At 32.1% G+C, this 115,343-nt stretch carries 122 protein-coding genes, 1 pseudogene and 1 riboswitch (1 of these 124 running past the window's edge); of the genes and pseudogenes, 85 read left to right on the top strand and 38 right to left on the bottom strand.

Translation table 11 applies throughout. The features are described 5' to 3' along the window. Nucleotides 1-427: 427 nt before the first annotated feature. Entirely contained in the window at nt 428-1,570 is a 1,143-nt protein-coding gene (locus LQ694_RS11065; protein ID WP_070372958.1) for an aminotransferase class I/II-fold pyridoxal phosphate-dependent enzyme, read from the bottom strand. Next, the gene (locus tag LQ694_RS11070; RefSeq protein WP_204190431.1) at nt 1,563-2,468 is read right to left on the bottom strand and encodes a PLP-dependent cysteine synthase family protein; all 906 of its coding nucleotides are present in this window, start codon (nt 2,466-2,468) and stop codon (nt 1,563-1,565) included. The genes LQ694_RS11065 and LQ694_RS11070 overlap by 8 nt, the downstream gene beginning before the upstream one ends. 217 nt (nt 2,469-2,685) lie before the next feature. Here LQ694_RS11070 and LQ694_RS11075 point away from each other — a divergent pair, with 217 nt between their 5' ends. The 4 genes from LQ694_RS11075 (at nt 2,686) to mhqD (ending at nt 5,389) form a co-directional block, all read left to right on the top strand. Further along, a complete protein-coding gene (locus tag LQ694_RS11075) occupies nt 2,686-3,117 on the top strand; it encodes a MarR family winged helix-turn-helix transcriptional regulator (RefSeq protein WP_058611422.1) in 432 nt (143 codons plus the stop codon). A gap of 72 nt (nt 3,118-3,189) precedes the next feature. Next, on the top strand, nt 3,190-4,152 hold the full coding sequence (gene mhqE, locus LQ694_RS11080) for a ring-cleaving dioxygenase MhqE (protein ID WP_239772051.1): 963 nt from the start codon (nt 3,190-3,192) through the stop codon (nt 4,150-4,152). Between the two features lie 20 nt (nt 4,153-4,172). Continuing rightward, nucleotides 4,173-4,778: a flavin reductase family protein gene (locus LQ694_RS11085; protein ID WP_048541717.1), complete on the top strand. Its 606-nt coding sequence runs from the start codon at nt 4,173-4,175 to the stop codon at nt 4,776-4,778. Between the two features lie 20 nt (nt 4,779-4,798). Further along, on the top strand, nt 4,799-5,389 hold the full coding sequence (mhqD, locus tag LQ694_RS11090; RefSeq protein WP_070372961.1) for a methylhydroquinone degradation carboxylesterase MhqD: 591 nt from the start codon (nt 4,799-4,801) through the stop codon (nt 5,387-5,389). A 35-nt stretch (nt 5,390-5,424) separates the two neighbouring features. Here the strand turns inward: mhqD and LQ694_RS11095 are convergent, their stop codons facing one another. Further along, complete coding sequence (locus LQ694_RS11095; protein ID WP_239772054.1) at nt 5,425-6,720, bottom strand: YhgE/Pip domain-containing protein; 1,296 nt, start codon at nt 6,718-6,720, stop codon at nt 5,425-5,427. 158 nt (nt 6,721-6,878) lie between these two features. Here LQ694_RS11095 and LQ694_RS11100 point away from each other — a divergent pair, with 158 nt between their 5' ends. After that, entirely contained in the window at nt 6,879-7,493 is a 615-nt protein-coding gene (locus LQ694_RS11100) for a TetR/AcrR family transcriptional regulator (RefSeq protein ID WP_179926700.1), read from the top strand. Between the two features lie 46 nt (nt 7,494-7,539). Here LQ694_RS11100 and LQ694_RS11105 read toward each other — a convergent pair whose 3' ends face one another. Together LQ694_RS11105 and merA are read right to left on the bottom strand one after the other, a co-directional pair. After that, nucleotides 7,540-8,106 (bottom strand): ATP-dependent Clp protease proteolytic subunit, encoded by a 567-nt coding sequence (locus LQ694_RS11105; protein ID WP_048541725.1) that lies wholly within the window; start codon nt 8,104-8,106, stop codon nt 7,540-7,542. Between the two features lie 84 nt (nt 8,107-8,190). Continuing rightward, nucleotides 8,191-9,513 carry a hypothiocyanous acid reductase MerA gene (merA, locus tag LQ694_RS11110; RefSeq protein WP_196968020.1) on the bottom strand — a complete coding sequence of 441 codons (1,323 nt, stop codon included), beginning with the start codon at nt 9,511-9,513 and terminating at the stop codon, nt 8,191-8,193. Between the two features lie 197 nt (nt 9,514-9,710). Between merA and LQ694_RS11115 the strand changes: the two genes are divergently transcribed. From LQ694_RS11115 to LQ694_RS11145, 7 genes are all read left to right on the top strand, one after another. Beyond that, complete coding sequence (locus LQ694_RS11115; protein WP_196968021.1) at nt 9,711-10,508, top strand: SDR family oxidoreductase; 798 nt, start codon at nt 9,711-9,713, stop codon at nt 10,506-10,508. A gap of 27 nt (nt 10,509-10,535) precedes the next feature. Continuing rightward, nucleotides 10,536-12,419: a BglG family transcription antiterminator gene (locus LQ694_RS11120; protein WP_239772056.1), complete on the top strand. Its 1,884-nt coding sequence runs from the start codon at nt 10,536-10,538 to the stop codon at nt 12,417-12,419. 2 nt (nt 12,420-12,421) lie between these two features. Beyond that, nucleotides 12,422-12,892, top strand: coding sequence for a transcriptional regulator GutM (locus LQ694_RS11125; protein WP_058611413.1), 471 nt, complete (start codon nt 12,422-12,424; stop codon nt 12,890-12,892). Beyond that, nucleotides 12,880-13,431 (top strand): PTS glucitol/sorbitol transporter subunit IIC, encoded by a 552-nt coding sequence (srlA, locus tag LQ694_RS11130; protein ID WP_025905738.1) that lies wholly within the window; start codon nt 12,880-12,882, stop codon nt 13,429-13,431. The genes LQ694_RS11125 and srlA overlap by 13 nt, the downstream gene beginning before the upstream one ends. A gap of 11 nt (nt 13,432-13,442) precedes the next feature. After that, nucleotides 13,443-14,453 (top strand): PTS glucitol/sorbitol transporter subunit IIB, encoded by a 1,011-nt coding sequence (srlE, locus tag LQ694_RS11135; protein WP_096791059.1) that lies wholly within the window; start codon nt 13,443-13,445, stop codon nt 14,451-14,453. Nucleotides 14,454-14,471: 18 nt separating this feature from the next. Beyond that, nucleotides 14,472-14,822, top strand: a complete 351-nt coding sequence (locus LQ694_RS11140; RefSeq protein WP_096791060.1) for a PTS glucitol/sorbitol transporter subunit IIA — start codon at nt 14,472-14,474, stop codon at nt 14,820-14,822. A gap of 236 nt (nt 14,823-15,058) precedes the next feature. Continuing rightward, nucleotides 15,059-16,477: an MFS transporter gene (locus LQ694_RS11145; protein WP_058611409.1), complete on the top strand. Its 1,419-nt coding sequence runs from the start codon at nt 15,059-15,061 to the stop codon at nt 16,475-16,477. Between the two features lie 49 nt (nt 16,478-16,526). Here the strand turns inward: LQ694_RS11145 and LQ694_RS11150 are convergent, their stop codons facing one another. The 3 genes from LQ694_RS11150 to LQ694_RS11160 all read right to left on the bottom strand — a co-directional run bounded on the left by LQ694_RS11150 (nt 16,527) and on the right by LQ694_RS11160 (nt 19,338). Next, nucleotides 16,527-17,927, bottom strand: coding sequence for a DHA2 family efflux MFS transporter permease subunit (locus tag LQ694_RS11150; protein ID WP_204190484.1), 1,401 nt, complete (start codon nt 17,925-17,927; stop codon nt 16,527-16,529). Between the two features lie 177 nt (nt 17,928-18,104). Next, nucleotides 18,105-18,542 (bottom strand): MarR family winged helix-turn-helix transcriptional regulator, encoded by a 438-nt coding sequence (locus LQ694_RS11155; protein ID WP_196968022.1) that lies wholly within the window; start codon nt 18,540-18,542, stop codon nt 18,105-18,107. A 10-nt stretch (nt 18,543-18,552) separates the two neighbouring features. Further along, nucleotides 18,553-19,338, bottom strand: coding sequence for an arylamine N-acetyltransferase family protein (locus LQ694_RS11160; RefSeq protein ID WP_196968023.1), 786 nt, complete (start codon nt 19,336-19,338; stop codon nt 18,553-18,555). 110 nt (nt 19,339-19,448) lie between these two features. Here LQ694_RS11160 and LQ694_RS11165 point away from each other — a divergent pair, with 110 nt between their 5' ends. The 8 genes from LQ694_RS11165 (at nt 19,449) to LQ694_RS11200 (ending at nt 25,687) form a co-directional block, all read left to right on the top strand. Then, nucleotides 19,449-20,264, top strand: a complete 816-nt coding sequence (locus tag LQ694_RS11165; RefSeq protein ID WP_058592475.1) for a metallophosphoesterase — start codon at nt 19,449-19,451, stop codon at nt 20,262-20,264. Nucleotides 20,265-20,307: 43 nt separating this feature from the next. Further along, nucleotides 20,308-20,742, top strand: coding sequence for a DUF3995 domain-containing protein (locus LQ694_RS11170; RefSeq protein WP_075577700.1), 435 nt, complete (start codon nt 20,308-20,310; stop codon nt 20,740-20,742). 159 nt (nt 20,743-20,901) lie between these two features. After that, nucleotides 20,902-22,374: a BglG family transcription antiterminator gene (locus LQ694_RS11175; protein ID WP_196968024.1), complete on the top strand. Its 1,473-nt coding sequence runs from the start codon at nt 20,902-20,904 to the stop codon at nt 22,372-22,374. Further along, a complete protein-coding gene (locus LQ694_RS11180) occupies nt 22,375-22,839 on the top strand; it encodes a PTS sugar transporter subunit IIA (protein ID WP_196968025.1) in 465 nt (154 codons plus the stop codon). A 12-nt stretch (nt 22,840-22,851) separates the two neighbouring features. Beyond that, complete coding sequence (locus LQ694_RS11185; protein ID WP_218696913.1) at nt 22,852-23,718, top strand: ketose-bisphosphate aldolase; 867 nt, start codon at nt 22,852-22,854, stop codon at nt 23,716-23,718. Nucleotides 23,719-23,730: 12 nt separating this feature from the next. After that, entirely contained in the window at nt 23,731-24,039 is a 309-nt protein-coding gene (locus LQ694_RS11190) for a PTS fructose transporter subunit IIB (RefSeq protein ID WP_049319624.1), read from the top strand. 23 nt (nt 24,040-24,062) lie between these two features. Continuing rightward, nucleotides 24,063-25,157, top strand: coding sequence for a PTS fructose transporter subunit IIC (locus LQ694_RS11195; RefSeq protein WP_078355127.1), 1,095 nt, complete (start codon nt 24,063-24,065; stop codon nt 25,155-25,157). 14 nt (nt 25,158-25,171) lie between these two features. Then, nucleotides 25,172-25,687, top strand: coding sequence for a D-lyxose/D-mannose family sugar isomerase (locus LQ694_RS11200; RefSeq protein ID WP_049319626.1), 516 nt, complete (start codon nt 25,172-25,174; stop codon nt 25,685-25,687). A 228-nt stretch (nt 25,688-25,915) separates the two neighbouring features. On the opposite strand, the gene LQ694_RS11205 is transcribed toward LQ694_RS11200, so the two are convergent. Beyond that, complete coding sequence (locus LQ694_RS11205; RefSeq protein WP_196968027.1) at nt 25,916-26,944, bottom strand: siderophore ABC transporter substrate-binding protein; 1,029 nt, start codon at nt 26,942-26,944, stop codon at nt 25,916-25,918. A 13-nt stretch (nt 26,945-26,957) separates the two neighbouring features. Further along, nucleotides 26,958-27,662 (bottom strand): DUF5694 domain-containing protein, encoded by a 705-nt coding sequence (locus tag LQ694_RS11210; protein ID WP_096791067.1) that lies wholly within the window; start codon nt 27,660-27,662, stop codon nt 26,958-26,960. A gap of 143 nt (nt 27,663-27,805) precedes the next feature. Between LQ694_RS11210 and LQ694_RS11215 the strand changes: the two genes are divergently transcribed. Together LQ694_RS11215 and LQ694_RS11220 are read left to right on the top strand one after the other, a co-directional pair. Further along, on the top strand, nt 27,806-28,855 hold the full coding sequence (locus LQ694_RS11215) for an ABC transporter permease (RefSeq protein WP_058592454.1): 1,050 nt from the start codon (nt 27,806-27,808) through the stop codon (nt 28,853-28,855). Between the two features lie 11 nt (nt 28,856-28,866). Then, nucleotides 28,867-29,529, top strand: a complete 663-nt coding sequence (locus LQ694_RS11220; RefSeq protein ID WP_096791068.1) for an ABC transporter ATP-binding protein — start codon at nt 28,867-28,869, stop codon at nt 29,527-29,529. A gap of 67 nt (nt 29,530-29,596) precedes the next feature. Here the strand turns inward: LQ694_RS11220 and LQ694_RS11225 are convergent, their stop codons facing one another. Next, on the bottom strand, nt 29,597-30,538 hold the full coding sequence (locus tag LQ694_RS11225) for a nucleoside hydrolase (RefSeq protein ID WP_096791069.1): 942 nt from the start codon (nt 30,536-30,538) through the stop codon (nt 29,597-29,599). 175 nt (nt 30,539-30,713) lie between these two features. Between LQ694_RS11225 and adcA the strand changes: the two genes are divergently transcribed. Further along, complete coding sequence (adcA, locus tag LQ694_RS11230; RefSeq protein ID WP_096791070.1) at nt 30,714-32,309, top strand: zinc ABC transporter substrate-binding lipoprotein AdcA; 1,596 nt, start codon at nt 30,714-30,716, stop codon at nt 32,307-32,309. Between the two features lie 158 nt (nt 32,310-32,467). Further along, nucleotides 32,468-33,199, top strand: coding sequence for a class I SAM-dependent methyltransferase (locus LQ694_RS11235; RefSeq protein WP_096791071.1), 732 nt, complete (start codon nt 32,468-32,470; stop codon nt 33,197-33,199). Nucleotides 33,200-33,295: 96 nt separating this feature from the next. Here LQ694_RS11235 and LQ694_RS11240 read toward each other — a convergent pair whose 3' ends face one another. Then, entirely contained in the window at nt 33,296-34,219 is a 924-nt protein-coding gene (locus LQ694_RS11240) for an ABC transporter substrate-binding protein (RefSeq protein WP_239772058.1), read from the bottom strand. Between the two features lie 157 nt (nt 34,220-34,376). Here LQ694_RS11240 and LQ694_RS11245 point away from each other — a divergent pair, with 157 nt between their 5' ends. The 10 genes from LQ694_RS11245 to LQ694_RS11290 all read left to right on the top strand — a co-directional run bounded on the left by LQ694_RS11245 (nt 34,377) and on the right by LQ694_RS11290 (nt 45,649). Further along, nucleotides 34,377-35,291, top strand: a complete 915-nt coding sequence (locus LQ694_RS11245) for a DUF7916 family protein (protein WP_058611570.1) — start codon at nt 34,377-34,379, stop codon at nt 35,289-35,291. A 385-nt stretch (nt 35,292-35,676) separates the two neighbouring features. Next, nucleotides 35,677-37,107: a 6-phospho-beta-glucosidase gene (locus tag LQ694_RS11250; protein WP_096791073.1), complete on the top strand. Its 1,431-nt coding sequence runs from the start codon at nt 35,677-35,679 to the stop codon at nt 37,105-37,107. Between the two features lie 18 nt (nt 37,108-37,125). Then, nucleotides 37,126-37,443, top strand: coding sequence for a PTS cellobiose transporter subunit IIB (locus LQ694_RS11255; RefSeq protein ID WP_037589330.1), 318 nt, complete (start codon nt 37,126-37,128; stop codon nt 37,441-37,443). A 35-nt stretch (nt 37,444-37,478) separates the two neighbouring features. Continuing rightward, nucleotides 37,479-39,467: a BglG family transcription antiterminator gene (locus tag LQ694_RS11260; protein ID WP_065380953.1), complete on the top strand. Its 1,989-nt coding sequence runs from the start codon at nt 37,479-37,481 to the stop codon at nt 39,465-39,467. A gap of 13 nt (nt 39,468-39,480) precedes the next feature. Then, the gene (locus LQ694_RS11265; protein WP_049319638.1) at nt 39,481-39,804 is read left to right on the top strand and encodes a PTS cellobiose transporter subunit IIA; all 324 of its coding nucleotides are present in this window, start codon (nt 39,481-39,483) and stop codon (nt 39,802-39,804) included. A 14-nt stretch (nt 39,805-39,818) separates the two neighbouring features. Beyond that, entirely contained in the window at nt 39,819-40,322 is a 504-nt protein-coding gene (locus LQ694_RS11270) for a hypothetical protein (RefSeq protein WP_049319639.1), read from the top strand. A 21-nt stretch (nt 40,323-40,343) separates the two neighbouring features. Then, complete coding sequence (gene celB, locus LQ694_RS11275; protein WP_049319640.1) at nt 40,344-41,699, top strand: PTS cellobiose transporter subunit IIC; 1,356 nt, start codon at nt 40,344-40,346, stop codon at nt 41,697-41,699. 759 nt (nt 41,700-42,458) lie between these two features. Continuing rightward, nucleotides 42,459-44,183: an ABC transporter ATP-binding protein gene (locus LQ694_RS11280; protein ID WP_058611566.1), complete on the top strand. Its 1,725-nt coding sequence runs from the start codon at nt 42,459-42,461 to the stop codon at nt 44,181-44,183. Nucleotides 44,184-44,307: 124 nt separating this feature from the next. Next, complete coding sequence (locus tag LQ694_RS11285) at nt 44,308-44,688, top strand: RrF2 family transcriptional regulator (RefSeq protein ID WP_058611565.1); 381 nt, start codon at nt 44,308-44,310, stop codon at nt 44,686-44,688. A 70-nt stretch (nt 44,689-44,758) separates the two neighbouring features. Then, complete coding sequence (locus tag LQ694_RS11290; RefSeq protein WP_096791074.1) at nt 44,759-45,649, top strand: NAD(P)/FAD-dependent oxidoreductase; 891 nt, start codon at nt 44,759-44,761, stop codon at nt 45,647-45,649. Between the two features lie 43 nt (nt 45,650-45,692). On the opposite strand, the gene LQ694_RS11295 is transcribed toward LQ694_RS11290, so the two are convergent. Next, a complete protein-coding gene (locus tag LQ694_RS11295; protein WP_049319643.1) occupies nt 45,693-45,911 on the bottom strand; it encodes a hypothetical protein in 219 nt (72 codons plus the stop codon). Nucleotides 45,912-45,985: 74 nt separating this feature from the next. Continuing rightward, nucleotides 45,986-46,085, bottom strand: a riboswitch (SAM riboswitch). Nucleotides 46,086-46,216: 131 nt separating this feature from the next. Here LQ694_RS11295 and LQ694_RS11300 point away from each other — a divergent pair. The 4 genes from LQ694_RS11300 to LQ694_RS11315 all read left to right on the top strand — a co-directional run bounded on the left by LQ694_RS11300 (nt 46,217) and on the right by LQ694_RS11315 (nt 50,864). After that, the gene (locus tag LQ694_RS11300) at nt 46,217-46,846 is read left to right on the top strand and encodes a PepSY domain-containing protein (protein WP_058611562.1); all 630 of its coding nucleotides are present in this window, start codon (nt 46,217-46,219) and stop codon (nt 46,844-46,846) included. A 240-nt stretch (nt 46,847-47,086) separates the two neighbouring features. Next, entirely contained in the window at nt 47,087-47,947 is an 861-nt protein-coding gene (gene efeO / locus LQ694_RS11305; protein ID WP_058611561.1) for an iron uptake system protein EfeO, read from the top strand. Nucleotides 47,948-47,953: 6 nt separating this feature from the next. Next, nucleotides 47,954-49,192, top strand: a complete 1,239-nt coding sequence (gene efeB, locus LQ694_RS11310; protein WP_058611560.1) for an iron uptake transporter deferrochelatase/peroxidase subunit — start codon at nt 47,954-47,956, stop codon at nt 49,190-49,192. Then, nucleotides 49,167-50,864, top strand: coding sequence for an FTR1 family iron permease (locus LQ694_RS11315; RefSeq protein WP_096791076.1), 1,698 nt, complete (start codon nt 49,167-49,169; stop codon nt 50,862-50,864). Before efeB ends, LQ694_RS11315 begins: the two co-directional genes overlap by 26 nt. Nucleotides 50,865-51,242: 378 nt before the next feature. Here LQ694_RS11315 and LQ694_RS11320 read toward each other — a convergent pair whose 3' ends face one another. Then, a complete protein-coding gene (locus LQ694_RS11320) occupies nt 51,243-51,953 on the bottom strand; it encodes a hypothetical protein (RefSeq protein ID WP_096791077.1) in 711 nt (236 codons plus the stop codon). A 168-nt stretch (nt 51,954-52,121) separates the two neighbouring features. Here LQ694_RS11320 and LQ694_RS11325 point away from each other — a divergent pair, with 168 nt between their 5' ends. The 5 genes from LQ694_RS11325 to LQ694_RS11345 all read left to right on the top strand — a co-directional run bounded on the left by LQ694_RS11325 (nt 52,122) and on the right by LQ694_RS11345 (nt 55,431). Beyond that, nucleotides 52,122-52,988 carry an ABC transporter ATP-binding protein gene (locus LQ694_RS11325; RefSeq protein WP_201277779.1) on the top strand — a complete coding sequence of 289 codons (867 nt, stop codon included), beginning with the start codon at nt 52,122-52,124 and terminating at the stop codon, nt 52,986-52,988. A 6-nt stretch (nt 52,989-52,994) separates the two neighbouring features. Further along, a complete protein-coding gene (locus LQ694_RS11330; protein ID WP_096791078.1) occupies nt 52,995-53,726 on the top strand; it encodes an ABC transporter permease in 732 nt (243 codons plus the stop codon). Continuing rightward, nucleotides 53,726-53,908 (top strand): hypothetical protein, encoded by a 183-nt coding sequence (locus LQ694_RS11335; protein WP_239772060.1) that lies wholly within the window; start codon nt 53,726-53,728, stop codon nt 53,906-53,908. The genes LQ694_RS11330 and LQ694_RS11335 overlap by 1 nt, the downstream gene beginning before the upstream one ends. 153 nt (nt 53,909-54,061) lie before the next feature. After that, complete coding sequence (locus LQ694_RS11340) at nt 54,062-54,832, top strand: sensor histidine kinase (protein WP_239772062.1); 771 nt, start codon at nt 54,062-54,064, stop codon at nt 54,830-54,832. After that, nucleotides 54,829-55,431, top strand: a complete 603-nt coding sequence (locus tag LQ694_RS11345) for a response regulator transcription factor (RefSeq protein WP_058611555.1) — start codon at nt 54,829-54,831, stop codon at nt 55,429-55,431. Before LQ694_RS11340 ends, LQ694_RS11345 begins: the two co-directional genes overlap by 4 nt. Nucleotides 55,432-55,568: 137 nt before the next feature. Here LQ694_RS11345 and LQ694_RS11350 read toward each other — a convergent pair whose 3' ends face one another. Next, nucleotides 55,569-56,213, bottom strand: coding sequence for a FusB/FusC family EF-G-binding protein (locus tag LQ694_RS11350; RefSeq protein WP_049319652.1), 645 nt, complete (start codon nt 56,211-56,213; stop codon nt 55,569-55,571). Between the two features lie 232 nt (nt 56,214-56,445). Here LQ694_RS11350 and LQ694_RS11355 point away from each other — a divergent pair, with 232 nt between their 5' ends. After that, complete coding sequence (locus LQ694_RS11355; protein ID WP_048541799.1) at nt 56,446-57,471, top strand: hemolysin family protein; 1,026 nt, start codon at nt 56,446-56,448, stop codon at nt 57,469-57,471. Between the two features lie 40 nt (nt 57,472-57,511). On the opposite strand, the gene LQ694_RS11360 is transcribed toward LQ694_RS11355, so the two are convergent. Continuing rightward, nucleotides 57,512-58,057: a hypothetical protein gene (locus LQ694_RS11360; protein ID WP_048541801.1), complete on the bottom strand. Its 546-nt coding sequence runs from the start codon at nt 58,055-58,057 to the stop codon at nt 57,512-57,514. Nucleotides 58,058-58,070: 13 nt separating this feature from the next. Continuing rightward, entirely contained in the window at nt 58,071-58,652 is a 582-nt protein-coding gene (locus tag LQ694_RS11365) for a TetR/AcrR family transcriptional regulator (protein WP_065380958.1), read from the bottom strand. A 186-nt stretch (nt 58,653-58,838) separates the two neighbouring features. Between LQ694_RS11365 and glpT the strand changes: the two genes are divergently transcribed. Both glpT and LQ694_RS11375 read left to right on the top strand, forming a co-directional pair. Further along, nucleotides 58,839-60,200, top strand: a complete 1,362-nt coding sequence (glpT, locus tag LQ694_RS11370; RefSeq protein ID WP_058611553.1) for a glycerol-3-phosphate transporter — start codon at nt 58,839-58,841, stop codon at nt 60,198-60,200. A 328-nt stretch (nt 60,201-60,528) separates the two neighbouring features. Continuing rightward, complete coding sequence (locus LQ694_RS11375; RefSeq protein ID WP_218696909.1) at nt 60,529-61,431, top strand: helix-turn-helix transcriptional regulator; 903 nt, start codon at nt 60,529-60,531, stop codon at nt 61,429-61,431. Between the two features lie 77 nt (nt 61,432-61,508). Here the strand turns inward: LQ694_RS11375 and LQ694_RS11380 are convergent, their stop codons facing one another. From LQ694_RS11380 to LQ694_RS11390, 3 genes are all read right to left on the bottom strand, one after another. Next, nucleotides 61,509-62,549, bottom strand: a complete 1,041-nt coding sequence (locus LQ694_RS11380) for an NAD(P)/FAD-dependent oxidoreductase (protein ID WP_049319912.1) — start codon at nt 62,547-62,549, stop codon at nt 61,509-61,511. Between the two features lie 403 nt (nt 62,550-62,952). Further along, a complete protein-coding gene (locus tag LQ694_RS11385; RefSeq protein WP_196968034.1) occupies nt 62,953-63,885 on the bottom strand; it encodes an aldo/keto reductase in 933 nt (310 codons plus the stop codon). Nucleotides 63,886-63,934: 49 nt separating this feature from the next. Further along, complete coding sequence (locus LQ694_RS11390) at nt 63,935-64,765, bottom strand: aldo/keto reductase (protein WP_058611550.1); 831 nt, start codon at nt 64,763-64,765, stop codon at nt 63,935-63,937. 201 nt (nt 64,766-64,966) lie between these two features. Between LQ694_RS11390 and LQ694_RS11395 the strand changes: the two genes are divergently transcribed. The 4 genes from LQ694_RS11395 to LQ694_RS11410 all read left to right on the top strand — a co-directional run bounded on the left by LQ694_RS11395 (nt 64,967) and on the right by LQ694_RS11410 (nt 67,725). After that, entirely contained in the window at nt 64,967-65,176 is a 210-nt protein-coding gene (locus tag LQ694_RS11395; protein ID WP_048541810.1) for a hypothetical protein, read from the top strand. A 181-nt stretch (nt 65,177-65,357) separates the two neighbouring features. Continuing rightward, nucleotides 65,358-66,572 (top strand): NupC/NupG family nucleoside CNT transporter, encoded by a 1,215-nt coding sequence (locus LQ694_RS11400; protein WP_058611549.1) that lies wholly within the window; start codon nt 65,358-65,360, stop codon nt 66,570-66,572. 87 nt (nt 66,573-66,659) lie between these two features. Then, nucleotides 66,660-67,145 carry a DUF1648 domain-containing protein gene (locus tag LQ694_RS11405; RefSeq protein WP_058611548.1) on the top strand — a complete coding sequence of 162 codons (486 nt, stop codon included), beginning with the start codon at nt 66,660-66,662 and terminating at the stop codon, nt 67,143-67,145. A gap of 10 nt (nt 67,146-67,155) precedes the next feature. Further along, nucleotides 67,156-67,725 (top strand): DNA-3-methyladenine glycosylase I, encoded by a 570-nt coding sequence (locus LQ694_RS11410; RefSeq protein ID WP_239772063.1) that lies wholly within the window; start codon nt 67,156-67,158, stop codon nt 67,723-67,725. 45 nt (nt 67,726-67,770) lie between these two features. Here LQ694_RS11410 and LQ694_RS11415 read toward each other — a convergent pair whose 3' ends face one another. After that, nucleotides 67,771-68,211 (bottom strand): MarR family winged helix-turn-helix transcriptional regulator, encoded by a 441-nt coding sequence (locus LQ694_RS11415; protein WP_049319662.1) that lies wholly within the window; start codon nt 68,209-68,211, stop codon nt 67,771-67,773. Nucleotides 68,212-68,440: 229 nt separating this feature from the next. Here LQ694_RS11415 and LQ694_RS11420 point away from each other — a divergent pair, with 229 nt between their 5' ends. Together LQ694_RS11420 and LQ694_RS11425 are read left to right on the top strand one after the other, a co-directional pair. Beyond that, nucleotides 68,441-69,199, top strand: coding sequence for a threonine/serine exporter family protein (locus tag LQ694_RS11420; protein ID WP_048541818.1), 759 nt, complete (start codon nt 68,441-68,443; stop codon nt 69,197-69,199). A 10-nt stretch (nt 69,200-69,209) separates the two neighbouring features. Further along, nucleotides 69,210-69,671, top strand: coding sequence for a threonine/serine exporter family protein (locus tag LQ694_RS11425; RefSeq protein ID WP_049319664.1), 462 nt, complete (start codon nt 69,210-69,212; stop codon nt 69,669-69,671). A 52-nt stretch (nt 69,672-69,723) separates the two neighbouring features. Here LQ694_RS11425 and LQ694_RS11430 read toward each other — a convergent pair whose 3' ends face one another. Beyond that, nucleotides 69,724-70,167 (bottom strand): YtoQ family protein, encoded by a 444-nt coding sequence (locus LQ694_RS11430; protein WP_049319665.1) that lies wholly within the window; start codon nt 70,165-70,167, stop codon nt 69,724-69,726. A 106-nt stretch (nt 70,168-70,273) separates the two neighbouring features. On the opposite strand from LQ694_RS11430, the gene LQ694_RS11435 reads away from it, so the two are divergent. Further along, nucleotides 70,274-70,792 (top strand): GNAT family N-acetyltransferase, encoded by a 519-nt coding sequence (locus LQ694_RS11435; RefSeq protein ID WP_058611545.1) that lies wholly within the window; start codon nt 70,274-70,276, stop codon nt 70,790-70,792. A 303-nt stretch (nt 70,793-71,095) separates the two neighbouring features. Next, a complete protein-coding gene (locus tag LQ694_RS11440) occupies nt 71,096-71,506 on the top strand; it encodes a GNAT family N-acetyltransferase (protein WP_218696907.1) in 411 nt (136 codons plus the stop codon). A 165-nt stretch (nt 71,507-71,671) separates the two neighbouring features. Here LQ694_RS11440 and LQ694_RS11445 read toward each other — a convergent pair whose 3' ends face one another. Next, a complete protein-coding gene (locus tag LQ694_RS11445) occupies nt 71,672-71,758 on the bottom strand; it encodes a type I toxin-antitoxin system Fst family toxin (RefSeq protein WP_107603069.1) in 87 nt (28 codons plus the stop codon). 165 nt (nt 71,759-71,923) lie between these two features. Between LQ694_RS11445 and LQ694_RS11450 the strand changes: the two are divergent. Further along, nucleotides 71,924-72,295, top strand: a pseudogene (locus tag LQ694_RS11450) (hypothetical protein). Nucleotides 72,296-72,452: 157 nt separating this feature from the next. On the opposite strand, the gene LQ694_RS15645 reads toward LQ694_RS11450, so the two are convergent. Beyond that, entirely contained in the window at nt 72,453-72,554 is a 102-nt protein-coding gene (locus LQ694_RS15645) for a type I toxin-antitoxin system Fst family toxin (protein ID WP_142263509.1), read from the bottom strand. Between the two features lie 54 nt (nt 72,555-72,608). On the opposite strand from LQ694_RS15645, the gene LQ694_RS11455 reads away from it, so the two are divergent. Beyond that, on the top strand, nt 72,609-73,193 hold the full coding sequence (locus LQ694_RS11455) for an adenylyl-sulfate kinase (protein WP_196968035.1): 585 nt from the start codon (nt 72,609-72,611) through the stop codon (nt 73,191-73,193). Nucleotides 73,194-73,254: 61 nt separating this feature from the next. Here LQ694_RS11455 and LQ694_RS11460 read toward each other — a convergent pair whose 3' ends face one another. Both LQ694_RS11460 and LQ694_RS11465 read right to left on the bottom strand, forming a co-directional pair. After that, the gene (locus LQ694_RS11460; protein ID WP_049319668.1) at nt 73,255-74,478 is read right to left on the bottom strand and encodes an Nramp family divalent metal transporter; all 1,224 of its coding nucleotides are present in this window, start codon (nt 74,476-74,478) and stop codon (nt 73,255-73,257) included. A gap of 28 nt (nt 74,479-74,506) precedes the next feature. Next, nucleotides 74,507-75,448: an agmatinase family protein gene (locus LQ694_RS11465; RefSeq protein WP_048541833.1), complete on the bottom strand. Its 942-nt coding sequence runs from the start codon at nt 75,446-75,448 to the stop codon at nt 74,507-74,509. 235 nt (nt 75,449-75,683) lie between these two features. Here LQ694_RS11465 and LQ694_RS11470 point away from each other — a divergent pair, with 235 nt between their 5' ends. Both LQ694_RS11470 and LQ694_RS11475 read left to right on the top strand, forming a co-directional pair. Then, entirely contained in the window at nt 75,684-77,117 is a 1,434-nt protein-coding gene (locus LQ694_RS11470; RefSeq protein WP_218696906.1) for a sucrose-specific PTS transporter subunit IIBC, read from the top strand. Between the two features lie 63 nt (nt 77,118-77,180). Beyond that, nucleotides 77,181-77,510 (top strand): hypothetical protein, encoded by a 330-nt coding sequence (locus tag LQ694_RS11475; RefSeq protein WP_096791088.1) that lies wholly within the window; start codon nt 77,181-77,183, stop codon nt 77,508-77,510. Nucleotides 77,511-77,591: 81 nt separating this feature from the next. On the opposite strand, the gene LQ694_RS11480 is transcribed toward LQ694_RS11475, so the two are convergent. Beyond that, a complete protein-coding gene (locus LQ694_RS11480) occupies nt 77,592-78,149 on the bottom strand; it encodes a TetR/AcrR family transcriptional regulator (protein WP_048541839.1) in 558 nt (185 codons plus the stop codon). A gap of 404 nt (nt 78,150-78,553) precedes the next feature. Beyond that, nucleotides 78,554-79,453 (bottom strand): ABC transporter substrate-binding protein, encoded by a 900-nt coding sequence (locus LQ694_RS11485; RefSeq protein ID WP_065380967.1) that lies wholly within the window; start codon nt 79,451-79,453, stop codon nt 78,554-78,556. A 135-nt stretch (nt 79,454-79,588) separates the two neighbouring features. On the opposite strand from LQ694_RS11485, the gene LQ694_RS11490 reads away from it, so the two are divergent. Beyond that, a complete protein-coding gene (locus tag LQ694_RS11490) occupies nt 79,589-80,488 on the top strand; it encodes a DNA-3-methyladenine glycosylase family protein (protein ID WP_058591665.1) in 900 nt (299 codons plus the stop codon). Between the two features lie 55 nt (nt 80,489-80,543). On the opposite strand, the gene LQ694_RS11495 is transcribed toward LQ694_RS11490, so the two are convergent. After that, nucleotides 80,544-80,963, bottom strand: coding sequence for an OsmC family protein (locus tag LQ694_RS11495; RefSeq protein ID WP_048541845.1), 420 nt, complete (start codon nt 80,961-80,963; stop codon nt 80,544-80,546). 179 nt (nt 80,964-81,142) lie between these two features. Here LQ694_RS11495 and LQ694_RS11500 point away from each other — a divergent pair, with 179 nt between their 5' ends. Beyond that, the gene (locus tag LQ694_RS11500) at nt 81,143-82,195 is read left to right on the top strand and encodes an ABC transporter permease (protein WP_196968037.1); all 1,053 of its coding nucleotides are present in this window, start codon (nt 81,143-81,145) and stop codon (nt 82,193-82,195) included. A 2-nt stretch (nt 82,196-82,197) separates the two neighbouring features. Next, nucleotides 82,198-82,875 (top strand): ABC transporter ATP-binding protein, encoded by a 678-nt coding sequence (locus LQ694_RS11505; RefSeq protein ID WP_049319673.1) that lies wholly within the window; start codon nt 82,198-82,200, stop codon nt 82,873-82,875. Between the two features lie 53 nt (nt 82,876-82,928). On the opposite strand, the gene nfsA is transcribed toward LQ694_RS11505, so the two are convergent. Further along, nucleotides 82,929-83,684, bottom strand: a complete 756-nt coding sequence (gene nfsA, locus LQ694_RS11510) for an oxygen-insensitive NADPH nitroreductase (RefSeq protein ID WP_049319674.1) — start codon at nt 83,682-83,684, stop codon at nt 82,929-82,931. Between the two features lie 1,191 nt (nt 83,685-84,875). Further along, nucleotides 84,876-86,159, bottom strand: a complete 1,284-nt coding sequence (locus tag LQ694_RS11515) for a homocysteine synthase (RefSeq protein ID WP_218696904.1) — start codon at nt 86,157-86,159, stop codon at nt 84,876-84,878. A gap of 189 nt (nt 86,160-86,348) precedes the next feature. Between LQ694_RS11515 and LQ694_RS11520 the strand changes: the two genes are divergently transcribed. The 6 genes from LQ694_RS11520 to LQ694_RS11545 all read left to right on the top strand — a co-directional run bounded on the left by LQ694_RS11520 (nt 86,349) and on the right by LQ694_RS11545 (nt 90,563). Then, on the top strand, nt 86,349-87,092 hold the full coding sequence (locus LQ694_RS11520; RefSeq protein WP_218696903.1) for an amino acid ABC transporter ATP-binding protein: 744 nt from the start codon (nt 86,349-86,351) through the stop codon (nt 87,090-87,092). 10 nt (nt 87,093-87,102) lie between these two features. After that, nucleotides 87,103-87,930, top strand: a complete 828-nt coding sequence (locus LQ694_RS11525) for a transporter substrate-binding domain-containing protein (protein WP_049319677.1) — start codon at nt 87,103-87,105, stop codon at nt 87,928-87,930. Between the two features lie 11 nt (nt 87,931-87,941). Further along, complete coding sequence (locus LQ694_RS11530) at nt 87,942-88,637, top strand: amino acid ABC transporter permease (RefSeq protein WP_049319678.1); 696 nt, start codon at nt 87,942-87,944, stop codon at nt 88,635-88,637. A gap of 5 nt (nt 88,638-88,642) precedes the next feature. Next, a complete protein-coding gene (locus LQ694_RS11535; RefSeq protein ID WP_239772065.1) occupies nt 88,643-89,347 on the top strand; it encodes an amino acid ABC transporter permease in 705 nt (234 codons plus the stop codon). A 115-nt stretch (nt 89,348-89,462) separates the two neighbouring features. Beyond that, nucleotides 89,463-89,990 (top strand): GNAT family N-acetyltransferase, encoded by a 528-nt coding sequence (locus tag LQ694_RS11540; RefSeq protein ID WP_096791092.1) that lies wholly within the window; start codon nt 89,463-89,465, stop codon nt 89,988-89,990. Nucleotides 89,991-90,020: 30 nt separating this feature from the next. After that, on the top strand, nt 90,021-90,563 hold the full coding sequence (locus LQ694_RS11545) for a hypothetical protein (RefSeq protein ID WP_142303167.1): 543 nt from the start codon (nt 90,021-90,023) through the stop codon (nt 90,561-90,563). 325 nt (nt 90,564-90,888) lie between these two features. On the opposite strand, the gene LQ694_RS11550 is transcribed toward LQ694_RS11545, so the two are convergent. Continuing rightward, nucleotides 90,889-91,572, bottom strand: coding sequence for a DUF1129 family protein (locus tag LQ694_RS11550; protein ID WP_025904720.1), 684 nt, complete (start codon nt 91,570-91,572; stop codon nt 90,889-90,891). A gap of 143 nt (nt 91,573-91,715) precedes the next feature. Between LQ694_RS11550 and LQ694_RS11555 the strand changes: the two genes are divergently transcribed. From LQ694_RS11555 to LQ694_RS11600, 10 genes are all read left to right on the top strand, one after another. Next, a complete protein-coding gene (locus LQ694_RS11555; RefSeq protein ID WP_065380982.1) occupies nt 91,716-92,468 on the top strand; it encodes a sulfite exporter TauE/SafE family protein in 753 nt (250 codons plus the stop codon). An 11-nt stretch (nt 92,469-92,479) separates the two neighbouring features. Continuing rightward, nucleotides 92,480-92,917 carry a GNAT family N-acetyltransferase gene (locus LQ694_RS11560; protein WP_049319682.1) on the top strand — a complete coding sequence of 146 codons (438 nt, stop codon included), beginning with the start codon at nt 92,480-92,482 and terminating at the stop codon, nt 92,915-92,917. 18 nt (nt 92,918-92,935) lie between these two features. Next, complete coding sequence (locus LQ694_RS11565; RefSeq protein ID WP_218696902.1) at nt 92,936-94,978, top strand: cation:proton antiporter; 2,043 nt, start codon at nt 92,936-92,938, stop codon at nt 94,976-94,978. A 70-nt stretch (nt 94,979-95,048) separates the two neighbouring features. Further along, nucleotides 95,049-95,900 (top strand): SA0632 family lipoprotein, encoded by an 852-nt coding sequence (locus LQ694_RS11570; RefSeq protein WP_049319684.1) that lies wholly within the window; start codon nt 95,049-95,051, stop codon nt 95,898-95,900. Between the two features lie 68 nt (nt 95,901-95,968). Beyond that, nucleotides 95,969-96,262 (top strand): hypothetical protein, encoded by a 294-nt coding sequence (locus tag LQ694_RS11575; protein WP_049319685.1) that lies wholly within the window; start codon nt 95,969-95,971, stop codon nt 96,260-96,262. Between the two features lie 86 nt (nt 96,263-96,348). Continuing rightward, on the top strand, nt 96,349-97,920 hold the full coding sequence (locus LQ694_RS11580; RefSeq protein ID WP_218696901.1) for a GldG family protein: 1,572 nt from the start codon (nt 96,349-96,351) through the stop codon (nt 97,918-97,920). Nucleotides 97,921-98,278: 358 nt separating this feature from the next. After that, complete coding sequence (gene exaC, locus LQ694_RS11585; RefSeq protein WP_065380971.1) at nt 98,279-99,799, top strand: acetaldehyde dehydrogenase ExaC; 1,521 nt, start codon at nt 98,279-98,281, stop codon at nt 99,797-99,799. Beyond that, nucleotides 99,800-100,132 carry a DUF779 domain-containing protein gene (locus LQ694_RS11590; RefSeq protein ID WP_025904728.1) on the top strand — a complete coding sequence of 111 codons (333 nt, stop codon included), beginning with the start codon at nt 99,800-99,802 and terminating at the stop codon, nt 100,130-100,132. 68 nt (nt 100,133-100,200) lie between these two features. Further along, a complete protein-coding gene (locus LQ694_RS11595) occupies nt 100,201-100,740 on the top strand; it encodes a GNAT family N-acetyltransferase (protein ID WP_049319689.1) in 540 nt (179 codons plus the stop codon). 12 nt (nt 100,741-100,752) lie between these two features. Further along, a complete protein-coding gene (locus LQ694_RS11600) occupies nt 100,753-101,223 on the top strand; it encodes a 2-thiouracil desulfurase family protein (RefSeq protein WP_058611527.1) in 471 nt (156 codons plus the stop codon). Here LQ694_RS11600 and LQ694_RS11605 read toward each other — a convergent pair. Next, complete coding sequence (locus LQ694_RS11605; RefSeq protein WP_058611526.1) at nt 101,198-101,767, bottom strand: LOG family protein; 570 nt, start codon at nt 101,765-101,767, stop codon at nt 101,198-101,200. The two genes, LQ694_RS11600 and LQ694_RS11605, sit on opposite strands and share 26 nt — an antisense overlap. Nucleotides 101,768-101,843: 76 nt before the next feature. Here LQ694_RS11605 and LQ694_RS11610 point away from each other — a divergent pair, with 76 nt between their 5' ends. Beyond that, on the top strand, nt 101,844-102,095 hold the full coding sequence (locus LQ694_RS11610) for a hypothetical protein (RefSeq protein ID WP_078099953.1): 252 nt from the start codon (nt 101,844-101,846) through the stop codon (nt 102,093-102,095). Between the two features lie 18 nt (nt 102,096-102,113). On the opposite strand, the gene LQ694_RS11615 is transcribed toward LQ694_RS11610, so the two are convergent. From LQ694_RS11615 to LQ694_RS11625, 3 genes are all read right to left on the bottom strand, one after another. Beyond that, nucleotides 102,114-102,569, bottom strand: a complete 456-nt coding sequence (locus LQ694_RS11615; protein ID WP_058611575.1) for a YaiI/YqxD family protein — start codon at nt 102,567-102,569, stop codon at nt 102,114-102,116. Continuing rightward, nucleotides 102,569-103,405, bottom strand: coding sequence for a hypothetical protein (locus LQ694_RS11620; protein WP_231401433.1), 837 nt, complete (start codon nt 103,403-103,405; stop codon nt 102,569-102,571). Before LQ694_RS11620 ends, LQ694_RS11615 begins: the two co-directional genes overlap by 1 nt. 84 nt (nt 103,406-103,489) lie before the next feature. Next, nucleotides 103,490-104,335, bottom strand: coding sequence for an undecaprenyl-diphosphate phosphatase (locus tag LQ694_RS11625; RefSeq protein WP_058591649.1), 846 nt, complete (start codon nt 104,333-104,335; stop codon nt 103,490-103,492). Nucleotides 104,336-104,474: 139 nt separating this feature from the next. Between LQ694_RS11625 and LQ694_RS11630 the strand changes: the two genes are divergently transcribed. Together LQ694_RS11630 and cydC are read left to right on the top strand one after the other, a co-directional pair. Beyond that, a complete protein-coding gene (locus LQ694_RS11630; protein WP_231401434.1) occupies nt 104,475-106,109 on the top strand; it encodes an ABC transporter ATP-binding protein/permease in 1,635 nt (544 codons plus the stop codon). After that, a complete protein-coding gene (gene cydC, locus LQ694_RS11635) occupies nt 106,106-107,773 on the top strand; it encodes a thiol reductant ABC exporter subunit CydC (protein ID WP_065380973.1) in 1,668 nt (555 codons plus the stop codon). Before LQ694_RS11630 ends, cydC begins: the two co-directional genes overlap by 4 nt. Before the next feature lie 95 nt (nt 107,774-107,868). Here cydC and LQ694_RS11640 read toward each other — a convergent pair whose 3' ends face one another. Continuing rightward, a complete protein-coding gene (locus LQ694_RS11640) occupies nt 107,869-108,315 on the bottom strand; it encodes a MarR family winged helix-turn-helix transcriptional regulator (protein ID WP_025904738.1) in 447 nt (148 codons plus the stop codon). 202 nt (nt 108,316-108,517) lie between these two features. Between LQ694_RS11640 and LQ694_RS11645 the strand changes: the two genes are divergently transcribed. After that, a complete protein-coding gene (locus tag LQ694_RS11645; protein ID WP_058611524.1) occupies nt 108,518-109,447 on the top strand; it encodes a CobW family GTP-binding protein in 930 nt (309 codons plus the stop codon). Nucleotides 109,448-109,458: 11 nt separating this feature from the next. Beyond that, nucleotides 109,459-110,367, top strand: coding sequence for an aldo/keto reductase (locus LQ694_RS11650; RefSeq protein ID WP_218696896.1), 909 nt, complete (start codon nt 109,459-109,461; stop codon nt 110,365-110,367). Between the two features lie 69 nt (nt 110,368-110,436). Here the strand turns inward: LQ694_RS11650 and LQ694_RS11655 are convergent, their stop codons facing one another. Beyond that, complete coding sequence (locus LQ694_RS11655) at nt 110,437-111,630, bottom strand: M20 metallopeptidase family protein (protein WP_048539969.1); 1,194 nt, start codon at nt 111,628-111,630, stop codon at nt 110,437-110,439. A gap of 173 nt (nt 111,631-111,803) precedes the next feature. On the opposite strand from LQ694_RS11655, the gene LQ694_RS11660 reads away from it, so the two are divergent. The 3 genes in view from LQ694_RS11660 to LQ694_RS11670 are tightly spaced (at most 18 nt apart) and all read left to right on the top strand, a layout consistent with a single transcriptional unit that may run on beyond the window. Continuing rightward, nucleotides 111,804-112,565: a DeoR/GlpR family DNA-binding transcription regulator gene (locus LQ694_RS11660; protein WP_048539968.1), complete on the top strand. Its 762-nt coding sequence runs from the start codon at nt 111,804-111,806 to the stop codon at nt 112,563-112,565. Then, the gene (gene pfkB / locus LQ694_RS11665) at nt 112,562-113,473 is read left to right on the top strand and encodes a 1-phosphofructokinase (RefSeq protein WP_058611520.1); all 912 of its coding nucleotides are present in this window, start codon (nt 112,562-112,564) and stop codon (nt 113,471-113,473) included. The genes LQ694_RS11660 and pfkB overlap by 4 nt, the downstream gene beginning before the upstream one ends. A gap of 18 nt (nt 113,474-113,491) precedes the next feature. Next, a protein-coding gene (locus LQ694_RS11670) for a PTS fructose transporter subunit IIABC (RefSeq protein WP_239772067.1) crosses the window boundary here: on the top strand, nt 113,492-115,343 show its 5' portion. The gene runs 77 nt beyond the window's last position; only the first 1,852 of its 1,929 coding nucleotides appear in the window; it begins with the start codon at nt 113,492-113,494; the stop codon falls past the right edge of the window.

Consider the following 115,343-nt stretch of genomic DNA (forward strand, 5'->3'; position numbering starts at 1 on the left):
TTATCAAGACTGACTAAACAAGATAAATAGAAGCATTGTATTTATCAAGACTGACTAAACAAGATAAATAGAAGCATTGTATTTATCAAGACTGACTAAACAAGATAAATAGAAGCATTGTATTTATCAAGATTGACCAAACAAGATAAATAGAAGTGCTGTATTTATCAAGACTGACCAAACAAGCAACATAGCTCGCCCATATATTGCAAGACTACCCAAACAAGCAACATAGAGCATCCGTATGTTGCAAGACAGCCCAAACAAGCAACATAGCTCGCCCAAATATTGCAACACTACCCAATCTAGCAACATTCGCTCCACAGATACCGCCATACCACACCAAATACATGCTTCCAGCAGATCTCAAATATGAAAAAAAGGCTGAGATAGCGGTCAATTTCCGCTGTCTCAGCCTTTCTTTTTATTATATTTGATTTAATGCTTGGTTTAAGTCTTCTACTAAGTCTTCTGTATCTTCTATACCGATAGATAAACGGATCATGCCGTCTGCTATACCTTCTTTATGACGAATTTCTGCTGGTATTGATGCATGTGTCATAAGACTTGGTACTGAAATTAAACTTTCTACTGCGCCTAAACTTTCTGCTAATGTGAATAATTTTGTATGTTTAATCACTTCTTTTGCTTTTTCTACATCAGCGACTTCAAATGAAATGATACCTGGGTATCCTGAGGCTTGTTCGAAGTGAATGTCTCGATTCACATGGTCTTCGTTTAGTGGGTGAATTGTTTTAACAACATTTTCATGTTTGTTTAATAATGCTACGACTTCTTTAACGTTTCTATTAATTTGTTCTACTCTTAAACCTAATGTTTTGATACCACGTGTTAATAAATAACTATCTTGAGGTCCTAAAATACCACCAGTTGAATTTTGGATGAAACCAATTCTTTCTCCAAGGCTTTCGTTAGCTGTTACAACTAAGCCTGAAACAACATCACTATGTCCACCTAAGTATTTAGTAGCTGAGTGAAGAACAATATCAGCACCTAAGTCTAGTGGATTTTGGTAATAAGGTGTCATAAATGTATTATCTACAACAGTTAACATGTCATGTTTTTTAGCGATGTCACTTGCTACTTTAATATCTGTTACTTGAAGTAACGGATTTGATGGTGTTTCAATAAATAACATTTTAGTAGTATCTTTAATAGAAGATTCGATATTGCTTACATCCGTTGTATTGATAAAATCAAAATTAATACCGAAGCGAGAGAATACTTTTGTTAATGCACGATAAGTACCACCGTATACATCTGAATTAATTAAAATATGGTCACCTTTGTCTAATAACATGATGACTGCTGAGATTGCTGCCATACCAGAACCGAAAGCATAACCATTTGTACCGTGTTCTAAATCCGCGATTAATGTTTCTAATGCAGTACGAGTAGGGTTAGCTGTTCTTGAATATTCATAACCTTGTCTTAAATTTCCGATTCCGTCTTGTTCATAAGTGCTTGTTTGATAAATCGGTGTAGTTACCGCACCTGTATATGCATCTGTTGTTTTACCACCATGGATGAGTAATGTCTTTTTATTCATAATCTTTTCCTCCATAATTAAATATATTTTTAGACATATATCTATCACTGCCATCAGGGAAAATGACGACAATATGCCCTTGTTCGATTTGTTTTGAAAGGTCAATTGCTGCTTGTAATGCTGCGCCTGATGAACTACCAGCAAGAATACCCTCATTTAATGCAAGACCTGATACATTTGTAAATGCATCTTGATCGGAAATAACTTTAATATCATCGATTAAATCTCGCTTTAGAAATGGTGGCCACTTTTCAACGCCAATACCTTCAGTATCGTGAGCATGCGTTTCGCCACCAGCAAGAATGCTTCCTTCAGGTTCTACAATGATATTACGTACTTGATGTTCTTTCATGACTGAAGCTATTCCTGTAAAAGTTCCGCCAGAACCAGCGCCAGCAATCAAATGTGTGATGTCTGGACATTGTTCAAGAATTTCTGTCGCTAAAGTATGAACATATGCTTGTGGATTCTCTTCATTTTCAAATTGATTGATGTAATAACCGCTGTATTCTTCAGAGTAGGTCTGTGCTTGTTGACGCGCACCTAACATACCTTCAGAACGTGGTGTTCTTCTTACTTCAGCACCTAAAGCTTTCATGATATTCATTTTTTCTTCAGAAAAGCCTTCAGGTGCAAAGATAACGCAGTTCATATTGTAATGGTTCGCTACGATAGCAAGTCCTATACCTGTGTTACCGGCAGTGGCTTCAACTATCGTATCTCCAGAACGAATATTACCTTCAGCTAGTGCATGTTCTATTAGATGCTTGCCGAGTCGATCTTTAATGCTGCCACCTAAGTTATAACTTTCTAATTTCGCAAATATTTTCACGTTGTCTGTACTGTAATGTTCCAATAAGACAAGTGGTGTATTCCCGATTAAATCGAATGCTTTCATCCCATTACCCCAATATAAATTAATAAATACCTTAGTTTTTCAATAAGAATTATAGGTTAAACATTATTAAAAATCAACTAAATTAAATTTGTTAGAATATTGAAAATATAATAAAAACAAAGTTAGTATATTTTTTATACTCAAAACTGTTGACATTTATTTGGAAGAGCGTTACAATTATCTCGAAATCGAAATAATATTTGAATAGGTGATGAACATGGATAGAACGAAAGAATCATTAAAAGCGCTAGTAGGTATAAAACGTACAAATGATACGTTAGATCGTATTGTTAAACAAGATATGAAGAACTACGGTTTAAATATTACTGAATTTGCTGTAATGGAACTTTTATATCATAAAGGTGATCAACCTATTCAAAAAGTAAAACAACGCATCTTAATTGCAAGCAGTAGTACAACTTACGTCATCGATCAACTTGTTAAGAAAGGATATGTAACACGTCGACAAGATGAGCAAGATAAACGTATTACATATGCTGTTCTGACTGAAAGTGGCCATGAATTGATGGAACGTATTTTTCCACAACATGCCGAAACAATTGAAAAAGCATTTTCGATATTAGATGACGAAGAGCTTGCGATTTTTCGTAGAGCACTTAAAAAAATAAGCGCAAATTCTACTGAGTAGGGGATAGCGCAAATTTTTTTACAACTTATTATTTCGAATTCGAAATAAAAATAAAGAAAGAAGGAAACTATTATGAGTAAACCAGAACTTATCGGTATCCATCACGTAACTGCAATGACAAATGATGCAGTAAGAAACTATGAATTTTTCACACAAGTACTAGGTATGCGTTTAGTTAAGAAAACAGTAAACCAAGATGATATATATACGTACCATACATTTTTCGCAGATGATCAAGGGTCTCCAGGTACAGACATGACATTCTTTGATTTTCCAAATAACCCGAAAGGTAGTCGTGGTACAAATTCAATTAGCCGTGCAGCATTCAGAGTGCCAAACGATGCAGCGCTTGAATATTATTTAAATCGCTTTGAAGAATTTGGCGTTAAACATGACGGTATTCAAGATTTATTCGGTAAAAAGGTATTACCTTTTGAAGAAGAAGATGGTCAAAGATATCAATTAATTTCAGATGAATTAAATGAAGGTGTTAAACCAGGTATTCCTTGGAAAAATGGTCCAGTACCTGAAGATAAAGCAATTTATGGATTGGGACCAATTGAAATTACAGTGAGCTATTACGAAGACTTTAAATCTGTATTGAAACAAGTTTACGGTATGAAACCAATTATTGAGGAAGATAACGTGACATTGTTAGAAGTTGGAGAAGGCGGTAACGGTGGACAAGTTATTTTGAGAAAAGACGACCAAAGTCCTGAAGCAAGACAAGGTTACGGTGAAGTACATCACGTATCATTCAGATTAAAAGACCATGAAGCGATTAAAGCATGGGAAGCAAAATATAACGAACTTCGTATTGGTAACTCAGGTAATGTCGATAGATATTATTTTGAAGCGCTATATGCAAGAATCGGTCATATTCTTATTGAGGTATCAACTGATGGACCAGGATTTATGGGAGATGAACCTTATGAAACATTAGGTGAAAGTCTTGCATTACCACCATTCTTAGAAGCAAAACGTGACTACATTGAATCTGAAATTAAAGCTTTTGATACAAGTAGAAAACATTAATAAGAAAAGGTGTGGTTAAGATGAAGGAGATACGACCAGAAGTCTTATCGCAGAAAGAAAATTATAAATTGTTAATAGGATCTATTATTCCTAGACCAATTGCATTAGTAACGACAGAATCAGATGATAACGTATTGAATATAGCGCCGTTTAGCTTTTTCAATGTTGTATCTTCAGACCCACCGATTCTTTCCGTTGCAGTACAAAGAGTGAATGGTGAAATGAAAGATACTGCACGAAATATCGTTCAGAATAAAGAAGCGGTCGTGCATATTGTAGATACTGATAATGTGCGTGATGCGAATCAAACTGCAGCTCTACTCAGTCATGAAGAGAGTGAACTAGAACGTACGAATTTTGAAACAGTAGATTCAGTTGAAGTATCTGTGAAAGGCTTGAAGCAAAGTAAAGTTCGATTTGAAGCGGTTCTATATGATGATATTGTTATTGAAAAAGACGGACAACCTATTTCAGATTTATTACTGTTAGAAGTAAAGTATTATCATTTTGACGAGCGTATCTATAATGATGGCTATATTAATAAAGAAGAGCTCAATGCGGTAAGCAGACTTGCAGGGAATGATTATGCAGAAATTGGACACACATTCACAATCGAAAGACCATAATATGATGGGAGATAGTAAATATGAAACATATATTTAAACAAGGTGCACAAGGTAAACCAGTATTTCTATTACTTCACGGAACAGGTGGAGATGAAAGAGATTTATTACCATTAGCAGAAATGCTTGCTCCGACTTATAGTATTTTGAGTGTTAAAGGTGAAGTATCTGAAAATGGTATGGCTAGATACTTCAAAAGACTCGGAGAAGGGCAGTATGATTTAGAAGATTTAGAGTATAGAGGACAAGAACTGTTTCAATTTATAGAAGAATCATCTAAAGAATATGGGTTTAAATTAGAAGATGTTATTCCAGTAGGATTCTCTAATGGTTCTAATATGGCGATTAATCTCATATTAAGAGAACAAACACCATTCCAAAAAGCATTGCTTTTTGCACCACTTTATCCATTAGATTTAGAAAATAACCATAAAGATTTATCTCATTTTAATGTCTTTTTATCAATGGGTGCAAGAGATCCAATCGTTACAAACGCACAAAGCGAGCGCGTAATAGAAATATTTAAAGAACGTAACGCAACAGTGACAGAGGCATGGGTTAACAGTCATGAAATTACGGAAGAAGCGGTACTTAAAGCTAAAGAAATATTATAAAAAGAAGACCAGCTCGCCCGAGCTGGTCTCCTTTTTTATGATGGTACTTCTGTTCTTTTTTCGCTATGTTTTCTAATAATAGCTGCTGATATAGCTGATACACCGCCAAATATGATAAAGCCTATAAACATCCACATTGTGCTATTAAGTTCGATATCGTGGTGTAAATACAATAGGCCTCTTAATGTTTCTGCATAATGTCTAAATGGATTCCATCCAATCATATAGTCTTGATAAAATTGTGGCAACATTTGTGTTGGTAACATAATGAGTTGCAAACTAAAGAATAACAATACCATAAATAATGGAATAGCTTTCACACCTAACCATGTCATAAATCCTAAGATTAGACTGATGAAAGCTAGGATTGCGATTGAAATGTATAAACCGATTTTAGTTGGTTCGTTAATTGTTACATCTAATACGTGCGTCATAAAGTAAATATATCCAAATCCACCGATTAATGCTGTAACAATAGCGCCGCCTAATTGGCCAATTGAAGCGATAATTCGGTCTTTAATTGTGATATTATTACTTGTTCTGAATGAGAAGAATAGAACAACTGAGCCAACTAATGATGCTAACCATACTGGTGTAAACATTAAGAGTGGTAAGTTTCCGTTAGCTTGATGTGATTTAACAGCGTTCATGTTTGTTTTATCCACTTTAATTGGATTTGTGATACCTTGAATATCTGAAGCTGAAACGTCGACATCCATTTTATCTAAAGTTTGGATACCTTGTTTAGAAATTTGTGTATTCAGTTGATCTCCGATAGTCGTTAACATTGTATTCGCGAGTTGTGCACCTTGCATGCTTGCACCTTCGTTAACGATAATCTCAACTTGTCCTTGCTTCACTTTAACAGGTTCAACTTTGTTTTGTTCTTGCATTTTTTTAGCTTGTTCAGGTGGAATTTGTCCACTTTCGATTTTTTCTTTCATTTGTGACTGCATTTCTTTAATTTTTGCGTCTTGAACAGTCTTTTGAACTTTACTCATTGAATCTTTCGAAAGATTTTCATCTAAAATTAACGCGCCATAATATTTGTTGTCTTTGAAGCCTTGTTTTAAATCTTTCTTTTTATCTACATCTACCCATTCAACTTTATCTGATAAATCTTTATTATCTTTTATTTTATCCGCAAAAGTTTTCCCGATATTGACATCTTTGTTTTGCATTGTTGTACCTTTATCTTGGTTCACAATCGCAATTGGTACTGATTTAGGTTCTGGATTATATGCTGGAATAAAAGCAATCGCTAATAATAAAAGTATGACGATTACTAGAATAGGTGTCATCCAAAAAAGTTTCTTTTTGAAAATATTCATATTTTTTCCTCCTTATTAATGAACATTGTGTTGATTATTAATAACATTGTTTATTATAATAGAATTTAAGATAGTTACAATCGTCAATTGCTTACGATACGTTTATTAATCAACAAATACATGAAAATTGTTCATTAAAATAAGGAGAATAGTTAAAAATGGCAGAAGATCGACGCGTAAGAAAAAGTAAAAGAGCAATCAAACAAGCATTTATTCATTTGTTAACAGAAAATAACCTTGATCGTATTACGATACAACAAATTTCAGATTTAGCAGATGTTAATAGAGGAACCTTTTATTTAAATTATGAAGATAAATATGCATTGTTAGATGAAATGGAAAATGAACAAATTGAAGAAATTAAAGGGTTTGTAGATATTAGAAAGATGGATTTATCCACTAAGACGAGTGATCGTTTTATTGAAGACTTTGCGAATAAAGTCATTAAAAATGTCATTACACATATTGAGCAAAATATGGAATTTTATCAAGTGATTCTGAACTTAGAACGTAAAAGTCAAATCGAAGAACAACTAGCAGATATAGTGAGAAGTAATATTAAGCATTTAATAGGTAATAAGGATAATGTATTTGGCATTCCAGAAAATTACTACTTAAGTTATGTAGTTGGTTCAATGATGTCGATGATCAAATATTGGGTATCAGATGAAAATCGTGTATCTGTAGAAGAACTCGTAAATTATGTCTCAACAATCGCATCAACTGGACCATTGTCTATTATGAAACGTATGGTAGATGAGAATATTAAGTAATATAGAAAAGGCAGGGGCTATCGTAGCCCCTGCCTTTCATATTTCTTTATTTTATTTCATCGCGAGATTTAATAATTTTATTAATAAATCCATAGTCTTTTGCTTCTTGTGTGCTTAACCAGTAGTCACGGCCAGTGTCTTTTTCTACTTTTTCAATATCTTGGCCAGTTTCTCTTGCGATTAATTCATTAATTTTATGTCTTGTACGAATAATTTCTTTAGCTGTGATTTCCATTTCAACAGATTGACCTTGTACACCGCCAGAAGGCTGATGAATCATGAATCTTGTATTAGGTAAACTGTAGCGATTTTCTTTTTTACCAGCTAAATAAATAATAACACCTGCACTTACTACCCAACCAGAGCCAATAATATTAACTTCTGGTTTAACGAAATTAATCATATCATGAATGTAATAACCTGAATCTACATGACCGCCTTGACTTGAAATAAATAGATTAATAGGTTCATCACTCATTGCTTCTAATAGTAGTAGCTGATTGCCGACTTCTTTTGCGACTTTATCATTGATTTCCCCGGTAATAATAACCGTACGTGTTTCTAATAACTTTTCTGTAAGTATATCTTTTTCGTTATGTTTTTCTTCAGACATGAAATCACTCCTATAATGATTGATACTACTATTGTGACCGAGTAAGATTTTGATTTCAAATAATTTGACCTATTTTGACTAAATTTAAATATTAAATAAATCGTTAAATGATTCAGCCATTGTAGGGTGCGTATAAATGTTGTCTCTTAAAACGGTATATGGAATTTGTTGATCCATTGCAAGTTTCAGAATGTTAATCAATTCTTCAGATTCTTTACCATAAAGACTTGCACCTAAAATGAGTTTACTATCAGCATCTACAACAACTTTAAATAAACCTCTGTCATCATGATTGATTTTATGACGAGGGATATTCTTCACTTCAACTTGACCTTCTAAAATATTGTGACCATTTTTCTTAGCTTTACTTGCAGTGTAGCCAATTCTTGAAAGTGGAGGATCTAGAAATACTGTGTAAGGCACATATCCTCTATTTTCTGTTGTGCGGTGCTGTTTGCCAACTAAATGGTCTTTAACAATACGGTAATCGTCTAATGAAATGTAAGTAAATTGAGGACCACCTTTAACATCTCCGACAGCATAAATATGGTCTACAGAAGTTTGTAGATGTTCATTAACTTTAATTTCACCTTTATCTCCAAGTTCGATATTTGTATTTTCTAAAGCTAAATCAGTATTAGGCACACGACCAGTCGCAAGTAATACCTCATCACCTGTTATATCACCTTGAGAAGTATGCACAACAGGACGATTATCTTTAGTAGAAAAGGCAGTTACTTCAGCTTCATCAATAAATTCAATATCATGACTAATGATTTCGTCATAAATAAGAGAAGCAATGTCTTTATCTTCAGTTACTAATACATGCTTACGAGGATGTACGATTTTAATTTTACTGCCTAATTTTGAAAAGATTGTCGCGAATTCTAATGCAATATAACCAGCACCAACAATAACAAGCGTTTCAGGTAAGTGATCTAAAGCCATAATCCCTTTAGAATCATAAATATTTTCAGTAGTCTCAATACCATCTATTTCAGGAATATTTGAACGCGTACCCGTATTAATGACAATCTTATCCGCATGAATCGTTTCAACTGTTTCATTAGATTCATTTAAAAGTACCACCGTATGGTTATCTTTAAAATGTGCTTTATAAGTGTACACTTCGATATTGTCATCAGAATTAAGGTTGTTGAAATTCTTCTTATTTAAAGCGGCAACAACATCTTTCTTACGATCCATTGCTTCGGAAAATGAATGATGTTCCAGACTTTCATGGAGTAATGTCTTAGTCGGAATACAACCAACATTGATACACGTACCACCATACATATTTGAATCCTGCTCAATAACCGCGACCTTCTGACCTTGCCCTGCAAAATCTTTAGCAAGCGTCTTACCAGCCTTACCAAAACCAATAATCAACATATCAAATCGTTTCATTTACAAAACCTCCATTTGTGATGATTTATATTTAGTATAACGCTTTTAGGAATGTAAATCTGTGTAAGATGCTTCAATATGAGATAACAAAAATTCTATTATTTTAGCGTTTTCAAATTTATGCATAAAATTCCAAATTAATTGTGAAAGCGTTTAATACTATAATGAATTTACAAATTACTTAGGAGGCAAAAGATATGTCTAATAATTGGTTAGAGATAGAACGTAAAGTCATAATTGTTACAGGTGGAACATCTGGAATCGGTAGACAGATTGTGAATTCTCTATTAGAAAATGGTGCAATTGTATATAATGTAGATTTAAAAGATAATCCAATTGATAATGAAAATTATTATTTTATTCAAACGGATGTTACAGATGAAGAAGCGGTTCAAAGTACAGTTAGTCAAATTTTGGAAGAGCAATCTCAAATTGATGTACTCGTTAATAATGCAGGCATAAACTTACCTAGATTATTAGTGGATGTTAAAGGTGAAAAACCAGAATACGAAATAAATATGAAAGATTTAGATTTAATGTTTGGTGTGAATTTAAAAGGACCTATATTATTTAGCCAAGAAGTAGGTAGACAATTCGTAAAAAATAACAAAGGTATTATTGTTAATATAGCAAGTGAAGCTGGTCAAGAAGGATCAGAAGGTCAAAGTATATATTCTGCTACAAAAGCCGCATTAATAGGATTTACGAGAAGTTGGGCTAAAGAATTAGGTAAATATAATATTAAAGTTGTAGCAATTGCTCCAGGAATATTAGAAGAAACTGGATTACGAACTAAACAATATGAGGAAGCATTAGCTTATAGTAGAAATACAACTGTCGATAAGCTTAATGGTGATTATTCAAAATCTATACCATTAAGAAGAGTTGGAGAATTAAAAGAAGTAGCTGATTTAGTTTGTTATTTAAGCTCAGATAAATCGAGCTATATTACGGGAACAACAATTAACATTTCTGGTGGTAAATCAAGAGGTTAAATTAAGAGATAGAAAGGTGGGGAAGTTATGTTGTTGAATAAAAAACATTTATTAGTAATAGAAGTATTGCAGAAAGAACATATATCAACTGATAAACTTGCCCACCAACTTTCTGTATCACAAAGAACTTTATCTAACTATATTAATCAATTACTTACACATTTTGGTGGCTCAATTAGTATTATTAAAGATCACCATGAAATATCGATGATTGTATTAGATGAATCAGTATTCTTTAATATTTTACAAAAACTAAAAAATAATATAAATAAAAGCATTCATGAAGTAGAAGCTAGAGAGGAAAGTGTTTTTAATTATTTATTGAATAATGGTATTTGCACAATCGATGATATTGCTGAAGAGCTGTATTTGAGTAAAAGTATCGTTAATAATACTTTGATAGAAATAAAAAATATATTAAAAAATTACAAAGTTGAAATTAAAGGTACTCAAAATGTAGGACTCAGAATCGAAGGTACTGAAATTGAAATAAGGAAAGTATTGATTGAATGTTTTCCAAATCAATACAAAAGTACTATTTTACCAGAACGTATAAATGAAATATTAAAAAATATTCAAGAGAAGTTTAACTTAGACGCTACTAGTTATAGAAGATTAAGACTTTCTACACAGGTCATATTAACTAGGTTAGACGAAGGATTTAATATTCAACAAAATGTTCAAATAGACGAGAGAGTTTATGATTCGGAAGACTTCAAAGTTGTTAGTGATATAAAGGGTTATATTGAGAAGCATTATGAAGTTGTATTTCCAAATTTAGAAATACTACTAATCGTTTTTCAAATTATAGGTAGGAGAGCTTCAATTATTGATGAAATGATAAATGAACAAGATCAGACAATACTTAATAGTATTATTGAAAATACTATTAAAGACATTAACTTTTACTACACTATAAAAATAGATGAGCAACTGTTCAGTAATGATATAAAACTCCATATCAAATATCTCATTAATAGGCTCATATTCGAAATTAATATTCATAATGATTTAATAGATGAGGTTAAAAAGAGATATCCATTTGCTTATGAATTATCAAAGGTACTTGCAGAAAATATTGAAAAAGAATTAGATATAGAAGTTCCTTTAAATGAACTTGGATTTTTATCAATTTATTTTAGTGTTTACTTGCAGCAATTAGAACAAAAGTTAAAAGAAATAAAGACGATTGCGTTTATAACAGACCAGGGATTAAGTAGTGGAAAATTGGTCACAGTGCAATTAGAAAGAATCTTTGGTAAAGATATTCAAGTGAAAGTAATAAATGAAAATCAAATTCAATTGAATGATATAGATCAATTTGATTTAGTAGTTTCAACAATAAAAAGTAATAGATTATTCAATAAAATTATTTATGTAGATAATATTTTAGATGAGCAAGCTTTGAAACTTAAGATAGAGCAGTTTCTAATATATAAAGATGTTAATAATCGCCAATTATTTAATAATAGTATTTTAGTTGATTTTATAAACGAGTCTGATGTTTATCATATTAGTAAAAGAATGAACTACAAAGATGTCATTCGCTATTTATCACTTGAAATGATTGATGAAGAGAAAGTAGATTCTAGCTTTTCGAATAGAATCCTAGAAAGAGAAGATAATAAATCTACTATAACTGGTTTATTAGGCTTCCCTCATACTAGCCACAGTCTAAATGATATATGGGTGAAGTTTTGTATATTAGATGAACCTCTATTAGATTATGAAAATGTAAAAATTATTGTAATGGTAGCAACACCAGAAAACGAAGGTAATGAAGCGGTACTAATTCGGTTATATGAAGAAATATTAGCAATTACAGCTAACAGTTATATCATTGAAAAAATCAATCGTGATACGGATTATATATCGCTTGCACATATACTAAATAAAGAAATCGGAGGTTAGTTATGTTTTTTATTATATTGATTATCATGTTAGCTGTTGGATTTGTAATTCAGTATTTATTAGGACTACTTCAAATTAAAAATTTTACAAAGCATTATACAAATATGCGTGAAAAAGGGCGTGTAGCAATAGGTAGAAGACCAGCAATTTTAAAAGCTGGGACACTCGTTTTACTACAAATAAATAATCGAAATGAAATAGAAGAAGCGAGATATATGCAAGGGGTAACCGTATTTTCTAAATTTAAAAAATTAAAAGGTTTAGATGGTTATAAAATCAATAAATTAAGAGATACAGACTTGAAAAAATATAACAAGTTGTTAATTAAAGCAATATTGGACGCACAACATACGTTTAACGTCATTCAATCAGGAGGAGAAATTGAGAAGATTCCATCTCCAATGATGAAGGCAGTTAAAAAAATAAATGGAATGTTCAAAAAAGAAGGGAGTAAATCAACATGGACTTCATAGTTAAGTTAGCTGAAGGATTTATTAAGTTATTTCAAACAGGTGCAGATACATTTATAGACTGGATGACAACAATTGTACCACTCGTTCTGATGTTATTAATTGCAATGAATACTTTAATTCAATTAATCGGGGAGCACCGCATTAATATTATTGCTCAAAAATCATCCAAAAACCCATTATTAAGATATTTAGTATTACCATTCCTAGGATCGTTTATGTTAGCAAATCCAATGGTACATTCGCTCGGTAGATTTATGCCTGAAAAATATAAACCAAGTTATTTTGCTTCAGCTGCACAATTTGCACATACAAGTAATGGTATTTTCCCACATATAAACCCAGCAGAGTTATTTATTTTTATGGGGATTGCAAATGGTATTCAACAGTTGGGATTACCAATGACAGATTTAGCAGTTAGATATTTACTAGTTGGTCTTGTTATGAACTTTATTGGTGGATGGGTAACAGACTTTACAACAAGTTATGTTGAGAAACAACAAAAAGTTAAATTAAGTACTGAAGTTAAACTTGAAGGGTGAGGTGACATAAAATGAGTCAAAAAGCTAAAATTGTAAAAGGTTCAGGTGGATTTGGCGGACCATTAGAAATAGGTATTGAAGGTAAAAAAGATAAAGTTATGTATGTTACTGGTGGTCATAAACCAGATATCGTTGATAAAATTTGTGAAATAACTGGAGGAACACCAGTTAATGGTTTTGAAACATCAGTACCTGAAGATGAGATTATGGTTGCTGTAATTGATTGTGGTGGAACTTTGAGATGTGGTATATATCCTCAAAAAGGTATCCCTACAGTAAATATAATGGCAACTGGTAAAAGTGGTCCATTAAGACAATATATTACTGAAGAAATTTATGTTTCTAACGTGGATGTTGATCAAGTGACAGTAGCTGGAGAAAATAATTCTACTGGTAATCATACTGACTCTAACAATTCTGCAGATACTTCAGAAGAAAAAACGACTTATTCTAAGAATAAAAAAATTATGGAAACAAGAGCAGAGCAAGAGAATAAATCACTTTTAACTAAAATTGGCTTAGGTGCAGGTAAAGTAATCAATACTTTCTACCAAGCTGCACGCGATGCAGTAGAAACGATGTTACATACAATTATTCCATTTATGGGATTTGTTGCTTTGCTAATTGGTATTATTCAAGGATCAGGAATTGGAGATTTATTTGCTAAATTCATGTCACCATTAGCAGGTAATATTTGGGGATTATTAGCTATTGGACTGATATGTTCATTACCATTCTTAAGTCCATTATTAGGACCTGGTGGCGTTATTGGCCAAGTATTAGGAACACTTATTGGTGTTGAAATTGGTAAAGGTAACATCCCTCCTCATTTAGCATTACCAGCATTATTTGCAATAAATACACAAAATGCTGCAGACTTTATTCCGGTTGGTTTAGGTTTAGCAGAAGCAGAAACTAAAACGATTGAAGTTGGTGTACCATCTGTTCTATATTCAAGGTTCTTAAACGGTGTACCTAGGGTGTTCGTCGCCTGGTTAGCAAGCTTTGGTTTATATAAATAATTAAGGAGAGTAAATGATATGTATCAAACAGAGATTAAAAAAATAGGAAAAGATGCTAATGCATTTGAAGCAGAAAAGATGATTATATTATTCGGTGATAACGCACCAGATGAATTAGTAGATTTTTGTTACATTATTGATATTAATCGAGTTGAAAATGAGATTACTGAATCAAACAAATTAGTTATTGATGGAACAGAATATGGAATTACAAAAGTCGGTTCTGCAGTAAATAAAAATTTAAATGATTTAGGGCATATTACTTTAAAATTTGATGGAAGTACAAATGCAGAACAATCTGGATCATTATATTTAGAAGACAAACCACTTGTTTCACTTCAAGTCGGTTCAAAGATTGAAATCATTTAAAATAACTTGAACAGAAAAAAAGCTTTGAAATAAGTTTTTTTCTGTTTTTTTATAAAATTATCTAAGAAATATGAGTAATATTACAAAATTGGTCGACCACTTATAAGGCTACTAAGCTTATGTGTTTGTGGTGCTTTTCACAAAAGTGAACGCTCAACAAAGTGTAAAATTACAGTTGTGCTTATTTTTCAATATGGTAGTATACATAACTATATTGAAAGGGTGTTTATAAAAACATGAAATTCAACAAGAATAAAATAAATGTTGTAGATATGAAACAAACTAAAAAAAGTGTTTATGCTACAGGTATTGGTAATGCTATGGAATGGTTTGACTTTGGTCTTTATTCTTATTTAGCAATTATCATTAGTAAGAATTTCTTTACATCAGTTGAAAATGATGAACTGAAATTAGTATTTACTTTTGCTACATTTGCAATTGCGTTCTTAATGAGACCACTTGGTGGTATTATATTTGGTAAAATCGGCGATAAACTTGGCCGAAAAACTGTGCTTACAACTACTATCGTATTGATGGCAGCTTCAACGTTATTAATTGGATTATTGCCTACTTATGATCAAATAGGTATTTGGGCACCAGTCTTATTACTAATAGCGAGAATTATTCAAGGGTTCTCAACTGGTGGGGAATATGCGGGTGCAATGGTATATATTGCAGAATCTTCTCCAGACAATAGAAGAAGTGCTTTAGGTAGTGGATTAGAAATTGGTACTTTAGGTGGCTATATTTTAGCTTCGTTATTAGCAAGTGGATTATTTATTGGTTTATCAGATGCACAAATGCAAGCATGGGGTTGGAGAATTCCATTTATCCTAGGTGCACCACTTGGTTTAGTTGGACTTTATTTAAGAAGACATTTAGATGAAACACCAATTTTTGAAAATGATATTTCTGATAATGATGAAAAACCAGAACCATTCATTTCAATTATTCAAAATCACAAAAAAGATATTATCGTTTGCTTTATAGCAGTTGCGTTCTTTAATATTACAAACTACATGTTACTTTCATATATGCCGTCATACTTGGACGAAGTAATTGGTATTTCAACAACAGTTAGTACCATCCTTATTACAAGTGTTATGGTTATTATGGTGCCATTAGCATTTATATTTGGTCGTTTAAGTGACAAAATCGGTAACAAAAAAGTTGTGTTATTCGGTACATTTGGTTTAACAGCATTTTCAATGTTAGGATTCTATTTCATAGGACTTAACCAATTAATGTTTATTTCATTAGGTATCTTTATTCTTGGCTTCTTCTTATCAACATATGAAGGTGCAATGCCAAGTTTATTACCAAGTATTTTCTATACAGATGTTCGTTACCGTACATTAGCAGTTACATTTAATGTATCTGTTTCAATATTTGGTGGTACAACGCCATTAGTTTCAACATGGTTAGTGCATGTCACACAAAATCCATTAGCACCAGCTTATTATTTAACAGCTGTAAGTGTTATAGGATTTGTAACGATATTATTCTTGTTTGAAACAACATCAGGTAAAGCATTAAAAGGATCTTATCCAACAGTATCTTCTAAAAAAGATTTCGAACATGTTGTTAAGAATCCTGAAGATGCATTATGGTGGACAGAACAAGAATTACAAAAAGGTAAAATAAAAACAGATTAATATAATATATGTAGAAAGCCGAAGACGTTTATGACGTCTGCGGCTTTTTTTAATGTTTGCTTTTAACAAATAATGATGTTATGAGTCCTAATGCTGCAACTGTACTTATAAAATAAAATACAAATTGTACAGCATGTGCGATTATTTCTCTTCCATTTAAATCACTTGAGCTACCTGTTACTTGTTGTTGTCCGATAGTATACAGTGTTATAGCTAGTGCGGTACCAGCAGAACCTGCAACTTGCATTAATGTATTCATAGCGGCTGAACCATCTGCGTACAAGTTTGGCGGTAGTTGGTTAAGACCATTCGTTTGAGCGGGCATCATAACCATCGTTACACCTAGAAATAGGACAATGAATAAGCAAATGATTACCCAGACAGGTGTTGATGATGAGAGTACGATTGTAAATCCAATACTCGAAATTAATATTAATAAAAATCCAGATATACCAAAATATCTTGCGCCGTATTTATCAAACATTGTTCCGATAATTGGAGATAATACAAAGTTTGTTGCATTTCCTGGTAATAGAACTAAACCAGCAAGTGCAGCTGATAAAAGTAGGCTGCCTTTTAAATAAATAGGTAATAAAATAGCTGTTGATAATATAACCAACATTAATAAGAAAATCATTATGACACCTAACGTAAACATTGGATGTTTAAAGACCGATAGATTTAACATAGGTTCTTTCATATTTAATTGTCTCATACAGAAAAGTATTAACGCTATTACCGCAACGATAAGTGGTAACCATATGACAGGAGAACTGATTGAAACTTCTGCCATCGTACTTAATGCGTAAATTAATCCTGCAAATCCAAGGGTAGATAAAATGATAGAGATAAAGTCGATTTTTGGTTTCGTAATTTCTGAGACATTATTAATTTTAGTGTATGCGAAAATGGATAAAATGATATAAAATAATGCGCTAAACCAAAAAATAAAATGCCAACTTAATGTTGAAATAATAATCCCAGAAAGCGTTGGTCCGATAGCTGGTGCTAGCGTAATAACTAACCCCATTATACCCATTACGATACCACGTTTATTGATTGGGAATATTGTGAGCATAACGGTCATCATAACAGGGAGGATAATACCTGTTCCAATAGCTTGAATGAGTCGCCCAATCATCAATATGGCAAAGATAGGTGAATAGGCTGCAAACAAAGTACCAATCAATGAAATAATAAATCCACCTAAAACAAGCTGACGTGTTGTAAACCAACGTGTTAAATAGGCGGAAATTGGTACGAGTATAGCAAGGACTAATAGATAACCAGTTGTTAACCATTGAGCTAATGTTGCACTTATATGATAATCTTCCATAACATTTGTTAAACCCATGTTTAATGCTGTTTCTCCAAATAAGCCTATAAATGCACCTAACATTAATATTAAAGCCATTGCTTTTGGACTTTTAACTTCTACTTCTGCTTTGATCATAAATTATTTAATCTCCTTCTACTAGTGAATACACTATTAATGTGTATTAATATTTTGCTGAGAGCGTATGCAACTAGCAAAAGCATAGTTTGAATTAATAGTATTATTATTAAAATAATAACTCATTTACTTTAGCAGAAATTTCGTTATATTGTCAACTAGGTTTACGAAAAGTTATTCTATTTTCCAATCCATTTTCATAATTTCTATTAATTTATGAACGTTTTCCTCACCAATTGATTCTATAATTTGCTGTTCTAACAACGCTTTATGTTGTTTACTTTCAAGATAACAAGATTCTCCGAGAGCAGTTAATTGTATGGACTTTTCTTTCTTGTTGCCTTCAACATCTTGTATATCGACAAGGCCTTTGTCGTTTAATTGTTTTACAAATTTATGAACAGCTTGTCTAGAGATATTAACGTGCTTGTTAATATATGCCATCGTTCTTTTATGTTTATAAATTTTAGCCATAATGTACCATTCAGATCCTGAAATATGCATGTCATGTGTTTCGTTCCACATATTTTCTATTTTTGAACGTACAAGTCCGTGGCGTTCACTCATTAAATCAAATAAATCTAGTTCTTGTAATTCACTATTTGATATCACACTTAAAACCTCAACTTTCTAAAGTATGAATTGACTCAACTATTCCGAAATATTTTTCTAATATGGTTTTATATTGATCACGTTTGAAACTTTCTTTTTGTTTATGATTTTTAGACGTAATGGTTAAATGATCATAAGACATGCTTACTCTACCACATTCTTTAGCCATTGTAATAATAAGTTTCTGTACGAATATTGAATCAGGATGATGTACATTGTAATCCAAATGTTCTATAAAGAAGTCCCACGGTCTACATATTTCATTTGTTAAATAAGATGTGCGCCATGATTGGTCATCTAACTGCTTTTGAAGGTGAATGACATTATCTTCGTCTAAAATAGCACGATAATGACCATTAACATCATGAATGACTTGAATATTATCTGGATCAGAGATTGGAATAGCTTTTGTTGGTAAATCACCAAATCCTACGTCTGCAATATAAGGTTGATCTAAATGTACGATTGTCGACATATGTGAACCGTCTCTACTCCAATTGTCATCTGGTGTATGAATTGTTCCTGATACACGATCAACCTTAAATCCTTTCTCTTTTAAATAATATTGAAAAATCGTATTTAATTCATAACAAAATCCACCACGGTGGCGATGAACAATTTTGTTAAATAAATCATCAACATTTACTGATATCGGTTCTTTATTTTGAACGCTAATATTTTCAAAAGGTACAGTGTACATAAATCTTTCGATATAGTGGTTCAAAGTGCGCAAATCTACTTGATTAAAAGATGCTGTATCTATTTTTAAGTAGTCTTCAAATTGTAAAATATTCAACTAATAACCTCCTATTTAAAACATAATTCTATTATAAAGGATACATGGATAGAATATGTTAATATAAAATTGATATACAACGTTATTTTAAAGAAAGCTAGGTCATGCATATGAGAATTGGTACCATTTCAGATTTGCATATAGATAGAAGTAAAGATTATTATCCTCAAGATTTTGAGTATATTTTAGCGCATGAAATTACACATTTGAATTTAGACCTTTTATTAATAGCGGGCGATGTTTCAAATCATTATTTACAGACGATGCAGTTTGTTCAAAATGTTAAGCGTCATTCTAAAGTTGAAGTGCTGTTTATACCTGGCAATCATGATTATTGGAAAAAAGATCAAGAAGAAAAAAGTTCATATGAAATTTTTGAATATTATAAAGCACAACCTGAAAGTATCATAGCAAGTCCATACATTGTGAATGAAGATTGGGCGATTGTCGGGCATAGTGGTTGGTATGATTATAGCTTTGCAGATCAAAATAAATTTAGTATGGAAAGGCTAGAACGGAGAAAATATTACGGCTCTACATGGTTAGATAAAGAACATATCGATTGGGGAAAATCAGACTTAGAAATGTCTCGATTAGCTGCAGAATCCGTAAAAAATGATTTAGAACAGGTAAAAGATAAAAATATTATATTAATGACGCATATTGTGACCAATCGAAAATTTGCAGTCCCAATGCCACATAGAATTTTTGATTATTTTAACGCATTTATAGGTACATCAGACTTTGATAAATTTTATGAAGCTTATCCGATCAAATACAGCATTATGGGGCATGTGCATTTCCGTAATATAATAGAAGAAAGTGGTATTCAATATATATGTCCATGTCTCGGATATCAAAGAGAGTGGCGAACGACTGATTTAGCAACTGAAATTAAAAATACAATACAAGTTATCGAAATATAAAAACATATATCGAAGAAAATTTATGATTATAATAGGTGATTAAATGAAAAAGTATATATCATTATTTATCATAGCAGGTAGTGTGCATGCGCTATTTTCATTGTATTGGGGACTTGGTGGAGAAGCGGGTCTCATAACAGTTGGATCATGGGTCTTTACATTAAGTGCACAGTTTGGCATATGGATTAACATCGCGCTGTTGATAATAGGGGTATTTAAATTTTTAGCGACCATCGTGCCATTAACATTAACAAATCATTTTGATAAGAAAATATATATCATATCTTTAATTGGAAGTATTTTTCTCATGATATATGGCGGATTAAACATGATAATTGGCATATTAAAGATGTGTGAAGTAATCGAGAACCATAACTATTTTACAACCTTCGGACAAGCATTCGTGTGGGATCCATTATTTTTATTGTGGGGAATCGGATTGTTTGGATATGTTATGAAAGTGAAACAGAATAGATAAAGGAAAACGCCACTGGCAGGAGCCAGTGGCGTTTTTTTTGATGCGATTGAATACTCAATAAATTATTAGTGAATAATAAATTGTCCATAGTTAAGGACAGATATTGAAGTGTAAACGTTTACAATTAAAGTATAATGACACTTAACAGGAGGTGATGACATGTTATTCAGCTCTAAGGAAGAGCAACTCATCAATCAGTTAAACTTTTACGATTTTATCTCTTCCAATGATGTATCTAATAAATTATTAGTCTCATCTAAAACAATCTATAGACTTGTTAAGAAAATTAATGAAGTCACAGAAGAACAATATGGTGAGAAGATGATAGAGTCTGAAACTGGCAAAGGTTATAAAATCAATAAATTTTATATTGATAAGAACATTTATTCAATTGTGACAATCAAAGAAGAAAATTTCTTGTTAGAGATTATGATGAACTTGTTATTTCAACATCCTAAAAAGTTAAGGAAAAATCATATTTTTAGTCAAAGTTATTTTAGTGAGAGTACTGAAGAAAGAAGAATTAGAAGTATCATCGAATATTTAAATGACTTTGATATTAATGTATACAATATGCATAACGTCATTTATGTAAAAGGTAATGAAGTTGATATAAGACGCGCTATTAATGCGATACTGCTTTCAATAAATAAAAATCAAGTGCTAGATGATATGGGCTTAGATATTAATGCATCAGATAAACACTTTCTAGATCATCAAATACTTCTTATAGAAGAAAAGTTAAACGTAAATTTATATTACCCATATGACGTCAACATATTTACTCATTTATATATGGTGTTGAAACGTTATAGAGAAGGTAAAGTCAATCAATTACAAAACCAAGATGCTTTAGATGATGAAGAAAAGGATAAAATGCAACGAAATAAAAATATAAAAGAAACAGCAGATATTCTTTCGCATAATTTAAGTAAACATCTTTGTTGCGAATTACATGAATTAGAAGCATTCTTCATTTTTCAAAACTTGTATTCGTTAAATATCGAGAAAAAAGAGTATATGAAAAAGGATAAATTTAATGCAAATGAAATAACCCTTGAATTTGTATCACAATTTTTCGGTATAGAAAAAAGTGATGTAAATGAGAAAGAAAAATTATATCAAGATTTATATAACCATATATTGCCCATGATAGGAAGGCTAAGAATGGGGATAAAGCTTGAAAATAATATGTTGAAAGAATTGATTTTAGAATATCAAGAAACTTTTATTAAACTGTTAGAAATATCTGAAGGTATTAACAAACATTTAAATGAATATGCAGATATTGATGAAGCGGAAGTAGGATATATTTCATTGTATTTTGAAAAATTCAAATTAGAAAAAGAACATAGAAAGAAAGTATTGCTTGTTTGCTCAACTGGTATTGGGACTTCTGAACTGCTTCAAATTAGATTGAAAAATAGTTTTCCAAATTTAAAAATAATATCGACTATGAGTCATAGACAAATGCAGAAGAACAGTAAGTTCATTGAGGAAGAAGTAGATATTATATTTTCAACAATAAGAGTAGATAACAAACATTTTGAGAAACCAGTTATTTGCATCAGTCCAGTGCTTTCTGACAAGGATATAGATCTAATTGATTATTCATTAAAGGAGTTGAGTTAAATGGAAGATACGATTAATTTAAAAACTATCATCAACAAAGACTTAATGATTATAAAAAGCGATGCAAATAGTAAAGAAGCTATATTAGAAGATTTATGTAGCTTATTAAAAAACAAACAATATATTGAAGATCAACAGCAATTTTTAGAAGATATATATTTACGAGAAAGTGAAGGCATAACGGGTATTGGAGACGGTATTGCAATACCACATGGGAAGTCTGGATCTGTAGGTGAAACAACTGTCGCAATAGCGACATTAAAAAATAAAATCGCTTGGGAAACGCTAGATGAAGAACCTGTTGAAGTTGTCATATTGTTTGCTGTAAAAGATACAGATGCGACGACAACACATATCATCTTATTGCAAAAAGTGGCGACATTATTAGCTAGAGAATCATTCATTAATGCAATAAAACAAATCAATAATAAAGAAGAATTATACGATTTAATTATAAATGCATAAGGGGAGATTAATATGTTAATCAGTGGTAAAGAAATTTTAAGAGTAGCTAATGAAAACAAATTCGCAGTACCAGCATTTAATGCAGGTTCTGGACAGTTATTAGACGCAGTAATGCAAGCTTGTGAAGAAACTGAATCACCAGTTATGATTGCGATTCATCCAGATGAGTTAAAGTTTTTAACAGATAGTTTCGTTGCTCAAGTTAAATATTTTGCAGATCATAGTAAAGTGCCTGTGTGTATTCATTTAGATCATGGTGCTAGCTATGAACAAGTTATACATGCTATTAAATTAGGTTTTACTTCAGTTATGATTGATGCATCTCATTTACCATTTGAAGAAAATATCGCGGTTACTAAGAAAGTGGTTGATATTGCTCATCCTGTTGGTGTATCGGTAGAAGCGGAATTAGGAACGATTGGCGATACGGGTAATACCGTTGAAGGTGGTGTGTCTGAAGTGATCTATACAGATCCATCGACTGCACAAGAATTTCTTGAAAGAACGGGTGTTGATAGTTTAGCAATTGCTATAGGAACTGCGCATGGTATATATCCTAAAAACATGAAACCAGAATTAAAGTTAGATATTTTGAAAGAAACAAGTCATCTGACAGATATACCATTAGTACTTCATGGAGGATCAAGTAATCCGGATAATGAAATTCAAGAGGCAGTTAAACTCGGAATTAATAAAATTAACATTTCAAGTGATATTAAAATTGCATTTACGAATAAACTACGTGATGTTTTAGACAATCAAGATAGTGAAGCGAGAGAACCTAATGTGCTCTTCCCATCTTGTATTGAAGAAACTAAGAAAGTTGCTGTAGAAAAAATAAACTTATTTAATTCAGTTAATAAAGCAAATTTATATTAAGGGGTGGATGTTATGAATATAGTAGGTATTGCAGCATGTACTGCAGGTATTGCACACACATATATAGCAAAAGAAAAGTTAACAAATGTAGCAAAAGATAGAGGACATGAAATTAGTTTAGAAACTCAAGGATTATCGGGCACACAAGATGAACTTAAACAAGAAGATATTAATAATGCAGATGTGGTATTAATTGCAGCGGATATTAAAATAGGTGGACGGGAAAGATTTGAAGGGAAGAAAGTTGTAGAAGTTCCAACGAGTTTAGTTGTTAAATCACCAACAAAGTTAGTTGAAAAGTTAGAAGAGTTGACGATTTAAATCAAAAAGGGGTTTGATAAATAATGATACTCAAAGAAATTGGATTTAAACGACATTTAATGACGGCAATTTCATTCTTTTTACCAATCATTGTTGCATCGGGGTTTTTGTTAGCAATTGGGAACTTAACAGGTGGTCAAGAAATAGAGAATTTTAAAGAAGGATTTAAGTTTTCTGATGCTATGACTACAATGGGTGGATATGGGTTGAGTCTATTGCCCATGATTGTATCAACAGCTATTGCGTACTCTATTGCAGATAAACCGGGAATTGCACCGGGATTAATTGTAGGGATGGTTGCATCTGGTATTGAAGCGGGATTTCTTGGAGGACTCGTAAGTGGTTATATTGTTGGAATAGTTGTTGTCTTATTAACGACTTACATTAAAGTTCCATCATGGATGGAAGGACTCATGCCAACGCTTGTATTTCCTTTTTTAAGTACTTTTATTGCTGGTGTTATTATGTATTATGTTGTTGGTACACCGATCACTTGGTTTACTGAATTGATTACAACATATTTAGGTAACTTAAATACATCTTCACTATTTTTATATGGTGCAATAATAGGTATATTATCTTCTATAGATTATGGAGGACCAATTAATAAAGTTGTGTTTGCATTTGTATTCGCATTATTTTCAGAAGGTATCTATGAACCAGTTACTGTACTTATACTCGCATCTATGGTGACACCATTTGGTTTAACGATGGCATATTTTATAGGAAAAGTAGTTAACAAAAATATTTTTAATAAACAAGAAATTACAACTTTAAAAACTGCCTTTCCGATGGGTGTATGCCAAATTACTGAAGGGTGCTTTCCAATTATTTTAAATGACTTAGGAAAAAATATTATCGCTACGGGAATAGGTGGAGCTATTGGTGGAGGTCTCAGTATGCTATGGGGAGCAGATAGTCATATTCCAGCATCAGGTATGTTTGCATTACCAACTATGACTAATCCTCTTAGTTTTATTTTCGCATTACTGATTGGCTCTTTAGCAACAGCAGTTACAATATTAATATTGAAAAAACGAGTAGATGTAAATGCTGAAGTAGTCGTTAAAGAAAAACAAGAAGAAGAGATTTCATGGGACGATCTTAAAATATCATAATAAAGGTGATAGTTATGAATAGTCATTATAAGAATAAAGTGAAAGAATATTTTTTGTCATCGAATATAAATTTTACAGATTATGAAATTGAAAATATAGAATATGCTGACTTTGGACTCAATCATATTGAAACAGAAGGCCTTAACTTAATTGTTTACGTTAATGATAATGGCTATTGCGCTAAAGAAATGGTGTTGTTGCCACGTCAAACATGCCCAGAACATATACATCCAGACAAACTAGGGAAGAAAGGTAAAATAGAAACTTTTAGGTGTAGAAAAGGAGAAGTATATTTATATGTAGAAGGTGAAAGAAATGTTGGTGAATTATCAGCGAAGATACCAGAAGGAAAGGCTGAATATTATACAGTATTTCATGAAGTACAATTATTGCCAGGAGAACAATATACCATCCCATCACATACAAAACATTGGTTTCAAGCAGGAGAAGAAGGTGCCGTTATATCTGAATTCTCAACAACTAGTTATGATGAACTAGATGAATTTACAGATATTCATGTAGTTAGGTAAGGAAGATATATTAATAGAAGAAACGCCACTGGCAGGAGCCAGTGGCGTTTTTCGTCATATAAGATGATAAAGTTTGAATGTCGTAAGGGACAGAATTCCAAGAAATGTCCGTAAGAGAGCGCCCATCTAAATACCAGAATTCAGAATAATGATAGTTAGGGCATTCTAATTACCAGAATTCCGAATAATGATAGTTAGCCAAACATTCAACATCACCATCCCCGCTTATTATTTCTGTGATTGTAATTTCTTCGCGATTTGTTGTATTTCTTGTATTTGTTTTGTTGTGGATTTAATGCCACCTGATGAGAAGTACCATGATTTTGCGTCTAAGTTAATGATGTTATTATTTTTTATGGCATCTACGTCTTTAAGTACGTCATTTCCTAGTACTTTCTTACTTGTTCCTTTTCCGTCTGTTGCTTTGTCTCTATCCATTGCGAATATAACTTCTGGATTTTTTGAAGCGACATATTCAAAGCTGACGGGTTGGCCGTGTGGATTTGGTTTAACTTTCTTATCAGCTGGTTTGAATCCAAGTTGATCATAGAGTAGGCCGCCGAATCTTCCGCCTGGTCCGTAAGTAGATAATTCACCTTGACTTGTAAGTAGTAGCATGACACTGTTATCTATATTATTAACTGATTTCTTCGCTTTTTGTTCTTCGTTTTTTAGTTGATCTGTAAGTTCTTTAGCTTTCTTTTCTTCTCCAAAAATTTTGCCGAGTTTCATCGTATTATCTGATACTGATTTTATGACAGCATTATCATCTGACCCTATATAAAGTAATGATGCGTTAGGGGCAGCTTTTTTAAATTCTTTTAATGTTTCGCTGCTTGCTGTACGATTTGAAAAGATAATTAAATCTGGATCAATTTCAGCTATTTTTTCAAAATTTGGTTTTCCTAATTCACCGACATTTGTATATTTATCTTTCGTAAAAGATTTTAATTCTTTAGGTAGCATAGAGTCGCTTGAACCAATTGAAATACCGGCTACATTATTTTCTTTTCCGAGTGCTTTAATGATATCTGTTGCACCGTAATCAAATGTGACGACTTTTTTAGGGTCTTTCGTGACTTTGACTTTTTCTTCTTTCTGTTCTGCATCTCTACCGTCTTTGTATTTACCACGTAATTCATATTTTTGATTAACTGTGACTGTTTCTTTATTGCTGTTTGAATCACTTGTTCCTTTTGTTTGTCCACATGCTGCTAATAAAAGTGTGATGACCATTAGTAAAAGTAACTTCTTCATTATGTATGCTCCTTTATTTTAATATATTTATTGATGGAACGACTTTAAATAAACCTGTTGATTCTATCATGAATTTTAAAATTCTGACATGACTCATACCTGTAAAGACAACTGTTCTATCATGGTTGAGCGCATTTTTCATGATGTGGTTGGCCATAAATTGATTACGTTCTGACCATTCGAGGGAAAAGGCGATACCTGGGCTATCTGCAAGTGAACGAATGGCAAAAACTTGTTCTAAAGGAATGACTGTATCGTGATATTCAGTTAATTGTTCATATAATGATAAATCTTGTGCCTTTTTATTTTGATGACATTGTTTTGCCTCATTTAAAAGTTGGTATATTATAGGGTTATCATTTTCAAGGTATTCATCTGCAAATGCTGCACGAATCTTACGTGTTTGCATTTGATTGTTGTCGATTGGTAAAATAGTTGGTAATTTTAATTTCAATGCGAGTGGTATCGCTAAAAAATGATGTTCGTTTAGTTGAAGCGGCAAATGTTTACGGGATAGTTGATTAAAGTCTTTAAGCAATTGTCCTTTATTTTTAATATCCCATTCAATAGCGATTAAATCTGGATTGTATTGCTGTAATTTATTCAAAATGACGTTAGCATCTTCTATGTAACGTTGATAGGATTCTAAAAAATATTGATTGCTTTGGTCTAACCGAATATGTGGTGTACCAATAATGCAAATTTCTCTTTGTACCAATTTTACACCTCCTTAATTGATAATCGTTATCAATTATACAGTAACACTTTTATAAATACAATGTTGCTATTATTTTAAGATAATTAAATAATAATGTTATAATTAAATAATAGAAAATTTAGATTCAGGAAAGGGCTGGCAGAATGTTTTTAGCTTGGAATGAAATGAGACGAAATAAGACGAAGTTTGGTCTAATTATTGGTGTATTAGTTATGATTAGCTATCTTTTATTCTTATTATCGGGGTTAGCAAACGGTTTGATGAATATGAATAGAGAAGCAGTAGATTTATGGAAAGCAGATGCGATTGTTTTGAATAAAGATGCCAATCAAACAGTTGCACAATCATCTATTAATACAGATGATGTAAAAGGCAAATTTGATAAAAGTGAAGGCTTAAAGCAAACGGCTGTTATTGCTTCAGACGGTAAAAACAAAGAGAATGCCACAGTCTTTGGTATCGATGGAAAAGGCTTCCTAATGCCTAAAATAGAAGACGGCAAACTGTTTGAGAAAGATAATGAAGTCGTTGCAGATCATACTTTAAAAACAAAAGGATTCAAAATCGGGGATACATTAACACTTTCTAATAGTGATGAAGAATTAAAAATTGTCGGTTTCTCAGTAAGTTCTAAATTTAATGCATCACCTGTCTTATTTACAAATAATGAAACGATTGGGAAATTAAATCCGATGTTAAAAGGCGATAAGATTAATGCGCTGGTCGTTAAAGATAAAAATTGGAAAGATGTTGAATTGAACAAAGATTTAGAAGTAGATGACATTGAATCATTTATTACGAAACTACCAGGCTATCAAGCGCAAAATTTAACATTAAACTTTATGATTGTGTTCTTATTTGCGATTTCAGCAATGGTTATAGGTATATTCTTATACATTATTACGTTACAAAAGAGAAATTTATTTGGTGTCTTAAAAGCGCAAGGATTAACGAATGGCTTTTTAGCACGTTCAGTCATGAGTCAAACTATAATTATTGCTTTAATCGGTACATTGATTGGCTTTGGATTAACGATGTTAACAGGATCATTCTTACCAGAGGCAGTACCTATCAAATTTGATTATTTAACAATGTTGTTATACGGCATCGTGCTTATTATCGTCGCAATTTTAGGTAGTTTATTCTCAGTATTAAGTATTCGAAAAGTAGAACCATTGAAAGTCATTAGTTAGGAGGCGGAATCATGTTAGCATTTGAGAATGTAACAAAGTCATTTAAAGACGGTAATAGAACGATAGAAGCAGTGAAATCAACTAACTTTAAACTAGAAAAAGGAGAACTAGTTGCTATAATTGGACCATCCGGGTCAGGGAAAAGTACACTGTTAACAATGGCGGGTGCACTACAGTTACCATCAGAAGGTACAGTATCTTTAAATGGTCAAAATATTAATCATTATAATGAAAAACAATTATCTAAACTTCGATTAAAAGAAATCGGATTTATACTTCAAACAAGTAATTTAATACCGTTTTTAACCGTTCAACAACAATTTGAATTACTTAAAAAAGTGAAAAAAGACGTTATGAATGAAGATGAACATACTAGGCTATTGAAACAACTCGGTTTGGATAAAATCTTAACCCAATTACCAAGTGAAATATCAGGCGGTCAAAAACAAAGAGTGGCTATCGCTAAAGCACTTTACACAAATCCATCCATTATACTAGCAGACGAACCAACCGCATCACTAGATACAGAAAATGCAATAGAAGTCATGGAAATATTGAGAAGAGAAACAAAAGAATTAAATAAATTATGTATTATCGTAACGCACGATCAAAGACTGACATCATACTGTGATAAAGTATTTAAAATGGTAGATGGTGAGTTGAAAGAAGAATAACGAGGTTGATTTAATAGAATAAAAAGTAAGAGGCTAGGATATTGATGATATCCTAGCCTCTTACTTTTTATTCATAACTTTTTAATGCTTTTTCCATGATGTCCCAAGCTAAGTCTACGTTCACTTCTGTAGCGAAATAGGCATTAGGTTCTTGTTTATAAGTATTATGCAAATCAACAGACATTGTGCCATATGTGAGTTCACTTTGATGTTCGATTTGGATGAATGTTTTTTGTAACGTGAATATTTCAGGATGTAGCAAATATAAAATTGTACAAGCATCATGGATAGGACCTCCGTCCATATCGAATAGCGATTTATATGTAGATTTAAAGAACTTTAAGAGTTCAACTACGAAATGAGATATTGGATTATTGATTTGGTGAAATCTTTCAATTACAGCATCATCTGCTAATAATTGATGTGTCACGTCTAATCCGAAGACAACAACCGGAATGCCACTTTCAAATACTTTTTTCGCTGCTTCTGCATCAACCCAAATATTAAATTCCGCTGTTGGTGTCCAGTTCCCGAACGTTCCACCTCCCATAATGACGATTTCTTCTATATTATGAGCAATTTTAGGTTCTTGGATAAGCGCCATCGCAACATTTGTTAACGGTCCTGTTGCTACGAGTGTTATAGGTTCATTACTGTTTAATACTTCTTCAATTATGACATTTACACCATGCTGATTTGTAGGCTTTAAGTTTGGAACTTTCGGTAATTCAGGACCATCTAAGCCACTTTCACCATGAATACTTTCAGCAAATGCAGCTTTCTTGATTAAAGGTCTGTCCGCACCGACTGAAACAGGAATGTCGCCTCTATTCATAATATCTAATACGTTTAAAGCGTTTGTTGTATTCTTATCTACTGATTGATTTCCCGCAACAGTTGTCACTGCTAAAATATTTAATGGACTAGATTGAGCACCAGCTAATATTAATGCGATAGCATCGTCATGCCCAGGATCACAATCCATGATGATTTTTCTATTTTGTAACATTTAAACACGTCCTCTAATTTAATTTACGCCTTAATTCCATTATACTAAAGCGTTTTCAACTAAACAAAATAAACAGACTATAAAAAATTATTATAAATAAGGTCTTGTATTTTAATAGATATAAGTATATAATTTTAAATCGTAAACGTTACTATTTGTAAAAGGAGTGTACGAAATGAAAAAATGGATTGGGGTATTAACAGTTGTTTTTGCAATTTGTATGGTATTAGCAGGCTGTAATCAAACAGATAGCAAAAATAATGATTCTGATAAATTAAAGGTTAAGACGACGGTTTACCCATTGAAATCTTTTATAGAACAAATTGGCGGTAAGCATGTAGAAGTAGAATCTATTTATCCTGCAGGAACAGATTTACATAGTTATGAACCAACGCAAAAAGATATTTTAAACGCTAGTAAAGCGGATTTATTTGTTTATACAGGAAACGATTTAGATCCAGTAGCAAAGAAAATTGCCTCAACTATTAAAAAGGATGATAAAAAATTATCACTTCAAAATAGTATGGATCAATCTGAACTTTTAACAGATCAACATGAACATGGTCATGAGCATGGGGAAGATCACGATGAAGATGAAGATGAACATCATGAACATGGAGAAGAGCATGAAGAACACGAGCACGAACATGAACATCATCACCACGGTGGATTTGATCCTCACGTATGGTTAGATCCTAAAATTGACCAAGAAATGATTAAAGGAATTAAAGATGAATTAATCAAGAAAGACCCAGATCATAAAGCAGATTATGAGAAAAATTATAAAAAATTAAATAATGAATTATCGGATATCGATCAATCATTAAAAGATGCTACTAAAGGTCATGAAGGCCATACAGTATTTATCTCTCATGAATCACTAGGTTACTTAGCAAATCGTTATGGGTTTGTTCAAAAAGGTGTTCAAAGTATGAATGCTGAAGATCCATCACAAAAAGAATTAACTGAAATTGTTAAAGAAATTAAAGATACAGATGCGAAATATATCTTATATGAAAGCAATATTTCATCAAAAATTACAGACACAATTCGTAAAGAAACAGATGCTAAACCATTAACATTTAATAATATGGAATCTTTAACGAAAGAACAATTAAAAGAAAAAGACCTTTCATATCAATCATTAATGAAGGAAAATATTAAAAATATCGAAAAATCATTAAATGACAAGATAACAACAAAAGATGATAAGAAAGCTGCATCTCATGATAAAGCAATTGAAAAAGGGTATTTCAAAGATTCTCAAGTAAAAGACCGTAAACTATCTGATTATGAAGGTGACTGGCAATCAGTATATCCATATTTAAAAGATGGCACACTTGATGAAGTCTTCGAACATAAAGCTGAAGAAGATGGTAAGATGTCTGAAAAAGAATATAAAGCTTATTATGATAAAGGCTATAAAACAGATGTCGAAAACATCAAAATTGACGGCAATAAAATCAGTTTCACTAAAGAAGGTAAAACAACAACTGGAGAATATGAGTACGATGGCTATGATATCTTGAAATATGAAAAAGGTAATAGAGGCGTAAGATACACATTTAAATTAAAAGGTGAATCAAACGATAACTTACCGAAATATGTACAATTTAGCGATCACAATATTTATCCTAAAAAAGCTGCACATTTCCATATATTCACGGGCAATGATAAAGATAAAGTCTTAAAAGAATTAGATAACTGGCCAACATATTATCCAGCTAAATTATCTAAAGACGAAGTAAAAGAAGAAATGTTAGCACATTAAAGCAAAGAACCTGAGACCACGGTAGTCTCAGGTTCTTTTATATATAATGTAATTATTTTTGGCACTACTATACCTACATCATATCGAATATTTAAATATAAGTCTATTTTTTATATAAATGATTGCTATACTAAATTTAATAAAAGGGGGATATTAAAATGACAAATATTTATGATCAAGATGATTTCTTTGAAGGCTATAAACAAAAAAGAAATCATGCATTAAGTTATAACGAAGTTGTTGAAATGCCTGAAATGAAGCGGTTAATGCCAGATTTAGAAGGCAAAACAGTACTTGATATTGGCTGTGGTATGGGGCATTTGATTGCGCATATGTTGAAGTTACATCCTAAACATATTACAGGAATTGATGAGTCACTTAATATGATTAGCGCAAGTCGCGAAAAATTCAATTCTAACAATGTATCGTTATATCATGAATCATTTATGGCGTTTCAGACAAATGAAACGTATGATGTAATCGTATCTTCTCTTGTATTTCATTATATTGAAGATTTTAAACGATGTGCCGAGAAGTTGAATCAGCTATTAAATAGTGGTGGCACGTTACTCTTTACTATGGAACATCCTATACAAACATCCACTAAAGATCCGGAAGTCGCACAAGAAGATGACAAAGGGATGTTTTTACGAATGGAACATTATTTTGATGAGTCTTCTCGCTCAGCAAATTGGTTAGGCGCTGATGTTTATAAATATCATCATACGATTGAAACAATCCTCAATAATTTAATAGAAAATGACTTTGAAATCCAATGTGTAAAAGACCTCGGGCAGTCTGAGGAAGTATTTAGAATGTATGATCAAGCACGTATTAATAAGTTGAAACAATTCCCACCATTTCTATTAGTAAAAGCAAAGAAAAAGTAGAAGAGGTACAACAAGTTAATATTTATAAAAAGACACACGTATAATTGAAAAGTTTTCAACTTTATACGTGTGCTTAAAATGTTGATCAGTAATATTTTATTTCATTTCTTTTAGTTGTTTTAAAATGATTTCTCTTTGTTTTTCCAGAGAAATTGGATCATTATATTGCGTTTGTTGTAAATCTAATTCGATAACATGGTTATTTTTAACTGCATCAAGGTTTTTCCAGTTAGTTGTTTGAGTGAATTGTGGTGTTTCTCCCATAGTTGCTAGGATAATATAATCACCTGTATAATCAGAAAGTTCTTCTTCAGATGGAGTTGCCATATAAGCATTCTTTGTTTCTTTTTCTAATTTTTCAGGTTGCATCATTCCGTAACCACCGTAAACAATTTCTGTACCACGTCCATAGTTTTTACCGAATGCTGTTAAACCTTTTGGTGATGATTGAAGGACTGTAATAGTTTTCCCGTCTACTTTATTACCTAATGATTTTTTATTTTTTTCAAGTTTTTCTTCCCAATTTTTTATCCATTTTTTGGCTTTGTCTTGTTCATTTACAATTTCCCCGAGTTCTCTAGTAGCAGCTTTGTAGTCTGATTTCATAGCGTCCATTTGGACAGTTGGTGCAATTTTTTTGAGTTTATTAATGTTTTTATCTTCTTTAGTAGTAATGATTAAATCTGGCTTTGTTTTAGCAATGTCTTCAACATTATTTTGACCTAACATTTTTGCACCTTTAGTAGCATCAGACAATGTTTTATTTTGTTTTACAAAATCAATGACACCTACAGGTTTATGGCCAAATTCAACTAATGCACCTATGTATGTGGGATGTAATACGACAATTCTTTTCGGATCTTTAGGTATTTCGATTTTTTCCCCATCATCTTGTTTAAATACTTTAGTATCAGATGAAGAACCCGATTTTGTTTCTGACGACTTTTCTTTAGTATCTGAGCTATTACAAGCTGCCAAGAAAAATAATAAACATAAGCAAAATATAAATAATCTTTTCATAAATTATACCCTCCAAATATATGATAATGATAATCAATATCATTTAAATTATAACAATCAAAATTAATTAATCAACACTTTATTTTTAAATTTATTTGACTTTGTCATTTTTTAAATATATCTTTGGTTTGTGTTAGTAAAAGAAGGGGTGAATATTTTGGTTAAACGATTAATTAGTGCAAATACGTCTGATATTTTGAACTTTTCATCAGAGGAATTGAAGCAAAGTATTAAGGCGAGTGAGGGTAGAACGGTACTTAGCGAGAATGTTGTCGTACATACGCCTGCTCTAGTTCAAGATATTACAAATGCGGAAATGGCAACTGCTTTTGGAGCAGATATGATTTTACTGAATGCTTTAGATGTCAATGAACCAGTGATTAAAGGTCTTTACCATGAAGTTTATAAAGGTACTGGCAATGCTGTTCAAGATTTAAAGAACCTAGTCGGTAGACCTATTGGTGTAAATTTAGAACCAGTTGATGATAAAGCAAATATGGCAGAAGTTAAACTGGATATTTCTGCGGGTAGAAAAGCGACTAAAGAAACTTTTATACGAGCTGAAAAATTAGGTTTTGATTTTGTATGTTTAACTGGGAATCCAGCAACAGGCGTTACAAACAATCATATTTTAGAAGCGATTAAAGTAGGGAAATCTCATTTTAATGGACTTATTATTGCGGGTAAAATGCACGGATCAGGTGTAGATGAGCCGGTAGTTAATTTAGAAGCTATAACGAATTTTGTAGAAGCTGGGGCAGATATTATATTAGTGCCTGCAGTTGGAACAGTATGGGGTGTCAGTGAAGAAGAGGTGAGAGAAGCTGTTCAAGTTGCACATAATCATGGCGCACTAGTGATGAGTGCAATCGGTACATCTCAAGAAGGTTCGGATGAGGCGACGATTAGAGAAATGGCTATTAAAAATAAAACATTAGGCGTTGATATTCAACATATAGGAGATGCAGGATATGGTGGATTAGCACCAGTCGAGAACATATATGCATTAAGTAAAGCCATAAGAGGACAACGTCATACAGTATCTAGAATAGCAAGATCGATCAATAGATAAATAATTAGGATTAGAGGATGAGACAGTGTGGGCTGTCTCATCCTTTTCATATTTGTTTGGAAAGGTAGTATCGGTCCAGAAAAGGGAAATATGGACCAATACGAAAAATTATCGGTCCAGAAACGGGAAATATGGACCGATAAAAAAATTTACCGGTCCAGAAATGAGATTTGCAGGCCGATAAATAAAAATATCGACCCAAAAACCTCACCTCACTATAATCAACTGTCCAATCACAACAATAAATCTTCCAAATCTGCATAAAATCTACCTATTATAAAAGACTTCCGTAATACTACGGAACTTTTCGATATGCTACTCATTTATGAAAACGTTTACAATAAAATTGTATTAAGAAATGTTTGATTAAAGGAGGAAGGTTTCAATGTCAAAACTACCAGAGGATTTTTTATGGGGAGGTGCTGTAGCGGCGCATCAACTTGAAGGTGCTTGGCAAGAAGATGGTAAAGGAATCAGTGTTGCAGATGTTATGACTGCAGCTTCTCACGGGAAACATCGAGAAATTACAGACGGCGTTATTGAAGGTAAATATTATCCAAACCATGAAGCAATTGATTTTTATCATCGATATAAAGAAGACATTCAATTATTTAGTGAAATGGGCTTTAAATGTTTCAGAACTTCGATTGCATGGTCGAGAATTTTTCCGAATGGCGATGACCAAGAACCTAATGAACAAGGTTTAGCATTCTATGATGATTTATTTGATGAGTGTTTGAAGCACGGGATCGAACCTGTCGTAACATTGTCTCACTTTGAATTACCTTATCATCTTGTAACTGAATATGGTGGCTTTCGTAATAGGAAAGTGATTGATTTCTTCGTTCGCTTTGCAACAGTTTGTTTTGAAAGATATAAAGACAAAGTTAAATATTGGATGACTTTCAATGAGATTAATAACCAAGCTAACTTTGATGAAGATTTTGCGCCATTTACGAATTCAGGCGTGAAATATCAACCTGGTGAAAATCGTGAACAAATTATGTATCAAGCAGCACATTATGAATTGGTTGCGAGTGCTCAAGCAACAAAAATTGGTCATGACATTAATCCAGAATTTGAAATAGGGTGCATGATAGCAATGTGTCCAATATATCCAGCAACTTGTAATCCGAAAGATATCTTAATGGCTCAAAAAGCGATGCAAAAGAGATATTACTTTACGGATGTCCATGTTCATGGTGCATATCCAGGTTATATGACACAGTATTTCAAAGATAAATCTTTCAATTTAGATATTACAGATCAAGATATTGAAGATTTGAAACAAGGCACAGTAGACTACATTGGCTTTAGTTATTACATGTCATTCGCAATTTCACATGAAAAATCTAACGAAAAATATGATTATGTTGAAACACGTGATTTAGTAAAAAATGACTATGTACAAGCTTCAGATTGGGGATGGCAAATTGACCCTGAAGGCTTAAGATATGCGATGAACTGGTTTACAGATATGTATCATTTACCATTGTTTATTGTTGAAAATGGCTTCGGTGCAATTGATGAACTTGGTGAAGACGGCGTTGTTCATGATGATTATAGAATTGAATATTTAAAAACACACATCGAACAATTTATCAAAGCTGTCGATGAAGATGGTGTCGATTTAATGGGATATACACCATGGGGTTGTATAGATTTAGTATCTGCCGGAACGGGCGAGATGAAAAAGAGATACGGCTTTATTTATGTAGATAAAGATAACGAAGGTCATGGTACGTTAGACCGTTCTAAAAAAGATTCATTTTATTGGTACAAAAAAGTTATTGCAAGTAACGGAGAACAATTATAACATTTGGAGGTTTTTATTATGAAAAAAGCGTTAATTATATGTGCAGCAGGTATGTCATCATCACTTATGGCTAAAAAAACAACGAGTTACTTACAAGAAAAAGGACATGATATTGAAGTCGATGCCGTTTCAGCAAATGAAGGCGGGAAAATGATTGAAAAACAATCTTTCGATTTATATTTAGTGAGTCCACAAACTAAAATGTATTTTAAAAAGTTAAAAGAAGCTGGAGATAGAGTTAATAAACCAGTAGTAAATATCCCGCCACAAGCGTATGTTCCAATTCCAATGGGCATTGAAAAATTGGCAAGTGTAATTTTGCAAGACATAGAATAATCAGTATAATATTCTCTATGAAATGAGGGAAGCTTATGCTTAGTCAAAGAGAAATAGATATACTCAGTTATTTATCACAGCGACGTAATGAATTTGTCAAAAGCTCAGAAATTGCAACGATCTTGCAACTCTCAGATAGAACGATTCGAAAATATATCAAAACCCTTAAACCTGAAATTGAAAAAAATGGTGCAACTTTGATTGCTAAACAAGGGTATGGTTATCAACTCAAAATCAATTTAATGATTGAATTTGAAAACTTTTTAAAAAGATATTTAAGCACTAAATCTGTGAATCAAGAAAGTATCAATGATTCAAAAGATAGACAATATTATATTTTGAATTTATTACTTTTTAATAAGACAGCTATTACGATTGAGCAATTAAGCGAACAATTATTTATCTCGAGATCCACAATATCTCACGATATCGCAAATATAAAAAAGGTTATTGGACAATATAACTTAGAACTCGTGAGTAAACAGCAACATGGAATTGTAATTGCTGGAGATGAACGAGATAAAAGACATTTTATAATGGATTATTTCTTAGGAAATAGTTTTTTTCATTCTATTAATAAATATTTTCAAGATACGCCACTTTTGCAGCAAATTAATATGGAAGAGTTGGCAATCATTGTTGTAGATGAAACGAGAGAATCTAAAGTATATTTATCAGATTATATACTCCAAAATCTTGTACTACATTTAGGACTGATGATTAGAAGACTGTTAGATGGGCATTGTTTAAAAACAATTGCTTCTAATGAAGAGATATTAACAGAAAATGAATTGTCAGTCGCGAGAAAAATTTTAAATCGTGTTGAACGTATTTATCAAATATCGTTTCCAGAAGAAGAAGCGAAGTATATCAGTTTGCATATTATGAGCAAAGGTTCAAAACAACAAGAAAGCGATGAAGAGAGTGATTTATCTCATCGTGTGTCTCAAATATTAGGAAAAATAGAAACAGATTTTGGATTTCCAATGTCGTCAGACAGTCAATTATTGTATGGGCTTGTTACCCATTTACAACCGTTGATTAAACGGATTCGCAATAATATCCACTTGGAAAATCCGATTTTGAATGACATTAAATCACAAAATGAAGCGTCACTTACGATGACAAAAAAATATTTTGGTGAATTAGAAGAGTTAAAAGACCAAGATGTCAGTGAAGGAGAATGGGCGTATTTAACATTACATTTACTTGCAGCTATTGAAAAATATTACCAAAGAGAAAAGTTAAATGTCCTCGTTATTTGTGCAACTGGTTATGGTAGTGCACAGATGTTAAAGGTTCGAGTAGAAAAAGAATTTAGTTTGCAGATGAATATCATTGATGTGATTAGTTACTATGAAATAACAGACGAAAAATTAGAAAATATTGATTTAATTATTTCATCTATTGATTTATCAACCATCGTATTTAAAGTACCTGTCATACAAGTGAATGTATTACTCAATGATCAAGATATTAAGAAAATTAATACATTTGTTCATCATCATGATTCAAAATTCTTATATAATCATGTGTTAGAAGAGAATATGGCACTTGAACAATATAGTTCTTTCTTTAGTCAATATTGTAGTGAACATGCGTTTAATTATATCGAAGAACCAATCACTAAACATCAGCTATATCAGCTTTTGATCAAGCAATTAAGTATTAAAGAAGAGCCTTGTTTTGAAGAGAAGTTGAAACGACAACTTCGGTATAGAGAAGAGTTGAGTACAGTTGTATTCAGTGATGAAGTAGCTGTTCCACATACAGCACAGCCAGTTGGAGATTATTCAAGTATAGCCGTAGCACTTGTGCCTGGCGGGGTGTATTGGAATGAACAGTTTCCAAATATTAAGCTAATCATTATGTTATCACCTTCAAAATATAACGACAATGAGCTCAAAACGATCATCGATATTATCGTGAACCTCATAGATTCAGATGACAAAATTTCTGAACTTATGAATTGTAAGGATTATAACAGCTTTAAAAACTATATGATTGGTCAATATCACAAGTAAAGGGAGTTAGTCTATGGAACAAGAAGAAATTCAAGTTGTTGCTTTTGAAATTATTTTACATAGTGGGACTGCGCGTACAAATATACATGATGCTTTTAAAAAGATGCGTGAAAACAACTATGAAGAAGCGGAACAACTATTAGATGAATCAAACCAAGAGATTACGCTAGCGCATCAATCTCAAACGGATTTACTACAAAAATATGCATCAGGTGAGTCTATTAATATGGAAATTATTATGGTTCATGCACAAGATCATCTCATGACAACAATGACGTTAAAAGAAGTCGCAATTGAGATGTTGTATTTGTATCAAAAAGTAAATGATGCAGTATAAACGAGGGATGAAAAATGGATCAAGAAACAAAAAATAAAATTGAAAAAAATAGAAGAGAAACAAGTCTCAAAGCTATGTACTTCAATCGATTTTTATTAGTGAGATATATGTCTGCTTTGTTCTTCTTTTCTAATTTATATTGGTTTTTTACACTTGTGATGAGTCGCTCTTTAGCATTGATACTGCCACTTGTGTTGATGATTGTGATTTTGATCAGCGTTGCAGAACAAGTCAGAATGTATGGTAATCATACAAATCAAGCGAAATATACTTATTATTGCTTTTTAAGTATAAGCGCAGTCAATCTATTGCTTATACCAATTATATTATTCACACCATTATTCCAATATTTATATCCATTTATTGTGGATCAATCAGCATCTCGACTTTTCGTAGTTGGCATATTGGTATGTGGTTTATGCATCAGTGGATTCATCTTATTTAGATTACACAATATTCGACACAATAAAGACTGGCATTATAAACGACTACAAAGATTTGAAAATGCACTGAATTAATCAAAGAAAAGGGGTCTTGATATGGGATCAGAAAATAAAGTTTTTGCTTTTTTAGAGAAGTATTTAATGGGTCCAATGGGGAAAATTGCTTCATTTAGAATTGTAAGAGCGATTATGGCAGCTGGTATGGCATGTATACCTTTTACAATTGTAGGGTCAATGTTTTTAGTGTTAAACGTTATTCCACAGACTTTTACGTTTTTAGAAGGATTTTGGAATAGCACATTTTTAAAAATTGGTGATTTGTACATGTTAGCCAATAAAGCAACGATGGGGATACTAGCCTTGTATTTCTGTTTAGTTATTGGTTATGAATATACTAAAATTTACGCAGATGAAGAAGATTTAGATGTTAATCCACTTAACGGTGCATTATTGTCTATGTTTGCTTACTTTATGGCCATTCCACAGTTAGTAATGGATGACGGTAAAATGGTCTTAGTTAATATTATGAAAAAAGATGTCAATATCTTTAATGGTTGGGAAATGTCTGGTGATGGTGTCAGTAGGCTAGGTACGACCGGGATATTCACAGCAATTATCATGTCTATTATAGCCGTTCAATTATATAGACTATGTGTGAAACGTCAATGGATTATTAAAATGCCAGAAGCGGTACCAGAAGGGGTTTCAAGATCATTTACAGCATTAATTCCAGCATTCTTAGTTGCTTTCGTTATACTGGCGTTTACGGGAATATTAGTAGCTTTTGATACGGATATTTTCAAAATTATTGCTGTACCATTTGGATTTGTTGTTAACTTAACAAGTAGTTGGATTGGTATACTCGTGATTTACTTCTTAATTCATGCACTTTGGATTGTAGGTATTCACGGCGCAAATATTATCAGTGCTTTTATTACACCAATTGTTTTATCAAACATGCAATTAAATATTGAAGGGGCGAATATTCCATTTGCAGGAGAATTCCAGAACTCATTCGTGGTTATGGGTGGATCAGGTGCGACATTAGGACTGTGTGTGTTTATCGCATTTTTAGCTAAATCAGAGCAGCTACGTGTATTAGGAAAAGCATCATTAGCACCAGGATTATTTAACATTAATGAACCACTTGTATTTGGATTACCAATTGTTTATAACCCATTCTTAGCCATTCCATTTTTCCTAGCACCAATGGTATCAGCTTCAATAGGGTATTGGACAATTAAATTAGAACTTGTGAAACCAATTATTGCACAAGTACCATGGCCATCACCGATTGGATTTGGGGCATTTATTGGAACAGCAGGAAGTCTAATGGCAGTACTTGTTTCATTAATTTGTGGATTTGTAGCATTCTTAATTTGGTTCCCATTTATTAAGATATATGATAAAAAATTAGTAGAACAAGAAAAAGGAAACGACGCATTAATATAGAAGTTTGAGATGAAGAGGCAACGCTGAGGTGGCGTTGCCTCTTCCTTTTTGTGTTGTGTGATTTCTGGACCGATAAATGGAATTACCGGTCCAGAAACGGGAAATACGGACCGATAAATGGAATTACCGGTCCAGAAACGAGAAATACGGACCGATAAAAAAATTTACCGGTCCAGAAACGAGAAATACGGACCGATAAATGGAATTACCGGTCCAGAAACGAGAAATACGGACCGATAAATGGAATTACCGGTCCAGAAATGAGAAATACGGACCGATAAAATAAATTACCGGTCCAGAAACGGAAAATATGGACCGATAAATGGAATTACCGGTCCAGAAACGAGAAATACGGACCGATAAAATAAATTACCGGTCCAGAAACGGAAAATATGGACCGATAAATGGAATTACCGGTCCAGAAACGGGAAATATGGACCGATAAAAAAAATTACCGGTCCAGAAATGAGAAATATGGACCGATAAAAAATTTATCGACCCGAAAATGGAATTACCAGGCCTATAAAAAAATTTATCGACCCGAAAACGGGATTTACAGTTCGATAAAATAAATTATCGACCCGAAAACAGGATTTACAGGTCGATAAAAATAAATATCGACCCGAAAATCCACCCCCGCCACTCGTTACCACTTTTATTTCGGATACAAAAACAATTTTAAATAAATTCTTAAAAAGTGCAGAAAAAATATAATTCTATAGTATAATTAAATTTGGTCGAAATTTATTTAGGAGGTCCATTATGAAAGAATTCTTCCAATATTATAAACCCTATAAAGGATTGTTTTTCTTAGATTTTGGTTCGGCTGTTTTCGTAGGTATTCTCGAATTGGTGTTTCCACTTATAACGAGTATATTTATTGACCAGCTATTGCCAACTAAGAATTGGAGTTGGATTGTGATTTTTGTTTTTCTTTTATTATTCATATACGTTGTTGAATCTGTATTAAAATTCATCGTGACGTATTGGGGGCATAAACTGGGGACTAATATTGAAAGAGATATTCGTAATGAGCTTTATGAGCATATTCAAAAAATGAATTTTGGATTCTTTGATAACCAAAAATCAGGTAAAATCATTGGGCGATTAACGAACGATTTAATGGATATTGGAGAAGTTGCTCACCATGGACCTGAAGATGTGTTTGTAGCTGTGATGACGCTAGTCGGTTCATTTGTCATTATGTTGACGATCGATGTGAAACTTGCGCTTATTACGTTCTGTGTTGTACCGATTATTTTTGTATTAACGATTTACTTTAATCAAAAGATGTCAGGTGCTTTTAAGAACTTATTTAGCAATGTTTCGAGATTTAATGAGCTTATTGCTGATAATGTTGGTGGTATGCGTCTTGTACAAGCATTTACAAATGAGGGTCACGAATTAGCAAGATTTAAAAAGGTCAATGATAATTTTAGAGCGACAAAATTAAAAGCATATTCATATATGTCTTGGAACTTGTCAATTAGTCATATTGCTCAAAAATTAACGTTAATCTTTGTGCTGATTTTAGGAAGTTATTTTGTATTAAATGGATCGTTGTCATATGGTGGATTTGTAGCGTTTATTATGATTACAAATCTGTTATTTAAACCGTTAGAGTCTATTAATATGGTTATTGAACTATTTCCTAAAGGTATTGCAGGATTCAAAAATTTCAAAGAAATTGTAAATATGGATCCAGAAATTAAAGATAATGACGACGCTATCGAATTTATAGATGAACCAGATACAATTGAATATGAAGGTGTATCATTCAAATATTCAGAGAAATTAATCTTAAATCAGCTTTCTATCAAAATTGAACAAGGTGAAAAAGTAGCACTAGTAGGACCGAGTGGGGGAGGTAAAACGACAATTTGTTCGTTATTACCAAGGTTCTACGACCCGTTACAAGGTAAGATTAAAATCAATAATCGAGACATTAAATCTTATAAGTTGGAATCATTAAGAAAACAAATTGGTGTCGTACAACAAGATGTATTTCTTTTCGGTGGAACATTAAGAGATAATATTATTTATGGTAATTTAAATGCGACAGAAGAAGAAATTAATTACGCAGTTGACCAAGCACAATTAAGAACGTTTGTAGATGAATTGCCAGAAGGTTTAGATACTGTAGTTGGGGAACGCGGTACAAAATTATCTGGTGGACAAAAGCAACGTATTTCAATTGCGAGAATGTTCTTGAAGAATCCGCCAATTATTATTCTTGATGAAGCAACAAGTGCTTTAGATGTTGAAACAGAAAATAAAATACAATCAGCATTTAAGAATTTATCACGTGGTCGAACTTCACTGATTATTGCACATAGACTGAGTACAATTAGACATGTCGATAGAATTGTATATATCGAACAAGGTCAAATTCAAGAAATGGGCAGTCATGATGAACTCATGGATAAAGGTGGTAAATACAAAGATTTATACATGTCACAGTTTGAACAAATTGATGAATTTTAACATATTACCAGAGATCTTTTTGAAGAAAAAGGTCTCTGTATTTTTATATTTTGAGCTAAATAATAGACTTTCATTTCAAAGCTGTTATTATAGAGTGGTAATATCTATGATTAAGAGGTGTAACATGAAGATTTCTAAAGGATCAGATTATGGGTTACATGCATTGGCATATTTAATTGCTAAAAGAGACCAACAACCCATCAATGTTAAAAGTTTATCTGAAACGTTAAATGTATCTGTAACATATTTATCTAAAATATTAACGCAATTAGTAAAAGCAGGTGTTATTAAATCTGCATCTGGTGCAAAAGGTGGTTATTACTTAGTTAATAATTGGGAAGATATAACTGTCTATGATATTATTACAGCAATTGATGGTCATCAAAGTACGCTTGAAGATAGTTTTGATCACGGTCCAGAATGTAAAATACAAGCGATATTAACTACAGCTGAAGATGAAATGACGCAAGCTTTAAAAAATAAAACTTTAAAAGATTTAATGTAAGTTAAATCTTTTTTTATCTATCAATTATAGATATTACGACTCTATAATAGTTATGAAAGGTGGAAATACTATGTTTGATTGTATCGTAATAGGTGGAGGGCCAGCAGGATTAGCGAGTGCACTCACATTAGGAAGAGCTTTGAAGAAGACATTAGTTATAGACAATAATAATGCGAGAAATAAAGTGACACAGCATTCACATGCATTTTTAACACAAGACGGTGTAAGACCTGAAGAATTGAGAGCTAAAGGAGAACATGATGTTGATCAATATGATGATGTAACACGTATCAATGACACTGTGTTAAACATATTGAAAGAAGAGCATTATTTTATTGTTGAAACAGCCAATCAACAATATAAAGCTAAAAAAATTATGGTATGTACAGGATTGCGAGAAACACTACCAGAAATTGAAGGGTTAAAAGAAAGTTACGGCAAATCTGTCTTTTATTGTCCATGGTGTGATGGGTATGAATTGAGACATCAACCATTACTAGTAGCTGTTCAACCTGAACATGTGAAACATATGGCGATGCTCATTAACAATTGGACAGACGATATCGTTATAAGTAGTCGTGATTTTTCATTATTAACTGAAGAAGATAAAGCGTTTATTGAAAGTAAACATATCACATTAGTGGAAAGCGAAGTAGCGGAATTTAAACATCATGAAGGACAAATTAATGAAGTTATCTTTAAAAATAGTGAACGTATCAATAGAAGTGGTGCAATAATTGGTGTGAAGTGGGATACTGATTTTGAATTTTTAAAAGCGCTCAATATTGAAAGAGAAGATAACGGAAAAATAAAAATTAACGAGTTAGGTGAATCATCTGTACCAGGGTTATTTGTAGCGGGTGAAAGTAAAGATTTCATGGCATCTCAACTTATAGACGCAGCAGCAAATGGTAATCAAGTCGCAAAATTTGTAGCAATGCAAATCATTATGGAATCATAAAAAAGGAGTAGGACGAAAAATATAGTCCTACTCCTTTTTTTGCTTATTTTTTAGTTATTTTAATATTAATTTCAAAGTCACCGAATTGAACATTTTGATGTTCAGAATCTGAAGTTGGTTGAAGTATTGTGTTCTCAACTCTGCATAACTCTTGGATTAAAGCGTTCTTCTTCTGGGTCTTAGCTATTGAGCCTGAAAAGCTTTTTGGTGGATTTGCCTTTAATTCTAATAGTTCTGATAAAATATCGTCTCTTGTTCTCATACTTATTGCCTCCTAATTTGATAGTTACAATAAAACAGCTCATCTTAAGATTAAGAAGAGCTGTTTAGAGAATCTTCTTATCTTTCAAGTTAAACTTGTTGGATTTAGCACAGTACATACGCCTGTTGCTGAGGTTTCATCGGGCCAATTCCCTCCGCCTACTCTTAATAAGACTACGAGCTATTTTATTGTTTCTTTATCATAACGAATTAATTGTATTTTGTCTATTTTTTAAAATCTAAATGTTTAAAAATTTTAAGAAGGTCTATATATTAAATGAATATGAAGCATAGGAGGAATAGAATATGAAGTATAAAATGCTTTCTTTATTATTGTCAGCAGGTATCGTGTTAGCAGCATGTGGTAATAGTGACGATGATAACAATGATAAAAAAGATAATCAAAATGATGAAAAAACTGAACAAACAACTAAAGAAAATAGTAACGACGATCAAAACACAGATGATGATCAAAGTTCTGACAAAGCAACTGAAAATACAGTGAAATGGGATGACGTTAAAGTTTCTCCAGAAGATGCTGTAAAAGCTGCTCAAAAAGAATCAAAAGGTGAACTGAAAGATCTATCGTTTGAAAAAGAAACAGGCGATTGGAGTTATAAAGTTGAATTAGTTGATGGAACTAATGAAAATAAAGTACTGATAAATGCAGATGATAAATCTGTTACGAATGTTGAAAAAGAACAAGAAGATAGTGATGATAATGATCAAACATTCAAATTATCTGATGTTGCAAAATTTGAAGATGCACTTAAAGTAGCACAAGACAAAGCCAAAGGTGATATTAAAGAATGGTCACTAAGTGAAGATAACGGCAAACTTGTTTATTCTATTGAATTAAAAGAAGGTAATAAAGAATCAACAGAATTTACAATTGATGCCAAGTCTAAAGAAATTCTCGAACAAGAAACTGATTAATTTATTAATAGGCATAGGATAATTCATTTTATCCTATGTTTTTTTGTGCTCTCTTAATGATTATCATTATCAATTAATGATTCCAAAGAAATCCTAAAAAAAATTAAGGTTTCTAAATACTATAGGTACAGACTTATATTTGTATTTTTCATGAATTCTATAAAATTTTTATTGACTATTACACATTATAGGCATAAATTAAAGATGATAATGATAATCAATTAGATGGGGAGTGTTATGATGAAAAAGTTAGCAATAACTTTATTAGCAAGTACTTTAATTTTAACAGCGTGTGGGAATAGCGCTGATAAGAAAGAAAATGAAGATAAAAAAGAAACAAAGGAAACGAAAAAATCTGAAAAAGCGGACTTCTCTAAAGAAACAAAAGCTTATAAAGATTTTACAACAGAACAATTGGATAAATTCTTAGCAGATACTGAAAAATTCGTTGAAGCGGTTAAAGCAGACGATATCGAAAAAGCGAAAGAAATTTATCCTACAGCACGAATGTATTATGAAAGATCTGAGCCAGTTGCTGAAAGTTTTGGTGATTTAGATCCGAAAATTGATGCACGTTTAGCAGATATGAAAGAAGAAAATAAAGAAGACGAATGGTCAGGTTATCACAAAATTGAAAAAGCACTATGGGAAGATAATACTACTAAAGATATGGCACCAGTAGCTGATCAATTATTAAAAGATACGAAAGAATTACGTGCAAAAGTAGATACAGTAGATGTTACACCTAAATTAATGTTACAAGGTTCAATCGACTTATTAAATGAAGTATCTAGCTCTAAAATTACAGGTGAAGAAGAAATTTATTCACACACAGATTTATATGACTTTAAAGCAAACATTGAAGGGGCAGAAAAAATCTTTGAAATATTTAAAGATAAAGTAGCAGATAAAGATAAAAAGCTTGCTGACACAACACAAGAAAGATTTGATAATGTTAATAAATTATTAGATCAGTATAAGACTAAAGATGGTGGATATGAAGATTATACGAAACTATCTAAAGATGAAACGAAAAAACTTTCTGAAGCTGTTGATAAATTAGGGGAATCTTTAAGTCAAATGGCTGTTATTACGGAGTGATGATTGATGTCTAATAATGAAAATCATATAGCTAGAAGGGATTTTCTAAAGCTTGCTGGTGTTGGAGGTGCAGGTTTACTGATAGGTTCTACTGGTGTAGGTGGTACTTTTCTTGCATCTCAATACTTTGCTAAAGATAAAAAAGGCGTAAAAAATAAAATCAATTTTTATGGTAAATACCAGTCTGGCATCACGACAGAACAACAAAAACATATTTACTTTGTCGTTCTGAGCATTAACAAAATGTCAGTTTCAGATGTTAAAGAAATGTTTAAAGTATGGACAAATTATAGTGTCCATTTAATGAATGGTGAATATGTAAAAGAGCTTGGTAAAAACAAAATGTTACCAAGTCCAGATACAGGGGAGGCGATTGGCTTAGATGCCAGTCGTCTGTCTCTTACTTTTGGTATAAGTCCTTCATTCTTTGAGAAAGTTGGATTGAAAAAGCATAAACCAGATTTATTAAAAGATTTACCACATTTTCCTAAAGACCAAATTGATGACAACTATTCAGGTGGAGACATTTGTATACAAGCATGTTCAGATGATCCGCAAGTTAATTTTCATGCTATCAGAAACTTAATTAGAGTGGCTAAAGGTGAAGTTTCAATGAAGTGGAGCCAAGCAGGATTTAACTCATTTGAAGAGAAAGATGGTAAGAAAGAAACGCCTAGAAATTTATTCTCTTTTAAAGATGGAACAGGTAATCCTGATGTCCAAAATAAAAGTGATTTGAATGAATATGTCTTTATACAAGATGGTTGGGCTAAAAATGGTTCATATTTAGTCGCAAGAAGAATTCAAATGTTGTTAGAAACATGGGATAGAACGGCTTTAGGTGAACAAGAAGCCACATTTGGTAGATACCGTCATTCTGGTGCACCAATTGGTAAAGAAAAAGAATTTGATACATTTGACCCGGATATTAAAGACAAAAATGGCGAGAACTTGATAGAAAAAGAGTCACATGTCAGTTTAGCAAAAGCAGCTAAAACGAATTTATTAAGAAGATCTTTTTCATATTCAGATGGTATAAATGCAAACACAGGCGCTTTTGATGCAGGATTACTCTTCCTATCATTTCAAAAATCACCTGAACAATTTATTAAAATCCAAAGTAAAATGGGTGCTATTGATAAATTAAATGAATATATTACACATCGAGGTTCAGGTATTTTTCTATGTTTACCAGGTGTCCAAGAAGGAGGATATTTAGGTGAAACTTTATTCAATCGTATTTAGTTTAGTCGCAATACTATTTATGCTGTTATCTTTGACCGCTAAAGCAGAAACGAGTTTAAGTGATATTTATATTAGTGTGACAGATGCTAAATCGGCGATACAAGATAAAGACGAAAAGGCATTCGACAAGCATTTCAAAGAGATTAAAGATAATTGGCAAAGTACGAATAAAAAAGACCATAAACTTGTGGAAAAAATAGATCAAGATATCGAAAAAGTTGAAAAATCAACGTCTCAAAAAGATAGAGAAAGTGCGTTAAATACACTGACTTCTGATTTAATTGATTATGAAAAAGTATTAAATCCTGTTGATAAACAGAAGAAACGAGATCAGTTACAAAATGAAATGCAGCCATTGATTAAAAATATAACAAAGGCGATTTCAGATAAAGATTTTGAAAAGGCAAAAACGATCAACAATCAATTAAATGCGACTTGGACAAAGAATGAAAAAATTGTTCGAGAAGAAGATATTGGTAGATATGGTCAAGTAGAAACAGCATTAATGTTTACAAGAATTGAATTAACGAAAGATAAAGTAGACGCTAGTAGTGCACAAATGCAAGTTGATCAATTGAAAAAAGAACTTGATGATTATCATGCAGGAAAAAAATCAGATGCTAAAACAAGCGATCAAGATGTTAATATTTTAAATGAACATTTAGATACTGCGATTAAAAATATAAAAAATGATGATTTAGCTAAATCAAAGCAAGCTTTACAACAATTTATTATTGCATGGCCAAATGTTGAGAGTGAAATTAGCACGAGAAATGGTGCGTTGTACACTAAAATAGAACAGAAAATTCCTCAATATGCAGGTCAACTTGATGAAGATAATAAAGATGACATTGGTAGCCAGTTAGAAACGCTCAATCAAGAAATTAAATCAACTATTTCTAAGACGAGCTATACATTTTGGGATGCAGCTTTAATCTTATTACGTGAAGGTGTAGAAGCACTGCTCATTATTATGGCATTGCTTACTGTAACACGTAAATCTGAACAAACAAAAGCATCAAAATGGATTGTTACAGGTAGTGTTATCGGTATTGTATTAAGTATTGCGTTAGCTTTCATATTTAAAGCAATATTTGAAAACTTAGGTTCAACAAGAGAGTTAACAGAAGGTTTAGTAGGTATAGGATCTGTGATATTAATGATCATCGTAGGTATCTGGTTGCACTCTAAATCAAGTTTAGATTCGTGGCAAAACTTCATCAATAAAAATATGGATAAAGCCATGTCTACGGGAAGTATCGTTACTTTCGGGTTAGTCGCTTTCCTATCTGTATTTAGAGAAGGTGCAGAGACGATTATCTTCTATTTAGGTATCGTTGGGAAAATCTCAACATGGTCATTAATATTAGGTATTATCGTCGCATCCGTCATACTGGCGTTAATCGCAATCTTCTTTAACCAAATTACAAAATGGATACCAATACATCGTTTATTCTTTATCATGTCATTATTCATATTTATATTGGCATTTAAAATATTAGGCGTAAGTATTCATACATTACAAATATTAAACATAGTACCACAACATACAATTAATCACTTACCATTTATAGATTTAATAGGATTTTATCCAACATACGAAACATTGATACCACAATTAGCATTAGTTATTTTAGTTGTGATTTACTATACAATGAGTAAGAAAAAATAGAGTAATTTAAAACGCTAAGACAAAAAGAATTGTCTTAGCGTTTTTAGTGTGTCGCCAAAGTCTTAGACTTTGGCGACATTTTTTATGCGCATGCTTCCGCGGGCATGTTCTCAGCTTGTAGTCTTCGAATCATGCTGTTCCCGCAGGAGTTAGCGCTAAAAAATACCATTTGAAATGATTTATGTTTCAGATTTAGTACTTAAAAATCAATTTAGTTTTCGTGGTAATTGACATAATAAACTTGATCAATAAATTTTTGTATGAGTTCATCTTCATATTTGTCTGCTATCTTCTCACTCATCTTTTCATCTAAAATTATATTGTCACTTATATAATCTTGATAATGTCCAATTTCATGCGCTAATATTCTTAAAATGTTTAAATCACTATCAAAAAGTGACATTTCTTTTTTAATTGTTCATAGCTATGTGTGGAAACGACTATTCTTGGATACTTAAATAAAGATTTGGGATATTGGAAGTAACCATAAGAATCTTCGAGTTCTTTATGCGTAATATGAATATTAACTTTTAAAGGGAATTCCAATTCTTTTTTAATGAAATTTCTAAATTGTACAAAAGCCTTCTTTAAATGAGCACTTATTTCAGAATCAAACTTCAACGTAAGTCCATCTTTATAAAGTGTAGAACTATTATTATGACAAAATAAATATTTGTAAGTTAAATAATAACTGTATTTTCTAATGTTATATTCAAATCGGTCAAAATGATCAATGAGTTCTTTATGTGTAACTTTTTCGTACTCTAAAGTATAGAATTGTGCGATATGATAATTTAAATCATATAAAATTTCAGAAAGTGCATATTCCAATCTGTTTACAATAATGTTATTGCTCTTCTTAGCCACAAGATATTCTTCAATATTATATAAAGAATAATATATATGACGATTATCAAAGTCTACTTGGCAATCTGAAAGATAACCATAAGAACTTATTGGAGCATCATGGATAATAATTTTAATGTTTTGATTTAATATGTTATTTCTATTAATCCATTTAATATAATTTCTGATGCTTTGAACTACACTTGTGTGATTACTTTTATTTATTACTGTTATTTTAGTCATCTTCATCATCCTCAAACACTTCTTACAATAAATTATCTATACATTCCAAATATTGTCAATTGAATCTTACAACTATTCATGACATTTGTCATATGATATTCGTGACAGTTTGTACTTATAACGGGTGGTGTGATTTTTTATAATATAGGTAACATATAAAGGACGGTGATGATTGTGATTGATGTTCAAAATGTAACGAAAATCTATAATCAGAAAAAAGTTGTGAGTGATGTTTCTTTTCAAATTAATGAGGGTGAATGTACGGCTTTAATTGGTCCAAATGGTGCTGGTAAGTCTACTTTGATTGATATGATTATTGGTGACAGACATCCTAATGACGGGCAAATTATTAGCGATAATCAACAATTAGATAAGAAGCGGATGGGAATTTTGTTTCAAACAACAGCTTTTCCGGATGTGATGAAAGTTAAGGAGTTGTTTTATCTTTTTAAGTCTTTTTATAAAGATACGATTTCGATAGAAACTTTTAAAGAAATTACACGATTTGATAATGATAAACTTGAACAATTTGCTGCTAAATTATCTGGTGGTGAACGTAGAATATTGGATTTTACATTATCTATTATTGGAAAACCGGACTTTGTCATTTTGGATGAGCCGACAAGTGCGATGGATACTGAAATGAGAAAGCATTTTTGGAAAGTGATTGAGGAAATGAAACAAGAAGGTAAAACGATATTTTATACTTCTCATTATATTGAAGAAGTTGAAAGAATGGCTGACCGTGTTGTTGTACTTAATAAAGGTGAGCTTGTTATGGATAGTACACCTAGAGCGATACGTCATAGCGAAAATAAAACAATGATTCAAATTCCTTTATCGAAAAAAGAAGTGGTGAACATTCTTAAAAATGTTTCGGTTGAAGCATCTAAAGACATGCTCATCATTACTACTGAAGATGTAAATCCTGTTATTAAAGCTTTTATAGACTATGGCATTGATTTTAATGAGGTAGAAATTATTAAAGAGTCATTAATGGATACGATATTTTCAAAAAATGAAGAAAGGGTTTGATGAGATATGTTATGGGCGTATTTTAAATCTGAATTGTTATTGTTAACGAGAAAAAAATCATATTTAATACTTTCGATTATGTTGCCGTTAGTATTTTATTTAATATTCACAGCGCTACTGGATTTACCTAAAGAATACGAAGCTAAATTTTATAAAGAGTATATGTTTAGTATGGCGACGTTCAGTTTAAGTAGTTTCTGTATTATGACGTTTCCATTAGAAATGATTGAAGATAAGAAAATAGGATGGTCTAAAAATTTATTCAAAACGCCTTTATCTCCAAGTTATTACTATGTAGGGAAAGTAATGAAATTAATGTGCATGTTTTGTCTAGCCATTATCGCATTATTTTTAACAGGTGCTTTTTATAAAGGTGTTGAAATGTCAGCAAGCGAGTGGATTGGTTCAGGATTGATGTTATGGGGTGGGTCTAGTATGTTTTTATCAATGGGCGTTCTTATATCTCAAATAAAAGATATCCAAAAAGCTAGTGCTATCGCGAATATCATATATTTAGGACTTGCTGTATTGGGTGGACTTTGGTTCCCAACAGATCAGTTTCCAGATTGGCTAAAGCATGTATCTTATGCAACACCAACTTATAATTTAAGAGAACTTTCTTTATCTGTGACAACTCAAGGTGGTATACACTTTGTTTCACTTCTTATATTGGCAATTTATTGTATACTGTTTATAAGTATTGCATTGATTATACGTAAAAAGACGGAAGTGGTTTAATGACATTAATAGAAAGAATTAAAGAGAATCCTATAGGTTCATCAAACTTAATTTATCTCATCTTTCCGATATTGAGTTTGACAGTACTTGGTCATAGAGGACCTTTATGGAGCGGTATATTGGTTACCGCTCTATTTACGATAAGTTACTTAATGATGATTTATGTAAATTTATCTAAATGAAGTATACTTAGAAGAATACTTTTAACGATTCATTTTTTAGGTATATTTTATTTTGTAGATTATTTTAATGCTTCTCATTTATTATTCTTTTTCTATGCAGCTTATATTATTCCATATGTCTTTCAAACTAAAATAAAATCTATCGAAGTATTGATGTATATTGTGTCGTTTATGATTGCTATTTATATTATTGCAGTTGATCATAGAGATTATTTAATTATTATGATACCTATGAGTATTGTCATTATATTTATTATGTTTGGAAATTTTAAAGCGTTAGAATCTGAACAGTTAAAAGAAGAAATTAGAAGTAAAAATGAACATATCAATACGTTAATTGCTGAACAAGAGCGAAATAGAATTGGACAAGATTTACATGATACGTTAGGTCATGTGTTTGCGAGTTTAAGTATTAAATCTGAACTTGCAATGAAGTTAGTGGATAAAGATATCAATAAAGCAAAAGACGAAATGGCATCTGTGAATGGATTATCTAAAGAAGCCCTTGTTAAAGTAAGAGCAATTGTAGATGATTTGAAGTTGCAGTCTTTTGAAGAAGAAGTGAAGACGATGGAGACATTGTTAGAAAATGCGAACTTATCATTTGAATTTAAAAATGCTGATCGAGCTCAGTCACTCAGTCCTACTCGACAATCAGCACTGTCGATGATTTTGAGAGAAGCGGTTAACAATGTCATTAAGCATGCACAGGCTACTAAAGTAACAGGTGAAATCGTTGAAGAAAATGAACATTTAACATTGGTAATCATAGATGACGGCATAGGTATGAAACACATTGATGAAGATGATTTTAAGAGTATCAAATATCGTGTTCATGCATTAAAAGGTCAATTAAAAGTAAGTAATTTAAATAAAGGATTAAAAATGACGATAACATTGCCTAGAGGGGATGACACATTATGATATCAATTGTTATAGCAGAAGACCAAGAAATGTTACGGAAAGCCATGGTTCAATTGATGGAAATGAATGACGAATTAAATATTTTAGGGGACTTTTCAAACGGGGAAGATGCGTTGGAAGGAATTCAAAGTCACGAGCCAGATGTAGCGATACTAGATGTCGAAATGCCTAAAATGACAGGGTTAGAAGTATTGAAAAAAGTAAAAAATTCGAATTTAAATACGAAAGTCATCATCGTTACAACTTTTAAAAGACCAGGATACTTTGAAAGTGCGGTAGCAAATGATGTTGATGCATATGTATTGAAAGAACGATCAATAGATGAACTTGTAGAAACAATTAAAAATGTGATGGACGGTAATAAAGAATATAGTGAATCTTTAATGACATCAATGTTTAAAGATAGAAACCCATTAAGTCCGAAAGAACAACTCGTATTGAAAGAAATAGGCAAAGGCTTATCCAGTAAAGAAATATCAAAAGAATTATATTTATCAGACGGCACAATTAGAAATTATACATCGATTATTATAGATAAATTAGAAGCAGATAACCGGTTTGATGCATGGCAGAAAGCAATAGAAAAAGGATGGATATAGTGAGGTACAAGGGGAGTAAAGGTTAGTAGTGAATTTCTGGACCGATAAAAAAATTTACCGGTCCGAAAACATGATTACCAGGCCGATAAATGAAAAGCTGAGCCATCATTTGATGATGTGCTCAGCTTTCTTATTGATTATTTTGTTTTTACGGTGTGTATAAACTCATATAATCCGTTTAGTTGATCGAGTTGTTGATTACAATGTTCACTATCATGGCAAATGTAATTACCATTTTTAGTATATGTTCCATCACCTTTAGATTTCGTCGTAGATAGAAACATGGAAACATTGGATTCTTTCTTACATATACTACAGATTCCAGGCTTAATCGTTGGTGATAAATCGCCGGATACGCCTATCAATTTATCATCTTCATAGAGCACGATAAATTTCTTTTGTTTACCAGAATCATTCCAACCTATATATGAAGACTCTTTTAAGTCTATGTTATCCCATTCTGGTTGTTTTAACTTTTTAGTCTTTTTAAAGATCTTTTCAAGTTGCTTACTTGAAGGCTGTTCAAATGGGACGACGTAGCTTTTAAGCCCAAATAATAATTTCTCAATTTGTGCTCGAGAAATCTTTTTATTCATAATGATTTTTGTGAAATCTTCTATTTCAGAATGCTTTTCCTCAAAAAGCTGTGAAATATGGTCGTATGTTATAGCTTGAAACGTATCGATTGTTTTTATATCATTTACAGATTTATAAACGTTAAATAACTGTTCTGATTTTTCTTTAATACTAACGAATTGATATGGTTTAATGTAATTATTCATATTAAATCCCTTCTTTTAAATTATTTCATTTGATCGTTGGGTATGAATAATTGTAGAGAACATGACACATTTAGTAGCATCTTAAGATCCCTCCTTATCAGACACTAGTATAGCCCTTTAGTAATGTAATTTCAAATGTATATTATTATAAAAATCATTCGAAATAGTGTAAAATTAAAAGACAACCAAATATGGTTGGAATTTTTTATTATATGGAGGAATTAATTAATAATTGGGGACCACAATTAGTTTAATCACGTTTATTGTATTACTCGCTTTAACCGGATTCTTTGTTGCGACGGAGTTTGCGATTGTAAAGGTCAGGTCATCTAGAATTAACTATTTAGCAGAACAGAATTATAAGAACGCTCAACCAGCTAAAAAGGTAGTTGAACATCTTGATGAGTATTTAGCGGCATGTCAGTTAGGTATAACCATTACAGCACTCGGAATTGGTATGGTTGGAGAATCAACATTTGAGTTTATTTTGCATCCACTTTATAGTAGCTTTGGATTATCAGAATCGGTTATTCATATCTTAACTTTAGCAAGCGCATTTATTATTGCAACATATTTACACGTTGTAGTAGGAGAAATGGCGCCAAAGACTATCGCAATTCAAAAAGCTGAACAAGTTACATTGTTCTTTGCAAGACCGATTATACTGTTTTACAAATTATTATATCCTTTTATCTTTATTTTAAATGGGTCAGCAAGAATGATATTGAGCTTATTTGGTATGAAACCTGCGAAAGAATCTGAATTATATCACTCTGAAGAAGAATTGAAGATGTTGATTAAAGAAAGTCACCAAGGCGGAGAAATTTCATCAACAGAATTAGAACATATTAATAAAGTATTTATTTATGATGAACTTGTTGTCAAAGATTGTATGATTTCTAGAGACAATATGACAATGATTAATAGTAAATCTAGTCAACAAGAAGCCATTCAATTTGTGAAAAATGGTTATTATACAAGATATCCAGTGTATCAAGATGATAAAACGAATGTTATTGGATATATACATGCGAAAGATTTATTGAAAGACAACATACAAGATATAACTGAATTGATTCACGAAATCATATATGTCAAAGAGACAGACGCCATTCAAAACGTATTAGATAAAATGAAAAAACAACGTGCACATATCGCAATCGTTCATAATGAACAAGGTAAATTAGCAGGTATGATCACGATGGAAGACATACTTGAAAATATTGTCGGTAACATTGAAGATGAACACGATAAATAGACGTAAAAAGAACCTGAGCCAAAAAATGGCTCAGGTTCTTTTATTCTGACTGTTTCTTTTTTGGTGGCCATATGAAATACGAGATGGTGATGGCTAAATCAATAATGAGCACTATTGACCAAATGTGGATGACACCATCCATAGCTTCAGTCCTACTTTTGTCATGAATTAAGTAAATGATTAAATGTAGAATACCTGTCCCTATAATGTAAGAGAGTAAATGTTTGAACCAACTTTTCGCATACAGTTTCGCATACGCGAACCCACTAGGCTTCTCAGGTTTGCTACCTTCTTTCATGACATAATATCTGAAGCGGTCATCAGCCCATTGAATCATACTTTTACCAAAGACAATTGAAACGGATATATAAACAGCAGCAATCGCGTGAGGTGTTTCGGCAGTTGCGCCATTCATTAAATCAACAGCTGTTGTGATTAATAGAATCAAATCAATAACGGGTGTTAGTGCTAGAAAAATGAGCCCAAGCTTTTTTTGTCTGAATACATATCTTGTGACGAGTCCGAGTAGTATAACGACCCAGAATGCAACTTCACAAAAAATAATGAGCCATACAATAAAATTCATGACTTATCCTCCTTTATTTCGTAAGCTTTGAAATTTCTTCGAATACAATTGCTTTAATATCTTCATTTGAGGTCTGTTTTGGATTTAACAATTTATGAAGTGCTAATCCATCAATTAATGCGTGAAGTCTCATTGAATTAAGATGTATATTGCTGTTGTTTTTTAATAAGTTGTCGCGTTCTAAAATCGTTAATACCGTTGTACATAGTTCGTCTAATCCATCATCTAAAGTACTTTGTCCGTATTCATGGCTGTCATATCGAAAGGCCATCCATACTTCCATATCAGCTAATCTCTCTTCATCTAACGGTAAAACGGTGAGTAAACAAGCTTTTACTTTATCAATTGTGTCTTGGTTATCAGACGTGAGTATTGCTTCGATTCTCCTTCTTACTTTTAGTTCTACTTCAGACATAACTGCACTGAGTAATTCTGAATGACTTGGAAAATAGTATCTAATTTGTCCAGGTGTCATTTGTGCGAGTTTAGCAATTTGTCTAACCGTAGATCCCTTTGCACCATTTTCAACAATTGACTGAAAAGCATATTGAATAATTTGTTCTTTTTTTTCTTTATGATTAATAATTTTTGGCATAGTAGAAGTTTAACATATTTTAATACACCTGTGTTAAATAAAAGTTTGAAAAATAAATTATATTAATTAATAAAAATATAAAAATGCATTGACATTAACGTTTGCAATACATATGATGAAATTATAAATTGTAATTTACAAAATCTTTACATTCTTTACAAAAAATTAATAATAGGAGGTAAAAGTATGGCGAATTTCTTGAAACCAGCTAAACATATAGATCCTCTGCCAAGTGAACAGGTAGATGATACATATAAGAAATTGAGACTACAAGTCTTTATAGGGATATTTCTTGGTTATGCTGGTTACTATTTATTAAGGAAAAACTTTTCACTTGCGATGCCAGCATTAATTGATGAAGGCTTTAGTAAGACGGAATTAGGGTTTGCTTTATCAGCTATTTCAATTGCTTACGGTTTTAGTAAATTTATTATGGGTACAGTGAGTGACCGGAGTAACGCAAGAATATTTTTAACATTAGGTTTAGTATTAACGGCAATCGTTAATTTATTGATGGGTTTTATACCTGTCTTAACATCTAGTGTATTTATCATGTTTATTATGCTTTTCCTAAATGGTTGGTTCCAAGGTATGGGGTGGCCGCCATCTGGTAGAGTACTTGTACATTGGTACAGTGTTAGTGAACGTGGTAGTAAGACAGCAATTTGGAATGTCGCTCATAATGTTGGTGGTGGATTGATGGCACCAATAGCTTTATTAGGTATTTCGATTACAGGAACATTATCGTTTGGTTACTTAAAAGGCTTTGAAGGTGCTTTTATTTATCCAGCTATTATTGCATTAATTATTGCACTTGTTTCGTATATTCTAGTTAGGGACACACCTCAATCAATGGGATTACCACCAATTGAAGAATATCGAAATGATTATCCGAATAAAGAACAGAAATCTTTAGAAGTAGAGCTATCAACAAAAGATATTCTCTTTAAATATGTATTGAATAACAAATGGGTTTGGATGATTGCTATTGCAAATATCTTTGTTTATTTTGTTCGATATGGTGTGTTAGACTGGGCACCAACTTATTTAAGTGAAGAAAAAGATTTCGACTTAAATGCATCAGGTTGGGCTTACTTCTTATATGAGTGGGCAGGTATTCCAGGAACATTATTATGTGGTTATATTTCAGATAAAGTGTTCAAAGGTAGAAGGGGACCAGCAGGATTTATATTCATGTTAGGTGTGACGATCGCAGTCATTGTATACTGGTTAAATCCAGCAGGAAACCCATTAGTAGACAATATTGCATTAGTCGCTATAGGCTTCCTAATATACGGACCAGTTATGTTGATTGGCTTACAAGCATTAGATTATGTACCTAAAAAAGCAGCAGGTACTGCTGCGGGATTAACTGGATTGTTTGGTTATTTAGGTGGTGCTGTAATGGCTAATATCATTATGGGACTAACAGTTGATAAGTTCGGATGGGATTCAGGATTTTTATTATTGACAATCATTAGTGTCCTTGCAATGCTAAGTTTCATCTTAACTTGGAACAAACGTGGACAAGAAGTTGTAAAATCATAATATTATATGAACTGAGACTGGGGTAGTTGTACCTTAGTCTCTTTTTGCATTTAATGAAGTTGTATTAAGTCGAAGTATCGAATGATAAACGTTCGCGGAATTCGATGATACGATTCAATATATTCTCACTTAATAAATTGTATGATTCTTTCAAAATATTAAAACATTTACCTTAATCTGATTTTCTTCAATTTATATATTTACTGATTAAAGTTTTCGAATTATAATAACGTCATTATAATTCTATATTTTTACATAAGTAATTCGATGTTTACTTATGGGATTTGGATTAAATTTATTAAGATATCAAAGAATTAGGAGATTTGTTGTGAGAAATATATATGAAATCAAATACCTAAAATATTCTGCTACTAAATATCGCAATCATATAGGTATTTCATTTTTTGTAGTATTAAAGGGGCATGTTATGGTTACTATCAAAGAGAATAGTAACCAATATAAAGAAGGGGAAACGTTTGTTGTTAAACATAATGAGTGGTATAAACTCGATGTATCAGAAGGGAATATTGTTGTACAAATTCATTTGTATGAGTCATTAATATCAACGATGATACCGGAGTTACTTTCATATCATCAGTATATACAAAACCAAACAGAATTAATTCCTTTAAGAGACCATTTAATATGCTTGTGTGATTTATATTTAATACAAGAAAACAACCGCAATTTAAAAATAATGAAGCAACTTATTACGATATTAGAATTTTATAGAGACCGTTTAACGGTTTATTCAAAAGAATGTCCAATTATTAACCGACATATGAACCCGATAATTGATGAAATTAAAGATTATATATATGAGCATTATAATGAACGTATAACCATCAATACATTTACCGATAAATATCATATTTCTGAATCGTATTTTTCGAAATTATTTAAAGAACAAATGGGTGTGAACTTTAAAGATTATTTAACGGACATCAGATTGTTAAATAGCACGTATGATTTAATTCATACACAAGAAAAAATAATCGACATATCTGAAAAACATGGATTTTATAATGTATCGTCTTATATTTATTCTTTTAAATTGTATTATGGTGTTACGCCAAAAAAGTATCGTGATATGATGCAACGTAAACACGCACAAATTGAACGACAAAGCTTTTTTAATGAAGTAGATCATGAGCGAGATTTATCAGATGAGGAAGTTAAATATTATTTAAAAAAGTTTCAAGGGGATTATTCAAGTATGATATGTACATAAAAATTTAGTATTTTTAACAAAATAAAACCTCCCAATCTCTTTTAAGGTTAAACAGATTGGAAGGTAAAAAGTTCGTATTAAGATTGTGCAATATATTTTTTGATAACTTCTTTGTTTTTTTCTTTGAAGACATCATTGTGGCTCGATACGCGACCGCCTGCTTGTGCTTCAGGATCGATATAGCTTTTAGCTAAGTTTGCAGCATTTGCAGCATCATTGAAACAAGAAGCAATCAAATGAACTTTCGCATCATGTTTAATGATATCCCCAGCACCGAATATACCAGGTACTGAAGTTTGACTGTTTCCTAAACCTTCAATAAAGAAATCATTAACTAAATTGACTTTTGTTTGTGCATTATGAAGTAACTCTGATTCACGATCAAAACCATGACTAATGATGACTTCATCAACAGGTACGATTTCTTGTTCATTTGTATCAACATGTTCTAAAACAACCTCTGTGATAACTGGTTTATTAGGATCACTGTTAAGTTGTTTAATAACCATACTTGGTTTTTTAGAGATATCAAGTTTATCTAATAATTGTTTCATATGTTCATGCCCAGAAATTTCCTCTTTTCTGTAGCAAAGCGTAACACTTTTCGCATATTCTGATAAATCACAAGCCCAATCTAATGCAGAGTTACCTGCCCCCGAAATTAATATGTGCTTGTCTTTAAATTTCTGGATAGACTGCACAACATAATTTAAATTGGACAATTCAAAACGCTCAGCACCTTCAATATCTAAAGTTAAAGGCTTAATTATGCCACCACCAACAGCAATAATGACAGATTTTGAATGATACTCATGACCTTTTTCTGTATATATAATAAAATGTTGTTCTTCAACTTTTTTAATATCAATAACTTTTTCTTCTAAGCACACTTCTGGACCGAAATGTAAGCCTTGTTGCACTAAATCTTGAATAACTTCATAACAAGGTTTTGGCGCAAGTGCCCCTATATCCCAAATGACTTTTTCAGGGTAGACATGCATTTTACCGCCTAATTTATTTTGGAAATCTATTATTCTTACGCTCATTCCTCTTAACCCGGAATAAAAACTCGCAAATAATCCCGCTGGACCCCCGCCGATAATCGTAACGTCTGTAATATTCATCAGTCATGATTCCTCCTAATTATTTCAACTTACGGTTATTATCCTATATTTGCAAATGATAATCAATATCAATGAAGGAATTGTCATAATTTTTTAATTAAATACATATGTAAAATATTTTTAGATAAATAAAAATTGAGTGAGAATGCTTGTGTGAATCGGGGGATAGTGAGGTTGTATTTGAGTATTATCGAAAAAATGAGTGCATGTTAGGGATGTCGTTATGGACAGAATTCCGAGAAATGTCCGTAAGAGAGGTTGTTAGAGACAGAATTCCGAGAAATGTCCATAACGAGTGCGTCACTCTAATTACCAGAATTCAGAATAATGAAAGTTAGCGCACTCTCACATAATGAAAGGCTGAGATAATTTTCATGTCTCAGCCTTCTTATCATACTTATTCTATTGGGAAGAGTGATTCTATAAGTTGAATGTTCTCTTCTGTTAAGTTCACTTCTAATGTTTTTAAGTTGTCGATAACTTGTTCGCCTCGTTTAGCGCCTGGTATGATCACATCTAATGATGGTTTTGTTAAATAATATGCTAACACAATATGCGCTACGTCTACGCCATGCTCTTGAGCGACTTCTCTAAGTTTGTCTACTTTTTTTAGATTTTCTTTAAAAGCTTCACCTTGGAATTCTGGTTTTTCTGCTCTTAAATCATCGAATGTTGTATTCTCATCATATTTACCAGCTAATAATCCTGCAGCTAATGGGAAATATGGAATAAATGTAATATCATGTTCTGCGGTATATTCTAAGATGTGTTCATTCTCACGATTTAATAAATTATATTCATGTTGAATAACATCTACATTACCATTTTTATTGGCTTCTTTAAGTTGTTCTAAAGTGAAGTTAGAAACACCGATTGCTTTAATTTTTCCAGCATCTTTTAATTCTTGTAAAGCTGCAACTGCTTCGTCTTTAGGTATTTCATCATCTGGGAAGTGAATATAGTATAAATCTATATAGCCAGTTTGTAATCTTTTAAGACTGTTTTCAACTTGTTCTTTTAAAAATTCAGGGTCGTTAGATAATTTCGTATCATCACCGTCAAAGTAGTGAGCGCCTTTAGTAGCGATAACGACATCTTCGCGATTGTATTCTCCAACGACTTCTCCGACAAGTTCTTCTGATCTTCCTGGACCATAGATGAAAGCAGTGTCTAATAAATTAACGCCATTGTCTAGGGCAGCTCTAACAACATTTTTACCTTGTTCTTCATCAAGGTTTGGATATAAATTATGACCACCAACAGCATTTGTTCCTAAACCAATTGGATTAACTTCAATATTTGATTTACCTAATTTTACGCGTTTTGCCATTTCAATCATCCTTGTCTCATTGTTTGTTTTAAATTTGAATAAGTTTGAATTAAAATTCTTCATAAGTTGCTGGATCTTGATCTTTAAGTCGTCCATCAGCTTTTGTTAATGCATCGATTGCGTGTAAATCTTCTGATTCTAAATAGAAATCAAACACATCTAAATTTTGTAGTTGTCTTTCGTTAGATGTTGATTTTGGAATTGGGACAATACCATTTTGAACGTGCCATTTTAAAATGATTTGTGGAATTGTTTTATTATATTTTTCAGCGATTTTACCAATTTCTTTATCGTTTATAACTTCTGAAGCGCGACCTAGAGGACTCCAAGCTTCTATTATAATACCTTTTTCTTGATGATATTCGAGTACATCTTTTTGGTTGAAATAAGGATGTAATTCTATTTGGTTAACTGCAGGTAGTACACCAGTTTCTTTTTCTAATGTATCAATATGTTCTTCTAAGAAATTACATACACCTATAGATTTAATAAGGCCAAGTTTCTGTGCGTCTATGAGTGCTTTCCAAGCTCCTACATATTTGCCTTGTTTAGGGTTTGGCCAGTGAATTAAATATAAGTCAATATATTCTACACCTAATCGATAAATCGATTCTTGTATAGCAGTAATGGCTTGATCATAACTATGATAACGACCAGGTAGCTTTGATGTTACGATAATTTGATCGCGACTAACATGGCTTTCTTGTATCGCTTTTCCGACAGTACCTTCATTTTCGTAGTTATATGCAGTATCTAATATGCGATATCCATTGTTTAATGCGTTTACGATTGCATGCACACCAGATGATCCGTTCAATTTATACGTACCAAATCCTACTTGCGGTAACACTTGTCCATCATTTAAATGATAATTTTCCATGATAAAATGCCTCCTAAATAAATATAATGACTGTACACTTGTAAACTATATCATAACTATTTTTGTTGATAGGAATAATCAGCTTATAAATATTTTGGAAAACGTATTGAATTCATATAGTGAATGTAGTAAGATGTATCTCATTGCGCAAGATAAGTAGCTAATAGCTAGAGTCATATTATTGAGAAAAGAAGGGTTAAAATGGAGCGTGTATGTGTCATATCATTAAGCATTATAGATGCAATCATGATACTCATGTTGGTACTGTTTAATACGGCAATTATTTCTAATATTTATGTATTAACAGTTTATGCTTTAATCATGGTACTGGTTTCTGGTTATATCGTATATTTAGCTATCAGTATGAAATGCGATCAATCTATTAATCAATTTGATCAATATTCTAAATAATTAAATTTAACGAGTAAAAATGTATATGATTGAAACTTCAACGAATAAGCCTTGATGGTTTATTCGTTTTTTTATTTATATAAAAATCGTAAATAGTATGTAAAAATGTAGTAACATACTTTTAAGTTGCATGTTATAATAATGATGCTTTTAATTAAACGAAAAGGGTGGACAATAAACAATGTTTTTAATCATCAACATAATTGGTTTGTTGGTATTCATTGGTGTCGCTTTTCTTTTTTCTAGAGACAAAAAGAATGTTGATTGGAAATCAGTTTTAATACTAATTATCATTAACTTAGTATTAGCATGGTTCTTCACACAATTTTCTTTCGGAGCGAGATTCGTTAAAGGTGCGGCTGATGGCGTATCATGGCTTTTAGAATCTGCTTTTTCGGGAATTGGATTTGCATTTGGTAGCTTTACAGCACCAGGGCCAGGGAAAATGGATATGGCAGTTTCAGCGTTACTACCAATTTTACTAGTTGTACCAGTATTCGATATTTTAATGTATTTAGGTATTTTACCAAAATTTATTTCAATGTTAGGTTGGGTTATTTCAAAAATAACAAGACAACCTAAATTTGAGTCATTCTTCTCAATTGAAATGATGTTCTTAGGAAATACGGAAGCTTTAGCAGTTTCATCTAAACAATTAACATCTATGAATAAAGTCAGAGTACTTACGCTTGCAATGATGTCTATGAGTTCTGTATCAGGGGCAATTGTTGGTGCGTATGTCACGATGATACCAGGAGAATATGTATTAACGGCAATACCATTAAACATCATTAACGCGATTATTGTAACAACAATTTTAAATCCGTTTGATTTAGACCCAGAAGATGATGTTGTGGCTGAGATAGACGAAGGGGAAAAACAGCCATTCTTCTCATTTTTAGGTGATTCAGTCATCAATGCAGGTAAACTTGTATTAATCATTATCGCATTTGTTATCGCATTTGTTGCGATTGCGGACTTGATTAATAAATTACTAGGTATTATGGATCCAATTCCATATTTACCAAACATAAGATTAGAGTATATCCTCGGAATCTTTATGTTCCCATTCGCAATTTTACTTGGTATGCCAGTTGGGGAAGCATGGGTAGTTGCTCAACAAATGGCACTTAAGATAGTAACAAATGAGTTTGTTGTTATGAGCACGATTAGTAAAGAAATAAGTGAATATTCAACACATAGAGCAGCAGTAATTAGTACATTCTTAGTATCATTTGCTAATTTCTCTACTATTGGTATGATAATAGGTACTTTGAAAGGTATTGTTAAAGAAGATGTTTCTAATTTCGTATCTAAATACGTACCAATGATGTTGTTATCAGGTATTTTAGTGTCACTGTTAACAGCAGCATTCGTTGGATTATTTGCTTGGTAAGTTCAATAAACACTTTTAAAGTTTAAACTTAAAAGCAACAAGCACATTTAATGTACTTGTTGCTTTTTTTATAAAGGGGGATATATCATGCTCAAAAAAGTATTAGATATATCGAGTATTGTTTTGTGGTTAATTTCTATTATATTAATTATGATTAACTTTGCCGATTTACCTGACAAAATACCGAGTCATTATAATTTTGCAGGAAATGCAGACGCATGGTCGACTAAGACTTTTATATTCTTTATGCCTGTATTAGGATTATTGATATGGCTTATACTTCATTATTTAGTCAGTAATCCAAAGATAGATAAATACATACATGTTCCATCACTTTATGGTCAACCAAATAAAGCCCAAATAGAAAATGCTAAATTATTAATTTACTTTATCAAATTCGAAATGATGGCATTATTTACATTTCTCGTCATTAAAGACTTATATACAGCGCTTGGTATGCCTTTTAAGTTGGGTGTATGGGAAACGATCATTATTTTAAGTGTGATAGGCGTGACGATTATCATATTTATGGCTCGAAATTATATGTTAGATAAAAATGAAAATACGAAATGAGTGAAAATATATGTCAGAATGTACTTGGCCAAATAGTGATTTAATGAAAAAATATCACGAAAATGAATGGTGTAGAATTAATGAAAATGATGATTACATCTTTGAGATGCTATCATTAGAAGGTGCACAAGCTGGTCTTTCTTGGGAAACGGTCATTCAAAAGCGAGAAGCATATCAAGTAGCTTTTAAACAATTTAAAATTGATCAATGTGCAGTGTTAACAGATGAAGCATTAGAACACATTAAAATTGAATATAATGTTATTAAACATATAGGTAAGATAAAGTCCGTAAAAAGTAATGCTTTATTAGTTCAAGAAATACAACAAACATATGGCAGTTTTGCAGATTTTCTTTGGTCATATGTAGATGGTGAGCCAATTATAAATGAATGGCATGACATGTCAGAAGTGCCGGCAGAAACAGATCTTTCTATTAAATTAAGCAAAGACTTAAAGAAATTAGGTTTTAAATTTGTTGGTCCTAAAATCATGTATTCTTTCTTACAAAGTATCGGTATAATAGATGACCATCTCATCACTTGTCCATATCATAGTTATAATAGAAATAAAAAGGGCTGAGACAATGTTTAAACCTTGTCCCAGCCTCTTTATGTTATTTCAAAATTATGCATCTTTGTCATTATTAAGATTTGTTTGAATAAATGTTTCAACTGAATCACGTAATTCGTTAAAATGATCAGTATCCATGTTTAAATCTTGGAATGTTTGATAGATATCTTCTAAGATTTGGCCTTGCGTTTCGATACCCAATTCAGTTAAAGAAACACGTAAATTTCGCTCATCATTAATCGCTCTTTCGCGATTAACGAATCCTTTTTCTTCAAGTTTCTTTAAAAGTGGTGTTAAAGTCCCAGAATCTAAGTATAGTCTGTCGCCTAAAGTTTTAATATTGATTACTTCGTTTTTATCTATAGCTACAAGAACGATATAACCTGTATAAGTTAGATTATATTTCTTCAATATTGGTGTATATTTTTTTATAAGCTCTTTTGACGCAACATATAACATGAATCCAAGTTGTTTGTTGATTGGTGGTATATCCATTTTATTATCCTCCTTACGTCAAAATTAAGCCTATTATGAAATGAAAACAAAGTCAAGTTATTTACGAAATGTTCATAAAATAGAAAAAATTATCGCACTCAATACAGTTTTATAAAATCTCAATTTTCGCATTTCTATAAAATTGAATTTTATAGAAATAAAAGTCCGATTGTAATGTTATTTTTGATACTCTATTATATATATAAAGATAAAGTGAGGTGTGTAGTATATGAATCAACAACGCTATCCTAAATCTATAGTTCAAGAAATTGTGATGAATGCTGGTTTAGTATTGTTAGAAGCGGGTTCGGAGGCTTTTCGAGTTGAAGATACAATGTATAGAATGGCTAAACGATTAGGGTATCCGAATAATCAATGTTATGTCAGTTCAACAATTATAAATTTCGCTTTAGATATTGACGACAATATTAGAGTATATAGAGTCAGTAAAAGAGATACGAATTTAGGTAATATTCATCGCGTGAATAATATTTCTAGAATGTTAGATAAAGGGCAAATATCAGCTGAAGAGGCATTGAAGCGTATTCGTACTATACATAAATCCCCATTACCATACTCGTTACCGTTTAAAATGATTGCTGCAGGTTTTATTTCAATTTTCTTCCTATATTTATTTAGTGGACATAAAGAAGATATCATCGCCACATTTATTGGAGGTGCAATAGGTTATTCTATAGTAGAAATTCTACATTCATGGACACGTGTTAAATTTATAGCAGAAATTATTGCCGCGAGTGTCATCGCATTAATCGCCATTTATAATCAAATGTTATTTGGAGGAGATGCGTTAAATATTGCGATTATATCTGCAGTTATGCCAATCGTGCCAGGTGTGCTCATAACAAATGCGATTCAAGATTTATTTTTGGGTCAATTATTAGTGGGTATATCTAAAGGATTAGAAGCAACCTTTACTTCTATTGCCATTGGTGTCGGTGTAGGTATCGTATTGTTAATATTCTCATAAGAGGTGAATTATGGTTATAACGATAATATTAAACATTGTATTTAGTTTTGGTACGGCTTTCCTATTTGCTTTATTATTTAATTCACCCAAGTATTTATTAACTCCTGCTGGTATAGTTGGTGCCATCGGGTGGGTTGCTTTTCAAACGGGTATGATGGTTAATGGTTCTGACGTACAATCTTCATTTATAGGCGGTTTGTTTATAGGTGTGGCAGGGCATATGATGAGTAGAAAATTCTTCTCGCCAGTTATTCTCTTTATTATTCCTGGTATCATACCACTTGTACCAGGTGGCACAGCCTATGAAGCGATTAAAAATTTAGTATTAAATGATTATCATGAAGCATTAATTACGATGATAAAAGTTGCACTTATCTCAAGTTCAATAGCACTTGGGTTACTCATAGCAGATTTATTATCGAAAGTTTACTATAAATATAAGAAACATCGACAATTAAATAAAGTTAAATAAAAAGGTTATCACGCATGTATTTGTTAATAATAAGCGTCATAACCTTTTATTTTTATTCGTAAATATATTTAAGTACTTCTAATGCTTGATCCACTGTCTCAACAGTTACATTAGCTTTGTTAGATAACTCTTTAAGCGGGTGAATTAAGTCAGTTGGTCGTATAAGTATTAACGGCTTGTTTAAAGCAATCGCCGTTGAAGCATCCATTGCTGTATTCCATTGTTTATATTTTTCACCAAATAAAGCAATGACAACATCAGCTTTGTTCATTAACACTTGTGTACGAAAATTATTAATATCAGAAGCAGCATGATCTTTATAATAATTATTAGGTTGCTCACCTAAAATAGATTCGCCAATATTATCAGAACGATCATGGTTGGTTTGTGGACCAACAAACGTTAACGGTAAATTATGCTGTTCAGCCTTCTGAGTGATTTCTTCTCTCCAATTATCATGAATTTGTCCTGCTAAATAAATCGTTAAATTTGTCATACGAATATTCACTCCTTTTTTATTAGTTTAACATATTTAAAACAATGGCTTTCTTTGATATGATTAGAAAAATATAAATAAAAAAGTATGGAAGAAGGCTCTCAATATGCATACAATCGAAATAACAGCTATTCAAGAAAATGAAATAGAAGCATTATCAACAATATGTAGAACGACTTTTAAAGACACATTTGTAGACGACATGCCACAAGAAGATATGAATCAATATTTTGAAGAAGCATATAATCATGAAATACTTTTAAGCGAACTGCAAAATAAAGAATCATGGTACTTCTTTGCCAAAATCAATCAAGAAATAGCAGGATACATGAAACTCAACATTGGATTAGCACAAACAGAACCAATGGGAGATGACTATCTAGAAGTACAACGTTTATACATGTATAAACAATTTCAGTCAAAAGGAATCGGCAGTGAACTCATGAAAAAAGCCTTTGAAATTGCTAAAGAACAACACAAATCAAAACTATGGCTAGGCGTATGGGAACATAATCATCAAGCGCTCAACTTCTATACTAAACATGGCTATAAAATAGTAGGATCTCATCAATTCGTAGCTGGTAATGACATATCAACCGACTATATCGTTGAGACAGAAATATAGAGATAAATATAATATAAGGAGGCAGAATATGCTTATATTTTTATTTATTTTGGAAATTATACATTATCTGCGCAAAGTTTTTGAAACAACAAAGAAGAACAGAGAATTATTACATAGTTAAACATATATTACTTTCATCTGGGGAAAAACTTAGTCACGTAGATTTAATAGGCGTTCTATTGTTAACTTATTTAAGTTGTAGATAGACCATATTAAGATACTAATGCTATATTTGATGATGAATAAACAATAATCAAAAGTGTGATATTAGAGTTAAATATAATTCTATAGAAGGTGCAGATATTGATAAAATTCAACAAAATAACCAGTATCGAAAGTAACTCAATTATTAGGGATTTATTTCAAAATATATTGAACATAGAAAATATAAAAGATGTTGAAAAGTATTACAGTATAATTGAAAATGAACTGTATTCTGTTAGTAATAATGAATGTATAGTAGGAATAGTGGGATTAATCAGTACTGAACAAGAAGTTGTGATTAAACATATCGCTATTCAAAGTCACATTCAGAATAAAGGGCTAGGAACTGAGATTATAAATAAAATACATCAATTATTCCCTAAACAGAAGTTAGTAGCTGAAACGGATAATGACGCAGTAGGTTTTTATATTAAACTAGGATTTAAAATTATTTCTTTAGGGGAGAAATATCCAGGAATTATTAGATATAAGTGTATCAAAGAGTTCTGAAAGATATAAAAATAAGGTGATTAATGTATATTTTAAACATGACATGATATGTATTAGATGGTATAATGTAATAAATAGAAAGAATTGTTATATTTCAACATTATATCTCATCTTTATATGGAGTAGTGCTTGAACTTATTATTGGTGTTGGCTAAAAGTCGCCTATTATTTTTTATAATTCTCTAACCAATGAGAAAAGTAAGCTATTGCACATTCATATATAATGGGTGCAACGATGTGGACAAAAGTAATTACTGTAAAACCCCCTCACTATTGCCGTAGTGAGGGGGTTTTATAAGTACAATGTTTCATTTACTGTTCGCTTGCACTTGATTTAGATTTTTGGTTATCATTAATTTAGAAGATGATTGTGGGAATACACATACTAATTATTTTAAAATCAAGGAGTGTTTGAATATGCTTGAGAATAAAGAGAGTTTTAGATTACTTTATCAAGCTATAAGCGAACTATCAGTTAGAATTGGTGATAATTAATTAGAGACAAACTCTGTAAGTTTATTATTATTGGATTTTGATTTTGAACATGAGGTGTTTGATAAACTTATGTTAGCTATTATGAAGTATTTGGGTAATGTAAGTTTAGATGATATAAATCATAGAGAACTTTTGGAATTGATAGATCAGACTATTCCAGAGGATAGACAATTAAATGAATTTGTGAAGAACAAAATCATTATAGGTTTTGCTAATAATTATTTTCCTGAATTACAGACTGTAGCAAATGACATAAAGAATGAAATGGGTATGTCTATTGCTAAAAGCAAATAAATTTTTTGAACATCAATGTCAATTTTACACATGACATGAAATGCAATAGGTGGTATAATGTTACTAACAAAAGCAATTGTTGTGACTCAACACCAAACCCCCTCACTACTGCCATAGTGAGGGGGTTTTATTAATGGTGTCGGCTAAACGTCGCCTTTTATTTTTTCTTACTATTCTCTAACCAATGAGAATAGTAAGCTATTGCACATCCACATATAATGTTTCTAACGCTTGGAGAGTGGTATATGGTTAAAAACAATTTTAATCTATATTGCTAACAAATTGAGTGTCTTCTATAGAAAAGGGTGAATTTATGATTATCTGGTTAAATGGGGCATTTGGTTCTGGAAAAACAACTGCGGCTTTCGAATTGAATAAGAGATTATCTAAATCTTTTGTTTATGATCCTGAAAATTTAGGTTCCTTTATACGTCATAATATACCTAAGAATTTACATAAAGATAATTTTCAAGACCATTATCAATGGAGATACTTTAACTATGATTTATTAAAGTATATAGCAGAGTCATATGACGGTATAATCATTGTACCTATGACTATTATTAATATTGAGTACTACCAAGAAATTATTGAACGCTTAAAAAAAGATGGGATTCGGTTAGATCATTATATACTGTATGCAAATAAGAAAACTTTAAATAGACGTTTGAATAAAAGATTGGAATTGAGAGAAACGTTTGCTCGTGTTCAAATGGACGACTGTATTGAGTTTTTTGATAATATTGTTACAGAATATAAAATATATACAGATCAATTAAATGTTGACCAAGTTGTTAATGAAGTCGCTCAAAAGAGTCAATTAAAGCTATTAAAAAATAGAAATTGGATAAAGAGAAAACTCGATAGAATTTTAACGACATTTAAGCATATTAGATGATTAAATGTTATATTTTAAGACGAAACCCCCTCACTAGTGCGATAGTGAGGGGGTTTTTGATTTATCTAATAAAGCTTTGAATAGCATCTATTAAACTGTAGACGCCTAAAAATGATACGACAAGTACGACGAATATTCCGATGATGTTCAGGACGATGCCGTTTGCAAATTTACCCATCATATTCTTCTTATTTAAGATTACAAAGATTAATATTGCGATGAGTGGTAAAATGATGCCATTTAATGCTTGTGCGATTAGTAAGACTTCTAATGGTTCGAACCCGAGTGAAGAGGTAATGATACCAATGAAAATGACGATTGCGAACACGAGTCTATACTTTTTACTTTTTACGCCACCTTCCCAACGGAGACAACTACTGATTGTTGCTGCGGCACCCATTGGAGAGGCAATTGCTGAAGATAGACCAGCTGAGAATAAGCCAACACTCATGAAAATAGGTGCAAAGTCTCCTAATATAGGTTTAAGTGGTTCGGATAATTCGACTAAACTTGTGACTTCTTTCCCGTGGATGAGTGTACCCGCTGTAATCAGTATGGCAGCAGATATCAGTCCACCTAATCCTATCGCAACAATTGTATCGATTCTTACAATTCTTAAATCTTTTATACCATTAAATCGTTCATGTATTGAACTGGCATGGATAAAGAAATTATAAGGTACAACCGTTGTACCAATTAGTGCGATGATGGTTAATAATGAGCCGTTAGGTATACTTGGTATGAATGCACCTTTTAAGACAGCACCGAAATCTGGTTGAATGACGATTACTGTTGTTATAAAAATGACACCCATAATGAGCACGAGTACGGTCATAACTTTTTCTATTAAATCATAACTACCGCTTAACCCGATTAACAAAATAACTATACCAATGACAGGTGCAATATAATTTTCAGGAATTCCTAGTAAATAGGCAGCACCTAATGATGTCCCTAATAAATCCCCCGATATGTATGCTGCACAACCAACTGCGACAGCAATCATACTGAACCAAACTGTGATGAGTTTAAGTAATTGGTGATTAAAAATATCCCGTATAGCTTCTCCTAAACCTTCATTTGTAACAAGCGCCAATCGAGCAACCATTTCTTGAAGTGCAATCGTTGCGATGATTGAGAAGACTACTGCCCAGAGTAAGCTGTATCCAAATCCAGCACCACCTTGAGTCATGGTTGTAACGGTACCAGGACCAACAAATGATGCAGTAATAATCATTCCAGGACCAAAAATACTAAACTTACTTCTTTCTCTCTTTTCAGTCATATCTTGTCATCCCTTCGTTTGTAAGGCATTAAACTTTGTTTAAAAACTTAATATGGCCGGCTAATACGTAAAGTACAGCAGTTGATACAAAGTGAGCAGAGTTTTGGTTAGCATCTTGCATTGGATAAACTTCAACAAAGTCCATACCAATAAGACCTAACTTTCCAAATTCGTAAATCATTGTTAAAAGTTCATAACTTGTTAAACCATTACCATCAACAGGTCCGCCTGGATTAAAAGCAAAATCGAGTACATCACTACAGATCGTTAAGTAAACAACATCAACATCTTTACTTGCCTGTGCATAAATATCACGCGCAAACTGACGTAAATCAGTTGTTTCTTTAATTTCATTAATCGTGATGGTAACCGCACCATTTTCTTTGGCGAATTGTCCCGTTTCAGGCTGGTTACGAGGTCCATGAATACCAGTATGAATTAAGCTTTCGTTTCGAATGCCTTCTGTTTCATATAACCTCATGAATGGTGTATTACGCGCAAATTGTTCATTTTCATAGTGAGGCATATTATCATAGTGCGCATCTAAATGAATAATGCCTACTTTTTTCCCGGTGTTCGTTAATCCTTTTAAAATCGGATATGTGATACCGTGATCGCCTCCTAAACCGACTAAAAATTTATTGGATTTCCATAAATCTTCAGCAAATACTTCAATGTTCTGAACCGTTTGATCAACATCATGTGGTACGGTTGAAACATCACCTACATCCCCGATGGATAAATGCTTATGTACATCTATGTGATCTAATTCAGGTAAATATCCGCTATATCTAGCAGAAGATAATCTAATTTGTTTCGGTCCTAATTCACACCCTGTATAATCTCCCCAAGTGCAAGGTCCTTCGAAAGGGACGCCATATACGAGAACGTCTGTGGAATAATCTTTTTCTTTTGTTAAGTTTTTACCACCTAAAAAGCAAGGTGTATTGCCATAAATTCGTTCTGTCATTGTAAAAGTTCTCCTTTCAATTATTTATTCACATTATATAAAAGTAATCATTTGTTTTCAAATTTTTCTGAATATTAATTTTATAAAATGAACATATTAATTAAAATTAGTATGATTAATTTTGTAGCGTTGACAATTTTAATGGAACCGATTACAATCATATCAGGTTAATATATTTTTTGAACCTTTTTGGTACCGGTACCAAAAAGAATGGGATAAATAAGGAGTGAAATCAATGAATTATAAAAAGGAAGCTCAGAATATTACTGAAGCAATAGGTGGCAAAGATAATATTGAAGCTATTGCGCATTGTGCCACACGTTTAAGGCTTGTATTAAAAGACGAGTCTCAAGTAAATGAAGACCAATTAAATGATATGGATATTGTTAAGGGGACTTTTTCAACGGGTGGGCAATACCAAATTATTATAGGTTCTGGAACGGTTAATAAAGTCTTTGCGGAAATGGAATCTTTAACTGGATTAGAGGCATCTACGACATCAGAAGTAAAAGAAAAGTCGACTAAGAAATTAAATCCGATTCAGCAATTTGTAAAAATGTTATCAGATATATTTGTTCCAATTATTCCTGCAATTGTAGCAGGTGGTTTATTAATGGGGCTTAACAATATTTTAACTGCTAAAGATTTATTTTATGAAAAAGCGTCATTTATTGATGTTCATAATCAGTTTGCAAGTTTAGCCAATATGATTAATGTTTTCGCGAATGCACCATTTGTGTTTCTACCAGTTCTAATAGGGTTTAGTGCAGCGAAGCGGTTTGGAGGAAACGCATTTCTCGGTGCAGCACTTGGTATGATACTTGTACACCCTAGTTTAATGAATGGTTATGATTATCCTAAAGCTTTAGTAAAAGGCGACGAAATCCCAGCCTGGGAAATATTTGGACTTTCTATCAAAATGGTTGGTTATCAAGGACAAGTGTTACCTATATTAGTCGCATCTTACATACTTGCTAAGTTAGAAATTGGATTTAGAAAAGTCATTCCTTCTACTTTAGATAATTTATTAACACCTTTACTGTCATTATTCTTTACAGCATTTGTTACATTTTTAGTCGTTGGACCAGTTACACGAACTGCAGGGACATTCTTATCTGACGGTTTAACTTGGTTATATGAAACGGGTGGCGCAATCGGTGGCTTATTATTTGGATTACTATATGCACCGATTGTTATTACTGGTATGCATCATAGCTTTATCGCTATAGAAACAACATTGATTGCAGATAAAGCAAATACAGGCGGATCATTTATATTCCCAATTGCAGCAATGTCTAACGTTGCACAAGGTGCAGCAACACTTGCAGCATTTTTTATTGTGAAGAATCTTAAAATGAAGGGTACAGCTTCAGCAGCAGGTATTTCTGCATTATTAGGTATTACAGAGCCAGCTATGTTTGGTATAAACTTAAAATTACGTTATCCATTTATCGGTGCAATAATAGGATCAGGTGCCGGTTCTTGTTATGTAGCTGCAACAAAAGTAAAAGCCATTGCACTCGGTACAGCAGGATTACCAGGATTTATCTCTATAGCTCCAGGTAGTTGGTTTAACTATATTATCGGTATGGCGATCGCAATTGTTGTCGCATTTGTTGTCACAATTTTATTATCTAGAAGAAAAGCATATAGAGATGTGCAATCATAATATTTGTTATGACCTCTCATTATTTCGTACAATAGAAGTAGTTATTAAATGGAGGTATTGAACATGAAATTAAATGAAATTGATGAAAGTGAATTATATCCTACGGAAAAAGTTGGTCCAAGTGTATTAGGAACAATCATTTATAAAGTAGGCGAACAAAGCCAATTTAAAGGGGCATATATTACAACAAACGAACGTGTCATTATGAGCGTTGATATGAACGGTGAACCTTATAAAAGAGTATTTAGTTATCAAGACATCAAAGCCGTTACAATAGAAGATAAAGGTGTATTATTTATTGAATTCCCACAAGGAAAAGTTGCAATGATTGATATTGAAGAAGGCGACAAAGAAGCATTCAAAGATTACGTTAACAATCTCGTTCAACAATAAATAACATCGTTAAAAACCTTTCAATGAAGACCATAACAGGTCTAAATTGAAAGGTTTTTTATATACAAATGATGAAATTGATTAACCGTTATTCATGCTAATTATATTGATTTCGTTAAATATTTTATCTAGCTTTTCAAAGTCTATATCACCATCTGCTAATTCAGACCAATGTATAATTGCCGCTAAATTAGATCCATAAATAAACGGAAGTAAAGATTGAGGTAGGTGGGTAGGAGTCGTAACTTTATCAATATTATTTTTGAAATCTTCACTAAATACTTCAATGAAGTGTTTAATAAGTTCATCCATAAATGCAGTATCACTATTATCTTTTTGCTTTTCAAATACGTCACTTAGCTCACTGATAAATGCCTTCTCCATCGATTGAAAAGGATGGTGCAGACGATCGTATAAATCTAATTCAAAGAAATCTTTCGTATATTCGCTTAATGCATATTGTAAAAGATCAAACTTATCCATAAAATGCTTGTAAAATGTTGTTCTATGTATAAGAGATGCATGACAAATTTCATTTACAGTAATATCTGAGAAATTCTTCTCTTTAAGTATTGAGACTAATGTTTCTGTGAGAGCTTTTTTAGTTTTAATCACACGTAAATCCGTTTGTTTAGTCAAAATAAATTCCACTCCTTTAATATACAGTGTATGCATAAAATTCATGAAATGCAAATAGGGAGGTCGTGAGGAATAGTTGTTACGAGTTTTGTAAGTTAGCGTGCTGTTATTAGCAAGTTTGGTGAGAAATGAAAATACTGAGTGCGTTATTAGCAGTTTTGGCTAGAAGTGCAAATAAAGAGACCAGTAATTACAATTCTCAGTAGTTTTGTAACTAACAACTCCGTTACGAACAAGTTTGGCAGAAAGTGTTCACAAGGCCATCGTTACGAACAAGTTTGGTCGAAAGTGTTCACAAGGCCCTCGTTACGAACAAGTTTGGCCAGAAGTGTTCACAACAGTTTCTATAACTTATACTTATATAATAGAATAGACTAGGTCGTTATGACCTAGTCTCTGCTTTATTATTTCGTTAACATATCTTTAAAGTATTTAGATTGTTTTTCGATTGAAATTGGATCTGAATACATAAATTCATTTCTTGGATAGTAGTACACGTGATCGTCTTTAACTGCTGGTGTGTTTTTCCAAATGCTACCTTTAGTTAATGAAGAGTTTGGTGCTTTTCCATTTTCAGTTGGGATTAATAAATAATCACCAGTGTATTTATTAAAGTTCTCGAATGAAGTTGATAACCAACCTTCTTTAGGAATGTCTTTTTGTGCTGTTTCTGGATGTTTAAATCCAAATCCTTGATAAATAACTTCAGAACCTCTACCAAAGTTCTTACCGATTAATGTAAGTTCTTTAGGTCCAACTTCCATTATAGAAACTGTGCTGTCTTTGCCGATTTTATCTTTGACTTCTTTCCCATCTTTAGCCATGATATCTTCTATTTCTTTAATTTGTTCTTTAGCTTTATCTTCTTTACCTAATAATTTCCCGATTTCGATGTGTACTTCTTTAAAAGTTCGTTTACTGTGGTCGAATGGTACAGTAGGTGCTATTTTTTCATATTTTTTTATTTGTGGGTTAGCATTATAAGTAATGATTAAATCAGGTTTAAGCTTTGTAACAGCTTCAACATCTTCAGAACCAACACGTTTCCCGTCTTTATCGTCAACATATTTTGATTTAGGGAAATCAGCATCTGTTCCGACTGGATCAACACCAAGTTTTTGGAAGTTACCTTGGTTAGTTGTTAATACGACTACACGTTTTGGATTGTTAGGAATTTCAACTGTTTTACCTTCATCTGTTTTATATTTGTGAGTTTTGTTTTTAGATGAGTCATCATCTTTGTTGCCACAAGCTGCTAATACAAGTAACAATGTAGCGAGGAATACAAGTAATTTTTTGGTCATTTTTCTCTCTCCTAATTGATAATTACTTTCAATTATAACATGTTATTTCTTTAAATAGTATCAATTTTTATATTTTAAATTTGTGTATTAATTGTAAATAACGCATAATATCTTTAACGATGGAGGTGATGTATCATGCATGAAATTAGAATAGAATGTCCCAAAATATTCGACTATGAAAAATGCTTAGATTATTTAAAAAGAGATGAGAATGAAGTGTTATTTGAAGTTGAAGATCATAAAATTTATCGTGCAATTAATTTAGATGGTGAGAGACTGTTGATATGTATTTATTATCATAGTCATTACTTAATTGTTGAGGTTTTAAATGATGTTTCTGTAAATCCAGCACTTACCGAAAAAATAATTGCATATATAGAAGAATGGTTCGATTTCTCAGCAGATTTATCATCGTTTTACCAATATGGTAGGAAAAATGAAATATTAAAGCCATTAATCCGTAAATTATATGGTTTAAGATTGATTAGACTTCCAAATTTATTTGAAGCTATTTCCTGGGGCATAATTGGTCAACAAATTAATTTAACATTTGCATACCAACTTAAAAAGAGACTTGTTCAAACTTATGGCGAGAAAATCACGTATAATCATAAAGCGTATTATATCCATCCTACAGTTGAAGTGATTGCGAATGTTTCAGTACAAGAGTTGATGGATTTGAAATTCTCAAGAAGAAAAGCAGAATATTTAATAGATATTGCCAAAAGAATGCATTCTCAAATGTTATCTAAAGACATGTTGATGGATATTAAGGATACGAATGAAATTGAGCGTTCACTGATTAAAATTAGAGGGATTGGTCCATGGACTGCACATTATGTTATGATGCGTGCATTAGGTGTTCAGGATGCTTTTCCAATCGGAGATGTTGGTTTACAAAACGCATTGAAAGACATCTTGAATTTAGATAAGAAACCATCTAAAGAACAAATGTTAAGTTTAAATGAAGGTTGGCATGAGTGGAGTTCTTATGCAACATTTTATATATGGCGAGCACCATATATTCAAAATTAAAGAGTTGGATTGAAATCTCTACGATAAATAGGGTATTTCATCCAACTCTTATTTTTTAGTCTAAAGTTTGTTCTTCACCATTAAAGATAAGTTTTGGTTCAATTGTTGCTTTTAAAGAATGTGCAACCGTACAATATTTATCGACACTCAGTTTTATGGAACGCTTTAATTTTTTTAAATCCACTTCACCTTCAACATCGAATGTTAATGTGACATGTTTCACTGATCGAGATGTTGTATCTTCTCTTTCATCATCTACAGTGATTTCCAATTTCGTAACTTGAGCTAAACGTTCTTTCATTAAATTGGTAACATCAATTCCAGTACACCCAGCTAAACCACTTAACATAAGTTCAACAGGAGATGGTCCATTGTCATCTCCACCTGATTCTGTTGGTGCATCAGAAATGATGTCGTGGCCAAATTTGGATTGTGCTTTAAAAGTTTTCTTACCTTGCCAAGTAGACTTAATCATTAAGCTCTCCTCCTCTTTTTTAAAATTGTATCAACTTCAAATAATATAGACTAGTAAATCGTCTTTCCCATAATTATTCATTAAAAAAAATTTGTTTTTATGTCTTTTTGTTCATATTCAGTTCATATTGCCTCGTTATGATATATATATATATACATTAAAGAGAGGAACGGATAGACATGAAACTAGCACTTAAAGAACTTACTTATTACAAATTTAAATATTTACTCGTAACATTAATTTTATTCTTATTAGCATTTTTAGTGTTATTTATATCAGCGTTAGCACAAGGATTAGCTAAAGAGAATGTATCGGGGATTGAACAATGGAATAAAAGTACGTACGTAATAGCCAGTGATGCTGACAATAACTTAAGTCAGTCTAATATTACGACGAAAACTGATGAAGCTGTTAATACAATAGCTAAAGGCGACACAGTCAAAACAGCAATGCAAAAAATTGATACTAAAAGTGGGAAAACGGATTTAATGTTTACACAAATGACAAATAACATTAAACCGAAACCAACAGAAGGACATTTACCTCAAAATAAAAACGAAGTGTTATTGAATGAGAAATTAAAATCAGAAGGTTTTAAAGTAGGGGACGAAATTAAATTATCAGAAGGCGATCAATCATTTAAAATCTCAGGATTTGCTGATAATATCATGTTCTCACATACATCTATGGCTTATGTAAATAAAAATGGCATGGATACATTGAAAGGTCATCATATTTCAGTCATTGCATATGACAACTTGAATGATCATCAAAAAAATGAAATCAACGATGTAGACAATGTTAAAGTCATTTCACAAGATGACATGTTAAATGCCATTCCAAGTTATAACGCTGAACAACAACCATTGAACTTGATGATTGTATTCTTATTCGTTATTTCAGCTATTGTTATCACGGCATTCTTCTATGTTATGACAATTCAAAAAACAAGCCAATTTGGTATTTTAAAAGCAATCGGCACAAAAAACAAATCACTTATCGCATCATTAATGTTCCAAATTCTGATAATCACATTAGTGGGCGTGGTCTTATCCATTGCCGTTATATTTATCATCAACAGTGTGATGCCAGTTTCAATGCCATTCTATATTGACGCAAACTTAATGATGTTAATGGTTGCCGTATTCATCGTCGTTTCATTAATCGGCGCTGTATTATCACTTATTAAAGTGACAAAAATTGAACCACTAGAAGCTATAGGAGGAGAATAATTATGGGATTAGTTGTTGAACATGTTACAAAATCATTCGGAGAAAAAGAAGCAAAAACACAAGTATTAAACGACATTACGTTTACAGCAGAAAAAGGACAGCTTGTTATTTTGAATGGAGCTTCCGGTTCAGGGAAATCAACATTACTTTCTATTATTGGTGGATTACTTGGCAAAAGCTCAGGAGAAATAACATTAGACGATTTAGATTATGTAGACTTATCTGATAAAAAATTAACAGATATGAGATTGAATCAAATTGGATTTATCTTTCAATCATCACACTTAATACCATATTTAAATGTTACAGATCAACTTGTTTATGTTGGAGAAATGGCTGGCATGCGTAAGAAAGATGCTAAAGAAAGAGCTGAAAAATTATTAAAACAAATTGGTTTATCTCATAGACTCAAATCATATCCAAATGAATTGTCAGGCGGGGAAAAACAACGTGTTGCAATTATGAGAGCTTGGATGAATCATCCAAAAATGATTTTGGCAGATGAACCTACTGCAAGTTTAGATTCAAAACGTGCAATAGAAGTAGCAAAAATGATTAAAAATAGTGTAAAAGAAAATAATTCGATTGGTATTATGATTACACATGATGAAAGAATATTTGAATTTGCAGATAAAGTGATTAAATTAAGTGACGGAAGAATTGCGGAACAAGTATCATAATTAAAAAAAGCGGCTGGAGATTGTTAATCATCTCACAGCCGCTTTTTGTATGTTTATTTTTTAATAAATCCTTTTAGATTTAATTTTTCTAAAATATCTGGTCTTGTTTTTTGGCTCATCATATTCTTAATTTGTTCTGACCAAGATTCTGAACGTTTACCTTGTGTGCGCTTTTCATAATATTCTTGGATATCTTTGTCATATTGTTTAATTTGAGTAAGTTGTTGCTCTTTGTCGGCATTATATTGATTTTCGTGGAAGACATGTTCAAATGGTAAACGTTGCTTAGGTGAACCTTGATCGTCATCACTCGGAACACCGACAGCCATACCAAATAGTGGGAAGACATGCTCAGGTAAGTTTAATATCTCACTCACTCGACCAACATCGTTACGTAATGATCCTAAATAAACAATGCCTAGCCCCATATCTTCAGCTGTTAATGCAACATTCTGTGCAGCAAGTGCAACATCTATCGTACCAACGAGCAAGCCTTCAGCTGACTCAAAACTAGGTTGCATATTGCCTTGTGTTTCTTGGTTAATTAAACTATGACGGTAATAATCTATCACATACACAAATAAATAACCGTTATCGACAACATGTTGTTGCCCTGAAACTTCTTTTAATGCTTGTTTAATTTCTGGGTCTGTAATACCAATAATAGAATAAGCTTGAACGTAACTTGAAGTTGAAGCCATTTGTCCTGCTTTTACTAATTTTTCTACAGTTTCTTTAGAAAGAGGTTCATCTTTAAACTGTCTAACAGATCGGTGCTGTTGTGTTAAGTCAAATACACTTTGATTCATTGTGTTCAGTGCTCCTTTATAATACTTATGATATATAAATGTTATCAAAAATATTAAAAATATTCATATAAGGTGCTTTAAATGGTATATAAGAGAGTAGCCGATAATCTTTAAGTTATGTTGTTTTAATATGTTTAAAACACGATACTCTGGCTTTTTAAGGTGACGGTTGTATCGTTCAACCGTGCAATCCATTGCGATGATTGTTTCAAAGTTATTGTCAAAATCGTTCATGATGTAACCCATTAGTATCAATTTTTTAGGTTTTAGGCACGAAAAAAGAGTGCACGCCAGTCTTTACCATGGCATGCACTCTTTTTTCGAAAAACTATCAAATTCTTTTAAGACAGATTTATATATAGAATTTAAATCAATTAATAGATAGCTCATCACATTATTCTCCAATATATAAATATAATAACTAGAGAGATTGTGAAACGTATAATTTGATGTGACAAAGAAAATTTTCCTTTTAAAAAATTACCATTTAAAACAGCCCCTAACTGTATTAATAGTAATCCAATTAGCAAAGAAATCATTTTATTAAGAGAAAAGTCACCCCACACAGAGTAAATCATAAGTAACGAACCAACTATAAATATAGATATATTTAAAATAGGTAAATTCTTTTTTATTGAAAGTATAGAAACAAGTATATTTAAAATACTGTATATTAGTATTATCAGTTTTAAAATCATTGTAAAATCTCCTTTATTTAAGTTACATAATATATACATAATTTACATATAATGTAACTGATGATTTTATATTATAACTATAGAGAATAAAAGTAAATATACATTATCGGTTTTTTTGGAAAAAATGAATTATCTGAATTTTAATCGTATATTCTTTGCACTGCTAAAACAATTGATTCATTAACAACATCCTGATTAATTCCAATGTATCTCAGTAATGCAGATTGAGAGGAATAATGAAATAAATCCATCAACAAAGCTACGTTTTTCTTTGTATAAAATTGGAAATTTGCAACGATTTTGTAAAGTGCTGACGCCTGAGGGAATAGTATGAGTGAGAGACTACAGGCTCGAGCCATACCCTAGGCAAGCATGCACGAACAAAATCGTAGATTATAAAAAATACCACCTTATTTATACTGAATAAATCAGTAAATAAGGTGGTATTTAATTTGAGTTAGGAATTATTTCCTAAACGCTTATTAACTAAAGCTTATTTAATTTTATTTAACGCTTGTTCTAAATCTTTAATAATGTCTTCGCTAGATTCTGTACCAACTGATAAGCGCACTAAGTCTTTCGTAACGCCTGATGCAAGTTGTTCTTCGTCTGTTAATTGTTGGTGTGTTGTACTTGCTGGATGTATGATAAGTGATTTAGAGTCACCAACGTTTGCTAATAAAGAGAATAAATTTAGTGCTTCAACAAATTCGGGAATAGCTTCTGAATCACCTTTAACACCAAATGTTAAGATAGCACCTTGGCCATTAGGTAAATATTTAGTTGCAAGTTCGTGATATTGATTAGATTTAAGACCAGGATAATTAACCCAGCTTACTTTTTCATGATTTTCTAGAAACTCTGCAACTTTTTGAGCATTTTCAGAATGACGTTCTGTTCTTAAATGTAAAGTTTCAAGTCCGATTAGGAATTGTTGTGCATTAAATGGAGAAAGTGCCGGTCCAATGTCTCTCAATAATTGTACACGTGCTTTCGTAATGTATGCAGCTGCACCAACGTCATTGACATAAGATACACCATGATAACTTGGATCAGGTTCAACTAATCCAGGGAATTTGCCATTATCCCAGTTAAATTGACCACTATCTACAATCACACCACCAATTGATGTACCGTGACCACCGATAAATTTAGTCGCAGAATGGACAACGATGTCAGCGCCAAATTTAATTGGTTGTAGTAGGTGAGGTGTAGCGAATGTATTATCGACGATTAATGGAATGCCATTATCGTGAGCAACTTTAGCAACAGCTTCAATATCTAATACATCGATACGTGGGTTACCAATTGTTTCAGCGAAAATAAGTTTCGTGTTTTGATTGATTGCTGCTTCAAAATTTGCTGGATCATCTGGGTCTACAAAGTGTACTTTAATGCCGAATTTCTTTAAAGTCACAGCAAATAAATTATATGTACCACCATATAGATTGGTAGATGCGACTATTTCAGAGCCACTTTCTGCAATATTTAATATACTCAATGTTATGGCTGCTTGACCGCTACCAACACTTAATGCTGCTAGTCCGCCTTCTAATAAAGCGATACGTTTCTCGAATACATCATTCGTTGGGTTCATGATTCGAGAGTATATGTTACCTTCTTCAGCTAATGCGAATAAGTTCTTCGCATGTTCAGTAGATTTAAATGTATATGAAGTTGTTTGATGAATAGGTACTGCTGTAGAACCTGTTACAGGATCGGGTACTTGACCACCGTGAATTGCTAATGTCTCTTTATTCCAATTTTCTTGTGTCATTCATAAATACCTCCTTAAGTTATATATGCCATTATAGTCAGATAATTTAAAAAATTCAATTAAATCCGAGTTGAAAGATAAGAAAAATTCATTAAGGCCGTTAAAATGCGTATTTGAATTAAAACCGACTTTACTTATAAGAATAGTTGTGATAAATTCAACATATTATTACGTTCGGGAGTGGATGACTTGCTTAAAGTTGAAGGATTGTACCACAAATTTGGTACACAAGAAATTTTGAATAATATAAATTTTGAACAAGAAAAAGGTACCGTCACAACAATTATTGGACCAAGTGGATCGGGGAAGACGACACTACTAAGAAGTTTAAATATGCTTGAAACACCATATAAAGGATTAATCGAACTCGGGAATTGTAAGTTCGATGTAGAAAATTATCAAAAGCAGGATGTTACACGCTTAAGAAGTCAATCTGCAATGGTTTTTCAACACTATAATTTGTTTAAAAACCGTACAATTTTAGAAAATATTACAGAAGGTTTGATATACGGACAAGGAATGAAGAAGAAAGAAGCTAAAGAGAAAGCTATGAAATATCTTAAAAAAGTATCTTTAGATGATAAAGCTAATGTTTATCCTGTTCAACTGTCAGGTGGACAACAGCAACGAGTTGGTACTGTGAGAGCGCTCAGTATAGAGCCTGAAGTGTTGCTATTAGATGAACCAACTTCAGCACTTGATCCTGAATCTGTACAAGGTGTGTTAAATATCATTCAAGAAATTGCAAGCGAAGGTAGAACGATGGTTATCGTAACGCATGAAATCCAATTTGCGAAAGAAGTATCTGATCAAGTTCTGTTTATGGATAAAGGTGAAATTATTGAAAGTGGGACACCGGAAGCCATTATTGATAATCCAGCGTCTGAACGTACGAGAAGATTCTTAAGTCGTTTAACACCAGTCGGATTGTAGGAGGTAAAGAATGAAATATATTAAATTATTGATTTTGATGATGCTCATCATTTCTTTATCTGGTTGCGGCACAATCACGAAAGAAAATAACGGCAAAAAAGTTGTCAAAGTGGCTTTATCTGCAGAAGTCAATCCGCCTTATTTATATACAGATAGTGATAATAAACCAGTCGGATACGATATGGATTATATGAAAGAACTTGAAAAGAAATTACCACAATATGATTTCCAATATGAATTTGGAGAAGAAGAATCTAACGTTGTTGGTATTGGTGTTGGTAAATTTGATATGGGCATTAATTGGTTCTTCAAAACCCCTGAGCGAGAACAGAAATTCTTGTATCAGAAGGAGCCTTATGTTTATTCTTTAACAACACTTATTGTACATAATGATACAAATGATATTGAAACTTTAGATGATTTACAACATAAAAGTCTAACGCCTATGTCACCGAGTGGCGGCTTATATTCAATCTTAACAGGTTACAACAAGACACATAAAAATCAAATCGACATTGATGAAATTCATAAAGTATCAAATGGTGAGAATTTTAAAATGATTGAATCTAAAAGAAGAGATGCCATGTTCTTAAACTTAACAACTTACCAAGCAATTCAAAAAGAACTCAATGCTGACGTAAAAGTTGGTGGCGTTGTTTCAAAAGAATCTGTTCATATTTTATATAACAATAAAAATACGCAATTACAAAAAGATATAGACAAAGCGACTAAAGAATTAAAAGAAGACGGTACGCTAGAGGAATTATCTAAAAAATGGTTTGGATTTAATATATTTGATGATAAAGAGTCATTAAATGATATTAAAGACCGCTTATAAGGAGGAGACATATGGGAACAACCACTTGGCCAGATTTGTTTGTGCAAATACTGGATAAACTACCAATTACATTGTTAATAACCCTACTTTCTCTTTTGTTTGCGATGATATTAGGGCTCGTATTAGCAGTTATTAGAATCAAAAAAGTACCAGTACTATCCCAAATCGTAAAATTGTATGTATCCTTTGTTAGAAGTACGCCACTTATATTACAACTATTTTTAGTATATTTTGCGTTACCGATCATATTGCAGTGGGCTTATATTGATATTAATCATTTTAGTAGACTTTTCTTTGTAATTTTGACATTTACATTGCATACGGGTTCATACTTATCAGAAGTGATGAGAGCTGGATACAACTCTGTTGATAAAGGACAAATTGAAGCAGGGAAAACAGTCGGTCTTAATGATCGTACAATTTTATTAAGAATTATTATTCCACAAGGATTTAGAAATAGTTTACCAAACATCGGTAATCAAGTTATAGAACTGATTAAAGACACATCATTAGCGTTTACAATCGGTTTAATCGATATGATGGGACAAGTAAATTTAATTATCGGTAATAACTACGGACTAGGTATGTTTCCCGTATATGTCGCGATTTGTATAATTTACTGGGTCATCTGTATCATAGTCGAGTTTATCGTGATGCTTTTAGAAAAGAAATACAATATTCCATATCAAACTGAACAAATGAGGTGAGCAATTTGACGATAGATTTTCCTTTTATGTACGAACATGTTGGAGATATTTTAAAAGGTGTGCCGACAACGTTATTAATAGCAGTTGTCAGTATGGTAATTGGCTTGGTGATTGGTACCGTGTTTGCATTAATAAGACAAGCTAAGTATCCAGTTATTAATCAACTCATTGTCATATTTGTTTCATTCTTCAGATCAACACCACTCATCGTTCAGTTGTTTGCTTCTTATTATGGGACGCCTGTTGTAGTAGAGTGGTTAAACAAAATGTGGCATTTGAATATCAATCCTGATGGTATAAATCCTTTAGCAATTGTATTATTTGTATTTACATTACATTCAGCTGCGTATTTAACAGAAGTGATGCGTGGTGGTTTACGAAGTGTTGATAATAAACAAATAGAAGCGGCACTCACAGTTGGACTTAGAAAGCGACATATACTCATGAGAATTGTGATACCTCAAGCTTTAGGTTATGCAATTCCGAACTTAGGTAATCAATTTATTGCTTTAATTAAAGGGACAGCAATCGCGTTTGTTGTGCAAGTAACAGAAATACTTGCAATCAGCCAAATTATTGCTAACGATGGTTATCGTTTTGTTGAAGTATATATTATAGCAAGTTCAATATATTGGATCATGGCTATCATTTTCGAATGGATTTTTGGCAAGATGGAAAACAGAGTTGAAAAATATTTATATCAAACATAAAGTGCAAGGTCATAGATTATCATTTCCTAGGAAATTTAATCTATGACCTTATTTTTTTATAACTTTACATCGTATAAGTGTATACTAATAGATAAATAAATATCGGGGGTGCATCATGATTGAAATCCGACCAGTAGAAATGAACGACGCAAGTGAATTATTAGATATAGATGTACGTAATAGAGCACTATTTGAATCATATTCAGCAGCAGACAGAAAAGATTCAGACTACCAACTCTATAATTACAGAAAAATTATAGACAAACATTTACAAGATATGACAGAAGATAAAGGCTATCACTATGTCATTGTACATAAAGAAGATAATAAAGTAATCGGAACGATAGATTTATTTGCAGTCGTCAGACACAATATTCAGAGCTGTATGATGGGGTATGCATTAGACGCAGCATACAACGGAAAAGGTATTACAACATTGGCAGCAAAAGAAGTCATTCGTATCGCATTTAATGAATTAGGATTCCATAGAGTTGAAGCAGGCGTACAACCAACAAATATAGGTTCAGTTAGAGTATTAGAAAAAGCAGGCATGATACGTGAAGGACTAAACAGATCTAACGTAAGAATCAATGGCGAATGGAAAGACCATTACCTATATGCCATCGTAAATGAAAACTATTAAAGATAGGTGAGTAATATGGTGGTAGTAGGGTTGGGCGTTTATATATGTTTGTTATTATTGGCTAATTACTTAATAAAAAATGAAAAATTCCATATTATTCATACGATGTTTACAATAATCTTTATCTGTTTTAGCCAAATTCCTTTAATTTATTTTGCAAAACTTGAAGGGGACTTAAATGTCATTGTATTGGTATTTGGATTGATATTTACAATACTGATGAGTGTATCGATGTTCCTACAAGTGATTTGTGATTTATTAGCTTATACGAATTTGTTTAGAACAGAAACCAAAGATAAAATGTTCAAAATTGTATCTGACCCATTAGAGGTAGCTGGTAATGTATTGAAATCAGTTTGGTTATTACTATTTGGGATACATTTAATTCAAAATAATGATTATGGAATTGGGTTATTCGTTCTAATATGGGGATTATTGATTGTCTATTATATTCGTATCCTTATATATTATGTAACAAGATATAAGAAAGGTATTAGTCCAAATGTGATTTTTATAAATATTGAAACACTATTGATATTTTTAATACTATATATAGGAACTTTTGTTATATGAGGTGACTTTCTGGACCGATAAAAAAATTTACCGGTCCAGAAACGAGAAATATGGACCGATAAAAAAATTTACCGGTCCAGAAACGAGAAATATGGACAGATAAAATAAATTACCGGTCTAGAAACGAGAAATATGGACCGATAAAATAAGTTGCCGGTCCAGAAATGGGAAATGTGGACAGATAAAATAAATTACCGACCCGAAAACGAGATTTGCAGGCCGATAAAATAAATTATCGGCCTGGTAATTTCTTATTATCGCTTTAAATGAAACAAGCGGAACCATAATCAATGATGGTTCCGCTTGTTCTGCTCTATTGTCTTACCTACCTTGAATCAGGCTGGTCTATTTTTCTGTGGTGATCTATATATAATCCTAGTGGTGTTAATATGAACGAAAGTATGATATATGCCCAATTCGATGTATATATTTTAGGTCCTAATTGTAAATAGACGCCTGGTAAATAAAAGGCTAGTATCGTCACAACTAATGTCCCGAATATCAATATATTAGTAATCATGGTTGTCCAATTGGATTCGCTATATATTCGTATTTGAACGACTTTAAATATCATCCATATAAATATAAAAATCATCGTAAATCCTGTTACAAAGGTGATGAGGAAAGTATAGAGATAAGTGAATTCAACTTGTGTGAAGAATCCTGTGAATCCTCTTATGAATGAGAAGACACCTAACAAAATAAGGATGTGTAATCCGATAAATTTAAATATATTCTGGAATGTTCTATTTGGCATATTTCTAATCATCGTGTCGGCATGTTTTTTTGGATCGTGTTCAAAAAATTCCATGGCATGCATGCCGTCTTTTTCGGCACTTAATAAATGATTAAGTATGTTGAGCAACATTTTCTCTGAGTCATATTCATTGATGCTCAAATTTGCACGTACGTATGTTATATAATTTTCGTAAACTTCTCTATCGTGACTATTGAGTCTTAATCGTTTTACGTTGTTTTCTATTATAAGGTCGCGTGTTGATTTTTTCATCAGCGTTTTCCTTTCTGTTATCAATAATTTTATTCTAACAAGTATTTTCTAATAAAACATTACAAATTTGAGGTTTATACTTTTTACAGATGATAAATTTTTCGATATTATTAAATGTAACAGGTGGTGTAGTCTTGGAGATCATGACATTATTTATTATCTTTTTAGTAGGGATTTTTGCAGGAACGATTAATATCGTTTCGGCTGGTGGCTCATTAATTGTCTTGCCATTACTTATATTTTTTGGATTACCAACTACTGTTGCGAATGCATCGAACAGGGTTGCGATTTTAGTTCAAAATTTATTAGGCTTATATGTGTTTTACATAAAAGGCATGAAAAATGTTAAGTTGAGTTTGATGTTAAGTGTGCCTGCTATAATAGGCTCTTTTATTGGCGTTCATTACGCTATAAATCTCCCGGATGCTGTCTTTAACCGCATGTTAGGTATTATTATGCTTCTCGTTTTAATCGTTATGATTATTCCTACCAGATGGAAAGATACACAAAAACAATCTGAAAAATTATCTACCTTTAGAATTTTCCTTCTTATTATTGTTTTTCTAGCACTTGGTATTTATGGTGGCATTGTTCAAGCTGCTGTAGGATTTTTATTTATTATCGCTTTAAATTTAATCATGCCAAGACTGACTTATGCAGAAGTTCAATGTATGAAGACGTTAGTTATAACGATTTACTTATCATTATCTACTTTTGTTTTTATTTTTCAAGGTTATGTTAATTGGCCATTTGCCATAAGTTTAGCACTTGGTTCAGGTCTAGGTGGCTTCATTGGTGGTCGTTTAACGGTTTCTTTACCTGAAAAGAAACTGAAAATTGTGATGTTTATTATCATATTTATTTTAGCAATTAAGTTACTAATCGAGAATAATTAGGTAGGTTAAAAATGGTTGTCATAAAAAATATAGAAGATGACGCAATGATTTATAACATTAGTGAAATGGCTGCTTCATCATTTAAAGATGAAAATCAAAGCTTGAAACTTGCTACATCATTGGAATATGAAGCGATAAAGCGTTCTCTTGAATATGAGAAGAGTGTTTTGAAAGGTGCTTTAATTCAAGATGAATGTATCGGTTTTATATGGGCGAAATATAATGTTCATGATCGAGAGGTTAAGATATACAACCTTCTCGTTGATAAAAGTCAAAGAAATAAAGGTATAGCAACCGCTTTGAAACGAGAAATAGAAAAGTGGGCGAAACATATGGGTGCGTATACCATCGTTTCAACAGTCCATGCTCACAATAAAACAATGATTCATTTAAATGAATCAATGGACTACGAAGTTGAAAAAGTTATTATGCGTAAAAAGCTATTTTAAACAGAAGAGAGGAATTTTATGGCCATATTTGAAGGTTTCTTATGGTTCATCATGGGTATCATCCTAAGTTCAATCATACATCATTATATTTCTAAAATACCTTTAAGTTTTGTTCAAATTATAATTGGTTTTGTTATATTCTTATCTCCAATTCCAGTTGAATTAAACTTTGAGTCAGAAGTATTTATGGTAGGTATTATCGCACCGTTGCTATTTTTAGAAGGTATTTCTGTATCGCGTGTGCATTTAGCGAGGTATTTGAAACCCGTTATGTCAATGGCATTAGTGCTTGTATTCTCAACGGTTATTGGTCTTGGCTTCTTATTACATATTATCTGGCCAGAATTACCATTAGCTGCATGCTTTGCAATTGGTGCAATTGTTTCACCTACAGATGCGGTAGCCGTTCAAGCTATTGCGAAAGGTAAATTATTACCTAAAGGATCTATGACCATATTAGAAGGTGAATCTTTACTAAATGATGCTGCAGGTATCTTATCATTTAAGATTGCATTAGCCGCATTAGTAGGTGGTTCATTCTCATTAACTGGTGCAGTTGGACAGTTCTTTATAACTGCAATCGGTGGCGCAATAGTAGGTCTTATCATTGGTTATGGTGTTGTACAGTTACGTGTTTATTTAACACGAAATGGAATTAACAACGGTAATATGCTTACGTTCATCCAGGTTATTACACCATTTTTAGTTTATATTATTGCTGAAACATTCCATTCATCAGGTATTATTGCTGCAGTTGTTGCTGGTTTAATTCACGGTGTTGAAAAAGACAGAATTGCTCAAGCAACGACGAAAGAGCAAGTAACATATAATCATACTTGGGATTTACTGAGTTATTTATTAAACGGTTTTGTATTTATTTTATTAGGTTTCTTAATACCTGAAGTCATGATTAATATATTAGAAGAACCACAACATGAAATTATGCATGTTATAGGTATTACATTATTTGTAGCTGCATTAGTGTATCTATTTAGATATATTTGGGTGCTTATTTCATATCCATACTTCTATTTACCAGAAAGTCGATTTTCAAAAATGTTAAATACCGGTAAAGATATTGCGCCAGAATCAGAAATAGATAAACCAAATCGCTTTAAATATGCGTTTATTATGACGGTTTGTGGTGTTCACGGTACCATTTCATTAGCAATCGCATTGATGTTGCCATTTAAATTATCAGAACACACTGATTTTATTTATCGTGATCATCTATTGTTTATCGCAACAGGTGTTATTTTAATCAGTCTTGTATTCGCACAATTAATATTACCGCTCGTTACACCAAAAGCTAAACCGAAAGATCAAAGTTTACTAACATTTAACGAAGCGAAAATTTTATTAATTGAAAGTGCATTAGAAAATCTACAAGAATTTTACAGTAAAGAAATAAGCTATATTTACGGTAAAATCACACGCAGTTATCATATGCAATTATCATTCTTAAGAGAAAATGAAGAAAAAGATGAAGATATTAAAGAGTTAGAACGTATGCAACGCATTGCGATTGATACAGAATTCAATACGTTGGATAAACTCATTAAAGAAAATAAAATATCTCAAAGTACATTTGATAACTACAGACAAATTACAGAACGTTCATCAACATTTAAAAATGCTTCTTTATATACAAAAGCGAAGTTAATGTTGAAATTGTTTATTAGACGTAGAAAAATCAAAACATTTATCAGTGCTACAAGTTCACTTTCAATTGAAAGTAACATTAAAGAGATGAGATTTATAAGTAAAGAAGTGCATTTCAATGTTGTTAAAAGATTAACTGAAGAAATGAATGACAATAACGAATTTGAAATTAGCATCGTATGTGATTCTTACTTGAACAAAGTTGAAAGATTAACGCCTGATTACTTCAAAGGCAATCACACTGCTGTATATACAGAAATGGAAATTTACGCATTAAGAATTCAAAGAGAAATGATTAATCAGTTAACAGAAGAAGGTAAAGTAAGTCGTTCAATGGCAATCAAACTAAGAGAATCTGTTAATTATGATGAAATGATTGTTCTCGGTAACAGCATATAGTTTGTTTTCAATAGATAGCTTACATGTTGTGTGGTAAACTGTTTAAGACTATATATAGGAGGCGACACCTATGAAGAAGGCACTTTTACTTATGGTGAGCTCATCAATTATTCTAGCAGCGTGTGGCAATGATGATGAACAGAAAAATCTAGAACAAGAAATTAAATCTTTAGAGAAATCGACTAAAGATTATCAAAAAGATAAAAAGTCTTTAGAAAAAGAAAATGAAAAGTTAAAAGAAAGTATTAAAGATAAAGAAGAACAATTAAAAAAACTTGAAGATGAAGTGAAAAGCAACCAATCAGATACAGAAGAATCTAAAAGTAGTAAAGAAGATTCTTCAGACAAAAAAGAAACTTCAAGTGTTGAAAGTAAAGAGGACTCAGCAAAAAAGCCATTTCCTAATACAATTCGAACGTCAACAAATGGAGATGTTGAACTCATTCATGATCTTAAAGATAAACATTTTCAATTTGAAGACAGTGGCATGAAAGTCAATATTGATCATTTGCAAATTTTCCAAGTGCATAACATGCCTGAAGGACAGGTCTTACTTTTTAATGGTGCGAAAAATGGTTATGTCGTGATGTATGAAGTATTAACTGAAAATACTTCTAATCATAAGTTATACTATGATAATACGGCGTCTATTCAAGATGGCAGTCATAAACAACGATCTGATTATGCATCATTTATACCAGACTCTCACAATGAAAAGTACATGAAAAAGTCTAAAGAAAATACAGATGAATATCAGCCAGGTGAAAAGACAAAAAGTTTAAAATCTATTCCAATTTCTCAAAAAGCCTATGAAGCGCTTAAAAATAACCGTGCTACTTTCAATATACACGGTGGCGTAAGTAAAACTGCTACATTTGATGATGCAACTGATAAAGTAAAATCATTTAAATTAGATTTATAGGTCGAGTTTAGATTGAATTGTATTAGGGAATAAACAACAAAGGATTATTTGAAAAGAGGGATGTCATCGTGCACGAAAAAGAATTTGTTCTGATTGAAGGCGGAAAAATGACATTATTAGAATTAGGTCATGAAATCGAAACAATCACAGGTCGAACATTACAATCAACAACAGGTGAGGTTAGAAGTTGGCCATCAGAAGCAGTAATTTTTAATCGCAAATCTAATATTAATCAAGTCACATATCGTTTTAACGAAGTTAATGATTTGATTGATGCAACGATTGAAGTTCCTAGAGGCTTTAAAAATTATGATACTGATCCTGTAACAATTAAACTGCTAACATATATTAGAAAAGCATAGTACACATAACGGAGCGGGATGATGAAATCTTTTAAGTATAAAAGATTTCTCACTCGCTCCATATTTTATACATAAGGAGAAATATAATGAGGCCTAAACTGTCGATATTGAGTTTAATTACATTGATTGTCTTTGTTATTGCGGGTTGTTCAAATGACGTAACTGAGAAAGAAGGCAAAGATGGAAAAATTGTATTATCACCTAAAAGTGATGACATTAAAGGGAAAGTCTTATTTGATAGTGCACATGGTCAAACAGCAGGCAGTGCAGATTGGGTCATTAATGGTGGCTTTTCTGATTTTGCTGATGCATTAACGAAAGAAAACTATGAAGTAACAGATTTAGGATATAACCAATTATTAGATTATGACAAGATGAAAGATTATGAAGTCGTTGTTATTCCAGAGGCTAATAATCCACTTAAAGCGAGTGAACAAGATGCTATAGAGCAATATGTGAAGTCTGGTGGAAGTATATTAATGATTAGTGATCATTATAATGCCGATAGAAACTTTAATCGATATGATTCTTCAGAAGTGATGAACGGTTATAGAAGAGGTGCTTTTGATAATCCTACAAAAGGTATGAACGCTGAAGAAAGCTCCTCAGATAAGATGAAAGATATTCAAAGTAGAGATTTCTTAAACGAAGTGTTTGGCTTAAGATTTAGATACAATGCATTAGGTAACATTAAAGTAGATGATTTAGCAGATGAAAAAGATAGCTTTGGAATTACTAAAGGTGTTAAAGCAGTATCGATGCATGCCGGTTCAACAATCGCCATTACAGATCCTGATAAAGCAAAAGGTGTCGCTTTTGTTCCTAAATTATCAAAAGATGATGCATGGAATCATGCTGTAGACCAAGGCATATACAATGGTGGTGGCCGCAATGAAGGTCCATATATTGCTGTGAGTAAAGTTTCTAAAGGTAAAGGCGCATTTATAGGCGATTCTTCAATGGTAGAAGACAAGTCACCAAAGTATAAACGTGAAGACAACGGAGAAACTAAAAAGACTTATGATGGATTTAAAGAAGAAGATAACCAAAAAATGATTATGCAAATTGTAGATTGGTTAAATAAAAAAGATGACCAACAAGATTTATCAACCATGAATGTTCACCTTGATGATAAGACTAATTTATTGAATTTTGAACAACCTGAGAATAGTAGAGAAAATGAAAAAGAACCTTGGGGAACACCTAAACAAGGCTATAAATGGTATGATTCCTCAACTTATGCATCCGGAAGTTATGGTGCAAACTCAGAAAGTAAAAATAATAAAGCTGAACAATCAGCGACGTCTAGTTCAAAGCAACAAAATAATGATCAAACATCTAACAGTGACCAAGGTACATTTGAAATGCCATCATCTGTACAGAAACAAGAGAAATTTCAAATAACAGTCCATGTCGATGAATCAAAATTAGTAAATCATAAATTCCAGTTATCTATCAAAAATAAAGACGGACAAGAAGTAGGTATGTTTGACGGACAAGCACCAGGAGTTTCAAGTTCAGTATCACCAAAAATTAAAAACGGTGTAACAGATTGGTATTTTAAATCCAAAATAGCAAACGAAGCAGACAACGAAGTAGAAGTTGAAGTCTTATCAGGCGGCAATGTGATAGCTAAAACCACATTAAATGTACAATAACGGGTGTCGTTAGGGACAGAATTCTGAGAAATGTCCGTAAGAGAGAGCCCACCTAACTACCACAATTCGGAATAATGGAAGTTACAGCATTCTAACTACCAAAATTCAGAATAATGGAAGTTAGCGCATTCTAATTACCACAATTCGGAATTTTGACAGTTAGCAGCATCTCAATAAATTTCATATAACGACATTAAAGCGTCTGGGCATATGATTATGCTCCAGACGCTATTTATATATAGTTATTTGTAACTTTTTATTTGAATTTTTATTAATAATGTAAAATGCATTTTAGTTGATGTAAGCGTTTCCGTAGATTAAAATTAAACTGTAATCAATTTAAGGGAGGCGTTTTAATATGGCTTTTGAATATCCAACTGCAGCAAATGCAAAATACAAAGTTAAAGACAAGTATCAGAACTTTATCGGTGGTAAATGGGTGGATCCTAAAAATGGTGAATTCTTTGATAATGGATCGCCAGTAACTGGTGAAATATATGCAAAAATTCCTCGTTCTACAAAAGAAGATATAGATGAAGCAGTTAAAGCAGCACATAAAGCACAAGTTGAGTGGGCGAAAAAGTCGCCAGCTGAACATTCGCAATTACTCTTAGATATAGCAGATCGTATTGAAGAAAATTTAGAAGAATTAGCAGTTATTGAAACATTTGATAATGGTAAACCTATTAGAGAATGTCTAGCAGCTGATTTACCATTAGTTGTAGATCATTTTAGATACTTTGCTGGAGTTGTCAGAGCAGAAGAAGGGGCAATCTCTCAAATTGACGACAATACAGTAGCGTATCACTTTAAGGAACCTATTGGAGTAGTTGGTCAAATTATTCCATGGAATTTCCCATTATTAATGGCTACTTGGAAGTTAGCGCCAGCAATCGTTACAGGTAATGCTGTTGTACTTAAACCAGCAGAACAAACACCTGTTTCAATTTTACATTTTATTGAACTGATTCAAGACTTATTACCAGAAGGCTTGATTAATGTTGTAAATGGTTTTGGTGCGGAAGCAGGACAAGCTTTAGCGACACATGAAAATATTAATAAAGTTGCATTTACGGGTGAAACTACTACTGGTCGTATCATCATGCAAAATGCGAGTCAAAACCTAATTCCAGTAACACTTGAATTAGGTGGTAAATCACCAAATATCTTCTTCAAAGATATTATGGATGAAGATGATGACTTCTTAGATAAAGCTGTTGAAGGATTAGTGATGTTCGCACTTAACCAAGGTGAAGTATGTACATGTCCATCAAGAGCATTGGTACATGAAGATATTTATGATAAATTTATCGAAAAATGTATCGAGCGTGTAAAACAAATTAAGACAGGTAATCCTCTAGATCCAGAAACAATGCTGGGTGCACAAACGTCACAAGAACAAGCTGAAAAAATTAAAAGTTATTTAGATATTGGTAAACAAGAAGGTGCAGAAGTATTAGTTGGTGGTAATGTAAGAGAAGAAGCTGGAGAATTAGAAAATGGTTTCTATATTGAACCAACAATATTTAAAGGCACACAAAATATGAGAATATTCCAAGAAGAAATTTTTGGACCAGTATTATCATTAGCGACATTTAAAGATGATGAAGAAGCTTTAGAAATGGCGAATGACACTTTGTATGGTTTAGGTGCAGGTATTTGGACTAGAAACCAAAATAAAGCTTATCGCTTTGGTAGAGGTATCCAAGCAGGTCGTGTATGGGTGAATAACTACCATACTTATCCAGCTCACGCTGCTTTCGGTGGTTACAAAATGAGTGGTATTGGCCGTGAGAACCATAAGATGATGTTAGAACATTATCAACAAACTAAAAACTTACTCGTGAGTTATGACGAGAAGCCTGCAGGACTGTTCTAAATGACTGAACAAGTCACTGCTACTGAAAAAGCCAAATCACTCATTAGAGAATTAAAAAAAACACATGGTGAAAATCTTATTTTTCATCAATCAGGTGGATGTTGTGATGGTAGCTCTCCAATGTTATTTGTTGAAGGAACATTAATTATTGGAGATGTAGATGTGAAATTAGGTGAAATTGAAGGTGTCCCGTTCTATATGAATAATAAGCAATATGAATATTGGAAACATACGAATTTAGAAGTCGATGTTGTTGATGGAAGAGGCGGTATGTTTAGTATAGAAGGCCCAACTGGGAAGAGATTTCACATTAGGAGTTCAGTAAGATCATAATTTTTTGAAGGATGTGCTAAAATATTAGTACATCCTTTTTTGAATATGATAAAGGTTGGGTGAATAAAATGAAACATTACATTGAAACAAAACGTTTAATACTTAGAAATTGGAAAGACGAGGATGTTGCATTATTTCAAAGTATGAATGCAAGTCCTGAAGTAAGAAGATACTTTCCAGATATATTGAGCTATCGTGCGACTGAAAATATGATTGACCAAATGAAATCAGTCATCGATCAACAGGAAATTGGTTTATTTGCTGTGGAATTAAAAGAAACAAAAAGCTTTATTGGTATGGTAGGTTTGAATTATATTCCAGAAGGTAGCGAATTAAGTTTCCCAGAATTACCTTTTTATGAAATAGGTTGGCGAATGGATAAGGATGTATGGGGTAATGGGTTAGCGACAGAAGCGGCAGAAGCGGTATTAACATACGCTAAATCAAAAGGTATCGATGAAGTGTATAGTTTTACGTCGGAAATTAATAAACCTTCCAGAAGAGTTATGGAAAAATTAGAAATGAACCATATTAGGAATTTCTTGCATCCAAAAGTCATACATGATGATGATTTAGCAGCACATGTTTTATATCATAAAGTATTGTAAGGAGTAGATGATATGATTGTTATTAGTGCATGTTTAGTTGGAGAAAAAGTAAGATATGATGGTAACCATAAGTTAGATTTATTCTATAAGAATTTAATAGATGAGAAGAAAGCAATTAGTATTTGTCCTGAAATATTAGGTGGCTTACAAGTTCCAAGAGAACCAGCAGAAATCATCGGAGGAGATGGTTATGATGTGTGGAATGATCAAGCAAAGGTCATGACTGTTAAAGGTCGTGATGTCACAATACAATTTAAAGAAGGCGCTAAACGTGCACTCTCTATTATTAAAGATTTAAATGCTAATACAGTTATTCTGAAAAGTGATAGTCCATCATGTGGTAGTACTGTTATATACGATGGTACATTTACGGGAAATAAAAAAGAAGGTGTCGGTGTCACGACAGCCCTCTTTACATTAAATGATATTAACGTTTATGATGAAAAAAATTTTTTAACTATTTTTGATAATCACGAAGTTTAACGGGTTGTGCCATTTTCATAGCACTAAATAAATCATCGACATTTTCTTTAATAATCGCTAAATTTTTATAATCTGAACTGATAAATTCAGTCGATATTAAATGATCAATCATTGAACTTAATGGATTGAAAAACTGTTTAGTATTTAATGCGGCAATTGGTTTGTGATGTAGTCCTATTTGAGACCAAGTATAAATTTCAAAGAATTCCTCTAAAGAACCAGCACCACCAGGTAACATAATGAATGCATCAGCCATATCAGACATCATTTGTTTTCTTTCATGCATTGTTTCGACAACATGATATTCTGTTAAATTTTCATGAGCGATTTCACGTTCTCCTAAAAATCTCGGCATTACGCCAATAGCAATACCATCATGGTCAATGACACCATTGGCTACTGCTCCCATCATGCCAGTTGATCCGGCACCATATACTAACTCATATTTATTTTCGGCTAAATATTTACCTAACGCATAAGCTTGTTCTGTATAAATTGGGTCATTTCCTTTACTTGCGCCACAAAAAACAGCAATTTTCTTCATATATATTACTCCTCTCGCATATGTAGTATAATAACTTTAAAAGATACTTCTATTTATTTAAGAAGGGGGTATAACTGTGAATATATTTTTAATGGTCGTGCTTATTGTACTTATTTCATCAGTAGCCGGGCTCATAAAAAACCATCAAAGTAAAACGGTTAGAATAGAAAAAATTAAATCCCAACGTGTTAAAGATGAATTAGAGCTTGAAAAATTAAAGCATGAGAACTACTTATTAGAAACAGATAAGATGCGTTTAGAATTAGAACAAATGAAAGAAACAGATAAAGTTAATTTAGAAAAAGCTAAAAAACAAATGATAGAATAATAACATTCTGGACGATTATCATTGTCCAGAATGTTTTTTTATTAATTTTGATAGGAATTCTGAAAAAACTTTATGGTCTTCTTGTGTGAGTTTTTTAGGTCCTTTCGTTCTTCCACCTTGTTGACGTACTTGAGCAGAAATATGTCTTTGCGTTAACAGTTGTTCAATATTTTGAGTAGTATACTCGTACCCTTTATGGTGGATAACATGAAGGGCTTTATTTAATAAAAGACTCGCTAGTCCATAATCTTGCGTCACAACTATATCATCTGGTTGCGTCAATTTGACAATTCTAAAGTCTGCACTATCTGCACCATGATCAACATATATTGTTGAAACATAATCGGGATATTCCGTTAGTGAAAAATGGTTAACACTTCTAATAATAAGAACAGAGATGCTTGTATGTTGAGTTAAGCGAATGATATCATCCGTAACTGGACAAGCATCTCCATCTATAATAATTCTGTTAATCATTTATTGCGACGAAATCTTTTCTTAGATTTTTGGTGTTCAGTCGTATGTTCATCATATGGAAATTGGCTGATATGTTGAGACATAGACGATTTATGTTGATTAAATAGAAGATGACTAGATTTTTCCTCTTTCTCATTTCTAACTCTTTCATTGACTAATTCTTGAATATTTGGTTTTGCTTGTTTAGAGCTTACGTCGTTGATTGATTTTGCATTACTGCTTTGTGTAGTTGCTGTGTTCATTTGATGTCCCTCATATTTCTTTATTTCTTTAATACGTTCTTCTTTGTTTTGTTGCTCTAATTTTTGTTCTTCTTGTTCACGCGCTTCGATATTACTTTGTAACTTTTTATCTAACTTCGTCACATCTTTTTCGTTTTCTTTTTGAAGTTTTTCACCTTTTTTAGCTTGTTGTTCTTCAACTTTTTGGTAATGAGTCAATTCTTTAATACGCGCTTTTTTATTTTCTTTTTGTACTTTTTCTTCTTCTTTATTACGAGCATCGATATTTTTTTGAAGTTTTTTATCTAAATGATCAATTTCTTTTTGTTGTTGTTTTGCTTCTTTTTGTTCTTCTTTAAAAGGTTGTTTCATTTGTTTGTTATATTCATATAAACGTTTCTTTTGAACAACATATGATTTTACAGGTTGTGTTTTTTCTGCAACTTTATCTTTCGTTTCGATTGTTTTATCCTTTACTTTATGTGAAAAATCAACAGTCGTTTCAGTTACATGTTTAACATCTGGATGTTCTTTTATTTTTTTGCGTTCTCTAATTAATGGAACTAATACAAGTGGTAATGTGTTAACAATTAATTTAACTTTATCATTCATGAGTCATTCCTCCGTAGTCATTTCTTATAATATATCTTATTTCAATACCCTATATCATAATCTTCAAACGATTCATACGATGCGTTAGCCGATATTCTGACCAATTCCAAAACCGAAATAGGCAATGGCAATTATAATAACTAAAATAATACGATAAATCGCAAAAGGTATTAATTTCACTCTATTAATGAGTTTTAAGAATAATTTAATAGAAATAAGTCCAAATATAAATGATGCGATAAACCCTACAATATAGAAAGGTATTTGATCCAACGTTATAAATTGTAGATTTCCAAGTAATGCTTTTGCACTTGCTGCAAACATAATGGGTACTGCCATAATAAACGTAAAGTCAGAAGCAGCTTTATGATCTAACTTTAAGAAGACCCCTGTCGAAATGGTTGAACCTGAACGACTAAATCCTGGCCATAATGCAATTGCTTGAGATAGACCAATTACAAATGCTTTTGGATAGTTCATATCATCTACTTTGTGTGGATTTGTGACGCGTTTAGAATACATATCCGCACCAATCATATATATAGCACCAAGTAATAAACCTATTAATACAGTTGGAACACTAAATAAATGTTCTTCAATAAAGTCATCAAATAATAGTCCAAGAATACCAGCTGGTACAAGCCCGACAATAATATGTGACAATTTTAATTTTCTTTTTTTCTGTTCGTTTTGTTTAATATGTAACATTTCAAAATATCGATTTCTAAATATCCATGCTGCTGCAAGGATCGAACCTAATTGGATCACAACTTTAAATGTGAATGCTGATTCGCTTCCAAGAAAGGCTTTAGACTTTAACCACATATCATCTACTAAAATTTGATGTCCTGTAGATGAAACAGGTGCGAATTCTGTTAAACCTTCAACAATACCTAATATAATGGCTTTTATTAATTCTAATATAAACATAGCTTTGCTCCTCTATTTTTATGAAAGTCTGTGGTTATCTAGAGACAATCACCGTATCATCATTGTACCAAATATTACAATGTAATATGCTAATATTTAATAATACATTTTAGTTTATTTTTTTCATAAAGGCGTTATAATGGAACAAGGTGGTGAGATTGTGAAAGATTTAACAAAGTATAGTATGCATTATAAAACGTTGCAAATATTTATGTTTCTTGCTTCGTTTTTATTAAGTTTAACAGTCGTATTTCAAAATATATATTTAGGAAAAATTATTAACCAAATGCTCGTCGTAAAATCAAATGGTCAACAACTTTATTTATGGCTAGCAATCTTGCTCATTGTATTGCTTTTAAGAGCATGCTTTAACTACCTTAATCAATTATCAGGACAAAAACTTTCTTATAAAGTTAAAAGAGATGTTAGACATCAATTGATAAATAATGAAACAGATAGAACTAAAATAACAATGATTACTGAAGTGGTTGAGGGTATACATCCTTTTTATGAATCTTATTTGCCTCAAGTCTTCAAATCAACCATTATCCCAGTAACGATTATCATTACATTACTCTTTATTCATTGGCCAGCTGCTTTAATTATGATGATTACAGCGCCATTTATTCCACTGTTCTATATTGTCTTTGGACTAAGAACTCGTGATAAAGCGAAAGACCAAATGCAATCTTTAGATCAATTTGCAGCAGAATTTATAGATTTAACAAAAGGTCTGGTATCGTTAAAACTATTCAATCGAACACATCAAACGACTGAAAAAATCTATAAATCAAGTACGTCATTTAGAGATTTAACAATGGAAATTTTGAAAAGTGCCTTCTTATCAGGCTTAATGTTGGAATTTATCTCAATGCTTGGAATAGGTATTGTGGCACTTGAAGTAGGCTTGAGATTAATCGTATTTCACGATGTATCTTTTGTAGTTGCCATCATTACTTTATTATTAGCACCAGAATTTTATAATGCGATTAAAGACCTAGGACAAGCTTTCCATACGGGTAAACAAAGTGAAGGTTATATTGAATTGATTGAAGAAATGAGTAATGAAGAATCTATACAAGCTTCAAACATTCATATTGACTCAAATATGAATGATGAAGATATCATTCAATTTGATCATGTATCATTCACATACCCAGAACGTAAAGATTTTTCATTTGATCAAATCAATTTAAGTATAAAAGAAAATCATCATACAGCAATTATTGGACCGAGTGGTGCTGGTAAATCGACATTAATTAAACTTATGTTAAATGAATTGAATCCCAATGAAGGTAAGATTATTTATAAAAAAACATTAAAAATGGGGTATTTATCCCAAAGACCTTATATTTTCAGCGCATCTTTGTATGAAAATGTCACGATGTTCCAAAATTATGATGAAAATCGTGTTAACGAAGTGTTAACTGAAGTTGGCTTATTTGAAAAAGTAAAACAATTATCTAAAGGTATGCATACGATGATAGGTGATGGTTATGAAATGCTGTCTGGTGGAGAAATGAGAAGAATAGAACTAGCCAGATTACTATTACTTGATCCTGATGTGGTTATTTTTGATGAACCAACAACTGGATTAGACATTGAAACAGAACAACTTATCGTGCAAACTGTTAACCAATTTGCGCATCAAAAGACTATTCTCACAATCGCACATCGAAAAGAAGTGTTGAGATATGCCACTGATTATATAGAAATTCATAATGGAACCGTTCAATCATATGACGCATCTCAAAAAGGTGGTGCTACGTCATGAAAAAATTAAAAATTAAATTTGATAAAGACTTCTATCTTTCTATTGTAATAGGCGTATTTGGCATGTTAACTGCACTTGGAATGTTTGCTTTAAGTGGATATATGATATCTAAAAGTGCGCTTGGAACACCTTTATATGCATTAATGATTTTAATTGTATCTATTAAGTTATTTGGTTTTGTTCGTGCAATAACTAGATATTTCGAAAGATTATATTCGCATCGTTCTACATTTACAATGTTGAGGGATATACGTGTTAACCTGTTTAATCAACTCATTCCAATAGTTCCAAACGTATTTAGAAGATACCGTTCGAGTGATTTATTAACGCAAATGGTAAACCACGTTGAACGATTACAAAATATTTTACTAAGAGTTTATTATCCACCAATTGTTATTATCATAACGACATTTATAACAATACTCGTGATGATTAATTTCAATATATATGCCGGTGCGATTATAGGACTTTCAATGTTGATGTCAGTCATCATCATCCCTTATTTATCAGCTAAAAGAGCTGAAAGTTTGGCTGAAGCTGTTCAACAAAGTGAAGAAGCATATGTTGCTGAATACTTTGATTTTGAAAAAGGACGTTCAGAATTAAAAAGATTCCAACAATATCGTGCATTTAAAGAGAAAGTGTTAAATAAACAATATCAATATGAAGATAAAAAATATAAAGAACAGAAATTTTTAAGTTCTTATGACTTTATGCTGAATTTATCGTCGATGGTAAGTATTTGGTGTATGACTATTTTATGTATTTGGCAAATACAAGATGGTGTATTAAACGCTGTATTCTTTGCGAGTATATTAATGATAACAATTACGCTATTTGAACAAGCTATCCCGATGACTAATGTTGCATTTTACAAAGCGGATACAGAGCGAAGCCTTAAAAATATAGAAGAGGTCATCAATCAATCATTTGAGATGCCTCAAGAACGTTCAGTTCAAAATCATGCATTGTATAAAGCAGAGAATGTAATGTTTAAATATGATTTTCAAGAAAGAGAAACGTTATCTCAAATTAACTTTGAAATAAATGAAGGAGATCATGTAGCAATTATAGGTCCTTCAGGTTCAGGTAAGACAACGATGCTCAATATATTAATGGGATTATACAGTGTGAATGATGGTACTTTATCCTATAAAAAAGAACAGTTGTCTCATGTGATTCAAGAAGATTATGTGAATGAAATCAATACAATGTTGCAACATAATCATTATTTCGAAGGCACAGTAAGAGAGAACTTATTAATTGAAGTAGAAGATGAGCTTATGACAAACGTTCTTGCTGCCGTAAATTTAAATCATTTAAACTTAGATCAGCAGCTAACTAAAAATGCTGATAACATTTCAGGTGGGGAACGTCAACGTTTATCATTAGCAAGATTATTGTTAAGAAAAGCTCAAATATGGTTGCTTGATGAACCAACAGCTTCATTAGATGAAAAAAATGAAGAAAATGTTATGAATCTCTTATTAAATAAAGATGATACAATTGTGATTGTGACGCATAACTTGAAATATTTACAAAACTTCAATCATATAATCGTCATGAATGAAGGACATATTATAGAGCAAGGTAATTATACACAACTCATTAAAGAACAAGGTTATTTATATAAAGTCATTCAATATAATGAGCAATTAGAATAAATACTAGATAAAAAATAAGCATATCACTTTAAACTGAGCATTCAGTTACGTGATATGCTTATTTATTTTGAGCAAGATGATAGATGCTTGCTGTATTATTTTTCTTGATTGATTTTATCTACATTATTGATCAATTTTTGTAATAAGTTGTTTAATTGATTAGTTTCTTCATCATTTAACTCTGATACATCTTGAATTAAATGTGAAGCTTGGTGTAAATGTGGTTTCATTTGTTCACTTTTTTCTGTTAGATGAACAAACACTTCTCTTTGATCTAATTCAGAACGTACACGTTTGATTAAATCTAAATTTTCCATTCTTTTTAATAAAGGGGATACAGTACCTGTATCTAGGGCTAAGTCTGTTACAAGCTTTTTGACATTGACCGGTGCGGTTTCCCATAAAATCGTTAATACTAAATATTGTGGATATGTAATATTGTACGTCTTGAAAATTTTGTTTGAATAATAACGGTTAACTTGTCGTTGCGCATTATACAAATTAAAACACAATTGGTTTTGGATATCTAATTTATCCGGCATAATCTTTCCCCCAAACTACAAATGCAATGGTTCATTATTTTTTTTGAAATCTCCTAATTCATTATATAATGAATATTTTTATTTTGTAAATATTTTAGTGATGTGTAATTTATGAATATTTAAAGTATAAGTTATAGGATGAACTTTAAGTCTTTGTAGTTTCTGAACTTATATCATATAATTACAGAAAGGTGGTTTGAATATGAGTCAAAGTATGAAGAATAAAAATAAAATGGCAGTAACAATTTTGACAGGTTTTTTAGGTAGTGGTAAAACAACATTACTTCAAAGACTCATCATGAAGGCAAAGGAATCTGGTCAAAAGGTCGCAATCATTATGAATGAATTTGGTTCTTTTGATGTTGATAGCAATCTGTTAGGTGATGATGTCTCTACTCAAAGTTTATTAAATGGTTGTATATGCTGCTCATTGAAAGATGATATTGAAGTTGTATTACATAATTTATATCATAAAGACCAGCCTGATCTTGTATTAATTGAAGCTACTGGTATTGCGCATCCTGTAGAAGTAGTGGATGCATGTCAAAACCCTACATTAATAGATAAAGTTGAAATGCCAACAATTATTGGTGTAATGGACGGGAAAAGATATCTAGAAAGATCGAGATATACCGTTCAGACGAAACAATTAATGGAAGAACAAATGTTATATTCTCATTTGATTATTATTAATAAGTCTGATGAATTATCTGCTGAAGAAAAAGCATCATTAGAAACGTCATTACAAACAATCAAACATCAACCAGTGATACACTTTACGCAGTTTTCAAATATTGATGGTGTTGAAATACCTGTAAATGAAGTTTTGTCACTTCAAGCTAAACATAGTCATCATCATGGTGTTCAATCCATAAATTATACATTTAGTGGTCCGATAGAAATGGAACTATTAATGAATTTCTTAAGACAATTACCTGATTCGATTCTTAGAATTAAAGGATTTCTGAAATTTAGAGAAGAGCCAGAGCAAACTTATTTATTTCAATATGCATTTGGGGTACCTCAATATGAACCAGAAATAATGAATATGCCTTTAACAATTGTCATAATAGGTGAATCTATAGATAAAGCAAGTATTCGCAACAAGTTAGATATGTTGAATTTTTCTTAGGAGATGATGGGATGGAAAGAATTCGTATAAATAAACATGTTAGTTATTCTAGAATTGTACATGGTTTTTGGAGATTGAATGAATGGGGTTATAACAATCAACAATTAAATGATTTTATACATGAAATTGTTGATAGAGGCATTACTACAATGGATCATGCTGATATATATGGTAATTATACATGTGAATCATTATTTGGTGATGCATTAGCATTAACACCTAATTTAAGAGAGAAAATTGAAATCGTCACAAAATGCGGTATTATTTTACCGAATGATCAAATCGCTAAAAATACTGGTCATCGATATGATCAAAGTTATGATCATATTATTGAATCAGTTGATAAATCGCTTTTAAATCTTAAGACAGATTACATCGATACACTACTGATTCATCGTCCATCTCCATTAATGGATTCAGATGAAATGACGCGTGCAGTGATGCATTTAGTTGAACAAGGAAAAATAAAAGCGTTCGGTGTTTCAAACTTTAAATGCAATCAATATGAATTATTAAATGAAAGTTTGAAGAAAGAAATGTCGCATATCTCAGTAAATCAAGTTGAAGTATCACCATATCAACTTGAAAATATTGAAGATTGTACATTAAATAGAATGTTGCAACATGATGTTAAAGTAATGGCATGGAGTCCATTAGCTGGCGGTAAATTATTTGATCAAACTGATGAAAAAGCAAGACGCATTATGGCAGTTATACAACCATTAGCAGAAAAATATAACGTATCAGTAAGCACGGTCATTTACAGTTGGTTACTCAGATTACCTTCAAAAGTGATGCCAATTGTAGGCTCAAGTAAGATAGAAAGAGTCGACGAAGCTGTAAATGCTACAAAATTACAATTAACAGATCAAGAGTGGTTCGATATTTATGTCGCATCACGTGGTGAAGATATATTATAGTATGATAATGATATAAAGATGAGGCTGGAACCTATATACAGGTTCCAGCCTCGTTTTTTATATTAATATTTATTTTTCTAATCTATTTAATGTAATTTCTGCTAAAGACTTTGCTGCTACTTGCAAGCAATCTTCATTCACATCAAATTTAGGGTGGTGATTCATATATGGTTCTGTTACGCCTTCTGGTTTACTGCCTACAATGTAGAATGAACCAGGAATTTTTTGTAGATAGTAGGCGAAGTCTTCTGATCCTGTAACTTGAGGTATTTCAACTAACTGTTGGAAATAGTCGCCTTTACTATTTGATAATATTTCTGCTACTTTATCAGTTTGTTCTGGATGGTTGTAAAGTACAGGATAACCAAATTGATAATCTAAGTCATATTCAATATCGAATCCAACTGCAACACTATCTGCAATTTTTTTGATTTCTTGATACATTGTTTCTTCTAATTCAGGGTTTAAATATCTAGCAGTACCTTTGATTGTAACGCTATCTTGAATAACGTTGTATCCACCTGGTGCTTCGAATGCGCCAATCGTAACGACACCCATATCTAATGGATCTATACGTCTTGATACAATCGTTTGAATAGCATTTACAAAGTTTGTCCCAGCAACTAATGCATCATGTGTTTTGTGTGGACTTGCTGCATGTCCGCCTAAACCATTAATCGTCAATTTGAATGTTGAACTTCCTGAGAATGATGGTCCTTTATTGTAACCAATAAATTCAGGTCCAGCTACTGGAACGATATGGATACCATAAACTTCATCTAAATCATCAAGTGCACCAGATTCTACAAGTGCTTTAGCACCACCAGGAGGTTTCTCCTCAGCATGCTGATGAATGATTTTAACTGTGCCAGGTAATTCTTCTTTAATTTCAATAAGTGCATCTGCAAGTCCCATTAAATAAGCAGTGTGAGCATCATGGCCACAAGCATGCATAACACCTTCATTTTGTGATTTGAAAGGAACATCTGTTTCTTCAGTTATAGGTAAAGCATCAAAGTCAGCTCTTAAACCAATCGTTCTACCTTCTTGACCACCTTTAATTTCTACAATAATAGCATGTTCTTTTTCTAAAGGTTGTGTTACTTTAACATCTTTGCCTTCGTAAAATGATTTAATATATTCAGCAGTTTGCGCTTCTTCAAATGAGAGTTCTGGGTGTTGGTGCAAATGCCTTCTAATATCAATCATGTCACTTTCTTTCTTTTCAATTAGGTTAAAAAGCTTTTCTTTTAAATTATTCATGATTTACCTCCTAAAATTATACTAGAAAAGTATAACAGTAATCTTTTACTGTATAAAATGATTGCACTTATAAAACAACTAAAAATTTTTGGTTGATTTTGGTTGAAAGTGAATGAAAGTGATTGACATTAAAATGAAAACGTTTTATTATGTAGAGGAATAGGGGAGATTGTATGTTAACGACTGAAAGACACCAATTAATATTAGAAGAGATTAATTTACGGGAAACAGTATCTCTACAAGAACTTATTAATTTGACGAATTCAAGTACATCAACAATTAGGAGAGATTTATCTCAACTTGAAGAAAGAGGTTTGCTCAAAAGAGTTCATGGTGGTGCAACTCAAATTGCAAAGCGCCATGAAGAGCGTAATATGACAGATAAAGAATCGCGACATCAAGATGAAAAACAAGAGATTGCACGATTAGCTGTCAGTCAAATTTCAGACGGAGATACGATATATTTAGATGCTGGGACAACTACTTTAGAAATGATTCCATTTATTACACAACAAGATATTATCGTTGTAACAAATGGTTTAACACATGTAAGACCGTTATTAGAAAAAGGAATTTCGGTTTATATGACAGGTGGAGAAGTAAAGGCAACGACATTTGCGAATATAGGCGTCAATGCAGTTAAATCCCTTGAAAGATATCGTTTTGACAAAGCTTTTATTGGTATGAATGGCATTGATTTGAACTATGGGTTAACGACACCAGACCCGTACGAATCTGAAATGAAAGAAAAGGCTATTCATTTAGCATCTCAAGTATATGTCTTGTTAGATCATTCTAAATTTAATGAAGTATCGTTTGCGGAAGTGACATATAAGAAATCAATAGAAATATTAACTTCTCACAAAGCGATTCAAACATTAACTAATTTAAATCAATTTAAAGAAAAATATAAAATTAACGGAGGACTAAAATGATATATACAGTTACGTTTAATCCATCAATTGATTATGTAATGTTTACAAATCAATTTGAAGTAGGTGAATTAAACAGAGCACATGAAACAAACAAGTTTGCTGGTGGAAAAGGTATTAATGTTTCTCGAGTACTTCAAACATTAGATATCAAAAGCACAGCGACAGGTTTTATAGGTGGATTTCCTGGAGATTTTATTAAAGATGCACTTAATCAAGCAAACATCTTAACAGACTTTGTAGAAGTTAAAGATGATACAAGAATAAATGTGAAATTGAAATCTGGTTTAGAAACTGAAATTAATGGACCGGGGCCAAATATTGAACCTCATGACTACGAAGAATTTTTAACGAAAATGAAAAATACGCAATCAGAAGATACGGTTATAATTGCGGGCAGTGTGCCAAGTTCACTACAAAATCCAGTATATCAAGAAGTAGCAGAAATACTTAAACAGACTGGTGCGAATTTAATCGTGGATGCTGAGAAAGATTTGATGAAATCAGTACTAGCATATAATCCGAAATTTGTTAAACCAAATAAACATGAATTAGAAGAAATATTTGATAAACAAATTGAAACGGATCAAGAAGTCATTGAATGTGCTGAGCAATTATTAAATGAAGGTGCTCAAGCAGTCATAGTTTCACTCGGTGGAGAAGGTGCTATTTATGTGGATCAACAAACACGATTAAAAGCTATCGTACCAAGTGGTCAAGTTGTGAATACAGTTGGTTCAGGTGACAGTACTGTTGCTGGTATGGTAGCAGGATTAGAAGCAGACAAAGACATAGAATCAGCATTTCAATTAGCGGTAAGCTGTGGTACAGCAACAGCATTTAATGCGGACTTAGCTAATATAGAAGATATAGAAAAAATAATTTCTAAAGTAATCATTAAACATGTTTAAAATAGGGAGGTTATTAAAATGAGAATTACAGAACTATTAACGAAGGAAACTATTGCAATGGATCTTTCTGCAACAAGTAAAGATCAAGTCATTGATGAGTTAGTTGCGCAATTAAACAGCGCTGGGAAATTAAGCAATGAAGCAACTTTTAAACAGGCGATTCATGCAAGAGAGTCACAAAGTACAACAGGAATTGGTGAAGGTATTGCGATTCCTCATGCTAAAACAGATGCTGTACAATCCGCTGCGATTGCTTTTGGTAAATCTGTTGAAGGTGTAGATTATCAATCATTAGACATGCAACCAGCTCATTTATTCTTTATGATTGCAGCGCCAGCTGGTGGTGCACAAACACATTTAGATGCCCTTGCTAAACTTTCAGGCATTTTGATGGATGAAGATGTAAGAGCAGAGTTATTACAAGCGAAAAGTAAAGAAGAAGTATTAAATATCATTAATAAGCATGATGATGAAGCTTCAGATGAATCTTCAGAAGCAGCAGTAACGAATGCAGAAGCGGATTCTGAAAAAGGACTTGTATTAGCTGTAACAGCATGTCCTACAGGTATTGCACATACTTATATGGCTGCAGATGCGTTGAAAAATCAAGCTAAAAAAATGGGTGTGCCAATTAAAGTTGAAACAAATGGCTCAGGTGGTATTAAAAATCACTTAACTGATGAAGAAATTGAAAAAGCATCTGGTATCATTGTGGCTGCAGATGTGCATGTTGAAACAGATCGTTTCGATGGTAAAAACGTGATTCAAGTTCCGGTTGCTGATGGTATTAAACGTCCAGAAGAATTAATCAATATGGCACAAGACACGTCACGTAAACCATTCGTAGCTAAAGGTGCGAAACAAAGTAGTGCATCTAGCAATGAAAAACAAAGTGTATCTAAGACGATATATAAACACTTAATGAATGGTGTTTCAAATATGTTACCACTTGTTATATCTGGTGGTATCTTGATGGCAATCGTATTCTTATTTGGTGAAAACTCATTCGATCCAAAGAGCGGACAATATAACGAATTTGCAGCTAATTTATGGTCGATTGGTAGTGAAAGTGCATTTAAATTAATCGTGCCTATTTTAGCAGGTTTCATCGCTAGAAGTATTGCAGATAAACCTGGTTTTGCATCTGGTTTAGTCGGTGGTATGCTAGCAGTAGCAGGTGGTTCAGGGTTCTTAGGTGGTATTATCGCTGGTTTCCTTGCAGGTTACTTAACAGAAGGTATCAAATATGTATTTAAGAACTTACCTCAAATGTTTGAAGGTTTAAAACCTACATTAATTTATCCAATTTTATCAGTATCACTTACTGGATTACTTATGGTGTATGTGGTAAATCCACCAACAGCATGGTTAAATAATTTATTATTAGACGGATTAAATAACTTATCTGGTTCTAATATTATGTTATTAGGTTTAGTACTTGGTGCAATGATGGCAATTGATATGGGTGGTCCATTTAATAAAGCTGCATATGTATTTGCGACAGCAGCGTTAACTGAAGGAAACGCTGCAGCAATTACTGCAGCTATGGTCGGTGGTATGATTCCGCCAATAGCAATAGCAACAGCGATGTTAATATTTAGAAAGAAATTTACTAAAGCACAAAAAGGTTCTATTATTCCAAACTATGTGATGGGGTTATCATTCATTACAGAAGGTGCTATTCCATTTGCAGCAGCAGATCCATTACGTGTCATTCCATCAATGATGGTTGGTTCAGGTATTGGTGGAGCTTTAGCTTTAGGTTTAGGTTCAAGAATTCAAGCACCACATGGCGGTATCTTTGTTATATTTGCAACTGACTTCGGTCATGTATTACAAACATTACTAGCAGTAGTTATCGGTGCATTAG

It is taken from the genome of Mammaliicoccus sp. P-M58 (assembly GCF_022386165.1).
Taxonomy (GTDB): domain Bacteria; phylum Bacillota; class Bacilli; order Staphylococcales; family Staphylococcaceae; genus Mammaliicoccus; species Mammaliicoccus sciuri.

Excerpts from the sequence above, each read along its gene's own strand:
- LQ694_RS11065 (WP_070372958.1), bottom strand. The coding sequence starts at position 1,570 with ATGAATAAAAAGACATTACTCATCCATGGTGGTAAAACAACAGATGCA.
- LQ694_RS11070 (WP_204190431.1), bottom strand. The coding sequence starts at position 2,468 with ATGAAAGCATTCGATTTAATCGGGAATACACCACTTGTCTTATTGGAA.
- LQ694_RS11075 (WP_058611422.1), top strand. The coding sequence starts at position 2,686 with ATGGATAGAACGAAAGAATCATTAAAAGCGCTAGTAGGTATAAAACGT.
- mhqE (WP_239772051.1), top strand. The coding sequence starts at position 3,190 with ATGAGTAAACCAGAACTTATCGGTATCCATCACGTAACTGCAATGACA.
- LQ694_RS11085 (WP_048541717.1), top strand. The coding sequence starts at position 4,173 with ATGAAGGAGATACGACCAGAAGTCTTATCGCAGAAAGAAAATTATAAA.
- mhqD (WP_070372961.1), top strand. The coding sequence starts at position 4,799 with ATGAAACATATATTTAAACAAGGTGCACAAGGTAAACCAGTATTTCTA.
- LQ694_RS11095 (WP_239772054.1), bottom strand. The coding sequence starts at position 6,720 with ATGAATATTTTCAAAAAGAAACTTTTTTGGATGACACCTATTCTAGTA.
- LQ694_RS11100 (WP_179926700.1), top strand. The coding sequence starts at position 6,879 with ATGGCAGAAGATCGACGCGTAAGAAAAAGTAAAAGAGCAATCAAACAA.
- LQ694_RS11105 (WP_048541725.1), bottom strand. The coding sequence starts at position 8,106 with ATGTCTGAAGAAAAACATAACGAAAAAGATATACTTACAGAAAAGTTA.
- merA (WP_196968020.1), bottom strand. The coding sequence starts at position 9,513 with ATGAAACGATTTGATATGTTGATTATTGGTTTTGGTAAGGCTGGTAAG.
- LQ694_RS11115 (WP_196968021.1), top strand. The coding sequence starts at position 9,711 with ATGTCTAATAATTGGTTAGAGATAGAACGTAAAGTCATAATTGTTACA.
- LQ694_RS11120 (WP_239772056.1), top strand. The coding sequence starts at position 10,536 with ATGTTGTTGAATAAAAAACATTTATTAGTAATAGAAGTATTGCAGAAA.
- LQ694_RS11125 (WP_058611413.1), top strand. The coding sequence starts at position 12,422 with ATGTTTTTTATTATATTGATTATCATGTTAGCTGTTGGATTTGTAATT.
- srlA (WP_025905738.1), top strand. The coding sequence starts at position 12,880 with ATGGACTTCATAGTTAAGTTAGCTGAAGGATTTATTAAGTTATTTCAA.
- srlE (WP_096791059.1), top strand. The coding sequence starts at position 13,443 with ATGAGTCAAAAAGCTAAAATTGTAAAAGGTTCAGGTGGATTTGGCGGA.
- LQ694_RS11140 (WP_096791060.1), top strand. The coding sequence starts at position 14,472 with ATGTATCAAACAGAGATTAAAAAAATAGGAAAAGATGCTAATGCATTT.
- LQ694_RS11145 (WP_058611409.1), top strand. The coding sequence starts at position 15,059 with ATGAAATTCAACAAGAATAAAATAAATGTTGTAGATATGAAACAAACT.
- LQ694_RS11165 (WP_058592475.1), top strand. The coding sequence starts at position 19,449 with ATGAGAATTGGTACCATTTCAGATTTGCATATAGATAGAAGTAAAGAT.
- LQ694_RS11170 (WP_075577700.1), top strand. The coding sequence starts at position 20,308 with ATGAAAAAGTATATATCATTATTTATCATAGCAGGTAGTGTGCATGCG.
- LQ694_RS11175 (WP_196968024.1), top strand. The coding sequence starts at position 20,902 with ATGTTATTCAGCTCTAAGGAAGAGCAACTCATCAATCAGTTAAACTTT.
- LQ694_RS11180 (WP_196968025.1), top strand. The coding sequence starts at position 22,375 with ATGGAAGATACGATTAATTTAAAAACTATCATCAACAAAGACTTAATG.
- LQ694_RS11185 (WP_218696913.1), top strand. The coding sequence starts at position 22,852 with ATGTTAATCAGTGGTAAAGAAATTTTAAGAGTAGCTAATGAAAACAAA.
- LQ694_RS11190 (WP_049319624.1), top strand. The coding sequence starts at position 23,731 with ATGAATATAGTAGGTATTGCAGCATGTACTGCAGGTATTGCACACACA.
- LQ694_RS11195 (WP_078355127.1), top strand. The coding sequence starts at position 24,063 with ATGATACTCAAAGAAATTGGATTTAAACGACATTTAATGACGGCAATT.
- LQ694_RS11200 (WP_049319626.1), top strand. The coding sequence starts at position 25,172 with ATGAATAGTCATTATAAGAATAAAGTGAAAGAATATTTTTTGTCATCG.
- LQ694_RS11205 (WP_196968027.1), bottom strand. The coding sequence starts at position 26,944 with ATGAAGAAGTTACTTTTACTAATGGTCATCACACTTTTATTAGCAGCA.
- LQ694_RS11215 (WP_058592454.1), top strand. The coding sequence starts at position 27,806 with ATGTTTTTAGCTTGGAATGAAATGAGACGAAATAAGACGAAGTTTGGT.
- LQ694_RS11220 (WP_096791068.1), top strand. The coding sequence starts at position 28,867 with ATGTTAGCATTTGAGAATGTAACAAAGTCATTTAAAGACGGTAATAGA.
- LQ694_RS11225 (WP_096791069.1), bottom strand. The coding sequence starts at position 30,538 with ATGTTACAAAATAGAAAAATCATCATGGATTGTGATCCTGGGCATGAC.
- adcA (WP_096791070.1), top strand. The coding sequence starts at position 30,714 with ATGAAAAAATGGATTGGGGTATTAACAGTTGTTTTTGCAATTTGTATG.
- LQ694_RS11235 (WP_096791071.1), top strand. The coding sequence starts at position 32,468 with ATGACAAATATTTATGATCAAGATGATTTCTTTGAAGGCTATAAACAA.
- LQ694_RS11240 (WP_239772058.1), bottom strand. The coding sequence starts at position 34,219 with ATGAAAAGATTATTTATATTTTGCTTATGTTTATTATTTTTCTTGGCA.
- LQ694_RS11250 (WP_096791073.1), top strand. The coding sequence starts at position 35,677 with ATGTCAAAACTACCAGAGGATTTTTTATGGGGAGGTGCTGTAGCGGCG.
- LQ694_RS11255 (WP_037589330.1), top strand. The coding sequence starts at position 37,126 with ATGAAAAAAGCGTTAATTATATGTGCAGCAGGTATGTCATCATCACTT.
- LQ694_RS11260 (WP_065380953.1), top strand. The coding sequence starts at position 37,479 with ATGCTTAGTCAAAGAGAAATAGATATACTCAGTTATTTATCACAGCGA.
- LQ694_RS11265 (WP_049319638.1), top strand. The coding sequence starts at position 39,481 with ATGGAACAAGAAGAAATTCAAGTTGTTGCTTTTGAAATTATTTTACAT.
- LQ694_RS11270 (WP_049319639.1), top strand. The coding sequence starts at position 39,819 with ATGGATCAAGAAACAAAAAATAAAATTGAAAAAAATAGAAGAGAAACA.
- celB (WP_049319640.1), top strand. The coding sequence starts at position 40,344 with ATGGGATCAGAAAATAAAGTTTTTGCTTTTTTAGAGAAGTATTTAATG.
- LQ694_RS11285 (WP_058611565.1), top strand. The coding sequence starts at position 44,308 with ATGAAGATTTCTAAAGGATCAGATTATGGGTTACATGCATTGGCATAT.
- LQ694_RS11290 (WP_096791074.1), top strand. The coding sequence starts at position 44,759 with ATGTTTGATTGTATCGTAATAGGTGGAGGGCCAGCAGGATTAGCGAGT.
- LQ694_RS11295 (WP_049319643.1), bottom strand. The coding sequence starts at position 45,911 with ATGAGAACAAGAGACGATATTTTATCAGAACTATTAGAATTAAAGGCA.
- LQ694_RS11300 (WP_058611562.1), top strand. The coding sequence starts at position 46,217 with ATGAAGTATAAAATGCTTTCTTTATTATTGTCAGCAGGTATCGTGTTA.
- efeO (WP_058611561.1), top strand. The coding sequence starts at position 47,087 with ATGAAAAAGTTAGCAATAACTTTATTAGCAAGTACTTTAATTTTAACA.
- efeB (WP_058611560.1), top strand. The coding sequence starts at position 47,954 with ATGTCTAATAATGAAAATCATATAGCTAGAAGGGATTTTCTAAAGCTT.
- LQ694_RS11320 (WP_096791077.1), bottom strand. The coding sequence starts at position 51,953 with ATGACTAAAATAACAGTAATAAATAAAAGTAATCACACAAGTGTAGTT.
- LQ694_RS11325 (WP_201277779.1), top strand. The coding sequence starts at position 52,122 with ATGATTGTGATTGATGTTCAAAATGTAACGAAAATCTATAATCAGAAA.
- LQ694_RS11330 (WP_096791078.1), top strand. The coding sequence starts at position 52,995 with ATGTTATGGGCGTATTTTAAATCTGAATTGTTATTGTTAACGAGAAAA.
- LQ694_RS11335 (WP_239772060.1), top strand. The coding sequence starts at position 53,726 with ATGACATTAATAGAAAGAATTAAAGAGAATCCTATAGGTTCATCAAAC.
- LQ694_RS11340 (WP_239772062.1), top strand. The coding sequence starts at position 54,062 with ATGTATATTGTGTCGTTTATGATTGCTATTTATATTATTGCAGTTGAT.
- LQ694_RS11345 (WP_058611555.1), top strand. The coding sequence starts at position 54,829 with ATGATATCAATTGTTATAGCAGAAGACCAAGAAATGTTACGGAAAGCC.
- LQ694_RS11350 (WP_049319652.1), bottom strand. The coding sequence starts at position 56,213 with ATGAATAATTACATTAAACCATATCAATTCGTTAGTATTAAAGAAAAA.
- LQ694_RS11360 (WP_048541801.1), bottom strand. The coding sequence starts at position 58,057 with ATGAATTTTATTGTATGGCTCATTATTTTTTGTGAAGTTGCATTCTGG.
- LQ694_RS11365 (WP_065380958.1), bottom strand. The coding sequence starts at position 58,652 with ATGCCAAAAATTATTAATCATAAAGAAAAAAAAGAACAAATTATTCAA.
- glpT (WP_058611553.1), top strand. The coding sequence starts at position 58,839 with ATGGCGAATTTCTTGAAACCAGCTAAACATATAGATCCTCTGCCAAGT.
- LQ694_RS11385 (WP_196968034.1), bottom strand. The coding sequence starts at position 63,885 with ATGGCAAAACGCGTAAAATTAGGTAAATCAAATATTGAAGTTAATCCA.
- LQ694_RS11390 (WP_058611550.1), bottom strand. The coding sequence starts at position 64,765 with ATGGAAAATTATCATTTAAATGATGGACAAGTGTTACCGCAAGTAGGA.
- LQ694_RS11395 (WP_048541810.1), top strand. The coding sequence starts at position 64,967 with ATGGAGCGTGTATGTGTCATATCATTAAGCATTATAGATGCAATCATG.
- LQ694_RS11400 (WP_058611549.1), top strand. The coding sequence starts at position 65,358 with ATGTTTTTAATCATCAACATAATTGGTTTGTTGGTATTCATTGGTGTC.
- LQ694_RS11405 (WP_058611548.1), top strand. The coding sequence starts at position 66,660 with ATGCTCAAAAAAGTATTAGATATATCGAGTATTGTTTTGTGGTTAATT.
- LQ694_RS11410 (WP_239772063.1), top strand. The coding sequence starts at position 67,156 with ATGTCAGAATGTACTTGGCCAAATAGTGATTTAATGAAAAAATATCAC.
- LQ694_RS11415 (WP_049319662.1), bottom strand. The coding sequence starts at position 68,211 with ATGGATATACCACCAATCAACAAACAACTTGGATTCATGTTATATGTT.
- LQ694_RS11420 (WP_048541818.1), top strand. The coding sequence starts at position 68,441 with ATGAATCAACAACGCTATCCTAAATCTATAGTTCAAGAAATTGTGATG.
- LQ694_RS11425 (WP_049319664.1), top strand. The coding sequence starts at position 69,210 with ATGGTTATAACGATAATATTAAACATTGTATTTAGTTTTGGTACGGCT.
- LQ694_RS11430 (WP_049319665.1), bottom strand. The coding sequence starts at position 70,167 with ATGACAAATTTAACGATTTATTTAGCAGGACAAATTCATGATAATTGG.
- LQ694_RS11435 (WP_058611545.1), top strand. The coding sequence starts at position 70,274 with ATGCATACAATCGAAATAACAGCTATTCAAGAAAATGAAATAGAAGCA.
- LQ694_RS11455 (WP_196968035.1), top strand. The coding sequence starts at position 72,609 with ATGATTATCTGGTTAAATGGGGCATTTGGTTCTGGAAAAACAACTGCG.
- LQ694_RS11460 (WP_049319668.1), bottom strand. The coding sequence starts at position 74,478 with ATGACTGAAAAGAGAGAAAGAAGTAAGTTTAGTATTTTTGGTCCTGGA.
- LQ694_RS11465 (WP_048541833.1), bottom strand. The coding sequence starts at position 75,448 with ATGACAGAACGAATTTATGGCAATACACCTTGCTTTTTAGGTGGTAAA.
- LQ694_RS11470 (WP_218696906.1), top strand. The coding sequence starts at position 75,684 with ATGAATTATAAAAAGGAAGCTCAGAATATTACTGAAGCAATAGGTGGC.
- LQ694_RS11475 (WP_096791088.1), top strand. The coding sequence starts at position 77,181 with ATGAAATTAAATGAAATTGATGAAAGTGAATTATATCCTACGGAAAAA.
- LQ694_RS11485 (WP_065380967.1), bottom strand. The coding sequence starts at position 79,453 with ATGACCAAAAAATTACTTGTATTCCTCGCTACATTGTTACTTGTATTA.
- LQ694_RS11490 (WP_058591665.1), top strand. The coding sequence starts at position 79,589 with ATGCATGAAATTAGAATAGAATGTCCCAAAATATTCGACTATGAAAAA.
- LQ694_RS11495 (WP_048541845.1), bottom strand. The coding sequence starts at position 80,963 with ATGATTAAGTCTACTTGGCAAGGTAAGAAAACTTTTAAAGCACAATCC.
- LQ694_RS11500 (WP_196968037.1), top strand. The coding sequence starts at position 81,143 with ATGAAACTAGCACTTAAAGAACTTACTTATTACAAATTTAAATATTTA.
- LQ694_RS11505 (WP_049319673.1), top strand. The coding sequence starts at position 82,198 with ATGGGATTAGTTGTTGAACATGTTACAAAATCATTCGGAGAAAAAGAA.
- nfsA (WP_049319674.1), bottom strand. The coding sequence starts at position 83,684 with ATGAATCAAAGTGTATTTGACTTAACACAACAGCACCGATCTGTTAGA.
- LQ694_RS11515 (WP_218696904.1), bottom strand. The coding sequence starts at position 86,159 with ATGACACAAGAAAATTGGAATAAAGAGACATTAGCAATTCACGGTGGT.
- LQ694_RS11525 (WP_049319677.1), top strand. The coding sequence starts at position 87,103 with ATGAAATATATTAAATTATTGATTTTGATGATGCTCATCATTTCTTTA.
- LQ694_RS11530 (WP_049319678.1), top strand. The coding sequence starts at position 87,942 with ATGGGAACAACCACTTGGCCAGATTTGTTTGTGCAAATACTGGATAAA.
- LQ694_RS11540 (WP_096791092.1), top strand. The coding sequence starts at position 89,463 with ATGATTGAAATCCGACCAGTAGAAATGAACGACGCAAGTGAATTATTA.
- LQ694_RS11550 (WP_025904720.1), bottom strand. The coding sequence starts at position 91,572 with ATGAAAAAATCAACACGCGACCTTATAATAGAAAACAACGTAAAACGA.
- LQ694_RS11555 (WP_065380982.1), top strand. The coding sequence starts at position 91,716 with ATGACATTATTTATTATCTTTTTAGTAGGGATTTTTGCAGGAACGATT.
- LQ694_RS11560 (WP_049319682.1), top strand. The coding sequence starts at position 92,480 with ATGGTTGTCATAAAAAATATAGAAGATGACGCAATGATTTATAACATT.
- LQ694_RS11565 (WP_218696902.1), top strand. The coding sequence starts at position 92,936 with ATGGCCATATTTGAAGGTTTCTTATGGTTCATCATGGGTATCATCCTA.
- LQ694_RS11570 (WP_049319684.1), top strand. The coding sequence starts at position 95,049 with ATGAAGAAGGCACTTTTACTTATGGTGAGCTCATCAATTATTCTAGCA.
- LQ694_RS11580 (WP_218696901.1), top strand. The coding sequence starts at position 96,349 with ATGAGGCCTAAACTGTCGATATTGAGTTTAATTACATTGATTGTCTTT.
- exaC (WP_065380971.1), top strand. The coding sequence starts at position 98,279 with ATGGCTTTTGAATATCCAACTGCAGCAAATGCAAAATACAAAGTTAAA.
- LQ694_RS11590 (WP_025904728.1), top strand. The coding sequence starts at position 99,800 with ATGACTGAACAAGTCACTGCTACTGAAAAAGCCAAATCACTCATTAGA.
- LQ694_RS11595 (WP_049319689.1), top strand. The coding sequence starts at position 100,201 with ATGAAACATTACATTGAAACAAAACGTTTAATACTTAGAAATTGGAAA.
- LQ694_RS11600 (WP_058611527.1), top strand. The coding sequence starts at position 100,753 with ATGATTGTTATTAGTGCATGTTTAGTTGGAGAAAAAGTAAGATATGAT.
- LQ694_RS11605 (WP_058611526.1), bottom strand. The coding sequence starts at position 101,767 with ATGAAGAAAATTGCTGTTTTTTGTGGCGCAAGTAAAGGAAATGACCCA.
- LQ694_RS11620 (WP_231401433.1), bottom strand. The coding sequence starts at position 103,405 with ATGAATGATAAAGTTAAATTAATTGTTAACACATTACCACTTGTATTA.
- LQ694_RS11625 (WP_058591649.1), bottom strand. The coding sequence starts at position 104,335 with ATGTTTATATTAGAATTAATAAAAGCCATTATATTAGGTATTGTTGAA.
- LQ694_RS11630 (WP_231401434.1), top strand. The coding sequence starts at position 104,475 with ATGGAACAAGGTGGTGAGATTGTGAAAGATTTAACAAAGTATAGTATG.
- cydC (WP_065380973.1), top strand. The coding sequence starts at position 106,106 with ATGAAAAAATTAAAAATTAAATTTGATAAAGACTTCTATCTTTCTATT.
- LQ694_RS11640 (WP_025904738.1), bottom strand. The coding sequence starts at position 108,315 with ATGCCGGATAAATTAGATATCCAAAACCAATTGTGTTTTAATTTGTAT.
- LQ694_RS11645 (WP_058611524.1), top strand. The coding sequence starts at position 108,518 with ATGAGTCAAAGTATGAAGAATAAAAATAAAATGGCAGTAACAATTTTG.
- LQ694_RS11650 (WP_218696896.1), top strand. The coding sequence starts at position 109,459 with ATGGAAAGAATTCGTATAAATAAACATGTTAGTTATTCTAGAATTGTA.
- LQ694_RS11655 (WP_048539969.1), bottom strand. The coding sequence starts at position 111,630 with ATGAATAATTTAAAAGAAAAGCTTTTTAACCTAATTGAAAAGAAAGAA.
- LQ694_RS11660 (WP_048539968.1), top strand. The coding sequence starts at position 111,804 with ATGTTAACGACTGAAAGACACCAATTAATATTAGAAGAGATTAATTTA.
- pfkB (WP_058611520.1), top strand. The coding sequence starts at position 112,562 with ATGATATATACAGTTACGTTTAATCCATCAATTGATTATGTAATGTTT.